The sequence below is a fragment of the Thalassotalea ganghwensis genome, from assembly GCF_053485795.1.
The window spans coordinates 1-100,864 of record NZ_JBQRUM010000017.1; the positions used below are offsets into that span (position 1 = coordinate 1).

85 protein-coding genes, 1 other RNA gene and 1 pseudogene are annotated in these 100,864 nt (G+C 39.5%); 67 read left to right on the forward strand and 20 right to left on the reverse strand.

Annotated elements, in window-relative coordinates; genetic code table 11:
* Positions 1–696 precede the first annotated feature (696 nt).
* From ACSLUH_RS15420 to ACSLUH_RS15430, 3 genes are read left to right on the forward strand one after another with little or no spacing between them, the layout of a single operon-like run.
* Complete coding sequence (locus ACSLUH_RS15420) at positions 697–966, forward strand: OadG family transporter subunit (RefSeq protein WP_448568592.1); 270 nt, start codon at positions 697–699, stop codon at positions 964–966.
* Positions 967–976: 10 nt separating this feature from the next.
* Positions 977–2,749 (forward strand): sodium-extruding oxaloacetate decarboxylase subunit alpha, encoded by a 1,773-nt coding sequence (gene oadA, locus ACSLUH_RS15425; protein ID WP_448568594.1) that lies wholly within the window; start codon positions 977–979, stop codon positions 2,747–2,749.
* Between the two features lie 9 nt (positions 2,750–2,758).
* Positions 2,759–3,892 (forward strand): sodium ion-translocating decarboxylase subunit beta, encoded by a 1,134-nt coding sequence (locus ACSLUH_RS15430; protein ID WP_448568596.1) that lies wholly within the window; start codon positions 2,759–2,761, stop codon positions 3,890–3,892.
* A gap of 66 nt (positions 3,893–3,958) precedes the next feature.
* Here the strand turns inward: ACSLUH_RS15430 and ACSLUH_RS15435 are convergent, their stop codons facing one another.
* The 3 genes from ACSLUH_RS15435 to ACSLUH_RS15445 form a co-directional block, all read right to left on the reverse strand.
* The gene (locus ACSLUH_RS15435; protein ID WP_448568598.1) at positions 3,959–4,684 is read right to left on the reverse strand and encodes a transporter substrate-binding domain-containing protein; all 726 of its coding nucleotides are present in this window, start codon (positions 4,682–4,684) and stop codon (positions 3,959–3,961) included.
* A 134-nt stretch (positions 4,685–4,818) separates the two neighbouring features.
* Positions 4,819–5,472 carry a pyridoxamine 5'-phosphate oxidase gene (gene pdxH / locus ACSLUH_RS15440; RefSeq protein ID WP_448568600.1) on the reverse strand — a complete coding sequence of 218 codons (654 nt, stop codon included), beginning with the start codon at positions 5,470–5,472 and terminating at the stop codon, positions 4,819–4,821.
* A 99-nt stretch (positions 5,473–5,571) separates the two neighbouring features.
* The gene (locus ACSLUH_RS15445) at positions 5,572–5,748 is read right to left on the reverse strand and encodes a PA3496 family putative envelope integrity protein (RefSeq protein WP_448568602.1); all 177 of its coding nucleotides are present in this window, start codon (positions 5,746–5,748) and stop codon (positions 5,572–5,574) included.
* 234 nt (positions 5,749–5,982) lie between these two features.
* Between ACSLUH_RS15445 and ACSLUH_RS15450 the strand changes: the two genes are divergently transcribed.
* The gene (locus ACSLUH_RS15450) at positions 5,983–8,097 is read left to right on the forward strand and encodes a tRNA(Met) cytidine acetyltransferase TmcA domain-containing protein (RefSeq protein ID WP_448568604.1); all 2,115 of its coding nucleotides are present in this window, start codon (positions 5,983–5,985) and stop codon (positions 8,095–8,097) included.
* On the opposite strand, the gene ACSLUH_RS15455 is transcribed toward ACSLUH_RS15450, so the two are convergent.
* A complete protein-coding gene (locus ACSLUH_RS15455) occupies positions 8,094–8,276 on the reverse strand; it encodes a hypothetical protein (RefSeq protein ID WP_448568606.1) in 183 nt (60 codons plus the stop codon). The genes ACSLUH_RS15450 and ACSLUH_RS15455 overlap by 4 nt on opposite strands.
* Positions 8,277–8,365: 89 nt before the next feature.
* Here ACSLUH_RS15455 and ACSLUH_RS15460 point away from each other — a divergent pair, with 89 nt between their 5' ends.
* Genes ACSLUH_RS15460 through ACSLUH_RS15470 form a run of 3 tightly spaced genes read left to right on the forward strand, consistent with a single transcriptional unit; the run spans position 8,366 to position 10,654 of the window.
* Positions 8,366–9,259, forward strand: coding sequence for an ABC transporter ATP-binding protein (locus tag ACSLUH_RS15460; RefSeq protein WP_448568608.1), 894 nt, complete (start codon positions 8,366–8,368; stop codon positions 9,257–9,259).
* A gap of 1 nt (position 9,260) precedes the next feature.
* Positions 9,261–10,265, forward strand: a complete 1,005-nt coding sequence (locus ACSLUH_RS15465; RefSeq protein ID WP_448568609.1) for an ABC transporter permease — start codon at positions 9,261–9,263, stop codon at positions 10,263–10,265.
* A 20-nt stretch (positions 10,266–10,285) separates the two neighbouring features.
* Positions 10,286–10,654, forward strand: coding sequence for a YbaN family protein (locus ACSLUH_RS15470; protein ID WP_448568611.1), 369 nt, complete (start codon positions 10,286–10,288; stop codon positions 10,652–10,654).
* A 119-nt stretch (positions 10,655–10,773) separates the two neighbouring features.
* On the opposite strand, the gene ACSLUH_RS15475 is transcribed toward ACSLUH_RS15470, so the two are convergent.
* Positions 10,774–11,355 (reverse strand): DUF4202 domain-containing protein, encoded by a 582-nt coding sequence (locus tag ACSLUH_RS15475; RefSeq protein WP_448568613.1) that lies wholly within the window; start codon positions 11,353–11,355, stop codon positions 10,774–10,776.
* Between the two features lie 281 nt (positions 11,356–11,636).
* Between ACSLUH_RS15475 and pyrG the strand changes: the two genes are divergently transcribed.
* Positions 11,637–13,280 carry a CTP synthase gene (pyrG, locus tag ACSLUH_RS15480; RefSeq protein ID WP_448568615.1) on the forward strand — a complete coding sequence of 548 codons (1,644 nt, stop codon included), beginning with the start codon at positions 11,637–11,639 and terminating at the stop codon, positions 13,278–13,280.
* A gap of 135 nt (positions 13,281–13,415) precedes the next feature.
* Entirely contained in the window at positions 13,416–14,717 is a 1,302-nt protein-coding gene (gene eno, locus ACSLUH_RS15485; protein ID WP_448568617.1) for a phosphopyruvate hydratase, read from the forward strand.
* Between the two features lie 117 nt (positions 14,718–14,834).
* On the opposite strand, the gene ACSLUH_RS15490 is transcribed toward eno, so the two are convergent.
* Together ACSLUH_RS15490 and ACSLUH_RS15495 are read right to left on the reverse strand one after the other, a co-directional pair.
* Positions 14,835–15,299 carry a GNAT family N-acetyltransferase gene (locus tag ACSLUH_RS15490; RefSeq protein ID WP_448568619.1) on the reverse strand — a complete coding sequence of 155 codons (465 nt, stop codon included), beginning with the start codon at positions 15,297–15,299 and terminating at the stop codon, positions 14,835–14,837.
* Positions 15,300–15,314: 15 nt separating this feature from the next.
* Positions 15,315–15,794: a hypothetical protein gene (locus tag ACSLUH_RS15495; RefSeq protein WP_448568621.1), complete on the reverse strand. Its 480-nt coding sequence runs from the start codon at positions 15,792–15,794 to the stop codon at positions 15,315–15,317.
* A gap of 150 nt (positions 15,795–15,944) precedes the next feature.
* Here ACSLUH_RS15495 and ACSLUH_RS15500 point away from each other — a divergent pair, with 150 nt between their 5' ends.
* Positions 15,945–16,160 carry a 2TM domain-containing protein gene (locus ACSLUH_RS15500; protein WP_448568623.1) on the forward strand — a complete coding sequence of 72 codons (216 nt, stop codon included), beginning with the start codon at positions 15,945–15,947 and terminating at the stop codon, positions 16,158–16,160.
* 79 nt (positions 16,161–16,239) lie between these two features.
* On the opposite strand, the gene ACSLUH_RS15505 is transcribed toward ACSLUH_RS15500, so the two are convergent.
* On the reverse strand, positions 16,240–17,166 hold the full coding sequence (locus ACSLUH_RS15505) for a mechanosensitive ion channel family protein (protein ID WP_448568625.1): 927 nt from the start codon (positions 17,164–17,166) through the stop codon (positions 16,240–16,242).
* A gap of 175 nt (positions 17,167–17,341) precedes the next feature.
* Here ACSLUH_RS15505 and ACSLUH_RS15510 point away from each other — a divergent pair, with 175 nt between their 5' ends.
* The 10 genes from ACSLUH_RS15510 (at position 17,342) to rpoS (ending at position 24,470) form a co-directional block, all read left to right on the forward strand.
* Positions 17,342–17,965 carry a hypothetical protein gene (locus ACSLUH_RS15510; RefSeq protein ID WP_448568627.1) on the forward strand — a complete coding sequence of 208 codons (624 nt, stop codon included), beginning with the start codon at positions 17,342–17,344 and terminating at the stop codon, positions 17,963–17,965.
* 84 nt (positions 17,966–18,049) lie between these two features.
* Positions 18,050–18,334 (forward strand): cell division protein FtsB, encoded by a 285-nt coding sequence (gene ftsB / locus ACSLUH_RS15515; protein ID WP_448568629.1) that lies wholly within the window; start codon positions 18,050–18,052, stop codon positions 18,332–18,334.
* A gap of 23 nt (positions 18,335–18,357) precedes the next feature.
* Positions 18,358–19,050 carry a 2-C-methyl-D-erythritol 4-phosphate cytidylyltransferase gene (gene ispD, locus ACSLUH_RS15520; RefSeq protein WP_448568756.1) on the forward strand — a complete coding sequence of 231 codons (693 nt, stop codon included), beginning with the start codon at positions 18,358–18,360 and terminating at the stop codon, positions 19,048–19,050.
* Positions 19,050–19,526 (forward strand): 2-C-methyl-D-erythritol 2,4-cyclodiphosphate synthase, encoded by a 477-nt coding sequence (ispF, locus tag ACSLUH_RS15525; protein WP_448568631.1) that lies wholly within the window; start codon positions 19,050–19,052, stop codon positions 19,524–19,526. Before ispD ends, ispF begins: the two co-directional genes overlap by 1 nt.
* Before the next feature lie 3 nt (positions 19,527–19,529).
* On the forward strand, positions 19,530–20,585 hold the full coding sequence (truD, locus tag ACSLUH_RS15530) for a tRNA pseudouridine(13) synthase TruD (protein WP_448568633.1): 1,056 nt from the start codon (positions 19,530–19,532) through the stop codon (positions 20,583–20,585).
* Between the two features lie 2 nt (positions 20,586–20,587).
* The gene (gene surE / locus ACSLUH_RS15535) at positions 20,588–21,340 is read left to right on the forward strand and encodes a 5'/3'-nucleotidase SurE (protein WP_448568635.1); all 753 of its coding nucleotides are present in this window, start codon (positions 20,588–20,590) and stop codon (positions 21,338–21,340) included.
* Between the two features lie 9 nt (positions 21,341–21,349).
* Entirely contained in the window at positions 21,350–22,012 is a 663-nt protein-coding gene (locus ACSLUH_RS15540) for a protein-L-isoaspartate(D-aspartate) O-methyltransferase (protein WP_448568637.1), read from the forward strand.
* Positions 22,009–22,590, forward strand: coding sequence for a YqaA family protein (locus ACSLUH_RS15545; protein ID WP_448568639.1), 582 nt, complete (start codon positions 22,009–22,011; stop codon positions 22,588–22,590). The genes ACSLUH_RS15540 and ACSLUH_RS15545 overlap by 4 nt, the downstream gene beginning before the upstream one ends.
* Before the next feature lie 184 nt (positions 22,591–22,774).
* A complete protein-coding gene (locus ACSLUH_RS15550; protein WP_448568641.1) occupies positions 22,775–23,449 on the forward strand; it encodes a peptidoglycan DD-metalloendopeptidase family protein in 675 nt (224 codons plus the stop codon).
* Between the two features lie 85 nt (positions 23,450–23,534).
* The gene (rpoS, locus tag ACSLUH_RS15555; RefSeq protein WP_448568643.1) at positions 23,535–24,470 is read left to right on the forward strand and encodes an RNA polymerase sigma factor RpoS; all 936 of its coding nucleotides are present in this window, start codon (positions 23,535–23,537) and stop codon (positions 24,468–24,470) included.
* Positions 24,471–24,535: 65 nt separating this feature from the next.
* On the opposite strand, the gene mutS is transcribed toward rpoS, so the two are convergent.
* Positions 24,536–27,091, reverse strand: coding sequence for a DNA mismatch repair protein MutS (gene mutS / locus ACSLUH_RS15560; protein ID WP_448568645.1), 2,556 nt, complete (start codon positions 27,089–27,091; stop codon positions 24,536–24,538).
* A 590-nt stretch (positions 27,092–27,681) separates the two neighbouring features.
* Between mutS and ACSLUH_RS15565 the strand changes: the two genes are divergently transcribed.
* Entirely contained in the window at positions 27,682–28,614 is a 933-nt protein-coding gene (locus ACSLUH_RS15565; protein ID WP_448568647.1) for a DUF6768 family protein, read from the forward strand.
* An 87-nt stretch (positions 28,615–28,701) separates the two neighbouring features.
* On the opposite strand, the gene ACSLUH_RS15570 is transcribed toward ACSLUH_RS15565, so the two are convergent.
* Positions 28,702–29,115: a hypothetical protein gene (locus ACSLUH_RS15570; protein ID WP_448568649.1), complete on the reverse strand. Its 414-nt coding sequence runs from the start codon at positions 29,113–29,115 to the stop codon at positions 28,702–28,704.
* A gap of 303 nt (positions 29,116–29,418) precedes the next feature.
* Between ACSLUH_RS15570 and ACSLUH_RS15575 the strand changes: the two genes are divergently transcribed.
* The 8 genes from ACSLUH_RS15575 to ACSLUH_RS15610 all read left to right on the forward strand — a co-directional run bounded on the left by ACSLUH_RS15575 (position 29,419) and on the right by ACSLUH_RS15610 (position 40,260).
* Positions 29,419–30,771 (forward strand): sigma-54-dependent transcriptional regulator, encoded by a 1,353-nt coding sequence (locus tag ACSLUH_RS15575; RefSeq protein ID WP_448568758.1) that lies wholly within the window; start codon positions 29,419–29,421, stop codon positions 30,769–30,771.
* Positions 30,752–32,101 (forward strand): sensor histidine kinase, encoded by a 1,350-nt coding sequence (locus ACSLUH_RS15580; protein ID WP_448568651.1) that lies wholly within the window; start codon positions 30,752–30,754, stop codon positions 32,099–32,101. The genes ACSLUH_RS15575 and ACSLUH_RS15580 overlap by 20 nt, the downstream gene beginning before the upstream one ends.
* A gap of 389 nt (positions 32,102–32,490) precedes the next feature.
* Positions 32,491–33,744 (forward strand): HlyD family secretion protein, encoded by a 1,254-nt coding sequence (locus tag ACSLUH_RS15585; protein WP_448568653.1) that lies wholly within the window; start codon positions 32,491–32,493, stop codon positions 33,742–33,744.
* 62 nt (positions 33,745–33,806) lie between these two features.
* A complete protein-coding gene (locus ACSLUH_RS15590; protein WP_448568655.1) occupies positions 33,807–34,511 on the forward strand; it encodes an ABC transporter ATP-binding protein in 705 nt (234 codons plus the stop codon).
* A complete protein-coding gene (locus tag ACSLUH_RS15595) occupies positions 34,508–36,949 on the forward strand; it encodes an ABC transporter permease (protein WP_448568656.1) in 2,442 nt (813 codons plus the stop codon). The genes ACSLUH_RS15590 and ACSLUH_RS15595 overlap by 4 nt, the downstream gene beginning before the upstream one ends.
* A 304-nt stretch (positions 36,950–37,253) precedes the next feature.
* A complete protein-coding gene (locus tag ACSLUH_RS15600; RefSeq protein WP_448568658.1) occupies positions 37,254–37,952 on the forward strand; it encodes an ABC transporter ATP-binding protein in 699 nt (232 codons plus the stop codon).
* Positions 37,953–38,287: 335 nt separating this feature from the next.
* Positions 38,288–39,310, forward strand: a complete 1,023-nt coding sequence (recA, locus tag ACSLUH_RS15605) for a recombinase RecA (RefSeq protein WP_448568660.1) — start codon at positions 38,288–38,290, stop codon at positions 39,308–39,310.
* Positions 39,311–39,447: 137 nt separating this feature from the next.
* The gene (locus ACSLUH_RS15610; protein ID WP_448568662.1) at positions 39,448–40,260 is read left to right on the forward strand and encodes a hypothetical protein; all 813 of its coding nucleotides are present in this window, start codon (positions 39,448–39,450) and stop codon (positions 40,258–40,260) included.
* Positions 40,261–40,670: 410 nt separating this feature from the next.
* On the opposite strand, the gene ACSLUH_RS15615 is transcribed toward ACSLUH_RS15610, so the two are convergent.
* The 3 genes and pseudogenes from ACSLUH_RS15615 to ACSLUH_RS15625 all read right to left on the reverse strand — a co-directional run bounded on the left by ACSLUH_RS15615 (position 40,671) and on the right by ACSLUH_RS15625 (position 43,630).
* The gene (locus tag ACSLUH_RS15615; protein ID WP_448568664.1) at positions 40,671–40,928 is read right to left on the reverse strand and encodes a hypothetical protein; all 258 of its coding nucleotides are present in this window, start codon (positions 40,926–40,928) and stop codon (positions 40,671–40,673) included.
* A gap of 245 nt (positions 40,929–41,173) precedes the next feature.
* Positions 41,174–41,404: pseudogene (locus ACSLUH_RS15620) on the reverse strand (transposase); the annotation flags it as partial.
* A 108-nt stretch (positions 41,405–41,512) separates the two neighbouring features.
* Entirely contained in the window at positions 41,513–43,630 is a 2,118-nt protein-coding gene (locus ACSLUH_RS15625; RefSeq protein WP_448568666.1) for a TonB-dependent receptor, read from the reverse strand.
* Positions 43,631–43,780: 150 nt separating this feature from the next.
* Between ACSLUH_RS15625 and ACSLUH_RS15630 the strand changes: the two genes are divergently transcribed.
* From ACSLUH_RS15630 to metH, 8 genes are all read left to right on the forward strand, one after another.
* A complete protein-coding gene (locus tag ACSLUH_RS15630) occupies positions 43,781–44,569 on the forward strand; it encodes an HpcH/HpaI aldolase family protein (protein WP_448568668.1) in 789 nt (262 codons plus the stop codon).
* 40 nt (positions 44,570–44,609) lie between these two features.
* Positions 44,610–45,830, forward strand: a complete 1,221-nt coding sequence (locus ACSLUH_RS15635; RefSeq protein WP_448568670.1) for an ATP-grasp domain-containing protein — start codon at positions 44,610–44,612, stop codon at positions 45,828–45,830.
* On the forward strand, positions 45,830–47,698 hold the full coding sequence (locus tag ACSLUH_RS15640) for an IucA/IucC family protein (protein ID WP_448568672.1): 1,869 nt from the start codon (positions 45,830–45,832) through the stop codon (positions 47,696–47,698). The genes ACSLUH_RS15635 and ACSLUH_RS15640 overlap by 1 nt, the downstream gene beginning before the upstream one ends.
* Positions 47,691–48,869 (forward strand): MFS transporter, encoded by a 1,179-nt coding sequence (locus ACSLUH_RS15645; RefSeq protein WP_448568674.1) that lies wholly within the window; start codon positions 47,691–47,693, stop codon positions 48,867–48,869. The genes ACSLUH_RS15640 and ACSLUH_RS15645 overlap by 8 nt, the downstream gene beginning before the upstream one ends.
* On the forward strand, positions 48,859–50,709 hold the full coding sequence (locus ACSLUH_RS15650; protein WP_448568676.1) for an IucA/IucC family protein: 1,851 nt from the start codon (positions 48,859–48,861) through the stop codon (positions 50,707–50,709). Before ACSLUH_RS15645 ends, ACSLUH_RS15650 begins: the two co-directional genes overlap by 11 nt.
* Positions 50,703–51,938, forward strand: a complete 1,236-nt coding sequence (locus tag ACSLUH_RS15655; protein WP_448568678.1) for a type III PLP-dependent enzyme — start codon at positions 50,703–50,705, stop codon at positions 51,936–51,938. The genes ACSLUH_RS15650 and ACSLUH_RS15655 overlap by 7 nt, the downstream gene beginning before the upstream one ends.
* Positions 51,939–52,752: 814 nt before the next feature.
* Positions 52,753–53,709 (forward strand): homoserine O-succinyltransferase MetA, encoded by a 957-nt coding sequence (gene metA / locus ACSLUH_RS15660; RefSeq protein WP_448568680.1) that lies wholly within the window; start codon positions 52,753–52,755, stop codon positions 53,707–53,709.
* An 8-nt stretch (positions 53,710–53,717) separates the two neighbouring features.
* Positions 53,718–57,410, forward strand: coding sequence for a methionine synthase (gene metH / locus ACSLUH_RS15665; protein ID WP_448568682.1), 3,693 nt, complete (start codon positions 53,718–53,720; stop codon positions 57,408–57,410).
* 75 nt (positions 57,411–57,485) lie between these two features.
* Here metH and ACSLUH_RS15670 read toward each other — a convergent pair whose 3' ends face one another.
* Together ACSLUH_RS15670 and radA are read right to left on the reverse strand one after the other, a co-directional pair.
* Complete coding sequence (locus ACSLUH_RS15670; RefSeq protein WP_448568684.1) at positions 57,486–59,573, reverse strand: M13 family metallopeptidase; 2,088 nt, start codon at positions 59,571–59,573, stop codon at positions 57,486–57,488.
* A 228-nt stretch (positions 59,574–59,801) separates the two neighbouring features.
* Positions 59,802–61,163 carry a DNA repair protein RadA gene (gene radA, locus ACSLUH_RS15675; RefSeq protein WP_448568686.1) on the reverse strand — a complete coding sequence of 454 codons (1,362 nt, stop codon included), beginning with the start codon at positions 61,161–61,163 and terminating at the stop codon, positions 59,802–59,804.
* Between the two features lie 155 nt (positions 61,164–61,318).
* On the opposite strand from radA, the gene ACSLUH_RS15680 reads away from it, so the two are divergent.
* Complete coding sequence (locus ACSLUH_RS15680; RefSeq protein ID WP_448568688.1) at positions 61,319–63,808, forward strand: PilZ domain-containing protein; 2,490 nt, start codon at positions 61,319–61,321, stop codon at positions 63,806–63,808.
* A gap of 45 nt (positions 63,809–63,853) precedes the next feature.
* On the opposite strand, the gene ACSLUH_RS15685 is transcribed toward ACSLUH_RS15680, so the two are convergent.
* Both ACSLUH_RS15685 and rpsT read right to left on the reverse strand, forming a co-directional pair.
* A complete protein-coding gene (locus tag ACSLUH_RS15685; protein ID WP_448568690.1) occupies positions 63,854–65,509 on the reverse strand; it encodes a DUF8614 domain-containing protein in 1,656 nt (551 codons plus the stop codon).
* Between the two features lie 132 nt (positions 65,510–65,641).
* Positions 65,642–65,902, reverse strand: coding sequence for a 30S ribosomal protein S20 (rpsT, locus tag ACSLUH_RS15690; protein ID WP_448568692.1), 261 nt, complete (start codon positions 65,900–65,902; stop codon positions 65,642–65,644).
* Between the two features lie 273 nt (positions 65,903–66,175).
* Between rpsT and murJ the strand changes: the two genes are divergently transcribed.
* From murJ to ACSLUH_RS15800, 22 genes are all read left to right on the forward strand, one after another.
* Positions 66,176–67,750: a murein biosynthesis integral membrane protein MurJ gene (gene murJ / locus ACSLUH_RS15695; protein WP_448568694.1), complete on the forward strand. Its 1,575-nt coding sequence runs from the start codon at positions 66,176–66,178 to the stop codon at positions 67,748–67,750.
* Between the two features lie 130 nt (positions 67,751–67,880).
* Positions 67,881–68,825 carry a bifunctional riboflavin kinase/FAD synthetase gene (ribF, locus tag ACSLUH_RS15700; RefSeq protein WP_448568696.1) on the forward strand — a complete coding sequence of 315 codons (945 nt, stop codon included), beginning with the start codon at positions 67,881–67,883 and terminating at the stop codon, positions 68,823–68,825.
* A gap of 36 nt (positions 68,826–68,861) precedes the next feature.
* Positions 68,862–71,699 carry an isoleucine--tRNA ligase gene (gene ileS, locus ACSLUH_RS15705; protein WP_448568698.1) on the forward strand — a complete coding sequence of 946 codons (2,838 nt, stop codon included), beginning with the start codon at positions 68,862–68,864 and terminating at the stop codon, positions 71,697–71,699.
* A gap of 87 nt (positions 71,700–71,786) precedes the next feature.
* Positions 71,787–72,293 carry a signal peptidase II gene (gene lspA, locus ACSLUH_RS15710; protein ID WP_448568700.1) on the forward strand — a complete coding sequence of 169 codons (507 nt, stop codon included), beginning with the start codon at positions 71,787–71,789 and terminating at the stop codon, positions 72,291–72,293.
* Between the two features lie 3 nt (positions 72,294–72,296).
* Positions 72,297–72,731, forward strand: a complete 435-nt coding sequence (gene fkpB, locus ACSLUH_RS15715) for an FKBP-type peptidyl-prolyl cis-trans isomerase (protein WP_448568702.1) — start codon at positions 72,297–72,299, stop codon at positions 72,729–72,731.
* A gap of 9 nt (positions 72,732–72,740) precedes the next feature.
* Positions 72,741–73,670 (forward strand): 4-hydroxy-3-methylbut-2-enyl diphosphate reductase, encoded by a 930-nt coding sequence (ispH, locus tag ACSLUH_RS15720; protein ID WP_448568704.1) that lies wholly within the window; start codon positions 72,741–72,743, stop codon positions 73,668–73,670.
* A 329-nt stretch (positions 73,671–73,999) separates the two neighbouring features.
* Entirely contained in the window at positions 74,000–74,539 is a 540-nt protein-coding gene (gene pilV / locus ACSLUH_RS15725; RefSeq protein ID WP_448568706.1) for a type IV pilus modification protein PilV, read from the forward strand.
* Between the two features lies 1 nt (position 74,540).
* Positions 74,541–75,497, forward strand: a complete 957-nt coding sequence (locus ACSLUH_RS15730; protein ID WP_448568708.1) for a PilW family protein — start codon at positions 74,541–74,543, stop codon at positions 75,495–75,497.
* Between the two features lie 62 nt (positions 75,498–75,559).
* A complete protein-coding gene (locus tag ACSLUH_RS15735; protein WP_448568710.1) occupies positions 75,560–76,057 on the forward strand; it encodes a pilus assembly PilX family protein in 498 nt (165 codons plus the stop codon).
* A 33-nt stretch (positions 76,058–76,090) separates the two neighbouring features.
* Complete coding sequence (locus ACSLUH_RS15740; protein ID WP_448568712.1) at positions 76,091–79,792, forward strand: pilus assembly protein; 3,702 nt, start codon at positions 76,091–76,093, stop codon at positions 79,790–79,792.
* Positions 79,792–80,193 carry a type IV pilin protein gene (locus ACSLUH_RS15745; RefSeq protein ID WP_448568714.1) on the forward strand — a complete coding sequence of 134 codons (402 nt, stop codon included), beginning with the start codon at positions 79,792–79,794 and terminating at the stop codon, positions 80,191–80,193. Before ACSLUH_RS15740 ends, ACSLUH_RS15745 begins: the two co-directional genes overlap by 1 nt.
* Position 80,194: 1 nt before the next feature.
* Positions 80,195–80,506: a TapY2 family type IVa secretion system protein gene (locus ACSLUH_RS15750; protein ID WP_448568716.1), complete on the forward strand. Its 312-nt coding sequence runs from the start codon at positions 80,195–80,197 to the stop codon at positions 80,504–80,506.
* 178 nt (positions 80,507–80,684) lie between these two features.
* Positions 80,685–82,115 carry a YcjX family GTP-binding protein gene (locus ACSLUH_RS15755; protein ID WP_448568718.1) on the forward strand — a complete coding sequence of 477 codons (1,431 nt, stop codon included), beginning with the start codon at positions 80,685–80,687 and terminating at the stop codon, positions 82,113–82,115.
* A complete protein-coding gene (locus ACSLUH_RS15760) occupies positions 82,112–83,143 on the forward strand; it encodes a YcjF family protein (RefSeq protein WP_448568720.1) in 1,032 nt (343 codons plus the stop codon). Before ACSLUH_RS15755 ends, ACSLUH_RS15760 begins: the two co-directional genes overlap by 4 nt.
* A 581-nt stretch (positions 83,144–83,724) precedes the next feature.
* Positions 83,725–84,537, forward strand: a complete 813-nt coding sequence (phhA, locus tag ACSLUH_RS15765) for a phenylalanine 4-monooxygenase (protein ID WP_448568722.1) — start codon at positions 83,725–83,727, stop codon at positions 84,535–84,537.
* Between the two features lie 10 nt (positions 84,538–84,547).
* A complete protein-coding gene (locus ACSLUH_RS15770; RefSeq protein WP_448568724.1) occupies positions 84,548–84,883 on the forward strand; it encodes a 4a-hydroxytetrahydrobiopterin dehydratase in 336 nt (111 codons plus the stop codon).
* Positions 84,884–85,001: 118 nt separating this feature from the next.
* Positions 85,002–86,552, forward strand: a complete 1,551-nt coding sequence (gene tyrR / locus ACSLUH_RS15775; RefSeq protein WP_448568726.1) for a transcriptional regulator TyrR — start codon at positions 85,002–85,004, stop codon at positions 86,550–86,552.
* Positions 86,553–86,733: 181 nt separating this feature from the next.
* The gene (gene maiA, locus ACSLUH_RS15780) at positions 86,734–87,372 is read left to right on the forward strand and encodes a maleylacetoacetate isomerase (protein ID WP_448568728.1); all 639 of its coding nucleotides are present in this window, start codon (positions 86,734–86,736) and stop codon (positions 87,370–87,372) included.
* A gap of 131 nt (positions 87,373–87,503) precedes the next feature.
* A complete protein-coding gene (locus ACSLUH_RS15785; RefSeq protein ID WP_448568730.1) occupies positions 87,504–88,385 on the forward strand; it encodes a DUF3014 domain-containing protein in 882 nt (293 codons plus the stop codon).
* A 4-nt stretch (positions 88,386–88,389) separates the two neighbouring features.
* The gene (locus ACSLUH_RS15790; RefSeq protein ID WP_448568732.1) at positions 88,390–88,971 is read left to right on the forward strand and encodes a 1-acyl-sn-glycerol-3-phosphate acyltransferase; all 582 of its coding nucleotides are present in this window, start codon (positions 88,390–88,392) and stop codon (positions 88,969–88,971) included.
* A gap of 82 nt (positions 88,972–89,053) precedes the next feature.
* Positions 89,054–89,150, forward strand: an RNA gene (gene ffs / locus ACSLUH_RS15795) — signal recognition particle sRNA small type.
* 128 nt (positions 89,151–89,278) lie between these two features.
* Complete coding sequence (locus ACSLUH_RS15800) at positions 89,279–89,962, forward strand: PilZ domain-containing protein (protein WP_448568734.1); 684 nt, start codon at positions 89,279–89,281, stop codon at positions 89,960–89,962.
* A gap of 3 nt (positions 89,963–89,965) precedes the next feature.
* Here the strand turns inward: ACSLUH_RS15800 and ACSLUH_RS15805 are convergent, their stop codons facing one another.
* The 3 genes from ACSLUH_RS15805 to ACSLUH_RS15815 form a co-directional block, all read right to left on the reverse strand.
* A complete protein-coding gene (locus ACSLUH_RS15805) occupies positions 89,966–90,232 on the reverse strand; it encodes a late competence development ComFB family protein (protein WP_448568736.1) in 267 nt (88 codons plus the stop codon).
* A gap of 87 nt (positions 90,233–90,319) precedes the next feature.
* Positions 90,320–90,928: a primosomal replication protein PriC gene (priC, locus tag ACSLUH_RS15810; protein WP_448568738.1), complete on the reverse strand. Its 609-nt coding sequence runs from the start codon at positions 90,926–90,928 to the stop codon at positions 90,320–90,322.
* Between the two features lie 12 nt (positions 90,929–90,940).
* Positions 90,941–91,699 carry a TSUP family transporter gene (locus ACSLUH_RS15815; RefSeq protein ID WP_448568740.1) on the reverse strand — a complete coding sequence of 253 codons (759 nt, stop codon included), beginning with the start codon at positions 91,697–91,699 and terminating at the stop codon, positions 90,941–90,943.
* 587 nt (positions 91,700–92,286) lie between these two features.
* Here ACSLUH_RS15815 and ACSLUH_RS15820 point away from each other — a divergent pair.
* From ACSLUH_RS15820 to ACSLUH_RS15850, 7 genes are all read left to right on the forward strand, one after another.
* A complete protein-coding gene (locus ACSLUH_RS15820) occupies positions 92,287–95,271 on the forward strand; it encodes a TonB-dependent receptor (RefSeq protein ID WP_448568742.1) in 2,985 nt (994 codons plus the stop codon).
* A gap of 483 nt (positions 95,272–95,754) precedes the next feature.
* Positions 95,755–96,534, forward strand: a complete 780-nt coding sequence (locus ACSLUH_RS15825) for a DUF3450 domain-containing protein (protein WP_448568744.1) — start codon at positions 95,755–95,757, stop codon at positions 96,532–96,534.
* Positions 96,534–97,883, forward strand: coding sequence for a MotA/TolQ/ExbB proton channel family protein (locus ACSLUH_RS15830; RefSeq protein ID WP_448568746.1), 1,350 nt, complete (start codon positions 96,534–96,536; stop codon positions 97,881–97,883). Before ACSLUH_RS15825 ends, ACSLUH_RS15830 begins: the two co-directional genes overlap by 1 nt.
* Entirely contained in the window at positions 97,883–98,407 is a 525-nt protein-coding gene (locus ACSLUH_RS15835; RefSeq protein WP_448568748.1) for a MotA/TolQ/ExbB proton channel family protein, read from the forward strand. Before ACSLUH_RS15830 ends, ACSLUH_RS15835 begins: the two co-directional genes overlap by 1 nt.
* A 12-nt stretch (positions 98,408–98,419) precedes the next feature.
* Complete coding sequence (locus ACSLUH_RS15840; RefSeq protein WP_448568750.1) at positions 98,420–98,821, forward strand: ExbD/TolR family protein; 402 nt, start codon at positions 98,420–98,422, stop codon at positions 98,819–98,821.
* 5 nt (positions 98,822–98,826) lie between these two features.
* Complete coding sequence (locus ACSLUH_RS15845) at positions 98,827–99,438, forward strand: energy transducer TonB (protein WP_448568752.1); 612 nt, start codon at positions 98,827–98,829, stop codon at positions 99,436–99,438.
* A 10-nt stretch (positions 99,439–99,448) separates the two neighbouring features.
* On the forward strand, positions 99,449–100,699 hold the full coding sequence (locus ACSLUH_RS15850; protein WP_448568754.1) for a tetratricopeptide repeat protein: 1,251 nt from the start codon (positions 99,449–99,451) through the stop codon (positions 100,697–100,699).
* Positions 100,700–100,864: the final 165 nt, after the last annotated feature.

Here is a 100,864-nt window from a genome sequence, read left to right on the forward strand (position 1 = left end):
GGCAAGAGAAAGTGCTGTTGTTAATTGCAAAAGAAAAGGCTCCTGAATAAATTCAGAAGCCTTTATAAACTAACCAGTTGATCGGTCAATGGATCATTAAATATTTCTTAACTGATCGGCATTAAGCCATAGGCTGGTTTTTTTTCGTCTGTATTTTATTGGTATTACTCCTAATCGTTCTGCTGTTCGCTCTTCCAGAAACAATCCCTTAAAGTTTCGCTATTATAAAATAAACACCTTAGTGGTGGTTAAGCGCGAATTTTCGTGTTTACTCTTATCCAGCTAATATTGCGTGACGAAGAGCCAAAAGTTAACTTATAACTCACTCGGGCATTGATTTAACATATTTAAGCAAAACTTGTTAACAGCCAAAAGTTGTATATGGTTAAGAAGAGCGCGAAGCCGTATAGCTATCTATTTTTTGATGTGGGTTTTAAGTATTTATACAAAATGGTGTTAAGCCCAATTAATAAAAATCATCCTTAAGCTTTTTATTTATAGCACTCTTTGTTGTATATAATATTCAATCAGGAGTTAGAAATAGAATAAAATATGGAAAAAAAAGAATATTTAGTCGTTTTTGTTGTGCTTTAAGGTTGACCAAAAAATATTTTTATGAAACGTATAAATATCAGTTGCTTTTAGGTTATTGGAGTGATTATTCTAATTTAATAAAATTTTCAGGTAGGGGACATCATGGGTGAGCTAATGCAGCAGTTTGTCGATGCTGGTATTTTAATGTTAGCTGGAATGGCATTTGTTTTTGTTTTTCTAGGTTTACTGGTTGTATTTATTAATCAGGTCTTAGTTCGGTTATCTGTGGCATACCCAGATCCTATCGTTGTACCCGCTAAAGCACGCAAAGTAACGTCAGCGAATAAATCTGATAAAGGGGTTTCGCCTAAGGTTGTTGCTGCGATATCCGCTGCCGTGAGTCAACATCGTCAAAAGCATAATAAATCATAGGAGCATCATAATGGCTAAGCCACTAGGAATTACCGAAGTTGTATTGAGAGATGGACATCAATCTTTATTGGCAACTCGGCTTCGATTAGAAGACATGTTACCGATTGCCCCTTTGTTGGATGAAGTAGGTTTTTGGTCTATTGAATCTTGGGGAGGTGCAACCTTTGATAGTTGTATACGTTATTTAGGTGAGGATCCGTGGGAGCGTATTCGAGCATTGAAAAAAGCGATGCCTAAGACAAAACAACAAATGCTTTTTCGTGGCCAGAATATTTTGGGCTATCGTCACTATGCCGATGATGTTGTCGAAAAGTTTGTCGAGCGAGCTCATATTAATGGGGTAGACGTCTTTAGAATATTCGATGCCATGAATGATGTTAGAAACTTGCAAACGGCTATCAAGGCAACCGTCAAAGTTGGTGCGCACGCGCAAGGAACATTAAGTTATACAGAAAGCCCGGTTCATACCTTAGAGGGTTGGCTAACCATGGCTAAGCAGTTAGAAGATATGGGGGCGCATTCGCTTTGTATTAAAGATATGTCTGGTTTATTGAAACCGTATGATGCTCAAGAACTCATTTCGCGCTTAAAAGAGACGGTATCTTTACCGCTGGCCTTACATTGTCATGCAACGACTGGTTTAAGTGTTGCAACCCACATGAAAGCCATTGACGCAGATATTGATGTCATTGACACCTCTATTTCGTCAATGAGCCAGACTTATGGACATTCACCCACAGAAACGATAGTTTCGATAGCCCAAGGCACTGAGCGAGATACGGGTTTAGACATGGAAAAGCTTGCCGAAGTTGCGGCTTATTTCAGAGATGTTCGTGAAAAATATGCCCAATTTGAAGGCAGCTTGAAAGGGGTTGATGCCCGAATTTTATTAGCCCAAGTGCCAGGTGGCATGTTAACCAATATGGAAAACCAATTAAAAGAGCAAGGCGCTTCTGACAAGTTTGATGAGGTGCTTCAAGAGATCCCTCGCGTTCGTGAAGACTTAGGTAATATTCCGCTGGTAACACCAACATCACAAATAGTCGGTACTCAATCGGTACTGAATGTATTAACTGGCGAACGTTATAAGTCGATTACCAAAGAAACGGCGGGAGTGCTTAAAGGAGAATATGGTGCTACGGCTTCTCCTGTTAATAAATCGCTTCAAGAGCGCGTGTTGGAAGGAAAAGAACCAATTACTTGTCGTCCAGCAGATTTACTGTCGCCTGAATTAGATAAACTCACTGCAGAGCTTGAAAATTTAGCGAAAGAGAAAGCGATAAACTTAGCAGAAGATAAAATAGACGATGTGCTTACTTATGCGTTATTTCCACAGATTGGACTTAAGTTTCTAGAAAATCGTAACAACCCTGAAGCTTTCGAGCCCAAACCGACAAAAGGCGCGATTAAGCAATCAGCGCAAGCCAGTTCAGCTAGTGTGTCAACGGAGAGCTATTCTGTTAGTGTCGATGGTCAGGTTTTCGAAGTGGTTGTCGGTCCTGGTGGCAGTATTTCTTCAGTGACTTCAGCAGCGGATGCAGAAGTGAAACAAAGCGCTGCAATCAGTGCAGAAGAAACGTTAAATGCGCCTCTAGCGGGCAATATTTTTAAAGTGCTCGTTGCTGAAGGCGATCACGTTGAAGCCGGTGATGTCGTTATCATTATGGAAGCAATGAAAATGGAAACGGAAGTGCGAGCGGTCTCAGGGGGTCAAATTGTTTCGCTTCATGTTAGAGAAGGCGACTCTGTTTCTGTTGGTAATGTTTTGTTGAGTTTAGCGTAGGATAATCATATGGAGCAGTTAAATACCTTGTGGTTATCTACAGGGCTTGCCAATTTCGAACTTGGCCAAGTTATCATGATGTTAGTTGGTGCTGGTTTGCTGTTTTTAGCTATTGCTAAAAACTTTGAGCCATTACTACTATTACCGATGGGGTTTGGCGCGATATTGACCAATATTCCCGTTGCTGGGTTTTCTGAAGTTGGCGGCTTATTGCATTATATTTATTACGCAGGTATCGATACGGGAATATTCCCACTATTGATATTTATGGGCGTCGGTGCAATGACTGATTTTGGCGCTTTAATTGCTAACCCTAAAACACTCTTTCTTGGAGCTGCTGCTCAGTTTGGTATTTTCGCAACATTGTTTGGTGCAATTGCGTTAAATGCGATACCAGGTTTTGAGTTTTCATTGCAGGATGCATCAGCGATAGCCATTATTGGCGGAGCCGATGGACCTACTGCAATATTTTTGGCGTCTAAGCTTGCCCCTGAATTGTTAGGCGCTATCGCGGTGGCTGCCTACTCTTATATGGCGTTGGTACCCATCATTCAACCACCTATCATGAGAGCTTTAACCACTGAACAAGAGCGTAAAATTGAAATGGCACAGTTACGTCACGTAACCAAAATAGAAAAGGTTGTTTTTCCTTTAGGTGTGCTGTTAATGACAATTTTCTTCTTGCCAGCAGCCACACCGCTCGTTGGCATGTTTTGCTTAGGTAACTTAATGCGCGAATGTGGCGTTGTAGATCGTTTAAGTTCAACGGCACAAAATGAATTGATCAATATCGTTACGATTTTTTTAGGTTTAGGCGTCGGCTCCAAGTTGAGTGCAGAAGCGTTTTTAAACGTTGAAACCTTGGGGATCCTCGCTTTAGGGGCTGTCGCGTTTTCAATTGGAACTGCTTCTGGGGTGTTGATGGCAAAACTAATGAATAAACTGAGTAATGAACCGGTCAACCCGCTCATTGGAGCGGCAGGCGTATCAGCAGTGCCTATGGCAGCGCGTGTTGCTAACAAGGTCGGTTTAGAAGCTAATCCTCATAACTTTCTTTTAATGCATGCAATGGGGCCAAATGTCGCAGGCGTGCTCGGCTCTGCGGTGGCAGCGGGTATCTTGCTTGCTTTAGTGGGCCCTTAAAGCTTTCCTGTAATTGCAAGAACGCTATCTTTTTAGGTAGCGTTTTTTTGTTGTATTAAAACGGAGTTAGGGTTGCATAACCCCCTTTTCTGGCAATTTATTATAACGATGCTGCAGATAATCAAAGGCCACTTTGTTTGTGGTTAATATGCTATCAAGCTGCTCTTTTAACGCGAGACCCCGTTGATTGTTGGCGACAGCTAGTGTCGCTGGAATACCTATCAAGCGACGATAATGTATTGGCGCTTGAATCACTTCTGATAGCTTACTCATCATCGCAACTCGTTCAAAGACGGCGGCCTTAACTCTGCGCTTAGCTAACATTTTAGCCAGTTGAGGTAACGATGCGACTTCAATAAATTTACGTTCGGGGATATTAAGGATGTTAGCGAAAAATGTTGCATTGCCTAGTAAAGTACCAATACTGTTATCGGGAACCTTATCAAGATTCAAGTAAAGCGGATTGTAGCTGTAGATATCAAGATTGGTATCAAAGGCCCAATCAAGTTCTGCCGCGTATCGGTAAAAACTCTCAGTCTCTAGCCCTTTTGGCACCAAACCAATAATATCGACACGATGATTCTCGAGTTCTTTTTTAGCCCGAGCGTAGGTCATATTTTGATAGGTTAATTGTAGGCTTGATTGTTGAGCAGCTGATGAAAGTAATTGATAGCCAAGCCCTTGGCCATTTTCGTCAAACATGGGTGGAAATGGTTCTATTCCCACCAAGATTTGCTTAGCAAATGAAAACTGACAATAGAGTATAGCGATGAATAAAGTAATTGATTTCAAAGTAAAATTCAATTCGATAACCAGATAACTACCTTATCATGAAGCTAAGGCCAAGCAAACGAAATTAACTATATTATTACATTTTCTCTGTGGTCGACTTTAATGTATCAACTTAGCTGTTAGCGATAATACGATTAAGGGTTAAGTTTGAATTTATGCCATGATTGGTCAGGTTGTTGCTGGAAACACACACGGTCATGCAAGCGACTAGCGCGTCCTTGCCAGAACTCTATGTATGCTGGCTTTATTTTCCATCCTCCCCAAAACTCTGGCAAAGGAACTGGTTTACCAGAAAATTTTTGTTCAAAATGTTTAACGCGTTGCTTTAATTCGTCACCTGATAATTCTTCGCTTTGGTGTGAAGCCCATGCGCCAATTTGGCTTCCTCTATCTCTACTGTCAAAGTAACGTTGAGATTGCGCTAAAGGTACTTTTTCTACCACACCTTCTATACGAACCTGACGTTGCAAAACGTTCCAATGAAAAAGCAACGCAATATTGGGGTTTTGCTCAAGATCTTTGCTCTTTCGGCTACCATAATTGGTATAAAAAACAAAACCTTGCTCATCAAACTCCTTCAACAGCACCATTCGGCAGCTAGGTTTTCCCTCATGACTTACACTAGACACGGACATTGCTTCAGGCAATAAAATACCGGCTTGCTGAGCATCATTAAACCATTGCTGAAAAAGTGAAAAGGGCTCTGAGTGTTCATCTAAATTTGGTAAGGGCAACGCTACGCCCTGACCAAATGTTAGTAAGCAACGTATTTTTTCAAGGAAAGTCATTATTGTATGTCTTTAAGAAAAGATTGCGCGTATTCTATCAATAAATAGAAACAATGAAATATAAAAATATCGAATTAAATCGCGGATAAGATTTATCGGTTAAATATCCCAATCATCAGTATCGTCTAAGAGCTCTTTAAGTCTTTTTCGTTCTAATAAGTCGTCAATGCGTTTTCTTACCTTTGCTGAATCTACACTTGATGTGCTTTCTTCAAAATCAGCATCTTGATCGCCAGTCATGTCGTTATCTAAATCGTCTATTGAGTCATACGTCATTCTCTTAACCCACCACAAAACAGTCTTTACTTAATCTGAAACATAGGCTTGTTTGCATTTTTTTTCAAATTAAATTTATCAAAATAGTATCAACTGAATATTTGTTGAGTAATTTGGATAATTTTGCGACAAGAGAATAGGGGCATCTTTCCGCTAATCGAGCCAATTTAACCTTTTTCCTTAAACAGTTAGCCTGTTAGAATAACTCATATTTTTATTTTAAGCCGATCTCTCATGCCTGATAAACAGATATTTTCTGATTGTTTGCAACGAATGATCTCTGAGCAGAAAAAAGCTCGACATCGTAGGTTAGTTGTCTTAGAGGAAGCCGTTGAGTGGAGTATAGCGCAGCTTAGTTATTTTTTGTCGCAGGAAGCGCTTAGAAGTGCAATCTATGGTATTGCGATTAATGTTAATAATGTCAAACGCATTGAAAACTTCAAACATGCTTTAGGGCAAGAGTACGATATTGTTATTTTTGCCGATGAACATTTTCATCCTGATGCTTTTGCAGCATTGTCTGGCACACTGGCGGCAGGCGGATTAATGATTTGGCTTTGTCCTGATATGTCTTATTTCAGCGCGAAGAACGCATTTTATCAGCGATTTTGTCAACAAATAATTGCAGATAAAGATACTATCGTTATTAATCGTCAAACGCTCGCGCAAGTGAAAATTGAGCCAAAAAAATCACATATTGAGACTCCATACAACGATAGTTTGGGATGTGCTCACCAGCAACAAGCAGAGGCGGTTAATCAGGTAATAAAAGTTGTTTCAGGACATCGCCGACGCCCTTTGGTATTAACGGCAGATAGAGGACGCGGAAAATCAAGTGCCTTGGCTATTGCTGCAGTGCAGGTGATGTTATTAACTAACAAACGTTTGATAGTAACTGCCCCACATCGCAATGCTCTGGCGATCTTTTTTGAACAACTTATCAGTAGCTATCCTCAAGGCTATTATCAACAAGATAGTTTTTACATTGCTAACAGTTCTATTCAATTCGTTCCAGTTGATAAACTGGTCGCTGAGCAACCTGAAAATCATTTAGTACTTGTTGATGAAGCTGCTGCTATTCCAATCTATTTGTTAGAGCGATTGGCGCAACAAAATAGCCGAATCGTATTTTCTTCAACGGTTCATGGTTATGAAGGTTCAGGTCGAGGGTTTAGCTTAAAGTTTATTAAGAAGCTTTCGGCAATAGCGCCTGATTATAATCGATACCATATTAAGCAAGCGATACGTTGGGCTGAAGATGATCCATTAGAACGATTTATTTTTAACACTTTTTTGCTTAATGCCGCCTTACCTGAAATCCCCGCATCAGATATCGAAACATTCTCAATAGCGCATACAGATATTCGGTTGGTTGATGCCAAAGAACTGATTTTAGATGAAAAGCTATTAAATCAAATCGTTGCAATTTTAGTAACAGCGCATTATCAAACGTCGCCGAGCGATGTAAAGTTAATGCTAGCTCAAGAGCAGGTAAAATTGTTTGTGACCTTTGATAGGCAATTAGATATTGCGATAGCCGTGTCACTATGTTTAACAGAAGGAGAGGCAAGTGAACGCGATATCGCGTTAATGACCGCGTCCCAAAAACAATTAAAATCTCAGTTTTTGCCGCAGTCATTGATGAAGTATTGCGCGGATCAAAGCGCATTTAATTTTCGTTACCTTCGTATCGTTCGGATTGCGGTTGTTGAGTCTTTACAGCAAAAAGGATTAGGAAGACAACTATTGCAGTATATAAAAGCTTTTTGTCAACATAATCAGTACGATATTTTGGGAACAAGTTTTGGCGCTAATCATGAGCTGGTTTCATTTTGGGGTGAGCAACAAATGATGCCTGTTCGTATTGGCTTTAATAGAGATAGTGCCAGTGGTGAACATTCCTGTTTGATGCTGCACGGGATCAGTGATCTCGGTCGCGATCACGTGACTCATTTAAGTACAATATTTTACCAACAGTTACCGTATTGCTTAGCCGAACAATATGCAGAGCTTTCCACCGATTTGGTCAGTTGTTTACTATCTCAAGGACATCACTTGGCAGAGCATTTGGCAATTACCAGATTAAACAAAAGAGATGAATTTATTGTTAAACAATTTGCCTTGGGGCATTACCAGTATGATCCGAGTGCCTTTTCGTTGAGTAACTGGTTATTGTCGGTGTTAATAACTCATCCGTATTTGGCCGATCAAACCGACTTATTAGTTGCGAAAGTATTGCAACGAAAAACCACAGCGCGCATTGCAAATGACTTTGGTTATACAGGAAAAAAAGCGCTTCAATTGGCCCTTAAAGAAAGCGTAAACTCGATATTAGCTCAGATGAGTTAATCGAGTAGACTGTTGTTAAGTAGTGAGTGCCATAGTATTTGTTTGCTTTGCGTATTAAGGCATTTAAGTTGTGCTGCATTGATGACACCACTAGCAAGTATTTTATCAAGTAGCGATGCAGAGAGCTCTAACTGTACTTTTTGATTATCGATAGTAATTGATTGAAAATCTGGCATCATAGCTCCTTTATTGTTTTCGGTTTACGTTATCTTAGGTAAAAACGATATTTTTGTAAATAAGAATTATTATCATTTAGGTGGGTTTGGTTTTGAATGAACATCCAACTTCAGTAGTCGAAGTTAATCAGTTAGTTAAGCGTTTTGAAAACTTTAATGCGGTAGATAATGTTAGCTTTTCTATTAAACAAGGACGATGTTTTGGTTTGCTTGGACCCAATGGCGCGGGTAAAACAACCACGATTGAAATAATTGAAGGTATCCTAAAACCGAGCTCAGGTGAGGTATTTTATCAAGGTCAGCCGATTAATGACGATTTCTCGCAACATATCGGCATTCAATTCCAGCACACCGCATTACAAGATTTTTTAACAGTTAAAGAAACGCTAAACCTGTTTTCGTCTTTTTATCAACAAAGCTTGCCGCATGAAACGTTAATAGCACTTTGTGATCTCGAGGGATTTGTTGACCGGGATAATCGCTTATTGTCTGGCGGGCAACGTCAACGGCTATTATTAGCTTTAGCCTTGATAAATGACCCCGATATAATCTTCCTCGATGAACCGACAACGGGACTCGATCCTCAAGCTCGTCGAAATTTTTGGCAATTAATTGAAAATATAAAAGCGCGGAATAAAACCATCGTCTTAACCACCCACTACATGGATGAGGCTGAGCGTTTGTGTGATGACATTGTCATTATGGATAAAGGTAAAGTGATAGAGTCTGGAACACCGAGAGAACTTTTGAAGCGCCACTTTAGCGATGTCTTTATTTTATTACCTAAAAAACGCATCAGTGATGAATTGTTAGCGAATTTTGACTGGCAAGAAAACGGAGAAATGGTGGAAATTACGACATCGTCCATTGAGAAGTGCTTAGCAACATTAATTGAAAGTGGCGTATCTTTAGATAACTTGCAGGTTAAATCAGCCAATTTGGACGATCTTTTCTTAAAACTTACCGGACATTCATTAAGGGAGTAATATGAACATTTCTCGTTTTTGGGCAGTAGTAAAAGCTAGAAATATAGAGTTTTTCCGTGATAAATCATCATTAAGCTGGAGTTTACTCTTTCCGATATTGCTGCTTGTGGCAATGTCCTTAGTTTTCTCAGGGGATGGCAAAGCACAATATAAAATTGGTGTGATAAATTTATCGTCGGTTGATAGTCAATTTATTGAAACACGATATATCGATTTTGTTGATTATCAGACTATCGACAAAGCACAAGCGAAATTGTCGCAACATGCTGTTGATTTAGTGATTGATTTTACTCAAAAGCATTATTGGATGAATCCAGAATCACCACAAAGTTACTTAGCCGAACAAATACTTAAAGCTTCCCATCCAACGTTTGATATGGAACAAGTGTCAGGGAAGAAGATCCGTTATGTCGATTGGGTGCTTCCTGGGGTGTTAGGGATGAATATGATGTTCAGTTGCCTGTTCGGTGTTGGCTATGTGATTGTGCGCTATAGAAAAAACGCTGTGCTGAAACGTCTAAAGGCAACCCCTTTGACGGCACTTGAGTTTGTCAGTGCTCAATTGTTTTCGCGGGCATTGATAGTGATGACGACAACGAGCTTGGTCTACGTAGGTTGTAACTTCTTTTTTGATTTTTATATGCTTGGCAGTTATGTAGACCTATTTCTTATCGGTTTACTTGGCGCGTTTAGTTTAATTTCGCTAGGTTTATTAATTGCGAGCCGCAGTAAAAGTGAAGAACTTATTGGTGGCTTATTGAATTTTTCTACCTGGCCGATGATGATCCTCTCTGGTGTCTGGTTCAGTCTGGAAGGTGCACCAGATATATTAAAACTTGTCGCGGAGTTTTTGCCGCTAACTCACTTAGTTGCGGCAGCCAGAGCTGTAATCACCGAAGGCGCAACGCTTGCTGAGCTTGGCTACCACATCTTTATTTTGTTAGGGATGTCTGTCATGTTTTTAGGTGCTGGCGCCTGGTTATTCAATTGGAATGAAGAACGTTAGAAGGGGATGTGTTTAAAACAATGTTATTAAAAATAACCGGCGTTTTTTTTGTATTATTAGCGGCGTTAGGGGCGGTGTTACCGCTATTGCCTACAACGCCATTTTTATTGGTTGCTGCCGCTTGTTTTGCTAAGTCATCACCACGTTTACATAAAATGCTCCTGCAAAATCGAGTTTTCGGCCCTATTATCTATCATTGGCAGCAATCTAGAAGTATTCCTAAACGTGCGAAAGTGTTATCGCTGGTTACTATGGTGCTTGCTGCGAGTTTTTCTTGCTACATGTTGGATAGTTGGTGGTTAAGAGCAACGGTTGTTTTACTGATGGCTTGGCCGTTTGTTTTTGTTGCGCGTTTGCCACTGTCAAACGGCAACGTTAGCGCTCCTTGAGTTGGTATTAAATCACTTTATTTGCGTAACATTTAAGCTTTATAACATCTGGGTTAAATAACATCTAGGCAAGGGGGGTTGGCAATTATCTGCTTTGAATCATCAATGAACCTGGTAAATTAGCTCAATGCTTTTGTTACGAGTTTATTCAAATGTTCAGGTAGCGATAAGGATAACGCAATTTTATGTCCTTGCGCGGACATCTTGCGCCAGGTCAGTTGAAGAATGCGTATAATTTTATCTTCATTATGTTTTGCTGCAAAAGCTGCAAAATAATGTTCAAGAAAAACAAGACAAGCGACATCTTCTAAGGTTTGAGTCTGTGGGTTTTTCTTAAGTTGTTCTTTTCGAATGATAGCCGCAGTGATATTAGCTTGCTCTTGGCTATAACCATGCGCTAGCATGATTTTAGTTGCTTGTTGAGCATGAAATTGACCAAGTGCTTTTCGCCAATCTAAGTATCCCTTTTTACCCTGAGGAAACTCATCTCGTTTTATATGCCAGCGCATAATATGTTGAGCTCGAACTGCTATTTGTAATAGTTCGTCAGCGTTTGGCCAATACTGATTTAAACAGGCCGACATTCTTTGGCCATAGATAAGCTCTTTTGGCTGTTTCTTACCTTCAACGTCAACCAAGTTACTATCTTTTGCATTAAGGTCATCAATCGCGGTTAAAACAGCTGTTAATTTATCAGTCATGAAACTTCCCAACTTTTTAGAGATAAGCTAGTATTACCAATCTGCATAAATATTTAATCCTCGCTAAGAGGCTTAATATATATGAATATTGGTATAAACTAAGGTCCCAGACCTATTATTGCAAGCCTTCTAAATAATATTTTAACGAGAAGGCAAGATCGTTATTGTCGAAAACACGGCTTTTGAGTATAATACTTTCCCGTCCTGCTAGTATTGAACGTTTATCAATAAGCTTCGAATGCTAGTGCAAAATTTCTGTTTTTCCTGACTCTGGGTATCACATGACAACTAGATATATTTTTGTAACGGGTGGCGTTGTTTCATCCCTTGGTAAAGGTATTGCTGCAGCTTCATTAGCGGCAATTCTTGAAGCACGTGGTTTAAAGGTAACCATGTTGAAGCTAGACCCATATATTAATGTAGACCCAGGGACAATGAGCCCAATTCAACACGGCGAAGTTTTCGTTACCGAAGATGGCGCTGAGACTGATCTAGATTTGGGGCATTATGAGCGCTTTATTCGCACCAAAATGACCAAACGCAATAATTTTACCACGGGTAGAATTTATCAAGACATTCTTGCTCGCGAGCGTAAAGGTGAGTTTTTAGGTGCAACCATTCAGGTCATTCCTCATATCACTAATGACATTAAACGTCGTGTTATAGAAGGCGCTGAAGGTTACGATATCGCCATGGTTGAAATTGGCGGTACGGTTGGCGATATTGAATCACAACCATTCCTAGAAGCTATTCGCCAGTTAGGCACTGAATTAGGACGAGAGCGTGCAATGTTTATGCACCTTACATTAGTACCTTATTTAGCGGCCTCAGGTGAAATTAAAACTAAGCCGACACAACATTCTGTTAAAGAACTTCGTTCTATCGGTATTTTCCCTGACATTCTGGTATGTCGCAGTGAAGGGGTTATTCCAGCAAACGAAAAGTCTAAGATCGCTTTATTTACTAACGTTGAAGAACGTGCGGTAGTAGCGATGCGTGATGTTGATAGTATTTATAAAATTCCAGCGATTTTGAAATCTCAAGGAACTGACGAGATTGTTTGTAAACGTTTTGGCTATACCGATTTACCAGAAGCCGACTTAAGTGAGTGGGAAAAGGTGCTTTACCAAGAGGCAAATTCTGTCGGTGAAGTCGTAGTTGGCATGGTCGGCAAATACACCGAATTGCCAGATGCTTATAAGTCGGTAAATGAAGCGTTAAAGCATGCCGGTTTAAAGAATCAGGTAAACGTTAAAATAAAATATATTGATTCACAAGATGTTGAATCGAAAGGCACAGAAATCTTTAAAGATATTGACGCTATTCTTGTTCCTGGTGGTTTTGGTGAGCGTGGAGTAGAAGGTAAGATTATTGCAGCTCGGTACGCTCGTGAAAATAAAATCCCTTACTTAGGCATTTGTTTAGGAATGCAAGTAGCGCTAATTGAGTATGCTCGCAACGTAGCGGGATTAGCGGGAGCTCATAGTACTGAATTTAATAGTCAAACGCCTTATCCTGTTGTTGGTTTAATCAATGAATGGTTAGACGAGAAAGGTAAAATAGAATACCGCTGTGAGAATTCTGATTTAGGTGGCACTATGCGTTTGGGTTCTCAATTGTGCCATTTAGTGAAAGGTACCAAGGTGTGTGACGTATATGGTAGTGAAACCATTTATGAAAGACACCGCCACCGTTATGAGGTAAATAATAACTACCGAGACCAATTAACTGAAGCTGGCCTCGTGTTTTCTGGTTTATCTACCGACAAATCTTTGGTTGAGGTTATCGAAATTCCTGATCATCCATGGTTTATTGCAGGGCAGTTCCATCCTGAGTTTAATTCAACTCCGCGAGATGGCCACCCATTGTTTGAAGGCTTTATTGCTGCAACGTTTAATTTGCAAAAGCAAAAATCAAACGGATAGATAATCAACAGATAAAACCGTGGCCCTTGGTCGCGGTTTTATATTTTATCGTCGTAAAATACGATGTTAACAAATCAAATTTTAAACTTGTTGCTAGTTCATTTATAAAGTGAACATTAATTTAGAGGAATTGTAATGGCGAACATTAGCAAAATCATCGGACGTGAAATTATGGATTCACGTGGTAATCCTACAGTTGAAGTCGATGTCTTTTTAGCGTCGGGTGCTTGGGGGCGTGCAGCGGCTCCTTCTGGTGCATCAACTGGTTCTCGAGAAGCATTAGAACTTCGTGACGGTGATAAATCGCGTTACTTAGGGAAAGGCGTTTTAAAAGCTGTCGCCGCGGTAAATAATGATATTGCTAATGCCTTAATTGGTAAGAATGCCCTAGAACAAGCAACGATTGATCAAATAATGATTGATTTGGATGGGACGGAAAATAAAGAAAAGTTTGGTGCTAACGCTATTTTAGCGGTTTCTTTAGCAAACGCTAAAGCGGCAGCGATGGAAAAGAAAGTACAATTGTTTGAACACATTGCTGACTTAAATGGTACATCGGGTCAGTACTCTTTACCATTACCAATGATGAATATTCTCAACGGTGGCGAGCATGCTGATAACAATGTTGATATTCAAGAGTTTATGATCCAACCGGTAAGTGCGAAAAGCTTCAGTGAATCACTTCGCATGGGGGCTGAAATTTTCCATTCATTGAAAAAAGTATTATCAGCGAAAGGGCTGAACACCGCCGTTGGCGATGAAGGTGGTTTTGCTCCAGATTTAGCGTCTAATGCTGATGCACTAGCGGTAATTAAAGAAGCGACTGAAGCTGCAGGTTATGTTTTGGGTAAAGACGTGACGTTAGCGATGGATTGTGCTGCATCTGAATTTTACGATGCAGATAAAGGTATTTATGACTTAAAAGGTGAAGGCAAGCAGTTCAGCTCTAACGAGTTTTCAGATTTCCTCGCTACGCTATGTCAGGAATATCCAATTGTTTCAATTGAAGATGGTTTAGACGAATCTGATTGGGGTGGTTTTAAATATCAAACTGACTTGATTGGTGACAAAGTACAAATCGTTGGTGATGACTTATTTGTAACTAACACTAAGATTTTAGCGCGTGGTATTGAACAAGGTATTGCGAATTCAATTTTAATTAAGTTTAACCAAATTGGTTCATTAACTGAAACCTTAGCGGCGATCAGAATGGCGAAGGAAGCTGGCTATACAGCGGTAATTTCACATCGTAGTGGTGAAACGGAAGATGCAACTATTGCTGATTTAGCGGTAGGTACAGCGGCAGGGCAAATTAAAACAGGATCGTTATGTCGTTCAGATCGTGTTTCTAAGTACAACCAGTTATTGCGTATTGAAGAGTACTTAGGAGAAAAAGCGGTATTTAATGGTTTGTCTGAAGTTAAAGGCCAAGGTTAATTATTAACGTTTGGATGATGAAGTCGTCTGTCTCGACGCTTTAATATCATGCTTTAATGCTCAATTCTAAAAAAGCCTTATCGAATGATAAGGCTTTTTTTTCAATAATTTAAGCGTTTACAAGCTTAAATGAAAAAACTTACTGTGTGGATCAAGTTGATAATCGCCAAAAGGATCGCATTCAATAAAACCATGGCGTAAGTAAAGCTGAATCGCGGGATTAAATGCTTGATGCGTGCCAGTTTCTAAATAGAGATTTTGATAGTGACGACTTTTTGCTTCAATAATAATGGCTTGAAGAATTTTCGCAGCAACCCCTCTGCGTAGGTAGTTAGGATGGGTTTTCATAGACTTAATTTCACCGCTGCTTTTTGATAATGCTTTTAGCGCACCGCAGCCTGCTATGTCACCATTATTTTTCGCTGACCAAAAGGTAATGTCTGGCTGCTTTAGTTGCTCAACGTCTAAGGCATGAACACTATCACTTGGTGAGTATTTATACATTTCTTGACGATGAGCATTAAGCAGATCAGCGATTGCATTATCGTTAAGATAATCAATTGTTACATTCATGGTTGTCATTTTATTTACTTCTTTTTAAATAACGTTTTTTGGTACATTCTCAATAAATCTATATCGGTATCCGATGATCAGTAAAACGCCGCAACAAAACCAAACAAAAATGGCTGCCTGGCTAAAAAATGTTACTTTTTCAGGGTGCTTAAGCGAAAACCAAAGTGTTAACGTCACTCGCAGTATGCATATAAAAGCAATAGCTTTAATAGCAGTTTGAGTAAAAGGTAATAATTTCACAAATTTTGCAGCGGAAAAACAATATAAGGCTGTCATGAAAAATATAAAAGAAATCGCTATGGTGCCAACAGGTGCTAACCAAGTTTGTTCGATTGCTGACTCGATGATAACTGCCGGCGCCAATTGCGCTCTGTAGCAATTCTCTCCTAAAGGGATACACGATAAATGAGCAATTACTGTCAATAGCGCGATAATGCCAACAACAATAAAACTAATGCTTGCTATGTTGTTGAGCCCCATTAGTTTCAAGCCATTGCTATTCATAACTTTGATCCATAAAGCGTTTTTTAATCCATGCTCCATTGTATTACTTATTGATATGACAAATAAAGTCTTAATGGCGGATGGTTGTCATGTGCTTGTCGCGTTGTTGTCGTGTTTAATTGAAGCTTTTTTTGTCACTATTTTCTCAGGGTGAATAAATCGAAGAGGATACTGAGGTGTTTAAACAAAGAAGAAATATTAATACGGGGTATTATACTTTTGACCCCACAGTATTACTGGGTTCTTTGGTGCATTGGTGGTTGGGGGATAGGTGTACTTCTCCACTATGTCTATATTGTCAAATCCCCTGATATATTCGGCAAAGACTGGCAAGATAAGCAGTTAGCTAAACGTAAAAACAAGTAAAACCCAATATTAAAGTTAATTGGTATAATACCTGCTTTGCTCCCATTCACTATTCTAATGGGAGCTATAGTCTTTTTTGTTACTTTACCTGGCCAGAATGACTGATAAGGTGGACATCGCGCTGCGGGAATGGGATTTGGATATTTGCTTCATCTAAAGCAAGATAAATAGCCTTATATGCTTTAAATTTTGATGCATATAAGTTTAACGTGGGTGTCCAAATTCTGAGCCCTATATTTATTGCGCTGTCGGCAAATTGGTCGATACCTATTTGCGGGGCTTTGTCTTTACTGACAATATCGAGTTTTTCAATAACACTTTCCAATAAGCTGATCACTTCTATAGGGTTTTCGTGATAAGCGATACCGACACTTAACTCTAATAACGAGTCCTCTTTCGAATTATGAAGTACTTCACCAACAATATGTTTATTTGGAATGGTGATCTCAACACCGTCTTCATCAACAATAATGGTATATGCGAGTAATACTTCTTTCACTAGCCCTGTAACACCTTGCACTGTGATGGTATCGCCAACGACAAAGGGACGAATAATGATAATATTAAAGCCTGCCGCATAGTTGGCTAAAAGCCCTTGCAAGGCAAGGCCTGCACCTAATGATACTGCACCAATAGCGGCGATAAAGGGGGTGACACTAATACCTAATTTGTTAAGCGCTACGATGGTTATCATCACTACGACTAACATTTTACTGGTGTTAGCGATAAAGTGGCTTAGGGTAATATCCAGTTTATGTTTTAGACAAAGGTTAAGAACTGATTTTGCAATTCTCCCTGCTAACATGTAGCCGAGAGTGAAAATGATAAACGCCCCAATTAATTGAAAACTGTAATTGGCAAAAAAGTCGATAATAATGTTGTAGATACGAGTCAATTGATCTATTTCTTCTTTTAAAAGGTTGGTCGGGGCTAGAGCATCTATTGTGCTGTCTGCTGGCAGTTCTGTTGTTTTTTCAGGAGACGTTTGTGGGCTTTGTTCAATCATACGGGCAAGATCCTTGATGGTATTTTGAAAGACGTTGTTGACAACATTTTTTTAAGTAAATCGCATTCGTTATAATAATAACTCAGAAAATTGCTTTATTTATCTTTTATCTACAATAAAGTATGCTTAATACTTGAGCAGTGATCTAGCAGTGAGCGCAAGCAAGTTTTCTTTCATGAATGAACAACAATCACTTTGGCATGAACAGCAGCAAACTTCACCTGAGTTTGCTGAGCTTTGTTGTGCCTTATATGAAAGAGAGCTTAAGTTACTCGCTGATTTAAAAATTGATAGTGCTAAATCCCTTCAAGGACGAATGAAAAGCCTCTCGTATTATGTCAAACGCACCGCGAACTTTATGTGTCAGGCACAAACGCCATTAACCTTGGATGTGCAAAATGCGACGTGGTCTGCTAAACAAGCATCGCAACTTCCTCTTGTGGGGCAAGAAAGAGAGGCAGTAAACCAGTGGTACCGACAAATAGACCTTATGCCAGGCTTAGTGGTGCCGATCGCAACAAGTTCACATATTGTCTTAGATTGCGTTGACCGGGTAGATCATGAAAAACAACGCTTTCGTACCAATAGTCATGGATGGTATGAATTAAGCGAACGAGCGGAAGATGACATTGCATATCGTTTATTAAAGCCCAATAAACGGGTGATGACCGCCGCCTGCGCTGGTCATGCTTGGCTAAACAATCATAAAATTAATCCAGTGATCCCATCATTAAGAGAATTACTGCTTTCTTGTACGATTAATTGGCGTAATTTTAAGCGTCCTTTACCTTTCAATTGATTTTGTTTTGTTTGAGTGTTTACAGTCTCGCTAACACACTTATAATAAGTGCTTACTTATATCCACATTTCTATGGCGACAATAATGCGCTTGATGTCAGGCATTTTGCTGATTATTTTTCTGTTGTTACAGTATCGACTTTGGCTCGGTAAAAACAGTGTGTCTGACTATATTGCGTTGAAAAACGAAGTTACACGACAACAACTGGATAATGAAAAGCTAAAACGGCGAAATAAACTGCTTTATGCCGATACCAATGATTTAAAGTCCGGTTTAGAAGCTATCGAAGAGCGCGCTAGAAATGAATTAGGGATGATAAAAGAAAACGAAACCTTTTTTCGTTTAATCCCTCAAAAACGAGAAAATTAGTGTTAGAAGAAAACAAACGGCTGATGTGTGCGGTGATTATTCCCGCCGCAGGTGTTGGCAAACGTATGCAGGCTAATCGGCCTAAACAATACTTAACTATTGAAGACAAAACCTTATTAGAACATACGGTTTTGCGATTACTATCTCATTCACAAATTGCATTAGCAATTGTTGCTATTAGCCCAGATGATGAATATTTTGCCAAAACGTCGCTAGCAAACCATCCAAACGTAAGGGTTGTCGCTGGTGGCAAAGAAAGGGCTGACTCTGTTCTTTCTGGCCTCAACAGTTTAGATCGTGATGCTTACCCATGGGTATTGGTTCACGACGCTGCAAGACCTTGCGTATCGTTAACTGATGTTAGTAGCTTGATAGAAACGTGTCTCAGTAAGGGGGTCGGAGGTATTTTGGCATCTCCAGTTCGCGATACGATGAAGCGCACTAACCAAGACAATCTTGTGACTGAAACGGTTGAACGAGAGCTATTGTGGCATGCTTTAACGCCTCAAATGTATCCAAGTCAGCAATTATGTGATTGTTTAACTAGGGCATTAACTGACGGGGTTACGGTAACCGATGAATCTTCAACTATTGAGCGCGCAGGTTTAAACAGTCTGATTGTTAAAGGTAGTAGCGATAATATCAAAGTGACACAGCCAGAAGATTTAGCGCTGGCAGAATTTATTTTAACCAAACAAAAACTAAGTGGTGAGTAATGAGAATAGGGCATGGTTTTGATGTGCATAAATTTGGTGAGCAGGGTCCTATTGTCCTCGCAGGAGTCGAAATTCCTTATTCACAGGGGTTTATAGCCCATTCTGATGGCGATGTTGCCATTCATGCATTGTGTGATGCAATGCTAGGTGCGTTAGCGCTAGGAGATATCGGTAATCATTTTCCCGATACTGATGATAACTATAAAGGCATATCGAGTCGTATCTTACTCAGACATGTCGTTGACTTGATGAAAGAACGCCAGTTTTGCGTAGGCAACGTTGATTTAACGATTGTTGCTCAAGCACCGAAAATTGCACCTTTTTTATTATCAATGCGAGAAATCTTAGCTCAAGACCTAGGCTGTACTATTGAGCAAGTGAATGTTAAAGCGACCACGACTGAAAAACTAGGATATGTTGGCAGACGGGAAGGTATTGCTGTTCATAGTGTCGTTTTGTTGATACCAAATGGATAAGTTATGACACTGTCACTTTCATATTTGAATGGTAAACCGTCCAGTCGAGGGCTATTGAGAAGTCAAATGCAAGACTTTGTCGTGCTAGAGCAATTGCCTTTCGAACCCAGTGGTGAGGGTGAGCACCTTTTAGTGAACGTTCGAAAATCAGGTCAAAACACCGTTTTTGTTGCCCAGCAATTAGCAAAATTCTTTAAGGTTAAACCTGCGCAAGTGACATACGCGGGCTTGAAAGACCGGTTTGCCGTGACAGAACAATGGTTTGGTGTTCACCTCCCCGGTAAAGGGCATGATAGTTTAGATGACTTTTCGGTTGAAGGTGTCGAAGTCATTGCTTTCTCTCGTCATCATAAAAAATTACGCACAGGGGCATTATCAGGTAATCGCTTTATTATTACCTTGCGTGATGTTGACGGATTGGCCGAACTACAACAGCGGTGGCAGGCCGTCACCAAACAAGGCGTTCCAAATTATTACGGTGAGCAGCGCTTTGGCATTAATCAAGGAAACATTGAAAGCGCTAAGGCAATGTTTTCGGGTAAAAAAATAAAAGATCGAAAAAAGCGCAGTATTTACTTATCAGCAGCGCGTTCTTATTTATTTAATACGTTATTGAGTCAACGAGTAGAGGCTGGGAAATTCTCTCAAATCCAACCAGGTGATATCATGATGTTGGCAGGTTCTCAGTCAATATTTCCTGTAACTGACGTTGATGAGACGTTAACCAAGCGACTAGAAGAAGGTGATATTGATATAACTTCATGTCTTTGGGGGCAAGGTGAGTTAAGAACGGGTCAGCATGTAGCTGAGCTGGAAAGTGAACTCAAGCAGTCGTTCCCAGAGCTATGTCAAGGACTTGAGCAGTTTGGTTTGAAGCAAGAGCGGCGCAGAATTCGTTTAATGATTTCTGACGCAAAAATAGAGTTTAACAACGATGCCAAGCTTGCTAAACTTGATTTTTTTCTGCCGTCTGGCAGCTTCGCAACGACCGTATTAAGAGAGTTGTTGGTGTATAAAGATATGACTGAACGTCATAATGCACAAGGTATAAAAGAATAACGATGAAAATACTGTTAAGTAATGATGATGGCGTTAATGCGTTAGGTATTAAGGTCTTGTATCAGGCGTTGAAACAGATTGCTGATGTTACGGTTGTGGCTCCAGATAGGAATTGCAGCGGTGCCAGTAACTCATTAACCTTGTTAAACCCGCTAAGAGCGCAAACGTTAGACAACGGTTTTATATCCGTTAATGGCACACCAACTGATTCAGTGCATCTTGGCATTAGTCAATTAGTTAAACCTTTACCGGACTTAGTGGTCGCGGGTATTAATAACGGTGCTAATTTAGGTGATGATACGTTATATTCTGGTACCGTAGCTGCAGCGACTGAAGGGCGACATATGGGAATGCCTGCTATTGCAGTTTCGCTGGTTGGTAAACATGAACAACACTATGAAACCGCAGCGGCAGTAACGGTTAGCTTTATTAAACGTCTGGTCTTGCATCCTTTGGCGGCAGATCAAATTATTAATATTAATGTTCCCGATATTCCTTTAGCGGAGCTTAAAGGCGTTAAAGTGACGCGCCTTGGCCATCGTCACAAAGCAGAAACCATGAAAAAAATGGCTGATCCGTGGAATAGAGATATTTTTTGGTACGGCTCCTTAGGGGAGGAGCTCGACGCTGGCGAAGGAACGGATTTTCATGCCGTGAGCCAAGGGTATGCCTCGATAACGCCACTTACCGTTGATATGACGGCTTATAACAGCCTAGAATCAATGGCGAAATGGGTTGATGATTTAACATTATGAGAAAAGTAAATGAATGCCAAATTAATCAGTAGTATTGGTGGAAAGTCAACCCGAAGTGGAGAGTTACTAGCAAAGAAGTTACAAGCTGAAGGCATTGTTAACCCGCTAGTACTGCAAGCAATTGCGCGCAGTCCTCGCCATATTTTTGTACCAGAGATATTGGCGCACAAAGCGTATGATAATACCGCGCTACCGATTGGACAGGGCCAAACGATATCACAGCCCTATATCGTTGCTAAAATGTCAGAACTGCTTATTCAAGACGGCATTCCTGATAGTATTTTAGAAATAGGCACCGGCTCAGGCTATCAAACGTCAATCCTTGCACAGTTAACCCCTAAAGTGTTTTCAGTAGAGCGCATTAAAAGCTTGCAATGGCAAGCGAAACGAAAGTTACGTTCAATTGATTTGCATAATGTTGCTATGAAGCACGGCGATGGTTGGCAAGGCTGGCAAAGTAAAGGTCCATTTCAAGCAATCATCGTCACTGCCGCACCAACAACAGTGCCGCAAGCATTGCTGTCTCAGCTGACTGATGGTGGCCGTTTAGTCATCCCTGTTGGTGAACAAACGCAAGTGCTGAAGGTGATTACTCGCCATGGCGACGATTTTACTGAACAACAAGTGGAGGCGGTAAAATTTGTACCATTAGTGCCTGGAGAGTTGCTGTGAAAATATTTACACCACTTTACGAATGGACACTTAAGTGGGCAAAGCATAAATTCGCGCCAGTTGTTTTAGCCGTTCTAACCTTTGCTGAATCGGTATTTTTTCCAATACCACCCGATGTTTTGTTAGCGCCTATGGTGTTAGCTGAACGTCGCAAAGCATGGTTTTTAGCGACGCTGACAACGGTAGCGTCAGTTATCGGCGGAATCGTCGGTTATTATTTAGGTTATCTAATGTTTGAACCTTGGATACAACCACTCATCACTGAGTTTGGTTATCAAGCGCGGTTTGATAAAGCTTTGGCGTGGTTCGAACAATGGGGAGTATGGGTTGTGTTTGTCGCAGGCTTTTCTCCCATCCCTTATAAAATATTTACGGTCAGTGCTGGCCTGCTAGCAATGGCATTTATCCCTTTTTTGCTTGCATCTGCAATAGGCCGTGGGTTACGTTTTTTCTTGGTTGCTGGTGTGATTTATTTTGGTGGCGAAACCATGGAACAAAAAATCAAGCAATGGGTAGATGTGATTGGTTGGGCAATTGTTGCTTTACTGGTCATCGCTTATTTTATGGTGAAACTGTAATCGATAGGAGTTGATTATCATTAACTTTAAGTGGACAGCACTGTTACATTTAAATCTGTTGTGTTTACTTATTGTGTTAGTTGGTTGTTCAACTAGGCAGACCCCCGCGCCTGTGGTTGATGCACAGGCACATGTTCCTCTTCATAAACGTGTTAAACATAGTATCGATTCGACAGAGTATGTCGTGAAAAAAGGTGAAACTCTTTACTCTATTGCTTGGCGAGCAGATCTCGATGTTAGAGAGTTGGCTCAATTAAACGATATTGCGCCACCGTATCGAATCTTCCCTAATCAAAAATTATTTTTAACTAAAAAATCTCGCAAGGCGAGTAAAAATAAACCCTCCACGAATAGTACGAAAAGTGTTCAACAAAAGGTGGTAAAAAAACCTGTTGCGTCTTCCAAAAAGCAGGAGTATGGTGATAATACGAGACGGAAAAAAACAAGTAATAATTTGCCGTCGAGTGGTGGGGTATTTTCACAAAAAATTGATAAGTGGATATGGCCCAGTAGAGGTAAGATAATTTCCAGATTTTCCTCTAGAAAACAAGGGAATAAAGGAATTGACATCGCGGGTAGAAAAGGCGATCCAGTCAAGGCAGCAGCTGACGGCAAGGTAGTATACGCAGGTGATGTTTTAAGGGGCTATGGTAAGCTAATTATCATTAAACATAATGACGATTATCTTAGTGCTTACGCTCATAATAGCAGCATCTTGGTCAAGGAACAGCAAACTGTAAAAGCTGGTCAATTAATCGCCAAAATGGGAGATACAGAAGCGAAAAGAGTCATGCTTCATTTTGAAGTTCGCTTTCGTGGAAAATCAGTAAATCCTGAAAAATACCTGCCGAGAAGATAACAATTAATGACAAGTAGTTTTGGAGCTAATGTGAATATTTAAACAAAATTTAATTAGGCTTTGCTAAATTTATGGGAGATATAGCATGGGCATAGAAAAAGAATTAAAAGACGTAGCTGTTGAAGAAACCGATGTATCAGACGATGATACTATTACTACCGTGAGAAATATGGAAGAGAGCCCATCTAACTTGGATGCGACTCAGTTATATTTAAGCGAAATTGGTTTTTCCCCCCTACTAACTGCCGAAGAAGAAGTTCATTTCTCGCGTCTCGCCTTAAAGGGCGATGAACCCTCACGAAAACGTATGATCGAAAGTAATTTACGTTTAGTGGTGAAAATTGCACGACGGTATAACAACCGTGGTTTACCTTTACTTGACCTGATTGAAGAGGGCAACTTAGGTTTGATCCGTGCAGTGGAAAAATTTGACCCTGAGCGCGGCTTTAGATTCTCAACCTATGCAACATGGTGGATTCGTCAAACGATTGAACGCGCCATCATGAACCAAACCCGTACGATCCGTTTACCTATTCATGTGGTTAAAGAATTAAATATTTATTTGCGAACTGCTCGTGAACTCATTCAAAAGCTGGATCATGAGCCAACCGCTGAAGATATTGCTCAAGAGCTTGATGTACCGGTTGCAGATGTATCTAAAATGCTGCGTTTAAATGAGCGTATATCGTCTGTAGATACGCCGTTCGGCGCAGAATCAGACAAAGTGTTGCTTGATGTGATCCCTGATGAGAAAGGTAGCGGCCCAGAAAGCGATTTACAAGATGATGATATCAAAAATAACATTGTCCATTGGTTAAATGAGCTTAACTCAAAACAGCGTGAGGTCTTGGCACGACGTTTCGGTCTATTAGGCTATGAAGCGGCAACGTTAGAAGATGTTGGAGTTGAAATTGGTTTGACGCGAGAACGTGTACGTCAAATTCAAGTGGAAGCACTTAAGCGTTTACGAGATATATTAAGTCAACAAAACTTATCAATAGAGGCGCTTTTCCAAGCCTAATAGCAAGGCTTTGACGTTGATTAAAAAACCAGCATTCGCTGGTTTTTTAATGCTTAGGTTTTCACTTACAGCTGGCTTTTTAATGCATAAAGTAAATCTAACGCTTGTTTAGCAGTAAGCTCATCAACATCAGTTGACTTTAATTGTTCAATTACCGGGTGATTGGTATCGACTAGCGACAACTGTTCAAAGACTTGGTCGCTGTTACTTATCGTTGAAGCACTTTGCTGATTTTCTAGCTCTGACAATCGTTGTTTTGCTCGTTGTATAACAGGTTTTGGCACCCCAGCAAGTTGTGCCACTTGTAAGCCAAAGCTTTTACTTGCAGCACCTTCTTGCACGGTATGCATAAAGATTATGTTATCGTCATGTTCCATTGCATCAAGGTGGACATTAGCCAGTGTCGAGATCTGCTCAGCGAGTAAAGTCAGCTCAAAATAATGACTGGCAAAGAGCGTAAACGCTTTGGTTTTAAGCGCAAGCATTTCGGCACATGCCCATGCTAGCGAGAGTCCGTCATAAGTGCTCGTTCCACGACCAATTTCATCAAGCAAAACTAAACTCTTATCAGTGGCATTATGTAAAATATTTGCGGTTTCTGTCATCTCGACCATAAAGGTTGAGCGACCACTGGCTAAATCGTCAGACGCACCAATGCGTGTGAAAATTCGATCAACCATACCGATTTTTGCCTCACTAGCGGGAACAAAGCAACCAATATGGGCAAGTAAAACAATCAAAGCAGTTTGACGCATGTATGTTGATTTACCCCCCATATTAGGGCCGGTAATGATCAACATTTTACGATGCTCATTTAACACGACCGGGTTTGCAATAAATGGCTGCTCCGTCATTTGCTCAACCACAGGGTGCCTGCCGCCATCAATGGTAATACCAGGATCTTTTAAAAGCGTCGGTTTAACATAATTAAGAGTTTCTGAACGTTCAGCAAATGTTGATAACACGTCTAACTCTGACAACGATTGGGCAAGATCCTGCAAAGGCTCTATATCGGGTAAAATCAAGTTAAATAGCTGCTCGTATAATTGTTTCTCTAAGGCGAGAAACTTCGATTGCGCCGATAAAACTTTTTCTTCGTGTTGCTTCAATTCATTGGTAATGAAACGCTCATTATTTTTCAGTGTTTGACGACGGATATAATCATCTGGCAGAGGTTGCGTCAAATTACGACTAGTTTCAATGTAAAATCCATGAACTTTGTTATAGCCAACCTTTAGTGTTTGTATACCAGTGCGTTCTTTTTCTCGCGCTTCTAATTGACTTAAAAACTCGGTAGCGCCATCACTTAAGTCACGTAACTCATCTAACTCCTGATGATAGCCAGGAGCGATAACTCCTCCATCACGGATCAAAACCGGTGGGTTTTCGACAATGGCTTTTTCTAGCAAGTCTTTTAAATTATCTAATGTCGGTATATGTTCATTAAAAACCGATAATTGTTGCTGTTGGCTACTAACAAGTGTTTCTTTTAACTCAGGTAGTTGCGCTAAAGCATTGCGCAATCGTGCAAAATCACGAGGTCTTGCTGAGCGAAGCGCTATTCGAGCAATGATGCGCTCAATATCCCCAATTTGCTTTAAGCTGGCATGAACGGCATAAAAACTATCACTGTTGATTAAAGCAGAGATCATTTCTTGTCGCTCAATAAGCGCTTGATGATCTCGTAAAGGAAAGTGTAACCAACGTTTTAATAAACGCGAACCCATAGGGGTTGCAGCAGTATCTAACACCTGTGCAAGGGTATTTTCAAAGCCTCCTTGAAGGTTTTGTGTTAATTCTAAATTGCGTCGTGTTGCAGCATCTAAAATAACCGCCTTAGCGGCTGATTCAGCAATAATGGAGCGAATATGAGGAAGTGCAGAGCGTTGACTGTCTTTAACATATTGCAGTAAACAGCCAGCGGCCATAATACCTAACGGATATTCTTCTACACCAAATCCTTTAAGTTCTCGAGTGCCAAACTGGCCATTGAGAACGGTTTGCGCGGTTTCTAAGTCAAACTCCCACTCAGGACGACGACGTAACCCTTTATATTTTTCAATTAAATGAAAGTTAGTAAAATTCTCTGGATAAAGCAGCTCGGCCGGCGATAAGCGTTGTAATTCCGCTTGCAATTGCTCATTTGTTTTTGGTTCAGTTAATACGAATCGACCACTGCTAATATCTAAATAAGCTAAGCCGTAACCAGACTTGCTAGCAAAAACAGCAACAATAAGATTATCTTTTCTATCCGCGAGCAGCGCTTCGTCACTTACCGTTCCGGGAGTGACTATCTTGACAACTTTACGTTCAACAGGGCCTTTGCTCGTTGCTGGATCACCTACTTGTTCGCAAATAGCGACAGATTCTCCTAGTTGGACGAGTCGAGCTAAATAATTTTCTACCGCATGATAGGGGACGCCTGCCATGGGAATAGCATTCCCACCGGACTTACCACGAGCGGTGAGTGAAATATCCAGTAAATCCGAAGCTTTCTTTGCGTCATCAAAAAACAACTCATAAAAATCACCCATGCGATAAAACAGTAGAATATTCTCAAATTCGGCCTTAATGGTTAAATACTGGCGCATCATCGGGGTGTGTTGTGATAAATCTTTCATAGGAATTAAATTATGACTGTTAGCTGTGTGTTTGTGATACTTAATCGTTCATTGGTTGTTTGCGATAAAAATTTAAAAGCATATAGCATGTTATTATTTTATATTTGAACGCCATTTGTGTTGTTTTAATAGCATGGCTAACCCATTAAGTACGTTAAGTATTTGATATGTGACTAATGATACTGTGTATCAACAAGTAGAGCTAGTTAAGAACAAAAATAGTCGATAAATTTAGGGGCTGTTGACCTTTGTTTATTTTTTCTGCAACAGGCTATTATTAATAGTAGCAAAGCAGCGTGAGTGAAGTTTGGTTATTCCAAATGAACGAATGCTAATGCCGTTAGTATTAAAAATAGTCATTGCCCCTTTGGTTAAGGTCTCAGGGCTGAGGCTAAAATGACGCTACTCTGCGTTAAAAACTCATCGTTTAGCTCACTAAACTTCATCGCTTTTGCCTTGACTACCTTCATTTTATCGCTCAGCATAAATTTTAAACAAAGATCAACAGACCCTAGTTTTTTTGTTTTTGCGAACCTTTTTATTTTTTTGTTCGTCTACTTAGCAACAAGAAAATAACAATGAGATGATAAATGCAACAGGCAAAACAAGACCTATTGGTAATAGCTGCTCAAAATGGTAATGAACAAGCGTTTGCTTACTTATGCAAATTTTACCATCAGTCACTGCTCCGTTTTGCTTACAAATTATCTAATGATCCTCAAATTTCACAAGATGCAGTGCAAGAAGCTTGGATCAAATTGGCCAAAAAGCTCATTACATTAAATGATCCTAGAGCGTTCAAAAGTTGGATATTTAAAGCAGTGCGCTGGAATGTATATGACTTGATAAGAAAAAGAGCAAGAGAGTTAGAAGTTGTTGAGTTTAATAATGAAAGTGATGTACCAGCCCCTGAGAGTACCGACAACCCTAAGAATGATGAGTTAGTGAAATTAATTGACAAGTTACCGGAGCTAGAGCGACAAGCCATTTATTTATTTTACTTGGAAGAAATGAAGATTGTGGAAATCTCAGAAGTATTGGAGGTTTCTCAAGGAACGATAAAGTCAAGATTAAACCGTGCTCGCAACCAACTGAGAGAGCATAGTACCAAGAACATGAAAGAGGACAAAAACATGAGTATAGATGCAAAAATAAAAAAAGAATTAGCAAGTCAAGCGAGTGAAATTGATCGCATTCTTGCCAGTGAAGATGATGGGTTGAAGACACTTGTTGAATCCGGTTTTAAGGGGAGTATGCGTCGCTGGTTTATAGTGTTAAATCTGGTCACCTTATTTATCACCGGCGCATTAGTGTGGTGTGGTTATCAATTTTTTACCGTCGAGCAAGAGCAGCAATTGTACTGGGGAATATGTTTAATTGCCTGTATCCAGTTTCAAGTGGCCGCTAAACAATGGCTATATAATGAAATGGGGCGCAGTAGTGTTATTCGAGAGATAAAGCGTGTTGAACTGGCCGTAGCTGAGCTTGAAGAGCGTATTCAACATCAAGCGTCAAAAAAATAACATGATACCAGTGAGCTTTTGTTTAGCTGCCAGATGTCATACGGTAACATCTGGCAGTCATCAACAAACATTAAGTTGTTGATTACGTCAAAACCATGCTAGCAATCGAAATATTTTGTGGACAATAAAGACGACAATGGCAATTAAAAAGAGCAACAGCAATAGTATTACACCAAAAACAAACCAATCATTGCCTAGGTAAATTTGATATTGTTGATAGTATTGCGATACATAATAGACCCCTTCGATTAAAAGCTCTTGTATGCCCCAAAAAAAGAAAAAAATAGTAATAACTATCGTTATTAGGCTTTTACTATTAGCGAGAGCGTGATCAACAACGTTTTTAAGCTTTTCATTGTTATTCTCTGAGTTTATAAAGCTTGTCGCCGTAGCTCTCTGCTGATAGGGAAACTTATTATAGGCTCTTTCACAATTAGGGCATTGCCAATGAGGATTTTGTGCCGCTTTACTTCGCTTAAAACCACAAAATGGACATTTCATATGGGTAACTTACTTCCTTGAGTTATGATCACTAAACGTTTAAAAAAACGAATAATGATTCTATTATACAAGCAAAGTTTGTACTGAAAAGCTCAACAGCCCCTAGCGCATGCGTTATTTACTTATCGGTATACACCGCTATCTTACTGAAACTTTGTATAATTGTTCAGGGGAAGAACAGTTGAGCTAAAAACAACCAATGTCAGTATAATTACAATTAGTTTAAAAAAACTAGCCTTGTTCAATGTTAACGGGCAATCTATTATCTTTATCCTAATTACCCATAAGCTACTCTGAGTTGTGATGTATAAACCACAAATACTGGTTGTCGATGACAGCCCTGAAATTCGTTTAAGTGCCGCCTTCATTTTGGAAGATCAAGGGTTCACGGTGCTCGAAGCTGAAAACCACCACTTTGCTCAAACAGTCTTGGCAGAAAACCATGTCGACCTAGTGTTATTGGATATGAACTTTTCACTGGATACTACATCAGGTGAAGAAGGTTTGCGTTTTTTAACTTGGCTAGGTAAATCTGATTTTTCAATTCCAGTAATTGCCATGACAGGTTGGTCTAATGTTGATCTAGCCGTTAATGCAATGCGTTTAGGCGCTTGTGATTTTGTTGAAAAACCATGGAATAATCAAAGGTTGCTGCAAATTATTCGCCAACAGTTAAAGATGGCGGGTCTACAAATACAAAACCAAAAACTTAAACAACAGTTAGAGCCAGTAACAGAACAAGATTTTAACTGGCAATCGGAGGCCATGGTTGGCTTACTCCGCCAAATTGATTCTGTTGCCGCAACAGATGCTAGTATCTTATTAACAGGTGACAATGGCACAGGTAAAAGCCATTTAGCCCACCGTATCCATCAACAATCTAGTCGAGCCGATGATGCGTTTATCTCTGTTAATATGGGCGCGATATCAGAGTCGTTATTTGAAAGTGAAATGTTTGGCCACAAAAAGGGGGCATTTACTGACGCAAAAGATAATCGTATAGGTCGATTTGAGCTGGCGAAACAAGGCACGCTTTTTATGGATGAAATTGCGAATATTCCTTTGTCCCAGCAAGCCAAGTTGTTGCGTGTATTAGAGTCAGGTGAGTATGAAGTCTTAGGCTCTAGTAAAACTCAGCAGGCTAATAGTAGAATTATCAGTGCAACCAATGGCGATATAGCTCAGTTGATAGCCGATGGTCACTTTCGAGAAGATCTTTATTTTCGGCTTAATACCATTGAACTTAGAGTCCCGTCATTAAAAGAAAGGTTTAAAGATATTATTCCTTTAGCAAAGCACTTTATTGTTCAGCACGGTAAAAAATATAAACGCGAAGGGTTAACTTTAACCGCTGGGGCAATTCAAGCGTTAGAGGCATATCATTGGCCGGGGAATGTGCGTGAAATGAGTCACTTAATGGAAAGAGCAGTGTTACTCGCTAAGGGCAGTAGCCTGCAACAGGAAGATTTACACCTATCTAACCTAAAACAAAACAATGCGTTGCCAATGATGACGTTAGAGGAAGCAGAGCAAATATTAATTCAACAAGCGTTGGAGCTAAATCATAATAACGTACCTAGGGCCGGTGCCATGTTGGGGCTAACAAAATCAACGATGTACCGTCGTTTAGAAAAATATGGCATCAAGACACAATGATGATGGTTCGATACAAAAACAGGTATTAAAAATAATGAAGTTATTTGCCTTTAAGTCCCTAGAGCAACTGTTAAAAACCTGTTTGATTTCAGCCAGTTTATTGGTGGTTACTTTGTGGATTGCTATTGGGATTAGCCTACACTGGTCTATGGTTAACATTGCCTTGACTAGTGCAGGCGTAGCGGTAATTTTGTGGATATGTTTTTCATATACGTATAGTAGAGCCATTATTGCGTTTAAACGCGCCAGTATGCACCTTGACGCAGTAAGCGAAAATGACTACCGTCAGTATGCTAAGCCTGCGTTTAGCGAGGGTAAAGTAAACGAGTTTCACCAAAATCTCACAAACTTAAGCGCACATTTACAATTACTCAAGTCGCAGTACGATCAGCATATATTTTTGGTTTATCGTTTGATTGAACAATTGGACAGTCCTATTTTGGTATTTGATCAACATCATCAGCTCTCTTATGCCAATAGTGCCTTCAATGAATTATTTCCTCAGCCGTGGCAAATTTTTAGAAACTCATCTCCTAGCTTACTGGGGCTAGAGTTTGTTGGTAGTCATTGGCGTTTTAAAGACAAAAAACGTGACAGCAAGTGGCAAATTCGACACAGTGAATTCATTGACAATGGTAAAACACACCAATTAATGGTGTTTGTTAATATTGAATCAGCATTGAGGAAAAGCCAGTTGAATGCATGGCAACAACTTATTCGCGTCCTAGGGCATGAAATTCATAACTCCTTAACTCCCGTGTCCACATTAGCTCAAGGGCTCAGTATAAAAGCGCAAAGCGATAGAGAAAAAAAAGCGTTAACCGTCATTACTGAGCGCTGTAAGCATTTACAAGATTTTGTCAGCCGTTATGCGTCTATTACCAAACCGCTGAACTTAAATTGCCAAATAGTATCAGTTAAAAACCTAAGCGAACGTATTCAAGGCTTACTCAACGATATTCATTTGGTGGTTGAATATAAAACTGAGCGGTTGTGGGCTGATCCTGCTTTTATTGAGCAAGTACTAATCAATATAATAAAAAATGCGGTGGAGGCATCTCAGTTAGGAGAACCAATAAAACTAATTTTTAGTGAAAACTCAAAAAATTCATTAATTGAAGTCGTTGACCGTGGTCATGGTTTTGCTAATTTGGATAATTTATTCGTACCTTTGTATTCAACCAAACAAAACGGTCAAGGTATCGGCTTAAGTTTTTGTCGCAATATCATTGAACATCACAACGGTACGTTGAACCTGACCAATAATAACAATGGGCCCGGCGTTACTGTATCAATCTCTCTACCGTTGATCAGCACAGACAAGTCTTAGTGCTTTTGGAGCGTTTAGCTAAACCTACTAGGGGGTGTTGAGCTTTTGCAGTTAAACGAATCCAAAGGACAGCATTTCTGATGTTTTTCGGCTGCATTATCGTTAATTGATGTGGAATAACCACATTACATCCACAATGTCTTGAATAAAAACACCATTAATTGCTGAAAAAATAACCTCTATTGATCAACACGCCCTAGTTAATAACCTCACTGTACATTTAGAGTTTCATTCTGGGGCGCACAAGTTCGCCCGCGAACTCTTGCGCTGTATTTATTTTGTTGTAAACACTTAACCTATTGAATATTAAAAACAATAAACCTTGGCACGAAACTGGCTTTTTCTACTGCAACTGTGTTCAACAATCTTCCAATCAAGGTACCTCTTCAATGGATGTAAAAAAAAATAAAGCAAAGCAAAGCAAATTCAACACAACGCCAGTAATCACTGGTTTGATCATTTGTTTGCTGGTCGCACTAACTTGGTATGTTAGTGGCCAAGCTGGTGCCACGTCTGTTAAACGTAATGATGTGTTGTTTGGTAAAGTTAAGCAAGGCGACTTACAGGTTGAAATAGAGGGCTATGGTGCTTTGCGTTCAGATAAGCAAGTGCTCATTACTTCGTTGACTAATGCAACAGTGCAGGAAATTGTCTTAAAACCAGGAGCATTGGTCACCAAAGGCAGCGTTATCGTTAAGCTTTCAAACCCTGAACTAGAGCAGCAAGTTAACAGTGCAAAGCGCGAACTGTCTCAACGCAAAGCTAACTTACGTCAATTAAAGTTAAATCAAGAGCGCGAACTACTTAATGAAAGTGCCAGTTTCGCTGAAATGGAAGCACGTTACGAAACCGCGAAAGTTAAGCTTGAAGCCCAGTCAGGATTGGTTAAATCAGGCATTGTTTCTGCACTCGACTTTAAAGAAAGCCAAGTGCAAGAAGCACAGCTTAAAAAACGTTTGGAAATTCATCAACAACGCACGGCAGCGCTAAAATTAGTGAATCAAGAAGCCATTAACATTTTACTTGAGCAAATACAGCAGCAACAGGGCGAACTAGAGATTGCACAAAATCGTTTAGATCGTTTAACAGTTACTGCAAGTTTTGATGGGGTATTACAGCGCTTATCGGTTGAACTAGGACAAAGTTTAGCCGCAGGTCAAGAAGTTGCACTTATTGGTAGTGTAGAAGATCTAATTGCTTTAGTTCGGGTGCCACAAAGTAAAGCACAACAAATATTTATTGGTCAAGAGGCGATAGTTGATACCCGTAGAGATAAAATTATTGGTCGCGTTGCTCGTATCGATCCCGTTGTTGTCGAAAATACGGTTGAAGTAGAAATTGCGCTACCTGCGCAACTACCTGCAAGTGCTCGACCACAGCTCAGTGTAGACGCTGTGATCATTACTGATACGTTAGAAGGTATCACGTATATGGAACGACCCGTTAATGGCCAAGCCAATGCTAGTGCAAGCTTATTTAGACTTGATGATTCAAATAATACTGCGATAAGAACCACAGTGACATTTGGTAAAGAAGCAGGTCGCTATATTGAAATAATTGAGGGTGGAAAAGTTAACGATACTTTTATCGTCTCTGACCTATCTTCGTTAAAAAACTCAGAACTAACAATTGAAAACTTTTAAATGTTATCAAAATGATAACGTGAATAAACAAACATCAGAATAATGAAATAAGGGAAATAGAGATGACAGATATAAAAATAGAAATGAAAAATATTGGTAAGGTCTTTGAAACAGATGATGTTGAAACACATGCTTTAAGAGGCGTAGACATAGTCATTCGTGCGGGCGAATATGTTTCTATAGCAGGCCCGTCAGGCTGCGGAAAATCAACTTTATTGTCGTTGTTGGGCTTACTCGATATGCCAACGTCAGGCTCTTATTTTATTGAAGGCGTTGATGTTACCGACCTGTCACTTGATGAAGCTGCAGCGATTCGTAATGAAAAAATTGGCTTTATATTTCAGTCGTTTAATCTTATTGATGAGCTCTCAGTATTTGATAATGTTGCATTGCCACTGCAATATAAAAAGAACATGCCATCAGATGATTTTATTAAAGAACGCGTCGAAACTTGTTTAAAAATGGTAGAAATGAGCCACCGGGCTGATCACAAACCAAACCAACTATCAGGTGGGCAACAACAGCGTATTGCTATTGCTCGAGCATTAGTAGCCGACCCTGCAATATTGCTCGTTGATGAGCCTACCGGTAACCTAGACTCCCAAAGTGGTGACACAGTGATGGCTGTATTGGCTGAGCTAAATAAAAATGGTACCACAATATGTATGGTAACCCATGACTCGCGTTATGCAGACATGGCAAAGATTCAACTGAGATTACTTGATGGTCAAATTGTTCAAAACGATGTATTGAGGGAGGCAGTATGAGAAAACTAATGCTTCGACAAAAGCAAGCCTGGGCGAGTTTAAAGAAAAAGCCGGGGTTTGTTTTAACGGTACTTCTGACAATGGGGATAACCTTAGGTGCTTTACTATGTGCACTGACATTAAACTATTTATTGTTGGTTGAACCATTACCTTATCCAGAGCAAGAGCGTATTTTTGTTGCAGAACATGAACTACTAGGTGCCGAAAAAGAAACTAAAGCTATCGCTTTTACCTACCCAGGTTTAGTGCACTTATACAAGAGCAAAGAAGCATTTGAGCAAGCGGCAATGATGAGCTATGGGCAAGATGTGATCATTTCTCACAATAGTCAACCATTGGTTGATGTCGCTTACGTAACCCCGGAATTGCATCAAATTCTCGCTTCACCGCTTGCTTTAGGTCGTTTGTTTGACGAGGGTGAAATGCTTGATAGCAATAATCCTGTAGCGATGTTGAGCTATAACACTTGGCAACAAGAGTTTAATGGTAATGCCGATATATTAGAGCAAAAGATTAATTTGAGTGGTGTGAGTTATCGTATTGTTGGTGTATTGGCTCAAAACTTTGTTGAACCTGAACTTGCCCAAATTGGCAGAGAGACTCAGGTTTGGCTTCCCTGGGACTATAACCAGACTGGAGAGAGGCAGAGACAATCCTTTGGTAATATAAGTGGCAGTCTTAAATTTATTGGTAAGATAAAGAACGATGTTAGCCAAAGTCAAGCTCAGCAACTATTAACCCCTCTCGTCAGTGACCGCTGGCAAGAAGGTGTTACTGAAATTGACTTTTTTAAAGGTTGGTCGGTTAAAGTCAATGTGCGCTCAGTTAAGGAAGTTATGCTAGGCGAGAGTAAATCTATAGCGGTTATGTTGTTGGCGGGCGTAGTTGGTTTGGTATTAATCGCATGTGCCAATATATCAAATGTATTTATGTCACGAACCGCAGAAAAACAGCGTCATATGGCGATTCAGTCAGCTCTTGGCGCAACAAGAAAACACTTGTTTAAAGCGATGTTCGCTGAAACGGGGTTATTGATGTTTACGTCAATTATTCTGGCGCTAGTACTTGCCAAAATTGGTTTTTATATCATGCAGCAATACTTAGGTGCAGTATTACCTAGGGTGAACGAATTATCGCTTAACCTCTTTACCTTTGGCTGCGCTATTTTAGTTGCCTTTATTTTTGCACTATTTTTCGCAAAAATAAGTACCCGCATGATTAATTATCGTGAGTTAAATACTACTTTGCAAAGTAGTGGTAAGGGCAGTGGTTTACAAGTATCGAAAAAAACTCGTCAAGTGTTAATTGCAAGTCAGGTAGCGTTAGCGACGGTGTTAGTGTTTGCTAATTTTAGTTTACTTAAAGACGCAATGAAAACTATTAATGCGCCAATTGGCTTTGAAACAAGTAATATATCAACCTTGATATTGAACTTCTCGTCAACCAATTTTCCGACGCAAGAAGAAGCAATGCCTATAATGGCTGAAATCATGGAAAAGCTAGAAGCGCTTCCTCAAGTTGAGTCACTTAGTCAAACAGGGTCACCGTTAGATGGCTTTAGCATTAGAGCGTTAACCAGTTTAGAAACTAATGAAAGATATACACCGTTTTCAAAACACATTGATCATACCTATTTCAATGCGATCAATCAGCCAATTGTGCAAGGCGATAACTTTACCCTAGCAGATCGCCGAGATCGCAATAATGTTATAATTGTTAATCAAACGTTTGCTGAACAGTTAAAACCAGGTGGCGATGTCCTAGGGATGCAACTATTAAGGGGGGAGAATGATCCATTACAAATCATTGGTATCGTAAAAGATATTAACCTTCCAGGAGATAGTAACTCTGCAGGAACAGGTGCTCCGAGAGTTTACGCCCCCAATGGACTTGGTGGCCAAACCTTTATGCTAAAACTAAAGCCTAATCAATCTATCAGTCGTCAAACACTAGGAGAATTGTTAGCAGATGTTGACTCAAGGTACTCTGTATTTAGCTTTCATTCAGCTGATGACCTACTGACTCAGCGATTATTTGCTGAGATCACCACAGCGGTCACTACATCGGTACTGGCAAGCTTAGTGTTCTTATTAGCGGGTATTGGCTTATATGGTATTTTAAGTTATGGCACTCAGCTTAGACGCTTTGAACTTGGTGCTCGTATGGCTATTGGTGCAACTCGTAAACATCTAATCTCGATGATTATTAGTGATAACGCGAAAGCTGTAGTTGTTGGGTTTATCGGTAGTGTTGTACTATTTGCACTTGCTTATATTGGTTTAAGTGAATACATACAGCCATACCTTAACTGGCAAGTAATCCCTATGGGGGTAGCTACCTTAGTCTTAATTACATTCATTACCCTATTTGCTTGCTATTGGCCATTAAGACAATATATTAATCAACCGGCGATATATAGCTTGCGCGGTAGTGATTAGTTGCTATTACTTGATTTATGTTATAGCAAAATAGATAAAGTAGACGCTTAACATTTGCGTAAAAGGTGGGGGAACCCACCTTTTCTTTAGGCTTACTGTTGCATCAAAAAGGGCTAAATCTGCGCCAATATTAGCTCATTAAGCATAACCTGTAATACTTGTGGTCGTTGTTGTAATAGTCGATATAAAGTAGAATATTGACCTTAATAAATGCCTCAACTAATCCTAAACAATGTCTAAATTTTGCCGCATAATGTTCTAGCTTACCTCCTTTGACACTAAACCAAGGTTGCAACAAGTACCTATGACAACACCACTAATTAATGTAAAAAATTTGGGCAAGGTTTTTCAGACTGAAGATATGATCACTCATGCTTTACAAGGAGTTGAGCTGGAAATTCAACCTGGTGAGTATATTTCAATCTCAGGTCCCTCAGGTTGTGGAAAGTCTACGTTATTATCGATTATGGGGTTATTAGACTTCCCGACAACAGGTAACGTATTTTTTGACGGTGTCGATATTAGTGACCTGACCTTTGAGCAAGCAGCAGCGATTAGACGTGAAAAAATTGGCTTTGTATTTCAGCAGTTTAATCTGATAGATGACTTAAATGTTTTTGAAAACGTCGCGTTACCATTACGGTATTCTACGCAACGAATTAGTGATAAAAATATTAAAGAAAAAGTTAACTATTGTTTAGATGTCGTCGGCTTAACCTCAATGGCTGGACGCAGGACGACACAACTCTCTGGTGGGCAACAACAACGTGTTGCTATTGCGCGTGCTTTAGTGGCTGATCCTGCTATTTTGTTAGTGGATGAACCAACCGGAAACTTGGACTCAAAAAATGCTGATCAGATAATGGAAACCCTTGAGGCGTTAAATCGACAAGGGACGACACTTTGTGTGATCACTCACGACATACGTTACGCTGAAATGGCAAAACGAAAAATTTACTTACTTGATGGCCAAGTGTTAGGGCAAACTCGTTCAGAAACTTAAAGCTACCTTTGGAGTGATTGCTATTGGCCCTTAAGGTTAGGCGTATATAGAGATAGACATAAAATATTTGTTCATAGATGACTAAACGGTGACGTCTGAGTATAAAAATTCATACGCTATGTATCTGTTATTGACTGATATCGTTCACTTTTTATACGGCTTGACTCAGTTAACTCAAACAGAAATTGAAAATTATTCACTAATAATTACAAAGTGATAGCTCTCGATTAGTCGAAAATTATAGTGATTAACAAATAAAATACTTGATACTGTACGACCATACAGTATACTTCACACATTAGTTTAGATTCAGTTCACGAATAACGAGGCAAGAAATGGACGAAAATAAAGAAAAAGCACTCTCTGCTGCGCTAAGCCAGATTGAACGTCAATTTGGTAAAGGCTCAATTATGAAGCTAGGTGAAAACCGTAGCATGGATGTGGAAACCATTTCAACAGGCTCTTTAGGCTTAGATATCGCTCTAGGTGCTGGCGGCTTACCAATGGGACGTATTGTCGAGATATATGGACCAGAATCAAGTGGTAAAACAACATTAACACTTGAAGTCATTGCTGAAGCGCAACGTAACGGTAAGGTATGTGCCTTCGTTGATGCAGAGCATGCTCTTGACCCTATTTATGCTGAAAAATTAGGCGTAAATATTAACGAATTATTGGTTTCTCAACCAGACACCGGTGAGCAAGCCTTAGAGATTTGTGACATGTTAACTCGCTCAGGCGCTGTTGATGTGATTGTTGTAGACTCGGTCGCAGCATTAACACCAAAAGCCGAAATTGAAGGGGACATGGGTGATTCTCATATGGGCTTGCAAGCGCGTATGTTATCGCAAGCAATGCGTAAATTAACTGGTAACCTCAAACAATCAAACACTATGATGATTTTTATCAACCAAATTCGAATGAAGATTGGTGTAATGTTTGGTAACCCAGAAACAACAACCGGTGGTAATGCCCTAAAGTTTTATGCGTCGGTTCGTTTAGATATTCGTCGTATTGGTGCTGTTAAGCAAGGTGAAGAGATTGTTGGTAACGAAACGCGAGTAAAAGTGGTTAAAAACAAAGTCGCGCCACCGTTTAAACAAGTTGAATTCCAAATATTATACGGCGAAGGTATTAATAGCTTAGGTGAATTAATTGACTTGGGTGTTCAAAACAAAATGGTAGAAAAAGCCGGTGCTTGGTATAGCTACAATGGCGACAAGATCGGTCAAGGTAAAGCCAATGCGGTTAATTTCTTAAAAGAGCATCCAGAAATTGCGAAAGAAATTGACACTCGCTTACGTGAACAATTTTTATCGAAAACCAAAGTTGATGCAGAAGAAGCTGTAGCTGAATAAATTTAGTTTCTGTTCTAATCTTTAGAAAGCCGCGATTTATTTCGCGGCTTTTTTATTGCAAATAGCATTTGAATTGTGATTTCATAATTAAAATCGCTCATAGGAAGTATAAGTTTCCTGATAGGAAAACGATGTAAATGGATGTATTTAGGAACGGATGGTTTTATGTAGTTTTGATAGTTGGTTTAATCCTATCCTTTAACTATAACAATCTAAACCAGCGACAATCAGTAACAGCATGTAACCGATTACCGGTTGTTGATGGTAGGGTAGAAGTAATAGAACCTAAAACAGGTATGTCTTTGCATATCCCTTCTTTTGCTCATGTTACACGTTATGCCAATCGTGGTTGTGAAAATGCTCAGTCTTTTGGGCTTTCCTATTTGTGGTATGAAGGAATGCTTATTCCTGAATATACCTATGATGAACGGGTAAAAAAAGGTATACATAAAAAAGGGCATTACTTGCCTGTAAAAATCTATTTTAGAGGAGCATCGGAAGGGAAGGTAACTCAGAGTCGTTTTAGTAAAGCGCAATGGCATTATCAACCAGCGATCCCCCACAAAAATTATCCTTTAGAGTATTACCCTCGTTACTATTGGGATGACCCAGAAAACCCTTCCGAAAAGTCGCTAAAAAGAGCTTCTTTAGACCATATATGGGGAGTTCGAGACACAAAATACCAGCCTGTTAATACAAGTACATCATATACTGTTTCGTGCAACATTGCTGCATTAGACCCACTACAACCAAACTCTAGAGTGCAAGGAGAGTTTATTCCTTATGGTGATGCTAAATGCCGAGGAGTAGTGAGCTCTGGAAAGAATGGAAAGCAGCTTTATTTTATGGTTGATGTTTGGGCAAATACAAATCCAAAGTTCCAGGCTATCAAAGAGATTAATTTAGTTTATGATGCTCTTGTTGAAGAAATAAAAACGTTTATAAAATGAAAAATACTTAACAATATAATTGAAATACGTAATTTGAGATTAGGTGAAACGAAGAGGTTATCGCAGACTACTAAAACATTTTTGAGCGTTGATAGTTAATTGGTCCCAAGGATGAACTAGCGTTAGATGAAGTAATACTCATTATTAAAATGGGTGTTTAGTATATGATTGCTTACCTTAATTTCATTGTATGATTATATATGTAAAAGGACGTTAATTAACCTCAGGTTTGTATAAGAAAAAATAAATTAAATCAAGAGCTTAAATTTGCTATGACTTTCTAGCACGCTACTTTTTACTTAATTCAAGGCGTATTGTTGGAGGAATAGCCAGCTATTCACGACAATATAACGCAGAAGTTAGTATAAATAGACGTTAAAAATGCATTCCTTATACAGAGCTGAGGTTAATTATGAGATTGATAACTTACTTGTATAAAGAGCTACGTCAAAATATGAGAGAATGAGATTATTCAATTTCGCCAATAATTCTGAGATTCGCCCATATGCATATTGAGCTAACTGCTTACGCTGAGATGGCTTTACAGCTTTTTTTTCGATAACGCCTTTGAGCGCAATATTTTGTAAGCTGACATCAGCAAACATCTTTTTGAGCTTTTTGTTTTCTTCTTCAAACTTACGAAGCCGAGTCAGTTCAGATTGTTTCATGCCCCCGTACGTCGATTCTCACTGATGATAAGTGCTTTGTCCAACGCCATGTTTACGGCATAATTCAACCACGGTTAATGTGGGTTTCATTTTCTTTTAACATGGCAAATATTTGGCTTTCAGAGAATCTTTGCTTTTTCATGTTGTTTTCTTCGTTAAGGTTACTGTAATGGGAAAACTCTATTAATGCGATTATGATTGTATGGGAGCGTTACAGGGAGGATCCTTCCCCTGAACTAATACCACTTTTTTGAAATCACGTCCTTTATGGCTCCAACTTCGAGCATTTTGTCGGCTAGTAACCGCTTAAGTTTGTTATGCTCAGGTTCAAGTTCTTTCAAGCGTTTGGCCTCATTGACTTCTAGGCCAGCATACTTGCTACGCCAGCAATAGAAAGTGCCTGAAGATATGCCTATTTATCAGCAAATATCATCAACTTTAGCGCCCACTTCGGGCTGTTTAGTCACTCGAATGATTTGCTCTTCGGTGTAACGCTTTTTTCATTTTGAGATTTCCATTGTCTCCAGTTTATTGGAAATCTCATCAAAGTCATGGTATTAATTTCAAGGGAAAGGCCAATCAAACTAAATAGAAAACTTAATACCAAGGTTCACGGTGGTACCAATACCTTTTACATTGAAAGCGCTATAGGTTAATGCCTGCGAGCGAGCAGGAAAATAATCTTTATTGAAAAGGTTTTCAATGCCAGCAAAAATTGACCATTTTTCAAATTCATAACTGCCACTAAAATTAACAATGTTATAGCCTTTAACCGCACCTTCATCACCTGAATAGTTGCCTTCATCGTTCCGCTCGAAACGATTTCGATCACCGACATGGAGATAACTCAATAATAAATTTAAATTTTCCGTAGGTCGCCAGTTTGCAACAATAGTGCCTTTGGGCGCACTAACTTGTCTGCCACCAATGTATTCATCGCTTAGTGTATGTTTACCTTCAACATAACCATAAGTTGCTCGTATATCTATGTTATCTGATATCGGGTAATTCACAACACCTTCATAGCCCCATATTTTCTGCGGTGCTCGTTTAGTAATGTAAATACCGGTGTTCTTATCTAACGTACTTTTTGAACCTAAATCAGACTTGCTTCTATACGCTAGAAGTTCAAAGCGTAACTTATCGAATTGAGTAACAAAGCCTGCTTCAATACTTTTAATGATAGCGGCTTCAGTGTGAATAAGCGCTATATCATTAACAGTAGCAGAGCGTAATAGCGAGCCTAAATCGGGAATGTCAGCACCTTCAGAATAACTGAGGTAAGGGGTGAATTTTTGAAAAGCATTGTATCTTAAGCCTAGATTATAGGTCGTTGCATTAAAATCAATAGTGTCACCTGTTACGGCTAACGGCACTGAACATACGGTTGGGCTAGTACACAATTTTAATGTATTGTAGTCATTAACCTTTATCTCAATATCTTCTTTACGTAATCCAGCTTTTACCACAATATCGTCATTAAAAATCCATTTACTTTGTAAAAAACCGGCAAGGTTATCCATATCCATTTCAGGTACCCAGATGCGACCATCAACTAGAGGTTGAGACGTCACGTCATTAAGAGCATCTATACCATAAATGAACGTAGCATCGATATTATTACTAAATTCAATACCAGTATTAAAGGTGGCTCTTAATCCTTCTTTTTTTGATTTGATTAAGGACTGGCCGCCTTCGACACCTAAATCAACATTACCTAAGCGTGTCGAGTAAAAAAATACGTTTTCAATTGTTTGCTTATAAGCATCAAAGTCTAGTAGGGTGTTTGCAAATATTTCAGTATCGGTATATTTTAGCTGGAAGTTATGGTTACCTCGAGGCCCTTGAGGAGCTGCATTAGGGGGACGGTTTTCTGGATCATTGATGGCATAGGTTTTTTCGCCTTTATTGATATCACCGATAACGTCAATCCAGTTTGTATCTTGTTGTGATTCATAATAATTATAGGTAAAACCAACACTTTTATCACTATCAAATTGGTAGTTTAACTTCGTAAAATAATTATCGGTTTTACCTTCTGACAGCCCATATTGCGTACCTAAAGCATCACCTTCTGCATCACGTAAAACTCCATTTTCTTCAACGCTAACGCTGATCACATAACTTAAATTATCAACTGCACCACTAGCCGTAGAGGTGATTTTTTCTCCAAAAGAGTCTTCTAATTTAACGGTACTGAAACGTGTTGAGATATTGGTGTCTAAGTTAAAGGTGTCAGATGAATTAGTTTTTTTCGTTATATAGTTAATAATTCCACCTGCGGCACCATTGCCGTAGATTGAGGTTGCACCTTGTATAACTTCAATACGTTCAATTACGCTTGGGTCTAGCGTTTTTACGTCTAACGCTCCATTCCTTAGAGGGGTTGATTGCGGTACGCCATCGATCATTACAAGTGCAGCACGCCCTCTTAGTGTTTGACCAAAATTACTTGATGTACCTGTAGATGTGCTAATGCCAGGCACATGCATTGATAATAGACTTTGTATATCTGAAGATATTTTAAGTTGCTGCTGAATGGCTTTCTTATCAATAACTGTAATTGAAGCAGGTACTTCATCAATACTCTCGACAATTCGGCTCCCCGTAACAACAATACTTTCTATATCATCAGCTTGTACTTGAATATGAGAGCCAATTCCAATCGCTAAAGTACTTAGCACTAACAACGTCTTTTTCATTTTATCACCACTCCTTTATTTAAAAACATCATATTAACATATTTCATGTAAATGAGAATGATTTTTATTTGCATTAGAGTGGTTTATGTCATAAGTTATAAAAACAAAGCTATTGGTAACTTTTATTTTATCTAAAGAAAAGGAATATTCATGTTAAGAAAAAATGTCATTAAATCAGCATTAAAAGCGGGGGAAGAAGTATTTGGTTTAGTTAACTCTGTACCACTTCCCACTCTAATTGAGATGATAGCTTATGCTGATTATGACTTTGTTATTTTAGATTTGGAGCATTTATTACGTGATCCAAGTGAATTAGAGCACGCTATACGTGCAGCAGAATGCAGTGGTATTACACCACTAGTACGCGTACCAATTGATAGTCCTCACCTTATAAAACACGCATTGGATTCAGGGGCGCAAGGTATTGTTGTGCCACAAGTTAGCAGTAAAGCACAAATAGAATTGGCTGCTAATGCTTGCTATTACCCGCCACAAGGAACAAGAGGAATTACCGGAGGGAAAAATACTGGGTTTGGCCGTTTATCAATAACTGATTACGTTAAACAAGCTAATGAAGAAGTTATGTTGGTCGTGATGATCGAAACGAAAGAAGGGCTTGCAAATTTAGATGAAATTCTAAATGTTCCTGGAATAGATATGGTGCTAGAAGGAGCCTTAGATTTATCTGTTTCTTTAGGCCATGGTCATAATACTCAACATGCTGATGTGCAAAACGCTATTGACGAGATTGCCTTGCGTTGTTCGAAATTTAACCTGCCTTTTTGTGCGATTCCTCGAGTTGATGGGCAAATAGAAAAGTGGCGAGCAAAAGGTATTACAGCTTTTGTCGCGGGGCAAGACCGTGGGATTTTATTTAGGGCTTTACAAAAAAACTTAGCTCAATTTAAACCACCTTCAAAACCAACCATGCCATTTTAATTGTTCAAAAAGACAAGTTTAAACCTTAAGGATATAGATCATGAAAAGGCAAAAGCCAATTATCATTTTAGCACACGTCGTTAATAAAACAGTAGTTGATGGTTTTTTGCCCGCTGCTGTTGAGATGGGACACCCAGTGTTCATTTTTACCGATCAAGCGATCGCACATCAAACATACTTTAGTGAGGAGCAGTTATCTAGTTACCCTACTGAAATCATCGCTTGCGATGTCTTTAATGCACAAGCAATCATTGAAACTATATTGCAACAAGGTATTGATGCCGCCGCCATTTTTTCAAATAGTGATTATTTGCAAACTGCTTGTGCTCAAACCGCTTCATTTTTTAATTTACCAGCAAAAAATTGGCAAACTTGTTACAGAGCAAAAAACAAGTATGCGATGCGCGAGCATTTACGGCAGAAAAACATCGCCAGCACTTGGTTTAGCGCTTTAAATAGCATGGAAGAATTAATAAGTCTATCACCGCCTTTTCCTTGTGTTGTGAAACCTCAACAGGGCGTCGCTAGCATGAATGTCAAGCTATGTGAAACATCGCAACAACTAGAACAGTTCTGTCGACATTTTTGGCAAAGTATGCCTGAACAATCACTCATTATTGAAGAGTATATTCAAGGCAATGTTTTCACATTAGAAACATTAGGAGATGGAAAAAATATTATAGCTTTAGGCGGTTTCGATGTTGAAATATCTCCTTCACCTTATTTTGTTGAAAGGAAAGCTTATTGGGTGGATAACGTGACGAGTGAGCATAGAGTTGAAGCTTTTGAGCAAGTTAAAGCATTCGGTGTGAATTTTGGCAGTTGTCACAGTGAGTTTATTCTAACAGACCAGGGGCCTCGCTTAATTGAAATAAATTATCGGACGATTGGCGGTAATAAAGAGTTTTTACTTGATAAATTAGCTAGTTTTAACTGGTTTAAGCAAGTATTGAAACTACATTTAGGGGAAGAACTACCCGAAACACTCTCAATAAAAGGTGAAGCTATTGCACATTATTACACTGCTGAGCAAAGCGGCAGTCTAATGAAGCAGCCCGAAGCTTTTGAGCTTCATCAGCCACATTACATTAAATTAGAGCACCTGAAAAACGCAGGTGAAAAAATCGAGCTTAGTCATTCTGATCGTGACCGACTAAGCATTTTAATTGCTCATTCGAAACAATATGGTCAGATCAAAGAATCCACGCTGCATGAAACACTAAAAACAATAACGAACAACTTGGTTTGGGAGATCAGCTGATGAACCAGCCCATAGTTAACCCAAAACGGTCTATGCAAAAAGTGACTAAAAACGATGTTGGTAACACAATAATCAGTGAAGCACAGCAATACATTACACGCAGGGTTTTAGATGCATGTCTTAGAGAGAATGTTAGAGATATCTTTAAATATGGTGAGATTATCAGTGGAAATGCTATAAGCAGACTCTTAATAGCATGGCCTTATGCAAAACCAGAACAATGGTTATCCATTACACATTTAGGTGACTTTACGCTTTATTTACCGCTTGAAAAAAGTCTGTTTATTCAGCCTTGGAAAGTATCAGTTCCTGCATGGTTAGTATTTGAGAATGAACATTTATATATTGCTCAGGGCTATCAAGATTGGTTGATGTTACTGAGTCGCGACTTAACTGAAGAACAGCAAGGTTATTACGACATTTATATAAAAGAGTGTGATTGTGCGGTTGATCATCGCGCGATCGCGAAACAAATTTTCGAAACTCAGCAAGATAAACTCAATCAAGAAATATTCAATAATACTGATAGTTGGCAGCAGCTTTCTTTTACTGAACAATTGGCAGCGCATCTAGACCATCCACTTTATCCAACCGCTAGGGCAAAATTTGGTTTGGATGAAAAGGGGGTAGAGGCCTATTGTCCAGAAGCCATGGCAGAATTTTCTTTAAATTGGCTTGCTGTTCCAAAAACCTTACATATTAGTAGCGTACCAACGCCACCGGCGCAATGGCCAAACTTTGAGCAAGTAGGGCTTCATGCATCGTTAGCTGAAAGCCACCAACTAGTACCTGTTCACCCTTTAATGTTTAACCAATATATCATTAAAAAGCTAAATGATTGGTCACATAAAGCGGACATTCACTTTGCTCCATTAAGTTATCTGAAGGTTAGGCCCACTCTATCTGTAAGAACAGTGTTGTTGCTGGAAGAGCCTAACATACATATAAAACTGCCTTTACCGATGCACACTCTTGGTAGCAAGAATATTCGTACAATAAAACCCAGTACCATCACAGATGGTTTTGTCTTCCAACAAATCTTACAACACCTTGCTATGCATGATGAACACTTAAAGGATCATTATTTACACAGTCACGAACAACAAGGTGGGCATGTCGACCAACGTGCAGATCTTGCTTGGTTGATCAGAGAGTATCCAGGTGAAGTATCGTCAACGGCTCCTGTTTGTGTTGCTGCTTTTATGGCCGAAAATCCCGACGGTACGCTAGTGATCGAACAACTGGCTAAGCATTTTTATCAATCAGATTTAGCGAAATTATTAGACGATTATTTTGGTTTATTACTTAACGTACACCTACGATTATGGTTAGTTTACGGTATTACGCTTGAAGCTAATCAGCAAAATTGTCTAGTGCTCTTTCATGAAAATAAACCGCTAAAATTACTTTTTAGAGATAATGATTCGGGTCGGATATACCCTAGGCGGTTATTGCAAGAATGTCCGAGTTTACAAAACAAGTTGGCGCAATTTATTGATGCCCGCATGTTTGTTGATGATGACGTGCCTTTGTTACAGATGTTTACTACCATCATTCTTCAACTCAATATGACGTGCCTTATTCATGAACTATTGATTCGAAATTTGGTGAATGAAACTGAAACTTATCAACTATTGCAGAAAAAATTTCAGCAAGCGCTTAGCCAACTAAATACGCAAGATGTTGAAACCGCATATGTAGAAAAACACTTGATTAAAGCGCCTCTTCATTATGTTAAATGTTTGCTCTCTGCAGGAAGTTTATTGAGCAAAAAAGATAGCGGGGCAGCGAGTATTAATAAGTTTTATGGCTTAGGTGCTATAAATCCTTTAATGCCACAAGCAGCGAGTGAAGTAAATAATGACTAAATTTAACCCCATAGTACTTACAGTACTTTTTTGTCATTTTTTATCGTCATTTACCATATTAGGTATGCCTTTATTTTTTCCTAAAATCATGGAAAACTTCCTGACGAGTGAACAACAAATGTATATCGGCTGGTTTTATGTTTTGCCGACCATTTGTACCGCAATCTCCAGCCCTTTATGGGGGCGCTTTGCTGATAAATACGGTAAGCGGCTTTCATTAATGCGAGCACAGCTGGGCTTAATGATTGGTTTTATTATTGCGGGTATAGCACCTAACTTATGGGTCTTCTCATTAGGTTTGATCATTCAAGGTACTTGTGGAGGGACATTCGCTGCTTCAAATGCTTACTTGGCTAGCCAAGTACGCCCTAATGAGCTTGCTAAAACGCTTAATGTAACTCAATTTTCTGCTCGGCTTTCTATGATGGTCGCTCCGATATTATTAGGCGTTTTTATTAGTATCGATAAACCGGTCACTCTATATTGTTATTTAGCTGTTTTACCTTGTTGTGCGGCGATAGCGATAAGTCGACTACCCGTGAAAGAAAAACAATATGATAAGGCATTAAAAAAGACTAATAGAGCGCATAAAGGACAAGGCTTTCTACTGAGTTTTAATCGTATTTTATTGATTAAATTTTTATTTAGTTTTTCTGTTGTTGTGTCATTTCCATATTTTTATCCTTATATGCAAGGCTTAGGAGCAACCAATAATACCCTTATTGGCTGGTATTTTAGTTTGCCTCATTTAGTGTATTTAGTTGTTATTGCCGTGAATAGCAATTGGCAAAAACAATGTTCGGCAACTCATATGTGTACGTTAGGCTTAGGTGCATTATTGGCTTCTGTCCTTTGTCAGTATCAAGCGGTAAATGATAATTATATTTTCATGTGGCGTTTGTTGATGGGCGTAGGTATTTGTTTAACGTTTATTGGTTTACATCAAGGGATTGCCGTTTTAAAAACAGAAAAAACAGGCTTAATGTTTGGACGGTTTGATAGTGTCAGTAAATGGGCAGGAGTGATTGCTGGCTTATGCTCAGGCCTAGCGATTCAAAATTTTAATGTACACAGTCCATTTCTTATTAGTGCTTTAACCAGCACCGCCGCATTAATGCTGTTAATTCTACCCCAAGTAAAACAACCAGAGACTAAACAATATGTCAGCTAAACAATTATACTCATTAAAATTTAACCGTTCCTTACACGATAAGAAAGCTGAGTTGCGCAGTATCACTGACCTTTTGAATTGTTATTGTCGAGAATATGCTGCGCCGAAACAACAAGTTTTTATTAATCCAACATTTGGTCGTCAGGACTGGCCTGATGCGCTTAAAGTTTCTTTTAATAAAGGTAATGACCAGTTTTTGTTAGTGTTACTGCCTGAAAGTCAAAGTCGCCTTATTGTTCGGGTAAAAGACTTAAAAAGTTTGGGACAATGCCGATATACCAGCGCCCCATACCTTAAAAAGCTTGGCAGTGGTTGGCATAAGTTAGACCATAAAAGCTTAACATTGCAATTATTAAAACATTTAGCTGTTGTTTTAAATCAACCATTAAATAATGAACTGTACCGGCAAATTCAAAATAGCTTATTTAATAGTCAGCAATTTTTATCATATAAGATGCAAATAGACTCTGTTAATGAAGCACAGAAAAAATTAAGTAAAGACGGTTTTATTCACTCAGAGCAAGCGTTAATTTGGGGACATGCTTGGCATCCAACACCAAAAAGCCGAGAAGGTATTTCTCAGGCGGCGCTAATGAAAATTTCGCCTGAAGTAGGTGCTTGTTTTCAGCTAAACTTTTTAGCCGTTAAAGAATCACTACTAAAAGCGAATAATAGTGAAGAAATAAATGGTATTAGCGAGTTACAGCAGCTGCTTAACATTGAACTACCTAAAGATTACCGCCTATTACCTTGTCATCCTTATCAATTTGAAAAGTTTAAAAATAGTGCGTTATTTATACAAGCGATAGAGCAAAAGTTGATTGTCGACCTAGGTAAACATGGTAGTGAATGGTACCCAACATCTTCAGTGCGTACTTTATATAATAGTGAGTTTAATTTTTTCTTAAAATTTTCTCTCCATGTTCGCTTAACTAATTGTATCCGTAAAAATGCTTGGTATGAATTGGAAAGTGCAATATTTCTCACTAACGTAATTGAACAGGTACATCAAAAACAGGGAATTCCATTCACCCACTTTATTATAATGAGAGAACCGAGCTCCGTTACGCTTGATTTACGTTCCTTAGTCAATAAAAAATCGTTTGAACATACTGAAGATGATGTTCAACAATTAAGTGAAGCATTTGGTTTATTGTTTCGTACTAGTTTTGATCAAGCGGAGTTAGATAATTACCAACCAAGGGTAGCGGGCGCTTTATTTTCAGATGATGAAGACTTCGCAAGTGCAGTGATCCCATATGTTAAATCATTAGCTTTAGCACACCATTTAACATTTAATAATGCAGCCTTATTATGGTTTGAAAACTATTTAACGAGTTTATTAACACCGGTTTTATATTACTTCTTTAAGTTAGGTATTATCTTTGAACCTCATTTGCAAAATACTGTTATCGGATTTACTGATCATTTGCCAACCCGTATTTACTTGAGAGATTTAGAGGGCACAAAACTAATCGAAGATTTATGGCCGCAACAAGCTATTGATAGTTTAAGCGAGCGGGCTAAGCAATCCATTCATTACGATCGAGCTCAGGGGTGGCGACGAATAGCCTATTGCACCTTGATCAATAATATTAGTGAAGCTATTTACCACTTGAGTGGCGATAGCAAGATACAAGAGCAAAAAATGTGGCGACAAGTGCGTCATGCCATTATTAAGTATCAGCAAGCATTCGGTCGTGAAATAGAGTTGGACGCTCTGCTAGCAGGTGAAAATATTCCTTGTAAATGTAATTTTATGACTCGCTTGTTAAAACGTGCAGATAAAGAGGCTGATTATGTATACCTAACGAATCCTATGGGAGAGTCATTATGTTAGCGACTTCGATAGCCAATAAACAAGTGACCCGACAGTGGTCATTAACATCACCATCCATTGAACATGCATTAAAGCAATTAAGTCGGCAAACCAATGAGCCACTATGTGCTTATATTTATGATCTTAACGCATTAGCACAACACGCGCAGGCTATGGTTGACGCTTTACCTGAGAATTGCCAATTATTTTATGCGGCTAAAGCTAATGCAGAGGCACCGATACTAGCAACACTGAAATCTATAGTGCATGGTTTTGAGGCAGCATCAGGTGGTGAGTTATCATGGCTATGTGAGCAGTTACCTGATGAAACTTTGATTTTTGGGGGGCCGGGTAAGCTCGACAGTGAATTACGACAAGCTATTAATGATGGCGTAGAATTTATACATGTAGAAAGTTTATATGAACTTCAACGTTTACAAAATATTGCTGAAGAACTGAATGTCCGCGTTTGTATTTTGTTGCGTATGAATATTGCGTTAGGTGGTATTGAAACAACTAAGTTAACCATGGGAGGAAAAGCGACACCTTTTGGTCTTGATGAAAGCCAATTGGATAAAGCATTAACAATAATACAACAATGCCCAAATGTAAAATTAGAAGGATTTCATTTTCATTTAATGTCTCATCAGCTATGCCTTAATAATCATCTAAAATTAATGGCATTATATTTTGATACCTTCCAACGTTGGCAAAAAAAATACCATTTAGCATTAAATCACCTAAACGTTGGAGGGGGGATTGGGGTCAACTATACCGATGTTAATGATGTTTTCGATTGGCCAAGGTTTTGTCACGAGTTGAAAAAACTGATCAATGAAAAAGGAGTGAATAGTTTAAAAGTTAGGTTTGAGTGTGGTCGTTATATTAGTGCTGCGTGCGGATATTATTGTATGGAAGTATTAGACATAAAAAAAAATCATGGTGAGAACTTTGTTATTGCCAAAGGAGGGACACATCACTTTAGAACACCCGCAGCTCAAGGTCATAGCCATCCTTTTACACTATTTAAAACGAATAAAAGGCTAGCTAATTCACCATCGTTAAAAGATTGTGAAGTAACTATAGTTGGTCAGCTATGTACGCCAAAAGATGTTTTAGCGAAAGGGCAATGGATTGATAGCATTAGTGTCGGCGATTATGTTGTCTTTAACCACGCTGGTGCGTATGCATGGAATATTTCACATCAAAATTTTTTAATGCACCAAAAACCTGATTTTTTATATGTATAAACTTTACATATATTATCGAATATTCATCTGGGCAGTTTAATGTGATTTTTCGCATCCCCCTTCGAATAAAATAAAGTCTGAATAGTTATATTTGGACTTTTTTACTTTTGTGTTGTTGATAGTAGGCATACATTTAAGCCATAAGTACAGGCCAGCAAACTAATAAATAACAAGAGTACTTTTATTGGTAAACCGATAAAATCATCAGTGTGGAATTTATACTTGAAGTTCCTGATTTTGTAGCTATCGAGGTTTCGCTGAGTTCAAAACGACTCAAAATTTTTCCTGTATAATGATTTCCCCAACTCCTCTTATAAGTGTGGTTTTCATTTGACATTTGAATACCCAAGGCTAATGGAGATTCAATATTATCAGGCAGAAATATTCGATTGATTTACCTCCAGCTAAGGCTGACATTACTATTGTGTACACCTGTATCGCTGAGGTTTCAATATGTTTGTTTGAACCTTTCTTCTGAATTAGTACCACTTCTTCATTGAAGCGATTAGCAATCAGTAAATTATCAGATAAAATTCGAAAAATATTACTTGCTAGTTTTTGCGTTTTACAAAATCATTAATCAAAAACGGGCTTGTAGCCCTTGCACTGTATCATTCTCGCGCTTGACGGTATTCTCATTTTAAATGACGTTTTACATAAACCCAAATTGGACTAACTCATAACCAAATCATTTGGACGTCTATACGTTTAGATGTTGACATATCTAGCAATCCAAGGCACATTAACCTTCCTAATTTTTAATAGCGATAAATCACGTTTCGTTATACTAAAGTAAAACTACAGGAGGTTGAGAATGCCCATTAAAATTCCTGATCAATTGCCAGCGTTGCAAGTGCTTGATAATGAAAATATATTCGTCATGTCAGAGCACCGTGCGATTAATCAAGATATCCGTCCAATGGAAGTGGCGATCCTCAACCTAATGCCGAACAAAATAGAAACTGAAGTGCAAATTCTTCGGATGTTGGCAAACACTCCGTTGCAAATTAATATCGATTTTGTTCGTATTACTACGAATGAATCAAAAAATACGCCTAAAGAGCATTTAGATACGTTTTATCATTTATTTGATGATATTAAGCACAAGCCCTATGACGGCCTAATTATCACTGGTGCGCCACTAGCATTACTTGATTATCAGCAAGTCACCTTTTGGGATAAAATCTGTGAAATCTTTGATTGGGCCGAGAAAAATGTTACTTCGACGATGTTTTCTTGTTGGGCTGCTCATGCAGCGCTTTATCATCACTATGGTTTAAAAAGAACGCTGAGAGAGCAAAAGTTATCAGGCGTCTACAGCCATCGCACGTTAAATCCTAAAGAAGAGTTAACTCGAGGCTTTGATGAGCGCTTTAATGTACCACATTCTCGTTATGGCTATATCAGTAAAGAAGACTACCAATCGGTTGATGAATTAGAGGTCTTGGCTGAGTCAGATGAGGCTGGTGTTTACCTCGTGGCCAGTAAGAATAAGCAGCAAGTTTATTTAACTGGCCATCCCGAGTACGACACATTCACGTTAAAAGAAGAGTATGAACGTGATGTTAAGGCGGGTTTAAACCCTAAAGCACCTGAAAATTATTTTAATAATAATGATGTTAGTAGTGTGCCGTTAAGTTCATGGCGTAGCCATGGTAGCTTATTGTTTACCAATTGGTTAAATTACTATGTTTATCAAATTACCCCGTATTTGTTGGATGCTGATAATATTCAAGCTATCCACCCTGTCGTTAAGCGATCGTTAAAATGAGTAGTAACATGAAAAAATCACCATCCTACGCTTTGTTAGAGCAAAGATTAAAAGACAATATATTATTGCTTGATGGCGCGATGGGTACCATGATCCAGGCCTATAAGTTTGAAGAGCAAGACTATCGAGGTGACAGGTTTGCTGATTGGCATTGTGAGGTTAAAGGTAACAATGACCTATTAGTACTCACGCAACCAGAAGTGATCAAAGCGATTCACCGCGAGTACCTGCAAGCGGGTGCCGATATTATTGAAACCAATACTTTTAACGCGACTACCATTGCCATGGAAGATTATGACATGGCGGCGATTAGTGCAGAGATCAATCGCGAGGCTGCTGCACTAGCGCGCATTGTTGTTGATGAATTTAATCAACAAACGCCAGATAAGCCGCGTTTTGTTGCGGGTGTCTTGGGACCAACAAACCGCACCTGCTCAATTTCTCCCGATGTTAACGACCCATCGAAGCGAAACGTTACTTTTGAACAGTTAAAAGCGGCATATATTGAATCAACTAAAGCGCTCATTGAAGGTGGTGCTGATATTATTTTAGTGGAAACGATATTTGATACCTTAAATGCTAAAGCGGCTTTATTTGCAGCAGAAACCGTGTTTGAAGAGCTTGGCTATTGTTTGCCGATTATGATTTCTGGCACCATCACCGACGCGTCAGGCAGAACCTTATCTGGGCAAACTACGGAAGCGTTTTATAATTCTTTACGTCATGCTAAACCAATTTCTTTTGGTTTAAATTGTGCGCTTGGGCCGAAAGAGTTAAGACAATATGTTGAAGAGCTAAGCCAAAATTGTGAGTTTGCGGTTTCTGCGCACCCTAATGCGGGTTTACCGAATGCGTTTGGTGAATATGATTTAGATGCACAAAATATGAAGGTGCATGTCCAAGAATGGGCGCAATCGGGCTTTTTAAATATTATTGGTGGCTGTTGTGGCACAACACCCGAACATATTGCGGCAATGGCAGAAGCGGTTGCAACCTTACCACCAAGAGTCATTAGTGAGAAAGAAGTTGCCTGTCGCTTATCAGGTCTTGAAGCATTAACCATTGATAAAAACAGTTTATTTGTCAATGTTGGTGAGCGCACTAACGTGACAGGATCAGCAATATTCAAACGCTTAATCACTGAAGAAAATTATGATCAGGCTATCGCTGTTGCGCTACAACAAGTTGAAAATGGGGCGCAAATCATCGATATCAACATGGATGAGGGCATGCTTGATTCTAAAGCGGCAATGATTAAATTTTTGAATCTGATTGCTGGTGAGCCTGATATCGCCAAAGTGCCTATTATGCTCGATTCGTCAAAGTGGGATATTCTTGAAGCGGGCTTACAGTGCATTCAAGGTAAAGGTATTGTTAATTCTATCAGCCTCAAAGAAGGGGAAGAGAGTTTCCGTCACCAAGCAAAATTAGTGCGTCGCTACGGTGCTGCCGTGATTGTTATGGCCTTTGATGAAGAAGGGCAGGCTGATACTCGCGAGCGCAAGTTTGAAATTTGTCAACGCGCTTACCGTATTTTGGTTGATGAATTAGATTTTCCACCAGAAGACATCATTTTTGATCCGAATATTTTTGCTGTCGCAACAGGTATCGAAGAGCATAATCGCTATGCGGTTGATTTTATTGAAGCAGTCGGTGACATCAAGCAACATTTACCCCATGCAATGATTTCTGGTGGTGTCTCAAATGTTTCGTTTTCATTTCGAGGAAATAATCCGGTTCGAGAAGCCATTCATGCAGTATTTCTTTATCATGCCATAAAAAATGGCATGGATATGGGTATCGTCAATGCCGGTCAATTAGCGATTTATTCAGATATTCCCGAAGATCTGCGTCTTGCTGTAGAAGACGTGATCCAAAATTCAGATGATGGGGCAACAGAGCGTTTACTCGATGTCGCAGAGCGTTATCGGGGACAGGCCGGTGTTAGAGACAATAAAGCGGATCTTGCATGGCGAGAACTACCGGTCAATAAACGGTTAGAGCATGCGCTGGTTAAAGGGATTAATGAATTTATTGTTGAGGATACCGAAGAAGCGCGATTACAAGCAACACGGCCGCTTGATGTCATTGAAGGACCACTTATGGATGGCATGAATGTGGTTGGTGATTTATTTGGTGCTGGTGAGATGTTTTTACCCCAAGTCGTAAAATCTGCTCGGGTAATGAAACAAGCGGTTGCTCATTTGAATCCTTATATCGAAGCGGAAAAAACGGAAGCCAAATCGAATGGTAAAGTGTTATTGGCTACGGTAAAAGGCGATGTGCACGATATCGGTAAAAACATTGTTGGTGTTGTTTTACAGTGTAATAACTATGACATTATTGATCTTGGTGTCATGGTGTCCTGTGAAGAAATTCTCAGAGTTGCAAAACAAGAGAAGGTCGATATTATAGGCTTGTCAGGTTTGATCACTCCATCTTTAGATGAAATGGTGCATGTCGCGAAAGAAATGCAGCGTCAAGGTTTTACCTTGCCATTACTCATTGGCGGTGCCACCACATCGAAAGCCCATACCGCGGTAAAAGTATCTCCACAGTATGAGCATCCTGTCGTTTACGTACCTAATGCATCACGCTCTGTTTCAGTGGTCAGTAATTTACTGTCAGATGAGCTCAGACCCGCGTTTATGGAAAGACAAGAATTAGAGTATCAGCGAGTGCGCGAAAGGCATTATAAAAAGGGGCCTCGTTCAAGTTTGATTTCACTTGATGAGGCTAGAGCTAATGCCACCCCCATTAGTTTTGACAATTATCAGCCAGTTAAACCTAATAAACTCGGTGTTACCGTGCTTGAAAAGCTCGATTTAAATGTCGTGCGAAATTATATTGATTGGACGCCATTTTTTATGACATGGCAGCTATCAGGTAAATATCCGTTGATTTTAAAGCATGAGGTTGTCGGTGAAGAAGCAACGCGTTTGTTTAATGATGCCAATGCAATGCTTGATGACATTATTGCCAATAATAACTTAACCGCTAAAGCTGTATTTGGTTTATTTCCAGCTACGCGCGTTCAAGACGACATTATTATTTTTGAAGATGAGCAACGAGAACAGCAATTAATGCGAGTTCACCATTTGCGCCAACAAAGTAAGAAGCCACAAGGGCAATATAACCGTTGTTTAGCTGACTTTGTTGCTGAGCAAAGCTCTGGTATCAACGATTATGTCGGTGCCTTTGCTGTGTCTGCAGGTTTTGGTGCCGAAGACTTAGTCAAGCAATACGATGCCGAGCATGATGACTATAACAGTATTCTGGTTAAAGCAGTTGCTGATAGATTAGCTGAAGCAAGCGCAGAGTATCTTCATGAGCAAATTCGAAAAGAATATTGGGGCTATGCACCAGATGAACAACTGGATAACGATGGATTAATTCGTGAGCAATATCAAGGTATTCGCCCGGCACCAGGCTATCCAGCGTGCCCTGAACATACGGAAAAAGGACTGTTATGGAAATTACTCAACGTTGAAGAAAACATCGGTATGGAATTGACTTCAAGTTATGCGATGTGGCCTGGAGCGGCGGTTAGCGGCTGGTATTTTGCTCACCCAGAAAGTAAATATTTTGCGGTAGCTAAATTGGGTAAAGATCAGGTGTTAGATTACGCGGCAAGAAAAGGTTTTACCATTGAACAAGCTGAACGTTGGTTGTCTGCCAATTTGGATTATGAACCAGAATAGCGCTAATGTTTAGCAAAACCCCACAGGAAAAAAACCGGTGCAAGCACCGGTTTTTTATTAGGTCATTATCTGAAATTACCAGATACGAATACGTTCTTCTGGTGCTAAGTAAAGCGCATCGCCTTCTTTAACATCAAACGCTTTATACCATGCATCGTGGTTACGAGGCGCTAATGCTCTGAAACGACCCGGAGCGTGTGTACCTGCGCGTAATTGGTTTAGCATACTTTGCTCGGTACGCTTTTCTTTCCATACTTGCGCCCATGCTAAGAAGAAACGTTGATCGCCAGTTAAACCATCAATGATCGGTGCTTCTTTGCCGTTTAAGCTTAATTTGTATGCATGATATGCCATGGCAATACCACCAACGTCACCAATGTTTTCACCTAAGCTGTTTCGACCATTAACGAAATTGTCAGGGATTGGTTCGTACTTGCTGTATTGCTCAGCAAGTTTGTCGGCTTTAGCTTCAAATGCGGCGCGATCTTCGTCAGTCCACCAGTTCCGTTGAATACCATTGGCATCAGATTTTGAGCCTTGATCATCAAAACCGTGACCCATTTCGTGACCGATAACGGCGCCAATGCCACCATAATTTACTGCTGGATCTGCATTTGGATCAAAGAATGGTGGTTGCAATATTGCAGCTGGGAAAACAATTTCATTGAATGAGCTATTATAGTAAGCATTAACACGCTGTGGTGTCATGCCCCAACGGTTACGGTCGGTTTTTTCAAGCTCTTTTGATGCTTCTTCTGCTCTGAAGAATTGACGAATATTTTGAATATTACCCATCAAGTCATTAGCTGAAATACTCAAACCGTCAAATGATTGCCATACATCAGGGTAACCGATTTTTGGATTAAATGATGCTAGCTTAGCACGTGCATTGACTTTAGTATCGGCGCTCATCCAATCTAGATTATCAATACGCTCCCCTAGGGCTTTACGTAAGTTTTCAACGAGTTCAGCCATCTGCTTTTTAGAAGATTCTGGGAAGTACTTGTCTACGTAGATTTTACCAATAGCAAAACCTAATGACTCGGTACCTGACATTTGGCTAATCGCACGCTTCCAACGTGGACGAGGCTCTTTTTGACCGCTTAATTCGGTATTATGGAATTTGAAGTTGGCGTTAAAAATGTCTTCGGACAATAACGAAGCGTTGTTAGAAATAGCGTGATAAGTTAAGTAATCTTTCCAAATGCTTAAATCTTCGTTATTGATCAACTCAATCATTGCTTTTACTGGCTCTGGTTGAGAAACGTTTAATTGCGGCACTTGATATTGTGTTTGTTCAAAGAATAACGACCAGTTAAATCCAGGGTATTCTTGCGCAAGTTGATCACGTTTGATTTGGTTTAACGTTAGATCACGATCACGACGTTTTTCTCGTGGCCAGTGCCCTTCAGCAATTTTGGTTTCTAATGCTAAAATTGCCTCTGCTTTTGCTTGTGTGTCTTCAACACCTGCAAATGCAAGCATTTCGGCGATATGTGCTACATAAGCTGCACGAGTTTTTGAGAAACGCTCGCTTTCTTCTAAATAGTAAGAACGATCCGGTAAGCCTAAGCCGCTAGCACCAAGAGAAAATTCATATTTATCAGGGTCTAGGCGATTAAACCACATACCACCCGTTAACGGGCTGGCAACGCCGTTTAGCCATGACTGACCAAAAAGCACAGTTAAATCATCTACTGACTTTACTTGTGCAATTTTTTCCAGCGTTGGTTTAATCGGTGTGATACCCAGTTTATTGATAGTTTCTACATCCATATAGCTGTTGTAGAAGTCTGCAACCATCTGCTCTTCAGCATTTAAGTCTTTGCGAGAGGTTACATCATCAATAATTTCTTTTACTTGCTTTTCACTACGCTCTGCTAGTGCAGTAAAAGCGCCGTAACGTGTTTTGTCTGATGGCATTTCAAAGTTATCATACCAAGTACCGCTGGCATGCATAAAAAAGTCATCACCTGGTTTAACATCAAGGTTACGGGCACTTAAGTCTACACCAAATGAGCCTAATTCAGCTTTACCCGTTGAGGCAGTTGCGGGAGAAGTTACTTCTGATTTTTCGGCAACTTGAGCTGTTGTGTTTGATTGTCCGCCACATGCGCTGAGTAATACAGCGCTAATGGACAATGCGATTAATGATTTTTTCATGTTGGTTCTCTTGTCATTATTATAAGAATTTTTAACATCGCCTATATTGGAGAAACCAATCGTGATGTCAAGCCTGACGGGATAAGTAATGTGAATATTGCGATTAGTTGTACATTTTTGGCCTAGTAACACGCCAAATAGTGATTATTTGGTAGAAAGTATGCACTTTTTATAGATAAAGTGCATATCGAATGATGTTCGTATAGCGTTTGAAACTTGGTCAACGCATTAAATAACTTCTAAGGCGTCACTAAGCTTTTTAACCCCTATAACCTCCATGCCATCGATGGCTTGTTTAGGCATATTGTTAAATGGAACAATAGCGCGCTTAAAACCATGTTTAGCGGCTTCATAAATTCGCTCTTGTCCACTTGGTACCGGACGAATTTCGCCAGAGAGGCCGACTTCACCAAATACGACAAGATCTCTTGGCAGGGGAGCATCGCGAAAGCTTGAAACTAAAGCAAGGATCAAGGCTAAATCAATGCTGGTCTCAGCAACTTTAACGCCACCAACAACGTTTACAAATACATCTTGGTCGTTCATTTGTAGCCCACCATGACGATGTAAAATCGCCAACAACATCGCTAAACGATTCTGTTCTGCACCGACGGCAACACGACGGGGATTGCCTAAAGCAGAATGATCAACCAATGCTTGAATTTCAACGAGTAAGGGTCGAGTTCCTTCCCATAACACCATCACAACGCTTCCAGCGGTTTGCTCTTCTGAGCGAGATAAGAAGATAGCTGAAGGATTTTTAACTTCTTTAAGGCCGGTGCTGGTCATGGCAAAAACACCCAATTCGTTTACAGCACCAAATCTATTTTTGTTACCTCGAAGTGTTCGGTATCGTGAATCCGTACTTCCCTCTAACATAATCGAGCAATCAATACAGTGCTCTAATACTTTAGGCCCAGCAAGACTGCCATCTTTAGTTACGTGGCCAACAAGTATCATTGCGACATGGTGTTGTTTGGCAAACCTTGTTAAGTATGCGGCAGCCTCTCTTACTTGCGAGACACTGCCCGGCGCCGATTGAATGTCGGCCATATGCATTACTTGTATCGAATCAATAACGATGATTTTGGGCTTTTCTTTTTCGGCTATATGGCAAATGTTTTCAACACTGGTTTCAGATAACAACTTAAGGTTTTCGGCTTTAATCCCTAGGCGGTTAGCGCGCATGGCTACTTGCTGTAATGACTCTTCACCCGTAATGTACAGAGCAGACATTGTCTCTGATAAGCTGCACATAGTTTGCAGTAAAAGCGTACTTTTACCTGCTCCGGGCTCTCCACCAATGAGAATGGCACTGCCGGGAACTATGCCGCCACCTAAGACACGATCAAACTCTAAAAAGCCTGAAGAAAAGCGTGGTAGTTCCGCTAAGTCGATGGTGTCAAGAGTTTGAACTTTTGCCTCGGTAAAACCAGCAAAACCAGAAAAACTGCCGGATCTTGACGGTGATTTGGGTTGTCTAAATTCGGAGATAGTATTCCATGCTTTGCATTCATTACATTGGCCAAGCCAGCGAGAATACTCAGCTCCGCAATCAGTACAAACATATGCTGTTTTTGTTTTTGCCATGATTTTTACCCAAAGGTACGGTTATTGCTTAAAAAAGATAAAATAATGAAACGGTTAGTGAATATTATACGTAAGATCGCTTGTTAGACGTTAAAATATCAACGTATAATTATTTATTCACGCAATGAGACTATTGTAATAATAATTGGCCATAAATGACTAAAGATTTCTCAAAATATCAGCATATTATTGATAACTTCAAAGGTAAAGTTTCGGCGAAAGACTTTGAAGCTAAGTTTGCTGACGCTACTCAGTCACTGAATAAAACTGAGCGCTTTTTATTAAAAATGGAAATCAAGCGTTTGGCCAGTCCATGTACACGTTTAGTCGATTTGCGTGGTCATGTTGATGGTGAGTGTCGAGCCTATGAGCATGAAGGTCGAGTACATTTCTTAGATGATGTTGCCATTAAAGTTTTTGAGCAAAACGTTAATGTGTACGGAGAGTATACCTTTGGTGTTTATGAAGCACTCATGAATACTGAAAATAATTTCAGAGTGATGTATCAACGGGAGAAAGCAAACCCGCAAAATTCTGCTGAACTTCAACAAAATCAAACACAAAAAAATAAAGAGAAAACTCAGTACCCGGCAACTTTATACCGTTTTGGACCTTATTTTGACCGCAAAGAGGAACGAATGAACTTTGCTATCGCGATTAAGGTGGTAGTTAATGATAAAGATGTGCTTGACGCGACGAGTTCCGATATCAGTATTAATGGCTGCAAATTTCGTTTTTCAAAATCGCAATCACTCCAAGTTCGACAAATAATTTCTATCCGCTTTATTGGGCTTGAACAAGAGTTTCAGTTTAAAAATGAAGATAAGTATGAGTATGAAGTTAGGAATATTCATACGGTAGAAGATGTACAATGGGTAGGGTGTCGACGAATCTATCGAACCGATGAAAGTCGTGATGGTTTCAATAAGTTTCTCAATGGTTATATTCAAGGTAACAAACGTCGATATAAAGTTAACTTAGACAATACCATAGCGGCGCTGAAGTCGAGAATTTTTGAACAATTTACGTTGCCTAAGTCAAATGAATTGCCAATTTTTCTTCATGAAGTTGATGGTGTGCCAACCCCTAAATACGCCTTAACTTGTCACAATAATCAATCGATATATCAATACTGGCAAGACGAACGTCATACATCGACGCTGCACTATTTGGTGACACCTGAGCGTCTAGCGCGCTTAAAACGCGTTCAAAAACAAGGTAAAGCTTTATACGTTTATAGTTTTATTCATCGTAGTCAGGGTAAAAGCTACTTTTATACAGCCGATAATGTTCAGTTAAGTGATGATAAAGCTTTTATGACAGAGTACTTAGGCTTTGCTGCTAATAAAGGTGATTTTATGATCACCCAGTTAACGCTTCTAGAGGTTAACCCTGACTATGCTGAGTCACGACTAACCTTGTCGAATACGATTGCCAAAAAAGATCAATATTTAAATTTACCGATGCCTGATGACGTTAAAGAGACCATTGAACAATTGACTTATATCGTGGTCGCTAACGAATTAGCTGAGCCAAATTTATTTAAAATTTATCACCAGTTAAATTATGAAAATATCAGTACCGCAAAGTTAAAAACCTTTGGCCATAAACGTCAAAAGCAAGGGCTTATCGTCGAAGATGTTGGTGTTAACTACAACAATCAACGCTCAGAGCCACGCTTTTACTATAAAACGCCGGTGATACTAGAAGTGGGCGGTGTCACGTGGAAAGGCGTATCAGAGGATTTTTCAGCCTCGGGCTTAAAAGTAGAATTGGAGAAAAGTGCCGCACTGAGTGCATCAGAAGTTGTTAATGTAACTTTTCCTCAGTTACAGAAGATTACCGCATCATTTGATTTGAAAGGCTTGCCTTATGAAGTGATGCACATTAATAAGAAGAAAAATGTTCTTAATTTGCGTGTGCATGTGCAAAAGCATCGCCATATCGGTAGGGCGTTTTTTAAAGCGCTTATCGAAAAGAATAAAGACAAGCTAACGCGTGATGAATACGCGATGATGAGACCTGAACTTGCCAAAGCATTGCGTAATATCTACAGTCGAAGTGTCGCTATCCCTTCTTTAGTTATTCAAACGAGTGGCAGTCGTTACAAAATAGAGGTAATCACCTGTAATTCAGACAATGTTAAAATCATAGACCTTTGTCAACAGCTTAGCGATAGACAAAGGTTTTATAATTTGTATCCTTTGCTCAACAATTTACAGGCGACCACATTAATGCATTCTACCTTAAAAAGAATGCAGTCTCGTGATTTACCGATTGTCGACATTATTTATATCGCCATTGATGATAGTAAAGAGATTATTGAACAAGCGGTATCAACGAAACTTGAATCTGAATTTGAGTCAGAGCAAGATAAAAAGCAATTCATTCGAGATGCATTAAAGTTAGGAAGCTTTACCTGTATTCAAGTGAAACTATCACGCGTTGACAAACCTGATATTGAACATTTAAGTCCTGAGCTTAATTATATTAGTTCTTATGCTATTCACCGAGGTAAACAGCTAGAGCAAGAAATATGGAGTGTTGCCGGTGTTGCTCAACTATTAGATATTACTGAAGAGGCAATGACACGGTTCCATTTGATACCCGAAAAAGAAAACCTAAGTCATGAAGTGATGACTTAGGTTTTTATTGGCAAATGCCGAGTAAATGCTAACGGCCTTTATCGTTTATAGGCCTAGCTCGTTTTTACCTTGTTCAAAAACAATATCTACAGGAATATTGGCTTTTGATAATAAGTCTAAATCGTTTTGTAATCTTTCCGTTATTACACCACTTTTGCTGACTAATTCATCGACTCCTTGATAATCTCCATTACCCTGTAATTCAAGGATCAGTGCGGATAATGAATCAATAGCCTTAGTCATTTTCTCCATGTTAACGCTGTATAAGCCTTGTTCATTGCGGTCAAATGCACCTTGCTCGGCAAAATAATTAAAGCGAACCATATTTGCTTTACCATGGGCTGAACTCGCGCCAAAGCGAACTGAGCGGAAGATGCCAGCAAGGAAAGTGGTGTAGTAGTCTTGAAGGATACCTTCAGTGATCGCGCCTTTTTCTAAAAGCTGTCTTACCATATACAAACCTAGGATATCCGCTTTACCTTCTTCTAGTGCTGATGCATGCTCTTTTAATGCTTGGCGAACGGTACCTTTATCGTTAATGGTATTTTTAATACCTAACCCATGCGCCACTTCATGGAACATAGTGTTGGCGAAAAATGCATTAAAGGTAACATGCTTACGTTGCTCTGGGACAATGAGTTGTTCTGCAATTGGTACCAATATAGCGTCATATTTTGCTCGCATGGCGTTTTTAAGTTGTAAACGACGAGTGCCTTTCTCCAACTGAACTTGTTCGTCATTTGGTAAGTTGATGGCAATTGTCTTACTTCCTGCATTTGAATGGCCAGCGTAGTATATGACATCGTAAGCATTCAAATCTGCGTCTGAACCTGGTGTTTCAGCCTTATATTTTTTAGCGACAGGTAGGCCTTTTTGAAGCTCAGGTAAATACTGTGCATATTTGGCAAGTTTTTCACTCCAGCTCATATCCTTTATCAAAACGTATGACTCAAAAGCTGCACGATAACCAAATAACTGATCTTCATAGGTTTCAATAGGTCCGATAACCACATCGATTGGGTTGTTTTTCATATCCATCCAAGCAAAGTCGGATTCTTGGTACTCGTCGGTTCTTAAGGCTTTAGCGCGTAAGGTTAAGTAGTTTGCAAACTCTTTATCTTTAGCAAAAGTAGCGGCTTTCTCTAATATAGCTGCTGCTCGGTTTAGTTCATCACTGTATGCTTCAGAATATGCGATAGTGGTTAGCTGACCTTGTTCGTTTCTTTTTACTAAAGAATAAAGACCTTTTTTATCAGGAAATTGAGCCTTTTCGAACTCATCCTTTGTCATATCTTCAGGATAAAACTGAGCGCCTAATGGCTTCTCTTTCATTTCTGACAAGAAAACGGTATCGCCATTCAGTCTATCCCAAGGGCCATAATTGATATCAGCAAACTCGCGGACTTTCTCATCCTTGATACTGGCCAAAAATGCCTGTTTGTTATCACCAAATGCTTGTTTCCAGAATAGGTCATCCATAATATCTGACGCTTCAATCAACAGCGCAATCATTTGTTTTTGTTCTGTGGTTAAATGACTTAAATCTGCAGTTAGTTTAACAGATTGATAGATATCAAGGCGGTTGTTGTATTCAGGTATCAAGGTTGGGCTAACATTGTTAGGTGCGGTGGCGTTTTCGTTGCAGCCCGTTAACGCTGCTGTTGCAATAAGCAATGCAGATGCGAGAGTGGTTAGTTTCATTTTTTTAGCCTTATCGTTTTTGACCGTAGAGACTAGAAAAATTTGAGCAAGATGACAAGGGTGAATTGCCAATAATGTGATTAAAGGCAATAAAAAACCGGCTAGTAGCCGGTTTTTTCATAAAGCTTACAATTAAAGTGCTTTAATCGCTGCGTTTAAACGACTCTTGCTGCGCGCTGCTTTATTCTTGTGAATAAGGCCTTTGCTTGCATAACGATCTAAAATTGGTGTAGCTGCTGCAAATTCTTTTGTTGCAGTTTCTTTGTCACCGGCTTCAATAGCAGCGATAACTTTTTTTACTAAAGTACGCATCATTGAACGACGGCTTGCATTGTGTTGACGGCGCTTTTCTGATTGTAACGCGCGCTTCTTAGCTTGCTTTGAGTTAGCCAAGGTGAACTCCTAAATGAATTAAATATAGCTTAAATTTAAGGCGACGAAATATGCCTGTTTTTGACGCCAATGTCAAATGATTTAGCCAGTTAATTTGATAATTTGATTGTTATTGATAACAGTTTCCAAATCTGTATCTTTTTATTGAATTTAAATTGCGATGTCGTTTTTTTTGGTTATCGGGTAAATTCTCAGGTTTTCCTTGTTAAATCATCGGGCTTATAGACATAATAACGACCATTTTAATGTTGATGCAGTTGGTGAGTGTATTAGGTGAGTAAAGCGTTAGTAAAATCTGGTATTATTGTTAGCCTCATGACCATGATTTCTCGTGTGCTTGGCTTAATTCGAGATGTCGTCATTGCTAATTTTATTGGCGCTAGTGCTGCAGCTGATGTTTTCTTTTTTGCTAACAAAATACCTAATTTCTTGCGCCGGCTATTTGCTGAGGGCGCATTTGCTCAGGCATTTGTGCCTGTCCTTGCTGAATACAATGAAAAAGATCAATTGGATGAAAAGCAAAAGCATACCCGAGAATTGATAGCACAGGTGTCAGGTACGCTCGGGGTTATTGTCACGATAGTTACATTACTTGGCGTAATTGGCTCTTCAGTGATCGTCATGATATTTGGATTTGGCTGGTTTTTAGATTGGTTAAATGATGGTCAATCAGCACAAAAGTTTGAGCTTGCCTCTACACTGTTAAAAATTACCTTTCCTTATCTTTGGTTTGTTAGCTTTGTCGCGTTATCTGGTGCTGTTCTCAATACCTTAGGTAAGTTTGCCGTGTCAGCGTTCACACCTGTCTTACTCAATGTCGCTATCATATCTCTTGTGCTGGTGTTTAAAGATGCGTTTGTTGAACCTCAGTTTATTTTAGCGTGGGGGGTATTTACTGGCGGTTTAGTTCAATTTCTATTTCAAATACCATTTTTGTATAAGGCTGGGGTATTAGTTAAACCACGCTGGGCGTGGCATGCACCAGGTGTCACAAAGATTCGAAAGCTAATTATACCGGCTTTGTTTGGTGTTTCCGTGACCCAAATTAATTTATTATTAGATACGCTTATTGCGAGCTTTTTAGTAACAGGTTCAATTAGTTGGCTTTATTACGCCGATCGTTTGTTAGAGTTTCCATTAGGTTTGTTTGGTATAGGTATCGCAACTGTCATCTTACCAAGTTTGTCGCGTTTGCATGCTAAACAAGATAATCAAGAGTTCTCAACAACCTTAGATTGGGGTATCAAAGTCATCAGTTTATTTGGTTGGCCTGCACTCGTCGGCTTAATGGTCTTAGCACAGCCCATTATTATGGTGCTTTTTATGCGTGGTGAGTTTACCAGTTCTGAAGTTATTCAAGTGTCATACGCGTTATTTGCTTACCTATCAGGGCTATTGAGCTTTATGTTTATTAAAGTATTGGCGCCGGGATACTACGCTCGTCAAGATACTAAAACACCCGTTAAGATCGCAATTAAGGCAATGGTTGCCAATATGGTGTTTAATCTTATGCTTGCGCCATTTTTTGGTTATATCGGTTTAGCTATTGCAACAACACTTTCAGCAACGTTAAATGCGGTGCTGCTCTATCGTGGTTTGAAATCTCACCATGTTTATCAGTTAACAAGAGTCACAAAAATTTACATTGCTAAGGTAATGCTAAGTGCGATGATCATGGCAGGTGTTGTTTATACTCTTTCACCACCTTTTGATATCTGGTTAAGTAAAACATTTTTAGCGCAAGTTACGACCTTATCTTTGTGTATTTTTGCTGGAATAGCCAGTTACTTTTGTTCAGTTTTACTGTTGGGTATACGTCCAAAAGATTTTCTCGTTAAACGTCGGTAAAAAAAGTTCTGAACAAATTGCGTTCAATAGCTGATTCTTCTAGTCGACTAAGCTATAATTCGTCGATTTTTAATGACGACACCTAAATTCCTAGTTGAGAAGGGTGAATTAAAGAGAGTATGTCTATCAAATGCAATTAATTCGTGGCATTCAAAATATTGAGCAGATAGCGGAGTTTTCTGCACATGGCTGCGCGTTAACGATAGGCAATTTTGATGGTGTTCATCTTGGGCATGAGCGCGTCATTAAAGCGCTAGTAAAGAAAGCCTCACTGGCCAATATTAAGTCAGCGGTTATGGTGTTTGAGCCGCAGCCACGAGAGCTCTTTTCACCAGATACAGCGCCAGCTAGGTTAACGAGGCTGCGCGATAAGTATATTTTACTTAAGCGTTTAGGTGTTGATTACCTGATATGTGTTAATTTTAATCGCCAATTTGCTCAACTATCGGCGGATGATTTTATTGAAAAATTGTTGGTCGAAAAGCTCCATATTAAAGAATTAATCATCGGCGATGACTTTCAGTTTGGTAAAAATCGCGTTGGTGACTTTTCACTATTGAAGTTAGCCGGTGAAAAGTATAACTTTAGCGTCACAGATACTGCCAGCTATAAACTGGAGAATTGCCGAATCAGTAGCACCGCGATCAGAGAAGCGTTAGAGCAAGGTAATTTGTCTAGTGCAGCAACAATGCTTGGTCGGCGTTACGCTATTATCGGTAAAGTATTTCATGGTGACAAAAGGGGAAGAGAGTTAGGCTTTCCTACCGCTAATATTTTATTAAAACGCAGAGTCTCACCAGTAGCTGGAGTCTATGCGGTTAAAGTGACCACGCAAGATGGTGGCTTTTATGGCGTTGCTAATATTGGTAACCGACCCACTGTCGCCGGATTAAGGCAACAGTTAGAAGTTCATATTTTTGACTTTAATCAGGTGTTGTATGGTCAAACCATTGAAGTGGCGCTTTTGAAAAAATTAAGAGATGAAAAAAAGTTTACCTCGTTAGATGCATTACGCGAACAAATCGCGTTAGATAAAGAAAATGCTCAACAGGTAATCGTGAAACAACAATATTAAACCAAGTAATTATTAATTAGACGGATATCAAATTAAATGAGTGATTATAAACATACCCTGAATTTGCCTGATACCGCCTTTCCAATGAAAGGGAACATGGCAAATCGTGAACCGCAAATGCTAAAAGATTGGGCGAGCCAAGATCTTTATGGCAAAATTCGCGCTGCAAAGAAGGGTAAAAAGTCATTTATTTTGCACGATGGCCCTCCTTACGCCAATGGCAATATCCATTTAGGTCATGCGGTTAATAAAATATTGAAAGATGTTATCGTTAAATCAAAAACGCTTTCAGATTTCAACTCTCCATATGTACCAGGTTGGGATTGTCACGGCCTACCGATTGAATTAATGGTTGAGAAAAAAGTTGGCAAACCTGGCCATAAAGTATCTGCAGCAGAGTTTCGTCAAAAGTGTCGAGATTACGCTATCAAACAAGTTGATGGCCAACGAGAAGATTTTAAGCGCTTAGGTGTTTTTGCCGATTGGGAAAACCCATACTTGACCATGGATTTTAAAACGGAAGCGAATATTATTCGTGCTCTAGGTAAAATCGCTGAGAACGGGCACTTGCAGCAAGGATTTAAACCGGTTCATTGGTGCACCGACTGTGGTTCAGCGCTTGCTGAAGCCGAAGTTGAGTATAAAGACAAACAATCTCCAGCTATCGATGTTGCATTTAACGTTACTGATAATTCGATAGCCGATAAATTTTCGCATCCTGAAGACCATCAGGGGCACGGTGATATCGCTTTTGTTATTTGGACTACGACGCCGTGGACATTGCCAGCTAACCGCGCTGTAGCGGTTCACCCTGAAATCGAATATACCCTAGTGCAATGTGAAAAAGATGGTCAACAATTTAGGGTGGTACTCGCATCAGATCTCGTTAATCTGTGTATGGATAGATTTAACATTTCCAAGTATCACGCACTGGGATTCTGTAAAGGGCAAGATCTAGAGTTGATCTCATTACATCATCCATTTAATGACATCACTGTTCCAGTCGTATGTGGTGACCATGTTACTACAGATTCAGGCACAGGGTGTGTCCATACGGCAGGTGGTCATGGTGTCGATGACTTTAACGTATGTAAGCAATACGATTTAGAGATATATAATCCAGTTGGTGCCAATGGCGTATTTTTAGAAGGTACCGCCTTTGTTGAAGGGATGCATGTATTTAAAGCTAATGCGACCATTGTTGAATTATTAAAAGATAAAGGCGCCTTGCTTCACCATCATGCTTATGAGCATTCTTACCCGCATTGTTGGCGCCATAAAACGCCAATCATTTTTAGAGCGACGCCACAATGGTTCATCAGCATGGATAAAAATGGACTACGTCAGGCATCTCTTGACGAAATAAAGAAAACCAAATGGATCCCTGACTGGGGACAAAGTCGTATAGAGGGCATGGTTGAAGGTCGTCCAGATTGGTGTATTTCCCGTCAAAGAACATGGGGAGTACCTATTGCATTATTCATTCACAAAGATACCGGTGCATTGCATCCGCGCAGCATCGAGCTTATCGAAGAAGTTGCACAACGTGTTGAAAAATCAGGTATTCAGGCATGGTTTGATTTAGAAGCCAAAGAACTTATTGGTAAAGACGACGCTGATTACATTAAAGTGCCAGATACACTCGATGTTTGGTTTGACTCTGGTGTGACGCATTCGACTGTCATTGGTGCCCGTGAAGAATTTGACCAGCGTGCTGATCTTTATTTAGAAGGCTCTGATCAACATCGTGGATGGTTTATGTCTTCAATGATGTCTTCTGTTGCGATGAACGGAGAAGCGCCTTATAGCGAAGTATTAACACATGGTTTTACTGTTGATGTTAATGGCCATAAGATGTCTAAATCTTTAGGTAATGTGGTTACACCAGATCAAATTACCAATAAACTCGGTGCAGATATTTTGCGTTTATGGGTGGCGTCAGTGAACTACACCCAAGAAATAACCGTTTCTGATGAAATATTTAATCGTCAAGCAGATGCTTATCGTCGAATTCGAAATACGTCACGATTTTTATTGGCCAATATCAACGGTTTTGACCCTAAAGCCCATACAGTAGCTTTCTCTGAGATGGTCGCTTTAGATCGCTGGGTGGTTGGTCGTGCGGCGCAATTACAAGAGGAAATTGTTCAAGCTTATAACAGTTATGAGTTCCATAACGTTGTGCATAAGTTAATGAATTTCTGTACGACAGAGTTGGGTGGTTTTTACCTGGATATCATTAAAGACCGCCAATATACAGCACAGAGCGAAAGTAATGCTCGTCGTTCATGTCAAACGGCAATGTATTTAGTTGCTGAGGCAATGACCCGCTGGATGGCTCCTATTTTGTCATTTACTGCGCAAGAAATTTGGCAAGCTTTGCCTGCTCCAGCAGGTGAAGCGCGTGAACCTTTTGTCTTTACCGGGGTTTGGTTTGATGGCTTAGAAAAGCTGCCAAGCGATTATCAGTACAACAATGACTATTGGTCAACCATCTTAAAAGTACGCTCAGAGGTGAATCGTGCCCTTGAACTTGCTAGGAAAGACAAAGTTGTGGGTAAGGCGCTAGAAGCTGAAGTGATCTTATACGCAACTAAAGAATTGGCTGAGGTGCTTTTAGCATTAAACGAAGAGTTACGTTTTGTGTTAATTACCTCTAAGGCCAAGGTTGAGCTTGTCGAGCAAGCACCGAACGATGCAACAGCAACAGAGATCTCAGGCTTGTGGTTGTCGGTAAGTAAATCAAACGGCACCAAATGTGAGCGTTGTTGGCACTATACCGATGATGTTGGGCAAGATGAAGCGCATAACGACTTATGTGGTCGCTGCGTCACCAATGTTGAAGGTGATGGTGAAGTACGTTACTTTGCCTAACCCAACTGTTTATATTTGATTGAAAGTGCTCAAATTATTTCTGTTTGAGCACTTTTGTTTTAATCAGTAGATAAAATGAAGAAAGCTATGAAGCAAAGTTCAAGTTTAAAATGGTTGTGGATAACCGTAATATTTTTAATCGTAGATCAAGTGACTAAGCAATGGGTCGCTAATACATTTGATCTCTATGAATCGGTCAATATACTGCCGTTTTTTAATCTGACTTACATACATAACCCAGGTGCGGCATTTAGTTTTCTCGCTGATCAAGGTGGCTGGCAACGATGGTTTTTTACCGCAATTGCGGCGATTGCTTGTGTTATTTTTAGTGTTTGGTTAAAGCGTACGCCAGCAGATAAAACTTATTTAGCCATTGCTTTAGCCTGTATGTTAAGTGGTGCCATGGGCAATTTAATTGACCGAGTACTCTTTGGCTATGTTATCGACTTTTTAGACTTTTACATCGGAAATAGCCACTGGCCGGCCTTTAATATTGCCGATTCAATGATATTTATTGGCGCTGGATTTATGATCATCGATGCTATCCAAGAAGAGAAAGCAAAAAAGGCATCTAAGCAACCTCAAGAGAATTAAGACATGAGTAAAGTCATCAAGCATGATTCAAAAATTATTGTTCACATTACCATGAAGTTAGCCGATGGTTCGGCAGCTGATAGTACTAAAGTGAATAATAAACCGGCTAAGATTATTATGGGTGATGAAAGTATTTCACCTGCCTTTGAGCAGCAGTTGCTTGGACTCACCGTTGGCGATAGCAAGGAATTCACGTTGCAAGCAGCTGACGCTTTTGGCGAGATTAATCCTGACAATATCCATTTTGTCGATGCCAGTAAATTTTCTGCTGAAACGCCAGCCAAAGTAGGTAGTATTATCACCTTCACTCAGCCAGGCGGGATTGAACTGCCGGGAATGATCACAGAAGTTTCAGGTCAATCAGTCACCGTTGATTTTAATCATCCATTGGCAGGTCAAGCGGTGACTTTTGTTATTGACGTTGTAGATATTTTATAAGGGGGCAATATGGAAATCATTTTAGCAAATCCAAGAGGGTTTTGTGCGGGCGTTGATCGTGCGATTAGTATTGTAGATCGAGCCCTTGATCTGTTTGATGCTCCTATTTATGTTCGCCATGAAGTTGTTCATAATAAATTCGTGGTCAACGGCCTTAAAAAGCGTGGCGCCGTTTTCGTAGATGAACTTGATGAGGTACCCGATGATAGTACCGTGATATTTTCTGCACATGGTGTCTCAAAAGCCGTACGAAATGAAGCGAAAAATCGCGGATTAAAAGTATTTGACGCAACGTGTCCATTAGTCACCAAAGTCCATATGGAAGTTTCTCGGGCCAGTCGAAAAAATGTTGAGTGTATCTTAATTGGTCACGCCGGACACCCTGAAGTAGAGGGAACGATGGGACAATATGAAAGTGCAGAAGGAGGCATCTATTTAGTTGAATCAACTAAGGATGTTGAAAGTTTAACGGTAAAAAATCCAGAGCACCTCTATTTTTGCAGTCAAACCACGCTATCTGTCGACGATACCAGTGAAGTGATCGATGCGCTCATTAAAAAGTTTCCGGCGATAGAAGGGCCAAGGAAAGATGATATTTGCTACGCCACACAAAACAGACAAGATGCGGTCAGAGCGATTGCCAGTGAAGTGGATTTATTGCTGGTTGTTGGTGCAAAAAATAGTTCTAATTCGAATCGCCTAAGGGAGTTATCTGAAAAAATCGGGACACCTTCTTATTTGATCGATACGGCTAACAATATTGATCAGTCTTGGTTACAAGGTGTTAATAAAGTCGGCGTAACTGCAGGGGCATCAGCACCAGAAATTCTAGTTAAACAGGTAATCGAGTCACTAAAAAGTTTTGGTGGACAAGAGGTTATCGAATATCCAGGGCGAGAAGAGAACACGGTGTTTGCAGTTCCAGTTGAATTACGCTAGTCTTAAATCGAGTAAAGTTGCGCAAAAATTCTTCACAGTGAGAATATATTGCCAGAACTTTTTTAGTAAGATACATTTATAACGAATAATAACTGTGCATCAATTTTAAGGGATGATTATTCGTTTTATGGACTATAGGTATGGGTTAATGCGGTTCACTTTTGTGATTTTTAACACATATATTCACCTCTTTCAGACATTTGTCTTTCGTCAAGTGCCTCGGTGTTTCTTTGTCGAAAACACCATTGAATTTTTTGATATAAATTTAATGGCAAACAACTCTCAGAATGTAAAACATCATACTTTTTCGCTGAAAATCGAGGATTACTATGGTTAAGAATACGATATCACGTCAAAAAGGTATGACGTTTATTGAAGTGCTAGTTGCATTATTTCTTATTGTTACAGGTATTTTAGGCGCTGTTGCTATGCAAGCAACCGCCAAAAAGAGTAGTTTTGATGCAATGCAGCGTTCTCTTGCATCTGCTTTAGCTCAAGATATTATTGAGAAGATGCGAAGTAATGATGCTAGAGCGCTCGCAAATTATGCAGGAAATGACTTTGGCGAAAGCCTTAACCCATTACCTGATCGTTGTAATGATGTGCTAGATGATTGCAGCGCAGCACAAATCGCAACTAATGACCTTTATGAGTGGGAACTTGCTTTAATGGGGGCTGACGTTTTGAACGGTGTTAATAATGTCGGAGGTTTGGTTGGCGGCAGAGCATGTATTGTGGTAACCAATGTGAATCAAGTTAACGTAACAGTGAGTTGGCAGGGAAGAGAAGTAATAGCTGATGGTGGCGGAAATTGCGGAATTGCCGGCGGCCAACGAAGAACAGTAATTTTACAGGCATATGTGTTTTAGTATGAAAAAGCAATGTGGTTATACCGTTATTGAAGTTTTTGTAGCTCTAGCGGTTGGTATTTTTTTACTCATTGGAGTGTTGACTATTTTTGTCGATTTAAAAACTACCTCTGAACAAACTACTGATAGTGGTGAGCTTCAAGAAAATGGTCGTTTTGCACTTGCGTTAATTGCTGACGATTTACGAAAGCAAAATTTTTTTGGTGACTTTGTCGGTACCTTAACTTGGTCCAATGTCAATCCTGTTCCAAATGATCCGAATGCAGAATGTTCAGGAGAGGGCTTTAATAATGGTACTTTCCCCCAACAAGTGGGGCACTTTAGGACGTTATGGGGGACTACTGTAACAACAGCATCGCCGATGAGTTGTATTCTTAATGCCGCTGTTTATGGTAATCAAATTGCAACTGATCTCATCCAAATTAAGCGCGTGATTGGTAACCCGCTGCTTGCAACAGGTATTGATAACTATTACTTTGTAAGTAACCCCAGTAGTGGCCGCTTCTTTACAGGTGGCAATATACCTGTAATAGATAATAGCCAAGTGTGGGAATATCAACATCGGATATATTATGTATCATTGCAAGGGGTTAATAACATCCCAGTATTGATGCAAGCTAGACTAACGAACCAAATGACTATTGCGCCCGTTGTTGACGGCATAGAAGTTATTCGTTTTATGTATGGTGTGGATTTAAATGAAGATGGTATCGTTAACCAATACTTATCAGCAAATAATATGACAGAAGATCTTTGGGATTTGCGTAATAATGCTCGAGTGATTTCTGTAAAAATATTTGTACTTGCCAGAAATCTCTTGCCAAGCAATAACTATGAAAATACCAACACTTATTTAGTAGGCGATATGGCGATGCAATTTAATGACAATTTTCGGCGAATGCTCTTTACGACAACAGTACAATTGGCAAATGCTTCAGAGCGTGTTTGGGCGCAGTAATTTTGGTAAGTACAAATGGAACTTGTTTACGTAGATAAGATGATTCATCGGGAGAGTTATAGATGAAAAAACAACGAGGCGTCGTGCTAATAGTCTCCTTAATTTTTTTAGTGGCTTTAACTATTACAGCTGTAGCTATAATGAACAATACGACGAGTGAAAACCGCATGGCTGGAGCGCATGAGGATAGATTCATCGCGAGTCAACAAGCCATCAGTGCTGTAGACCAAATTATAGCAACTCAAGTAAGAGCGCCAACCGGGCAAAATTCTTTTGCTGGTAATATTAATGTTTACCCGGTTAATGGGGTGGAAGGGGATTTAACTCCAGCATTGGCAGCCAATACCACAGCACAAATCACTGTCGCAAATCAAGGAGCAAGCATCGGTGCAACTTGCCCGCACTCACCGGTTCCTTCCTCGATTGGTGCTATAAGTTGTAATATGTTGACTATTAATGTCCGAAGAAATTATGGGCGAGTGAATGCACAAGGCAATCGAACGAGTAACGTTGTTGTCGTGACAGGTATCGTACAAGAGGTACGTGGCAATAATAATTGATTTTCAAGGAAGTGTTTGGATGAGGAATTGGATATGAAAAAATATCTTTATGGTGGTTTACTTGCCATAGTATCGACTATTACGAGCAGTGAAGATATCGAGCTTTATATTAGTGATGCCGTTACCCAAATTGGGCCCAAACCAAAAGTTTTAATCATATTTGATAATTCCGGAAGTATGGGTAGGCCAACTAGTGTACCTATTTATACTCCTGGCATTGATTATCCTGCGGTGGGTGGTGATAATGCGCTACAAGAAGATTTTACTTACTTTGTAAAGGGGACTGGAGTAGATGATACCCAACTGCCAGTACCAGATGGTAATAATGAGCAAAATCGATTCATAACCGCGGCTAACAATTGTGAAACTGCTCGTAATATTCTGGCACAGGAAGGCTATTTTACCGGTTATATTCGTGAATATCATAAACAAAGCCGTAGCTGGCGCGAAATACCGAATAATAATGGTGCCAACTTAGTGGTTCTTGATTGCTACTCTGATATTGTAAATGAAAACCCGCTCAATAGGGGGCTTGATCCGAGTACTCAACAACAAATGCCAGACGGTTACCCTGTAAGCGGTAAAGGTACTCAACAAAATCCGATATATTATGGTGATTTAAGCCAAGCTCAACAAGACGATTGGCGAGGCACAAAAGTAACATTGTATACGGCAAATTATCTTCGTTGGCACCATGGTGTAAAAAATGGGACGATTAACGTTGATATCAATGATCCCCAAGCGCCATCTCGGATGAAAGTAGCAAAAGCGACAATTAAAAGCGTTATAAACTCAACACCCTTGGTGGACTTTGGCCTCCAAATATTTAATTACAATTTTAAAAATTCAAATGTGGCTAGTGAGAATGAAAATTATGCGGATGGCGGCCGCATTGTATTTGGAATCAAGGAGATGAATGATGGAAATAGAACTGATTTAATTACTCTAATTAATAGCCTGACCCCCAGTACAGGCACTCCTTTATGTGAATCTTTATATGAGACCTATAATTACTTTACTGGACGAGATGTGGTGTTTGGTGATGATGATAAAAACCCGCCAGGGGGGAGCTACTCAGATAATCAACCAGAGGCTGATCCGTCAATTACCGATAATGCAGGGAAAGTTTATAAGTCGCCTTTTAGAATCTGTGAAGATAAAATCTACGTCATTTACATTACTGATGGTGAGCCTTCTTACGATAAAGCTGCAGATTCTTTGCTATCAGGACTGACCGCAACTCAATATAATGACGATGGCTCTACACAAGCCGTTACGTTTAATCATACGCCGTTTCAATATGATGTAACTACGGTTACTACCATAGGTGAAACACAGTATGAAACAACAGAAACCAAAGAAAGTTATTTACCTGCACTTGCTGAATTTATGCATAAGTATGATATTCATCCAGGATTGGAAGGGAAGCAATCAGTAGAAATATTTCCGGTGGGTTTTAGTGAGGGAGCTGATGATGCAGAGCCTCTACTTAAGGAAACAGGGCGCATTGGTAACACGGATGGGGTTTATTATCGTGCAAATGATGCTGGCGAGCTTTCAAAGGCGCTAGTTGGAATATTAGCAAAAATAACTGGTCGTAACTCAAGTTTAACATCTGCCTCTGTAGCAGCAAATAACTTTGATAGAACGCAAACTTTAAATTCACTTTATTATGCGATGTTTGAACCGAGAAACTCGCCTCGTTGGAGTGGTAATTTAAAAAAATATAAAATTATCGGTGGCGTTCAAAAAGGGATTAATGGCGAACCTGCGGTAGATACTAGCACCGGGAACTTTTCCACAACGGTAAGGAGCTATTGGACACCAGAAAGCGTGGGTAATGACGGCGATCAGGTCAGTGAAGGCGGTGTTGCCGAAATGCTTCGAAATAAAACTAATCGTACTATCTACAGTGATGTCTCAAGCTCAGGAGCGTTAGTGGATATGACGACGTTATTAACTGATTTATCGAGCACTTCTTTTAGCACACAGACAGACTTGGCCAATGCATTAGGCACCAATGATGATGCGCAAGAGGTTACTGACCTATTAAAATGGGCGATTGGCAAGGATGTTGATGATGAAGACGATGACGACAATATTACTGAAAATCGATATAGTATTTTTGGCGATCCATTGCACTCAAAACCCAAAGTAATTAATTTTGGTAATGGCGATATACGTATTATTGTTGGCACTAATGCTGGCGCATTACACATGTTTAGGGATGATGTGAGTAATGAGGAGACAACAGGAGGCGTGCTGGATGAGTTGTGGGCATTTATGCCCAAAGAGTTTTTTGGAAACTATAATGCGCTTAGGACTAATATAGCCGGTCACTCTAAAGTATATGGTATTGATGGTCGAATAACTTCTTATATTGAAGATCAAAATGGTAATGGTATTGTTGAAAGTGGCGACAAGGCTTGGATATTTTTTGGATTGCGCCGTGGCGGAACATCTTACTATGCGCTAGATATTAGCAGTACCATACCTACGTTAATGTGGAAAATTGATGCTAATACGCCAGGGTTTGAAAACTTAGGGCAATCTTGGTCTCAACCAAATGTAATATATTCTAAGCTCAATGTTTCACAGGGTACAGCTAATCCGGTATTAGTTTTTGGCGGAGGCTATGATATTAACAAAGATAGTTCGGGTGTTGGTACTGATGACAGTGTTGGCAACGCTATTTATATGGTAGACGCGAAAACGGGGGGATTGCTTTGGAGTGCAGGGCCAGAAAACGAGCATACGCAAAACACCGAGATGAAAGATAGTATTCCATCAAGTATTGCGGCGTTAGATAGTACAGGAGATGGCTTAGCGAATCGACTTTACTTTGGAGATACTGGCGGTAATGTTTGGCGCGTTGATATGCCAGGAGATAGCTATAATGGCACGAACCCTTGGACTATCTTTAAATTTGCTTCGGTTGGCAGTGAGAACGACAATTTAAATGATAGGCGTTTCTTTTACGAACCAGATATTGTTAGAGCATATATCAGTGAAACTTATCGTACTGAAGTCACAGATGCCCAAGGAACGTCTCAAGTTGTGCATACTGCGCAAGTCCCTTATGATGCCTTGATTTTAGCTAGTGGTGACAGGTCTAATCCTTTGGGAAATGATACTCAAGATGCGTTATTTATGTTTAAAGATCCTTACATAGTTTCGCAATCTTTTAGCGATTCATCTACTCCACCAACCCCAGATACAATTATGCATAGTAACTCTAGCAGCGACCTGTTTGATTTAACAACGAGTGTATTTGATGATGCAAGTTTAACGGACCAACAACGTACAGCAAAAGAAGTAGAATTAAGTAGTAAAAAAGGTTGGTTTATTAATTTTAACCAAGCACTGGGAGAGAAAGGTACAGCTTCTTCTCTAACTGTTAAAGGTGCTGTCTTGTTCACGTCGTATACTCCACCAAATAATGTAGCTTTAGTATGCGGTGTACCTGCGGGCTTAGGAAAGCTTTATGTCGTTGACTTAGCGCAAGCTCGTAATATTTATGATTTGAATGATGATGGAGAGGTCAGTGACAGTGATACGGGGACAGAGGATCGTTCAATAGAGCTTGGAGACCCATTTGCAGATACACCTACTCTCGTGATTTTGCCAAACCAATCAGCAGATGAAGGGAGTATCATTGTTGACAAATTTGTTCGTCCGGAAAAATTTAATTTAGAAACTAAACGAACACATCGCTATATACAGGAGCAGCAATAATGAATAAAACAGTTGGCTTTACCTTGATTGAAGTTCTTATAACTGTAGCTATTATTGGTATTCTTAGTGCGATAGTTTATCCGTCTTATCAGAATTTTGTTATGGTCTCTAAGCGCACCGAAGCTCAAAGAGAGTTGGCGCGTATTAATAATTTGCAGGAGCAGTTTTTTGTTGACAACCGAGTTTATGCCAATAATTTAACTCAATTAGGCTTGAATGCTAATCCGTTTATAACCGAAGGTGGTTACTACAGTATATCGGTCAATGTTAATAATAATGGAGCTGGGTACACCCTAACCGCTACAGCTCGGGGGGCGCAAACTGCTGATACAGGGTGTACAACGTTATCGGTAAATCAGTCTGGGACAAGAATTGCTGGGGCAGCATGTTGGGCGCATTAATATGAAAAGTTTTATCATAGTATTTTTATTATTTTTTACGATGGTACCGAAAGTGGATGCCACTTCTATTTCCAATAAAAAAGTTGAAGTTAAATGCTTTGTCGACCTAATCGGAGGAGGGCAGGCTATTTACTACAGCAAATTAGCGGCAAAAAAAGTCAGTAGACTGCCTTACATGCTTGAAAAAAATCAAAATAGTGTTTTTTACGCGGGTAAAAAAAGGCAGATCTATCGCGTTAATGAATGCGTATCTAAATTCGCCAAATTTTCAAGTAAAATAGCTAATAGGATAGAAAAAACTACACCGCGATAATTTAAATTTGTCGACTTAGGTTTTGGAATAGTTTTTTTATAATGATTAGCTCTAACGCGATTGGAAAAATAACAGATTGAGTTTTTATTTAAATCACTCAGACTGTTATCTTTCAATAAAAATCGCTACTATATCCTAGTTTAAAGTAATTTAATGATTTTAATCAGGGATCTAAAAATTGGCGCTTGTCTCTCAGCAACATCTTAAACAGTTCAAACGAAAAGCCAGTGATTTGCTTAACCGAAGTTTTGATCATCATATTAATTTGGCGGTGACAGGCTTAAGTCGCAGTGGTAAAACAGCGTTTATCACCAGTTTAGTCAATCAACTTATCAATGAAGGCAGTCACTCACAATTAGATTTTTTTAATGTCGTTCACCGTGGTGACTATATTGCCGCCAAACGTATTGCGCAGAAAAATCTTCACATTGGTCGCTTTGAGTACGATAAAGCGATGCAAGCATTAACAGCCCAGCCGCCAGAATGGCCTGAGCCAACCAGTGGTATTAGCGAGCTTCGATTAGCGGTGCGTTATCAACCACGTGACAGCTTAATAAAATATGCGACAGATGCGGTAACCTTAACCATTGATATTACAGATTATCCTGGTGAATGGCTGCTTGATTTGCCACTACTTAATATGACCTATGAACAATGGTCTGAGTTTACAGTAGCGTTAATGGAGCAAGCGCCCAGAGCAGAATATTCCTCGTCTTTTTTAAATAAGGTACGCGAACTTGATCCTTTCGCTGAAGTTAATGAGCAACAACTTGCTGACTTAGCGCACGAATACACTAACTTGCTTAAAATATATCGTTATAAAAAAGGGTTGTCAGTGATCCAACCAGGAAGGTTTATTTTACCAGGAGACCTTGCTGATGCGCCCATTTTACAGTTTTTTCCGTATGCAGGTTTTAGCACTATCGATATCAATGAATATCAAAACGCAACCGATAGTAGCCTAATAGGTATGTTGCGAGCACGATTTCTTGAATATAAAGAGCGAGTTGTTAAAAAGTTCTATCAGCAACATTTTGTACGTTTTGATCGGCAAATCATTCTCGCCGATTGTTTAACACCATTGAATAATGGCGCAGAAAGTTTTGAGGACTTGGCACAAGCGATTAACTTGATCATGGAAAGCTTTAATTATGGGCAGTCGAGTTTATTTAGACGGTTGTTCTCTCCTAGAATAGATAAACTGATGTTTGCCGCTACTAAGTCTGATCACGTGACCCCTGAGCAGCATTCACATCTAACATCTTTACTTAATCAATTGGTTTATGATGCTAAAAAACAACTATCGTTTGAAGATATAGAAATGAAAACCGTTGCCATTGCTTCGGTAAAAGCTACGCAAGTTGGGAAAGCACAGCACCAAGGTAAAGATATTCCTGTTTTGCGGGGAAAACGGGTCGAGAATAATGAATTAATTACGGTATTCCCTGGTGTCGTTCCAGCTAAGTTGCCGGATCAGAAATTTTGGCAGAACAATACCTTTAAATTTATCAACTTTGCTCCTTTATCGGGGCTCGATAGTCGAGAAAGCTTGCCTCATATTAGAATGGATCAAGTATTACAGTTCTTATTGGGAGATAAAATTAAGTGATAGATGAAAAAGAGCAGGGGCAACAACAAATATTGTTTGAAGAACTTGAATCAAACGAAAAGGACCTGCCAATTACCACAGAACAGGTATTTGTAGACAATGAAGCGTGGGATGAAGCGCTAGAAGACGAGGCAATAGAACACTCTGAGCTTGATGCGTTAGCATCAAAACCTTCATGGTTTTGGCGCATTACTGCCGCGCTATTTACCGTTATTTTGGGGTATGAGCTTATTGATTTTCTAGTAGAGGGTTTTAGCGACAGTCCGATAATCACTGGCATATACGCGATGTTTTTTGCCTTTATCGCTGTAGCGGCCTCAGGCTACACATTAAAAGAATATCGTGCTTTACGGCTACTTAAAAAAAGAAATAAGTTAAAGCAGCAAGCTGAGCTTGTGTTCATGGAAGAAAAGTCACTTGATGCTCGTGCAATGTGTCGTGAAATCGTTGCTCAACTGCCTTGTGATCATGAATCGGGAGAATCTTATCGTTGGCAAGATGAAAGTTACAATGATCTTAGCGATAAAGAGGTGCTAACATTATTTTCTAAAAATGTATTAGATGTGGTCGATCAAAAAGCCTTAGATAAAGTCAGCAAGCATGCGTCTGAAACGGCACTTCTTGTTGCTTTAAGTCCTGTTGCGGTAATTGATATGTTGATCGTTTTATGGCGAAACATTAAGTTAATTAATGATATAGCGGTGCTTTACGGGATAAAGATCAGCTATTGGAGCCGGATAAAGCTTATTAAACAAACCGTAAAAAATATGCTGTTTGCCGGAGCATCAGAACTTATCACTGATGTTAGCACTGATTTAGTGGGTGCTGACATGTTAGGTAAACTGTCCGGGCGCCTTGCACAAGGTGTTACTGCAGGTATGTTAACTGCGCGTCTTGGTTTATTAGCCATTCAAACAGCACGCCCGTTACCCTTTCATGATGACAAACCACGTTTAAAACAAGTTCGTCAGCGGGTGATAACCAAGATAAAGCAAATTGTATTAAAACGTGGTGACAAAGCGAAGTAACCTAAGATAGGGTTCAAAATAGATTTCAGCCGTTTTATCGTGCAGTTTGTGCGAGCAATATACTCGTATAAGCGCTCTTGAAATGTTTAACAATACGGTTAATGCTAAATAACCCTTCGACTAAAAAATATGACGTTTTTTTAATCCCCTTCGTTTTAGAAGCTGAACTATCTTACGCTTAAACGTGAGGTTTAATTCGCAAATTTTGTCTACGTAACCGCTATGTTAGGTACTAATTTCACCTGAGTTTTTAATTTTTGACGATTTCACTTTTCATTAGATAACGTTCAATCGCTAATACTCGCCTAGTCGTTATTTTTTTAAACAAAGTCGTTAATACGCTTCACTTCCAGTATTAACTACTTGATCTTCAGCACTTAATTTTAGCTACATGAGGCTAGTGTAATTTAAACAATACAAATATTCGTATTGGATGTTTTTTATTCAAAAAATAATGGGTGCTTTTTGCTACGAGTTTGGTCTATTATAATAGTAACTAATGTGACAAAGCGCTCTGTAACCCAATAAAATTAAGAATAAATTATTGCAAAAGCGTTATGTGGTAAAAGAAGGAATAAATTATGGGTAAAGCGACAAACTATGTATCTAAGGTTGCTGACGAAAATGGTGTCATTCAATGGAGTGAAGAAGAAAATCAAATTTGGCATGAGTTAATCACGCGTCAGTTAAAGAATATTAAAGAAACCGCCTGTGATGAGTATATTGCCGGTCTTGAAAAACTTCAGCTGCCAACTGACCGTATTCCACAGCTTGAAGAAGTCAGTAAGGTATTAAGAGAAACCACTGGCTGGGAATGTGCGCCAGTACCGGCATTGATTGGATTTGGGGAGTTTTTTCGCTTGTTATCTGAGAAGAAGTTTCCAGTGGCAACTTTTATTCGTACCAGAGAAGAGTTTGATTACCTTCAAGAGCCTGATATTTTTCACGAAATCTTTGGACATTGCCCATTGTTAACCAATCCATCATTTGCTGACTATACTGAAGCATATGGTAAGATGGGGCTAACAGCGACAAAAGAGCAGCGTGTTTTTTTAGCGAGACTTTATTGGTTTACTGTTGAGTTTGGATTACTTGATACCCCTAAAGGCTTGAAAGTCTATGGTGGCGGTATTATATCATCACCAAGCGAAACCGAATATGCCTTGCACAGTGATAAGCCTGAACGTGAAGCATTTGACATTATGGATGTGCTTCGTACACCTTATCGTATTGATATTATGCAGCCTATTTATTACTTGCTAACCAAGGTGAGTGATTTAGACGATATAAGAAAGTATGAAGTTGAAGATATCATGGCGATGATAGAAAAAGCACAAGCGCTGGGATTGCATCCAGCAAAATTTCCACCTAAAGAAGAAAAAATAGCAAGTTAAGGAATAAAATATGTCAGAGTTAGCCGGACAAAAGTGTGAAGCTTGTCACGTTGATGCACCCAAAGTAAGTGAAGAGGAGTTGCATCAGTTGATGTCTCAGTTACCCGATTGGGTTCCTGAAGTAAGAGATGGTGTAATGATGTTAGAACGTGTTTATAAGTTTAAAAATTATAAACACGCGTGGGCATTTGCTAATAAAGTTTCTGAGCTTGCAGAAGAAGAGTTTCATCACCCTGCTATTTTGCTCGAGTGGGGTAAAGTAACGGTAACATGGTGGACCCATGCTATTAAAGGGTTACATAAAAACGATTTTATCTGCGCTGCCAAAACCGATCAACTTCTGTAATATTTGCTTACAGAGATTTTTTAAGCCTCCTGCAATAGGGGGCTTTTTTGTATGTAACATTTAGTTTACAATGTGTGGGTGATGTATTGTGACATACTGTTAAGGTTGAGGAATCTCCATGCGTTTGGAAATTGGTTGTCAAGATCGTGTTGGTATTGCCCAAGATGTTTTAAGGATTTTTGTTGAACGAGAAATCGATTTACGAGGGATTGAATTAAAGCGTCCAGGAAAAATTTATATTCATATTCCTGATTTGGAGTTCTCAGAGCTGCAAACATTTATGCCGCAATTACGACTCATTGAGGGTGTTATCGATGTAAAAACAACGCCTTATATGCCATTTGAACGTGAACGTCATGAACTAGAAACGTTAATTAAGACATTTCCCGATCCATTTATTTCAATTGATACCAAGTGTAACATTCGACTAGTCAATTCCGTGGCAGCATCAATGATGTCGAGCACAGAAAAAGAGCTTGTCGGTGATAACATCAGCAATTGGCTGAAAGGGTTTAACTTTAATCGTTGGCTCGATTCTGAAGAGGTCTTAGCGCAGACACGCCGTGTTAAATTTCAAGATGATGACTTTGTTGCTGATATTATGCCAATCTTTGTCTCAGAAACTGACGAAGAGCACGTCTTGGCAGGTGCCGTATTGATCTTAAAGTCTGAGGCACGTTTAGGCCAACAGATTAGTGCATTTAAACAAGCTAATGAAAATAACTTTGCTGGCATTCAAGCAAGCAGTGGCGCAATGCGTAAAGTGGTTCGAGAAGCCAAACGTATGGCTCAATTAGACTCTTCTATGCTCATTGTTGGCGAAACAGGAACCGGCAAAGAACTCATTGCTCGAGCATGTCATGCTGCCAGTGATAGAGCAGAGCACCCATTTATGACACTTAACTGTGCTTCTTTGCCTGATGAAGCGGCGGAAACCGAATTATTCGGTGTTGGTGTTCCAGGCGGAGAAAAAAGTAAACGTGGCCTGTTTGAGTTAGCGGACGGTGGAACGATATTCTTGGACGAAGTTGGCGAGATGTCACCTAAATTACAAACTAAGTTACTTCGTGTGATTCAAGACGGTATTTTTAGACGAGTTGATGATGAGAGCGAAATTAATGTTAATGTTCGTATTATTGGCTCAACTAATCGCGATTTGTTGAGCATGGTTTCTCAAGGCGAATTTAGAGAAGATCTCTACTATCGACTTAATGTACTGGGTTTGAATATTCCCTCGTTGAGAGAAAGGCGCTCAGATATTATTCCACTTGCGGAGTTCTTTATTGCTAAGTTTGGACAACGTATTGGTAAGTGTGCGGTTAGCTTATCGGATGATTGCCGTGATTTTATCGAACATTATCCATGGCCAGGCAATGTTAGACAGCTCGAAAATGTCTTAATTAGGGCGGTATCATTGATGGAAGGTAATGTCGTTATGACCAGCCATCTCCAACTGCCAGCCTATACACGAGAGCATGGCTATTTAGAACAAGAGTTTGAGGGAACACTTGATGCAGCGGTTAAAAACTTCGAAGCGGATTTATTGCGTAAGCTTTATCCTGCCTACCCAAGTACCAGACAACTTGCTAAAAAGTTAGGCTTAAGTCACACCGCCATTGCCAATAAATTACGTGAATACGATATTAATAAGAAAACGGTAAAAATTTAGCCGATATACAGAATCGATGCTGCTAAAACGACGATAGTGATGCCAAGGCATATTGCTATCGTCGTTTTTATTTGCTCTGTAAAGAATCGACAACAACGAGTGTTATTGAGAATTTGTATCATTGATTGCTTGGCTTTGTTAAGGCGTTAGAATTGAATAAAAATTTATTGATGAGGATACTATGAAACTATATGGCTATTGGCGATCGTCTGCAGCATACCGAGTAAGAATTGCTTTACATATGAAAGGTGTAGAGTTTGAATCTATTCCCGTTCATTTAGTTAAAGATGGCGGTGAACAACACCAAGCAGACTATGTGGCGTTAAATCCAACGCACTTAGTACCGACATTAGTTGATGGTGACATCACCTTAAATCAGTCTTTGGCGATATTAGATTATATCGAGGATAAATATCCTGAACAGAGTATTTATCCAACAGAAACTAATCAAAAGTTTTTGGCAAAAGCGCTCGCGTATGATGTTGCCTGTGAAATTCACCCAGTAAATAATTTAAGAGTTCAACAATATTTAGCTAATGAGCTCTCAGTCAGTGATGAACAAAAGTTGGCTTGGACTCATCATTGGATGGCGCTCGGTTTCTCAGCGATAGAACAAAAACTATCGGATACAGCGGGTAAATATTGTTTTGGCGATCAAGTCACAATTGCCGATATTTGCCTCATACCTCAAGTGTATAATGCGAAACGCTTTAATTTAGACATGTCAGCTTACCCTTTGATCACTGCGATTGTTGAAAACTGCAACCAATTACCTGCATTTATAAAAGCGTTACCTGAAAATCAAGGCGATGCTTTGTAGCGATTCCAAGAGTGGAATTATTGGTAAAATGTATCAAAACTTGAATTTTCTATTGCAACTCTTTTGAAAAAGCGTTGCAATAGTTACTCTATAATTGATTATTCATCATCGTCTGTGAAAAATAGGTAGGTATGGAAAATTCATCAGAGCACGCTCAGCAATCTTCATCATCGTGGTACATTGTCGCTATTATCTGCGTATTGGTTCTTGTTGGCCTAGGTTATTTCCTAATGGGCGATAATGATAGCAGCCAAACGCAAGTAACCCAACCGCCGCCCAAGCCCGAAATAATAGCAGAGCCTGAAGTAGAGCCAGAAAGCCTCGAGCAAGACAATATCCCCTTACCCGAAGAGGTTGTGCTGCAACCTGCTGAAACTCAACCTGAAGATCCAGAGCCTGTAACAATTCAGTTGCCATCTTTGGCTGAAAGTGATGATTGGATTCGAGACAAGCTTCCGCAAGTAACGTGGCGAAAAGAATTACTAAAACTTATTATTGATGACGATATGATCAGACGATTTGTTGTTTTTACCGATAATTTTGCTCGCGGCAATGTTGTTTATGAACATAGTTTATTAGTATCGCCTGCTGTTAAGTTTACAGCCAAGGAAGTCATCAGTGATGATGTAACGCAGTTAGTTTGGGATGACGATATTACTAATCGGTTCTCGTTATATGTTGATTTGCTTAGAACCTTAGATAGTGACTTGCTTGTCCAATGGTACTTTGAATTAAAACCTCTCTTAGACGAGGCCTATGCTGAGTTAGGGTATCCGGATGAAGAATTTACGCTGGTATTGCATGATGCTATTACACGAGTATTAGATATGGAAATTCCTAAAGAGCCTATAGAATTAGTTAGGCCGAGTGTTATGTATAAGTTTAAAGACTCATCATTAGAACGATTGCCTGATGCTGATAAGTTGTTATTGAGAATAGGGCGAGATAACTTGTTGGTCATTAAGTCAGTTTTACTCGAAATAAATGAGAAATTAGCTAAAAATCGAGAGTGAATGAATGACTGAGCCAGTACCCGATTTGGTGCCGAGGCGTCGTACTAGGCTTCTTGCTTTCTGTTCTCGCAAGTTACTAAAATGGTTCGGTTGGCAGGTGATAGGTGCGCTTCCCAATCGACAACAATTCATCATCGCAGTGGCACCACATACCTCTAATTGGGACTTTTTTCTTGGCTTAGCAGTAATGTTTAGATTACAACTCAATGTAAAGTTTTTGGGGAAGCATAGTATTTTTATTTGGCCAATCAAGTCATTACTTGTTCGTTTTGGTGGTATTCCGGTTGAAAGAAGTCATCACCATGGTGTTGTTGGACAAATGGTCGACCTATTTAATCAAAAAATACCATTGGTGTTGGCACTTGCACCTGAAGGAACTAGAAGCAAAGTGTATAAATGGAAAACAGGCTTTTTGCATATTGCGCATCAAGCCAATATTCCTGTGGTACCAATCGCCTTTGATTTTGCTAAAAAAACGGTAGAAATAATGCCTGCAAGATCAATTAGCAACAACATAGAACAAGAAAGGGTAGCGTTTCAGCAACTATTTACTCAGGTTTGTGCAAAAAATCCCCACTTAGCGTAAAAGCCGTTATTGTTACTTGCAAGTCAGCCTATGATTGGGGATAATTCGCGCGTCTAGTTAATCTAGTCTTCAATGGTGACCCTTTCGGTCCCTCCGCAATGATACTCTGTGAACTCGGCCAGGTCCGGAAGGAAGCAACCGCAGCAGACGACTCATGTGCCGGAGTGTGGCTGATTGGGTCGCCACCCAACTTCTCCTAATTCATCTTATTTTTTGTGTCTTTGTACAAGTAACGTCTATTTCGCATTGTTTAACTCCTTATATTTGGTTATATTGACGACATTAATTTTAAAGGAATACACATTGAATGACTGTCTTAAGGAAGCCAACCATCGAAATTACCGACGTTTTTGAATTGTTGCCGGGAACCATTCTTGATGTGCAGTTAAATCATCCTGTTCAAGTTAGGTTAAAGCTTCCTCTGATCGGTTACGTGATGGGTAACTATATTATTTTGAAATACCCTAATGTTGTAAAACCAACGCAGTATGAAGACGTGTTGGTAGAAGGCAACGTCGCTATCGTTCGATACTTGCTGGAAGGGGACCAAGGTCGTTGTTTTGCATTCCGATCGACGATTAGGTCTATAACCAAACATCCTGATAAGTTTCTGATCCTTAACTACCCAGAGCGAATTGAAAATCGACAACTGCGAATGCATCAACGTATTATGACACATTTACCCGCATCTATTAGTGTCACAGATACGAGTGAATCAGGGGGAAGTTGCATTCAAGGGTTAATTGTTGATATCTCCCCCAAGGGGTGTGGTTTCAAATTTCGTGCGGGTAGCGATACGGTTTCAGTCAACAAACGAGAAGTTATCGTTAATATCCAATACGCTAATGAGGCACAATTAAAGATCCCTGCCAAAGTGTGTAACAGCCGAAATGACCGAGGTAAGGTTAATGTAGGTATTCAGTTTCAAGAGGGAGACAAACAGGTTCAGCTTCTGCTCGAGAACCTGCTCATCGATACGAGTTTATTGTGATCGTCATTGAGTGTTCAGCGATTTCATAAACTCAAGTGCTTTGCTTACCGACACTTTAACATTGTTTTCCATTTCAAAACGTTCAGAAGCCGGTAAATAAAATGCCATATCGACTTCATGTCTGATATATCTTGTTGGTAATTGATTTAAGACAACACAGGTTAGATCCGCGATAAAGTCGCTATCATAAGTTTCTTCTAGTTTTAGCGTAGCAAAATGCTGCATAACTAGTTTTTCATAATAATTGTGTATATCGTCAGATATCCTCATAAAAACATCTCTCCTATCAATTTCTTTTAAGGTTAATGCCAGTCACTAAAAAAAGCGAATTTTTTATCAAGTATAACAATGGCGTTATTAACGTTTTTCTTGTTGTTCAATCTGGCGTTCAAGTTTTGATATTGCTTGTCGACATCGACCTAAACGTTGATGCATGATTAAAACAGCGTTTGCGGCTTGCTCTTTTTGGCTTGGTGGGGCCGTATTTAACAAGCTCTCCTTTTCTTTTAGCATTTCAATCAAGCGTCTTTCAAATTCAAGTATTTCCGATAATTTTTTGTATAGATCTTGGATTGGCTGAAACAATTGACGAGCGGCTTGTTGATACTTTTTGGCATTGACAGTGTTTCTTCTAATACTTTCTGTTTTATTTAAGTTGTTCTTGGCTTCGACTGTGTTAATTACGGCAGCTATTTGTCGCTCGATACGAGTAAGCTGGTGATGCGCTATATCACTTTTATTTAACTTCAGTAGGTGAGTAAGCTTTATAATACCTGCTTGGATTTCTTCGACATAATCGACAAGTTTTTCACTATGAGTTGAAAATAATCCTTCAGCAAATAAGTCATGCTCTTTTCTCCACTGATAAGCCTTGTCTTTAGCAAGGTAAGTATCTAGTTGCTGGGCTTGTTGGTGAAGCGCAAGGGTTATTTGACTAAGCTTTGTTAAAGCGGTGTTTGTAATCATCGACTAGTCACTCTACCACGCTTGATACATTAGATTGCCAGCCATCATCATCACGATAGTGATAAATGCCGGACGAATAAATTTTTGACCAAATTTTATTGCGCTATGAGCTCCAACCCAAGAGCCTAACATGATGAAAACCCCCATTGATAAACCAATAAAAACATCAACGTGACCGAGGTAAATAAAGGTTAACAGACTACAGAAGTTACTAACAAAATTTCCGGCTTTGGCTAAGCCGCAACTTAATAAGATATTAATCTTATATAATGCACTCGAGGAAGCGGTCCAAAACGCACCGGTTCCTGGGCCAGCGACGCCATCATAGAAACCAAGCGTTAGTGCTTGAACTATTTGTTTGATTTTTAGGGATATTCTTATTTCTGGTAGGCCTGCTTCATTAGTAACGACTGACTTGGCCAATAAAGTGTATAGCGCCGTGACAATAATGAGTACTGGTAACGATTTTTCCAGGAACTCTGTTGATAACTGGTTGACTATTAAGGTGCCTATAATTGCGCCAATGGCTGTAAAAATAATAGAGAGCCGCCAAAAATGGGGATCGAAAAGTTGCTTACGATAAAAAGTGATCGAAGAGGTTAGTGAGCCAAAAGAAGCGGCCAGTTTATTGGTTCCCAAAGCAACGTGAGGAGGAAGGCCTGTGGTAAGTAAAGTTGGCACGGTCAACATACCTCCACCGCCAGCGATTGCATCAATTAATCCAGCGACGAATCCAACACTGCACAGCGTTATCCAGAGTTCTAAATCCATTTTATTTGTTTTCTCTTAACATTTCGGGGAGTTTACCATAAGCAAAGGTAATTATTCGGATAAATTTAATAACCATCAAAATAGCAATACTTTTCAAGATATGTCACGTAGCGAGGTTGTAGCTGTTAAATATACTTTACAAGTGTCAATTTTAGCTACTTAACTTACTGTTTTAAATATTAAAACATACTTAATTTACATTTTGGTATCAAATGTAACATACGGTGTGATTGTGGAGGTTGGTATAATAGAAAATCTTAAGTGTTTGTTTTTTTAATTTGTTTTCTGGTTTTTAATGTTTCAGAAGTATGTCAAAGCTAACTTTTGAATTATAACAGTAAAATTAACATTTAAACCCTAAGTTATTGATATTGTTGCTGATAATTTTTTTATGGGTTAATGGTTGAATTTGTGGGCATTGACTTTAGAAAATTTATCCCTTGCCTAATTTTGTCAGAGCAATTAATCCCTGATTAGTATTGACCCCGTTAGAGCAGAAAAGTTTCATCGTTTCTCGCTTTAACCTACATAAAAAATTTATGAAACATGAAAACAGAGCCACCTTTGATGTGGTTCAGGGAGTCAATATGAAAAACATGTCTAAAACATTTAAGCGTTCAGTTGCCGCATTAGCTGTAACAACGGTACTCGGTATCGGTACAGCACAAGCCGAAGATATTATTGGTAATGTGGCCGTAACTAATGGATCTTCACAAGGGTATACCGTTAAGGCGGTAAACGTTGATACCGGTACAACTCGTTCATATAGTGTTGATAACGATGGTGGGTACCGTTTGGCAAAACTACCTACAGGTATATATGACGTAACTGTTCTAAAAGGCAATAAAGTGATTGCACAAGAGCAAGTTCGTTTAATGTTAGGTAAGAATGCAGTAACGAACTTTGAAGTTGAAGCGCCTTCTGATACCGAAGTTATTCAAGTGGTCGGTTCAAGTGTAGCGACTATCGATTTGTCATCTTCCGACTCTGGCTTAGTGGTTGGTGAAGTAGAAATTGATAGAATGCCCGTCGCTCGAAATATAACCTCTGTAGCTTTATTAGCTCCGGGTGTCGTTCAAGGGGATAGTGCTTTCGGTAATTTAGCATCATTTGGCGGAGCATCGGTTGCAGAAAATGTTTGCTACATTAATGGTATGGAAGTAACGAATACAAGAAACGGTTTAGGTTGTGGTCAATTGCCATTTGAGTTTTATAAAGAATTCCAAATAAAAACGGGTGGATATTCGGCCAAATATGGTCGAGCAACCGGCGGTGCGGTGATTGCGACAGCGAAAAAAGGTACTAATAAGTGGGAGTTTGGTGCAACGGCAACATATACGCCCGATTCATTACGTGGTGATGGACAGGTTTCTCGAGCCAATGGTGGCACAGGAAACGTTTATCGCGATTATTCACTAGATGAGCAATCAAATAAAGAGTTTACGCTTTCAGTTGGTGGGCCAATTATTGAAGATGAATTATTTTTCTATGCGATCGTCAACCCTAAAGACGATTCAAGAACCTATACCTTTAAAAACTCTTTCTGGAATCACTATTTAGCAAATGATCAGTATATAAAACGTGAATCATCTGGTGGTGATAACCTCTTTTGGGGCGCAACGATTGACTGGGATATCAGTGAGAACCATCGCTTAAGCTATTTTGGTTATTCTAATCGCCAAGATGCTATTGAGACAATTTACGAATACAACGCCAATTTAGGTAAAGACGGTATTGGCGAAGAAAATGGTAAACAAGTAAGAATGAGAGGTGGAGAAACCCATAGCTTAAGTTATACAGGCTACCTAACTGAAGATTTAATTTTAACTGCAATGGCGGGTAGAATTGAATCAGAATATGAAACGAGTGCGACTAACATTGAATGCTCTACTGTTAATGACGGTCGCAGCGGTATCGCGGCAGCAGACAGAATTAAAAGTTGTGGGCCGGGCGGCTCTTTCGGGGAAAACCATGATGCCAATACACAATATGGCATCGATGTAGAGTATACCTTTGGCGACCATACAATCACAGCAGGTTATGAAGTTCAGCAACGTGACACCACGCGCTTTACCATACCGACAGGTCCTGATGGTGGACATTCATATACCTACTATACCGTGCAGCCAGGAAAGTCTGTGCAAGGAGACGACGGTATTCTGTTTACTAACACCAGTGATCAACCTCAGCATTACGTTCGAGATCGAGTGTTTTCAAACGAAGAAAATGGTGGAGGGTTTACCAGTGACATTAAAGCGTACTTTATTGAAGATAAATGGGCAGTTACCGATGATTTAACCTTAAGTTTAGGATTGCGAGTTGATGACTTTAAAAATACAGGAGTAACAGGGCGTGTGATTAGCTCATTTACAACGGACGTTGCACCTCGTTTAGGTTTTAGCTGGGATCCTCAAGGAAATGGTGACAGTAAGCTTTATGGTACCTTTGGTCAGTACTATTTACCTATAGCTAACAATACCATTTATCGTGCTGCTTCAGGTGTCGATGATAGAACAACACACTATACTTTCACTGGTGCGGATGCTAATGGTGAGCCGATTGGTGCTGTTCCAGTTAATGGCACAGAAGCTAACTCGCAAACGGTCAGTTCTACACCGACATTCCCAACCAAAGAAACATTCGTTTCTCAAAATGCTGATCCTTTCTCGAAAGTTGAGTATATCTTAGGCTATGAGACGACTTTGTCGGATGAGTATACACTGCGTCTTAAAGGAACTTATCGTTATGTGGATTCAGCGCTGGATGACTATTGTGGAGCCTATGCGAATAGTTACTGTTTGATGGTTAACCCTGGTCAAGATGCTGTTTTTTATGTTGATGCGGATGATGACGGATTAGCAGATACTGATACCCCAAAGGTATTTAAAAACAGCGAAACGGTTCAGCTACCCAAAGGTGAGAATAAATACTATGCGTTGGAATCGACTTTACGTTATCAACTAGATGACTTTACTTGGACTGCAAGTTACACATGGTCGCACAGTTATGGTAATTTTGAAGGTGCAGTTAAATCTGATAATGGTCAGCAGGATGCAGGGATAACAACAGATTTTGATTTTCCAGCATTGATGGATGGTTCATATGGTAACTTACCGAATGACCGTCGCCATGTATTTAAATTCTTCGGTAGTTATAATGTAACTGAAAACTTTGTTGTTGGCTGGAATTCTACTTTAGCTAGTGGTCGTCCACGCTCGATAGTTGGTGGTACTTATTGGTCGAGCGACTCAGATCTTTATGGTAGCTACGGTGATACCTATTATATCACTCAACCTGATGATTCCATTACTTTCCACCCTCGTGGTAGTAACGGTACAACGCCTTGGACATTCAAACTGGATTTATCAGCCAGTTATTCTTTCAATGTAAATGGGGTTGATTTGAGAGCTTCATTGGATATCTTTAACGTTTTGGATAATTCGCAGCCGACAAGCTATGTCGATAACTATGAAGCATTCTGGACATCTAAAGAATATAACCCATATTATGATTCACCATTGGCTTATCAAACGCCAAGGTTTGCCACACTTAATTTAGAAGCGCGTTTCTAATTTAGCTAGGGTATCAGTCATAAAACCAACCTTTTTTAAGGTTGGTTTTTTTTTAAATACTAAAAATTAAGTGTTGATTATCAATTTATTTTCATTAAAGTTTCATAAAAAATATACAATTTGCCGTGAATAAAGTTTGACTTACTACGAAAGAATTAGTAAAACAATACGCGAGCATTTATTCTTTACCTCTTAACAAGATTGTTTAATTATTCAAAATTAAACTATGATTAGTAATCTTTCATCGATGTGAAGCGTGGGAGCACTAACGTCATAGCCATGTTAATGGATTTGAATAATTATTTAAGGAAGAGTAAATAAACAATCTTTTTAATGGGTCTTAGTTGACAGCATTGCTGTCGTCTGGGAATATTGCATGGTTTTATTCTAGAGAAATTAAAACTTTTAATAAATGGCAGATTATTAAATTTGCGTTAACAAATATTTTTGTTATCTAAATTCAATAACAATTGGTTGGGAACTATGTCCAAATTAAGCAAAAAGAGCCTTATCGCTTCGACGATAATTGGCGCATTAACATTGTCAGCTAGCAACTTTGCAGCTGCTGATGCACTTACTAATCTACAAAATGAAGAAGCTAAAATTTTTAAGGCTTCTGTTAAGTCTCAAAAGAAGATTAACAGCATCTATGAGCAAACGATTGATATGTTGGCAGAGTATCGCAATACTGTCGATGAAGCCGAAGTATTAAAAGGTTATAACGACCATGTTCAGAAAATGGTTGATGATCAAAAAGCAAACATCAAATCGTTAGAAGCTCAAATTGCTGGTATCGATAAAACCAAGCAAGGTGTTGTTCCACTAATGTATAAAATGATCGATACATTAGAGAAGTTTGTTGAATTAGACGTTCCGATGAACTTAGAAGCGCGTAAAGAGCGTATCGCTCAGCTTCGCGATGTTATGAACGATTCTAATGTCTCTGTTTCTGAGCAGTTTCGTCTAGTGTTAGAAGCTTATGAAATTGAAGCTAACTACGGCACGGTTTTTGACGCATATCAAGGTGAGCTTGATTTAGGTGATCAAGTATTAACTGCCGATTTCGTTCATATGGGCCGTATAGCGCTTGTAGCTCAATCTCTTGACTACAAAAATGCTTGGGTATGGAATAACAATACTCGCTCTTGGGAAAAGTTAGGTGATGAGTACTTAAAACCTGTAACTGACGCTATTCGTATGGCGCGCAAACAGTTATCACCAGACTTAGCTAAATTACCGGTATTTGCAGCAGGAGCGAAATAATGAAGAAGGCTATTAATTTTGTATTACTTGCGGCGTCTTTAACTGCAGGTATCTCTACAGCGGCCAATGCTAACGATTTAGATAAGTTGTTAGAACAAGTAAAGAATGACCGCATTTCTCAAGCTAAAATTGACAAAAAACGTGAAGCTGAATTTACTGCAGCACGCGCAGATAAGCAGGCGCTTTTAAACAAAGCCAAGGCCGAATTAAAAGCACAGCAAGATCGTAACAAGCGTTTAACCAAAGAATACGCTGACAATGAAATTACACTTGCTCAAAAAGAAGTAGAGTTGAAAAATGCTGAAGGTACATTGGGTGAAATGTTCGGTGTGAGCCGTGCGGCAGCTGCCAATGCATATGGTCAGATTTCAACATCTATCGTCAGTGCTGAATATCCAGGTCGCGGCGAAATTCTTAACGAAATCGCTAACTCTAAGGCTATCCCTGATCTTGAGCAGTTAGAAGAATTATGGATTGCACTACAAACAGAAATGACCCAATCAGGTCAAGTTTCACAGTTTACTACCGAAGTTACCAACTTAGATGGTTCTAAATCAACTGAAACAGTAACTCGTATTGGTACCTTTAACTTAGTGTCTGAAAATGGTTACTTAAACTATAACGATGAAGTTGCACAGGTTCAGCCACTGGGTAAACAACCAGCGGGTTATATCTCTGAAACCGCTTCTAACTTCTTTAATCAATCTAGTGGCTACCATGCAGTTTATGTCGATCCTTCTCGTGGAGGTATCTTAGCACTTGAATCTCGTAAGAAAACGCTAATGGAGTTTTACCATGAAGGTCGTGAAGTAGGTTACGGCATCACTGTATTACTAATCATTGGTTTGTTAATTGCGCTTGAGCGTATTATTGTTTTAGGTGCGGTTTCTTCGAAGATCAAAGCGCAAGAGAAAAACTTAAGTCAACCTAACGAAAACAATCCATTAGGTCGTTTGTTGAAGGTTTATCATGAAAACAAAGATGCAGACGCTGAAACGTTAGAACTTAAACTTGACGAAGCTATTTTACGTGAAACACCGACAGTTGACCGTGGTATTAACTTGATCAAGATGTTTGCAGCTATTGCGCCATTAATGGGTCTATTAGGTACGGTTATCGGTATGATTATGACTTTCCAAACAATTACCCTGTTTGGTACAGGTGACCCGAAAATTATGGCGGGTAACATCTCTTTAGCACTTGTAACCACTGCATTAGGTCTAATCGCAGCATTACCATTGATTCTAGTACACAGTATCGTAGCTGGTCGAAGCAAAGCAGTATTACACAAATTAGATGAGCAAAGCGCGGGTTTAATTGCTGCGATTGCAGAGAAGGAGTCTAACTAATGTTATTCCTGATAGAGCTTATCGAATCTGTCAGGAGTTTTATTGCAACTGGCGGTAACGTGCTTTACTTTGTCGCCTTTGCACTCTTATTGATGTGGATATTGATGATTGAGCGCTATTGGTTCTTAGCATCAAACTACCCGCAAATTCGTGATGATATCATTGCGCGTTGGGATGCAAGAAGTGACACGACTTCTTGGTATGCACATCGAATCAGAGATACATGGATCTCCGAAGCGACAGAACAACTCGAACGTAACATGATTACGATTAAAACCTTAGTGGCGATGTGTCCACTGATTGGATTGCTAGGTACGGTGACAGGTATGATTTCTGTTTTTGAAACGATGGCACAACAAGGTACGGGTAATCCACGTCTAATGGCGTCAGGCATTTCGATGGCAACGATTCCAACAATGGCAGGAATGGTAGCCGCTTTATCTGGCGTGTTTTTTAGCAGCAGATTAGACGCAAAAGTTAAACTAGCCAAGGCTAAACTGGTTGACAGTTTACCTCATCACTAGAGAGATATTGTAATGGCACGTAAACGTATTCGTGAAGAAGAAGAAGCAGCGATTGATATGACACCGATGCTTGATATTGTTTTTATCATGCTGATATTCTTTATCGTAACTACCTCTTTTGTTAAAGAAGCAGGTATTGAAGTAAATAAACCTAAAGCGGCAAACCAAACCAAACAAAAATCAGCCAACATCTTTATTGCAGTTAAAGATAACGGTGAAGTTTGGATGGATAAGCGTCGTGTTGATATTGAACGTGTTGCAGCTAACATAGAAAAACTTTTAGCCGAGCAGCCGACAGAGGTTGTAATTGTCCAAGCTGACAAAGATGCTAAACATGGTGTTGTTGTAAAAGTAATGGACGCTATCAAAGAAGCGGGCATAGACAGAATTTCTATCGCTGCAGCTAAGGGGTAGGTTATATGGTACGCTTTTTAGCATCAATACTATTAGGCGCAGCGATAACTTTTGGACTGTTTTCTTTTATGGCTTTCCTTATTTCTAGCGGTGATAGAAATAAGGAAGAAAAATTAGAAAATATTGTTGTAGAAGTTAACACTACGCCGCCGAAATCGTCAGCAGAGCAGCGTCGCCGTGTTCCGCCGCCGCCGCCGCCGCCGCCCAAAACACCACCTAAGCCTCAGACTCCAGAGCCTGAAGCTAATAATAACACTGGTGGGTTATCTTTTAACCTTCCTAGCGTTAATCTCGGTGGGGCTTCGACAAGCATTGCGGCACCTGGGGCATTTGGTCGTGATGGTGACGCGACACCTATTGTTCGAATCGAGCCTAAGTATCCAATGCAAGCAGCTCGAGATGGAACAGAAGGATGGGTTAAGCTTTCATTTACTATCAATGAAATTGGTGGTGTAGAAGATGTAGAAGTCATCGACGCTGAACCGAGAAGGGTTTTTGACCGAGAGGCTAAGCGGGCACTTCGTAAGTGGAAGTATAAACCAAAAGTTGTTGATGGTAAGCCACAAAAACAACCAGGTTTAACCGTTCAGCTAGACTTTAAAATGAATCAAGGGTAATGGAGGAAATATGAAAAAGATTTTTACATCATTATTGGTGTGTGCATCTCTTGTCACTCTTCAATTGCCATCTTCATTTGAAGTGCAGGCTGCAGGAGCACAAGAAAAGCCTAAGCGTAAAGTACATTTACCAGGACCTAATGTGGGTAAAAAAGTAGCGAAAGCTTTTGAATTATACTCAGCTGATGATGTTGATGGCGCTTTAGTCATTTTAAACGAAATCGAAGCTAAGAAAGATTATGACAAAGCATTCGTAAATTTCTTTACTGGCCAAATGTATGCGATGAAAGGCGACACTAAAAAGGCGATTAGCTTTTTAAAAGACGCTGTAGCTCCTGATATCCTCAATGAGGCTGATCATGGTAACTCATTGAAATTGCTTGGCGACTTGCAAATGCAAGAGGAAGCATATAATGATGCTATCAAAAGCTATTACGCATGGATGGACTTTACTGGTAAGCAAGATGGTGATGTCTGGACCAAAGTAGCTAACGCTCATTATACGCTTAAGCAATTAGATAAAGTTATCGATCCTGCTGATAAAGCGATTGCAGCCTACGGAGATAAGCATAACCAAAATCCCTATATATTAAAGATTACTTCATTTTATGAACGTAAAAAGTATAAGGAAGCGGTTAACGTTTTAGAAACTGTTGTACAACTCTTTCCTGAAAACAAAACGTTTTGGATTCAATTAGGTAAGTTTTATTCACTTATCGAAGATTACCCCAAATCTCTTGCTACGATGGATCTTGCTTATAAGCAAGGCTTTCTAGAAAAAGAGGCCGATTTAAAATTATTAGCGCAGTTATATCAGCAAAGTGATATTCCTCATACTGCGGCTGTAATTTTAGAGAAGCATATTAATAGTGGTGATATTAAACGTGACGATAAAAACTTAGGTGCTTTAGCAAACGCTTGGCATGCTGCTGTTCATATTGATAAAGCAGCTAAATACTATGGTGAGCTAGCGAAAATGACCAATGATGCTAAACACTACAGTAAGCAAGGTAATTTGTTGAAGCAAGATGAGCAATTCAAAGCCGCAGTTGTCGCTTTAAATAAAGCTATTGAACTGGGTGTTAAGGATAAAGGTCGCACCTACATGAGTATTGCGGAAGCGCATTTTTATTTGCAAGATTATAAATCTGCCTATCAAGCTTTTAAAGAAGCTGCTAAAGACCCTAAAACTAGAAAATATGCTAGAACGTGGTTGACGCATACTAAAGATACTGCAGCAAGAAAAGGAAAGTCGATTTAACTTTCTATCTTGCTAACATCTTTAAAAAGCCAGCTTTTAGCTTAATGCCGATCAGTTAAGAAATATTTAATGATCCATTGACCGATCAACTGGTTAGTTTATAAAGGCTTCTGAATTTATTCAGGAGCCTTTTCTTTTGCAATTAACAACAGCACTTTCTCTTGC

Excerpts from the sequence above, each read along its gene's own strand:
- ACSLUH_RS15420 (WP_448568592.1), top strand. The coding sequence starts at position 697 with ATGGGTGAGCTAATGCAGCAGTTTGTCGATGCTGGTATTTTAATGTTA.
- oadA (WP_448568594.1), top strand. The coding sequence starts at position 977 with ATGGCTAAGCCACTAGGAATTACCGAAGTTGTATTGAGAGATGGACAT.
- ACSLUH_RS15430 (WP_448568596.1), top strand. The coding sequence starts at position 2,759 with ATGGAGCAGTTAAATACCTTGTGGTTATCTACAGGGCTTGCCAATTTC.
- pdxH (WP_448568600.1), bottom strand. The coding sequence starts at position 5,472 with ATGACTTTCCTTGAAAAAATACGTTGCTTACTAACATTTGGTCAGGGC.
- ACSLUH_RS15445 (WP_448568602.1), bottom strand. The coding sequence starts at position 5,748 with ATGACGTATGACTCAATAGACGATTTAGATAACGACATGACTGGCGAT.
- ACSLUH_RS15450 (WP_448568604.1), top strand. The coding sequence starts at position 5,983 with ATGCCTGATAAACAGATATTTTCTGATTGTTTGCAACGAATGATCTCT.
- ACSLUH_RS15455 (WP_448568606.1), bottom strand. The coding sequence starts at position 8,276 with ATGATGCCAGATTTTCAATCAATTACTATCGATAATCAAAAAGTACAG.
- ACSLUH_RS15465 (WP_448568609.1), top strand. The coding sequence starts at position 9,261 with ATGAACATTTCTCGTTTTTGGGCAGTAGTAAAAGCTAGAAATATAGAG.
- ACSLUH_RS15470 (WP_448568611.1), top strand. The coding sequence starts at position 10,286 with ATGTTATTAAAAATAACCGGCGTTTTTTTTGTATTATTAGCGGCGTTA.
- ACSLUH_RS15475 (WP_448568613.1), bottom strand. The coding sequence starts at position 11,355 with ATGACTGATAAATTAACAGCTGTTTTAACCGCGATTGATGACCTTAAT.
- pyrG (WP_448568615.1), top strand. The coding sequence starts at position 11,637 with ATGACAACTAGATATATTTTTGTAACGGGTGGCGTTGTTTCATCCCTT.
- eno (WP_448568617.1), top strand. The coding sequence starts at position 13,416 with ATGGCGAACATTAGCAAAATCATCGGACGTGAAATTATGGATTCACGT.
- ACSLUH_RS15490 (WP_448568619.1), bottom strand. The coding sequence starts at position 15,299 with ATGACAACCATGAATGTAACAATTGATTATCTTAACGATAATGCAATC.
- ACSLUH_RS15495 (WP_448568621.1), bottom strand. The coding sequence starts at position 15,794 with ATGAATAGCAATGGCTTGAAACTAATGGGGCTCAACAACATAGCAAGC.
- ACSLUH_RS15505 (WP_448568625.1), bottom strand. The coding sequence starts at position 17,166 with ATGATTGAACAAAGCCCACAAACGTCTCCTGAAAAAACAACAGAACTG.
- ACSLUH_RS15510 (WP_448568627.1), top strand. The coding sequence starts at position 17,342 with ATGAATGAACAACAATCACTTTGGCATGAACAGCAGCAAACTTCACCT.
- ftsB (WP_448568629.1), top strand. The coding sequence starts at position 18,050 with ATGCGCTTGATGTCAGGCATTTTGCTGATTATTTTTCTGTTGTTACAG.
- ispD (WP_448568756.1), top strand. The coding sequence starts at position 18,358 with ATGTGTGCGGTGATTATTCCCGCCGCAGGTGTTGGCAAACGTATGCAG.
- ispF (WP_448568631.1), top strand. The coding sequence starts at position 19,050 with ATGAGAATAGGGCATGGTTTTGATGTGCATAAATTTGGTGAGCAGGGT.
- truD (WP_448568633.1), top strand. The coding sequence starts at position 19,530 with ATGACACTGTCACTTTCATATTTGAATGGTAAACCGTCCAGTCGAGGG.
- surE (WP_448568635.1), top strand. The coding sequence starts at position 20,588 with ATGAAAATACTGTTAAGTAATGATGATGGCGTTAATGCGTTAGGTATT.
- ACSLUH_RS15540 (WP_448568637.1), top strand. The coding sequence starts at position 21,350 with ATGAATGCCAAATTAATCAGTAGTATTGGTGGAAAGTCAACCCGAAGT.
- rpoS (WP_448568643.1), top strand. The coding sequence starts at position 23,535 with ATGGGCATAGAAAAAGAATTAAAAGACGTAGCTGTTGAAGAAACCGAT.
- mutS (WP_448568645.1), bottom strand. The coding sequence starts at position 27,091 with ATGAAAGATTTATCACAACACACCCCGATGATGCGCCAGTATTTAACC.
- ACSLUH_RS15565 (WP_448568647.1), top strand. The coding sequence starts at position 27,682 with ATGCAACAGGCAAAACAAGACCTATTGGTAATAGCTGCTCAAAATGGT.
- ACSLUH_RS15570 (WP_448568649.1), bottom strand. The coding sequence starts at position 29,115 with ATGAAATGTCCATTTTGTGGTTTTAAGCGAAGTAAAGCGGCACAAAAT.
- ACSLUH_RS15575 (WP_448568758.1), top strand. The coding sequence starts at position 29,419 with ATGTATAAACCACAAATACTGGTTGTCGATGACAGCCCTGAAATTCGT.
- ACSLUH_RS15580 (WP_448568651.1), top strand. The coding sequence starts at position 30,752 with ATGGCATCAAGACACAATGATGATGGTTCGATACAAAAACAGGTATTA.
- ACSLUH_RS15585 (WP_448568653.1), top strand. The coding sequence starts at position 32,491 with ATGGATGTAAAAAAAAATAAAGCAAAGCAAAGCAAATTCAACACAACG.
- ACSLUH_RS15590 (WP_448568655.1), top strand. The coding sequence starts at position 33,807 with ATGACAGATATAAAAATAGAAATGAAAAATATTGGTAAGGTCTTTGAA.
- ACSLUH_RS15595 (WP_448568656.1), top strand. The coding sequence starts at position 34,508 with ATGAGAAAACTAATGCTTCGACAAAAGCAAGCCTGGGCGAGTTTAAAG.
- ACSLUH_RS15600 (WP_448568658.1), top strand. The coding sequence starts at position 37,254 with ATGACAACACCACTAATTAATGTAAAAAATTTGGGCAAGGTTTTTCAG.
- recA (WP_448568660.1), top strand. The coding sequence starts at position 38,288 with ATGGACGAAAATAAAGAAAAAGCACTCTCTGCTGCGCTAAGCCAGATT.
- ACSLUH_RS15610 (WP_448568662.1), top strand. The coding sequence starts at position 39,448 with ATGGATGTATTTAGGAACGGATGGTTTTATGTAGTTTTGATAGTTGGT.
- ACSLUH_RS15615 (WP_448568664.1), bottom strand. The coding sequence starts at position 40,928 with ATGAAACAATCTGAACTGACTCGGCTTCGTAAGTTTGAAGAAGAAAAC.
- ACSLUH_RS15625 (WP_448568666.1), bottom strand. The coding sequence starts at position 43,630 with ATGAAAAAGACGTTGTTAGTGCTAAGTACTTTAGCGATTGGAATTGGC.
- ACSLUH_RS15630 (WP_448568668.1), top strand. The coding sequence starts at position 43,781 with ATGTTAAGAAAAAATGTCATTAAATCAGCATTAAAAGCGGGGGAAGAA.
- ACSLUH_RS15635 (WP_448568670.1), top strand. The coding sequence starts at position 44,610 with ATGAAAAGGCAAAAGCCAATTATCATTTTAGCACACGTCGTTAATAAA.
- ACSLUH_RS15640 (WP_448568672.1), top strand. The coding sequence starts at position 45,830 with ATGAACCAGCCCATAGTTAACCCAAAACGGTCTATGCAAAAAGTGACT.
- ACSLUH_RS15645 (WP_448568674.1), top strand. The coding sequence starts at position 47,691 with ATGACTAAATTTAACCCCATAGTACTTACAGTACTTTTTTGTCATTTT.
- ACSLUH_RS15650 (WP_448568676.1), top strand. The coding sequence starts at position 48,859 with ATGTCAGCTAAACAATTATACTCATTAAAATTTAACCGTTCCTTACAC.
- ACSLUH_RS15655 (WP_448568678.1), top strand. The coding sequence starts at position 50,703 with ATGTTAGCGACTTCGATAGCCAATAAACAAGTGACCCGACAGTGGTCA.
- metA (WP_448568680.1), top strand. The coding sequence starts at position 52,753 with ATGCCCATTAAAATTCCTGATCAATTGCCAGCGTTGCAAGTGCTTGAT.
- metH (WP_448568682.1), top strand. The coding sequence starts at position 53,718 with ATGAAAAAATCACCATCCTACGCTTTGTTAGAGCAAAGATTAAAAGAC.
- ACSLUH_RS15670 (WP_448568684.1), bottom strand. The coding sequence starts at position 59,573 with ATGAAAAAATCATTAATCGCATTGTCCATTAGCGCTGTATTACTCAGC.
- radA (WP_448568686.1), bottom strand. The coding sequence starts at position 61,163 with ATGGCAAAAACAAAAACAGCATATGTTTGTACTGATTGCGGAGCTGAG.
- ACSLUH_RS15680 (WP_448568688.1), top strand. The coding sequence starts at position 61,319 with ATGACTAAAGATTTCTCAAAATATCAGCATATTATTGATAACTTCAAA.
- ACSLUH_RS15685 (WP_448568690.1), bottom strand. The coding sequence starts at position 65,509 with ATGAAACTAACCACTCTCGCATCTGCATTGCTTATTGCAACAGCAGCG.
- ribF (WP_448568696.1), top strand. The coding sequence starts at position 67,881 with ATGCAATTAATTCGTGGCATTCAAAATATTGAGCAGATAGCGGAGTTT.
- ileS (WP_448568698.1), top strand. The coding sequence starts at position 68,862 with ATGAGTGATTATAAACATACCCTGAATTTGCCTGATACCGCCTTTCCA.
- lspA (WP_448568700.1), top strand. The coding sequence starts at position 71,787 with ATGAAGCAAAGTTCAAGTTTAAAATGGTTGTGGATAACCGTAATATTT.
- fkpB (WP_448568702.1), top strand. The coding sequence starts at position 72,297 with ATGAGTAAAGTCATCAAGCATGATTCAAAAATTATTGTTCACATTACC.
- ispH (WP_448568704.1), top strand. The coding sequence starts at position 72,741 with ATGGAAATCATTTTAGCAAATCCAAGAGGGTTTTGTGCGGGCGTTGAT.
- pilV (WP_448568706.1), top strand. The coding sequence starts at position 74,000 with ATGGTTAAGAATACGATATCACGTCAAAAAGGTATGACGTTTATTGAA.
- ACSLUH_RS15730 (WP_448568708.1), top strand. The coding sequence starts at position 74,541 with ATGAAAAAGCAATGTGGTTATACCGTTATTGAAGTTTTTGTAGCTCTA.
- ACSLUH_RS15735 (WP_448568710.1), top strand. The coding sequence starts at position 75,560 with ATGAAAAAACAACGAGGCGTCGTGCTAATAGTCTCCTTAATTTTTTTA.
- ACSLUH_RS15740 (WP_448568712.1), top strand. The coding sequence starts at position 76,091 with ATGAAAAAATATCTTTATGGTGGTTTACTTGCCATAGTATCGACTATT.
- ACSLUH_RS15745 (WP_448568714.1), top strand. The coding sequence starts at position 79,792 with ATGAATAAAACAGTTGGCTTTACCTTGATTGAAGTTCTTATAACTGTA.
- ACSLUH_RS15750 (WP_448568716.1), top strand. The coding sequence starts at position 80,195 with ATGAAAAGTTTTATCATAGTATTTTTATTATTTTTTACGATGGTACCG.
- phhA (WP_448568722.1), top strand. The coding sequence starts at position 83,725 with ATGGGTAAAGCGACAAACTATGTATCTAAGGTTGCTGACGAAAATGGT.
- ACSLUH_RS15770 (WP_448568724.1), top strand. The coding sequence starts at position 84,548 with ATGTCAGAGTTAGCCGGACAAAAGTGTGAAGCTTGTCACGTTGATGCA.
- tyrR (WP_448568726.1), top strand. The coding sequence starts at position 85,002 with ATGCGTTTGGAAATTGGTTGTCAAGATCGTGTTGGTATTGCCCAAGAT.
- maiA (WP_448568728.1), top strand. The coding sequence starts at position 86,734 with ATGAAACTATATGGCTATTGGCGATCGTCTGCAGCATACCGAGTAAGA.
- ACSLUH_RS15785 (WP_448568730.1), top strand. The coding sequence starts at position 87,504 with ATGGAAAATTCATCAGAGCACGCTCAGCAATCTTCATCATCGTGGTAC.
- ACSLUH_RS15790 (WP_448568732.1), top strand. The coding sequence starts at position 88,390 with ATGACTGAGCCAGTACCCGATTTGGTGCCGAGGCGTCGTACTAGGCTT.
- ACSLUH_RS15800 (WP_448568734.1), top strand. The coding sequence starts at position 89,279 with ATGACTGTCTTAAGGAAGCCAACCATCGAAATTACCGACGTTTTTGAA.
- ACSLUH_RS15805 (WP_448568736.1), bottom strand. The coding sequence starts at position 90,232 with ATGAGGATATCTGACGATATACACAATTATTATGAAAAACTAGTTATG.
- priC (WP_448568738.1), bottom strand. The coding sequence starts at position 90,928 with ATGATTACAAACACCGCTTTAACAAAGCTTAGTCAAATAACCCTTGCG.
- ACSLUH_RS15815 (WP_448568740.1), bottom strand. The coding sequence starts at position 91,699 with ATGGATTTAGAACTCTGGATAACGCTGTGCAGTGTTGGATTCGTCGCT.
- ACSLUH_RS15820 (WP_448568742.1), top strand. The coding sequence starts at position 92,287 with ATGAAAAACATGTCTAAAACATTTAAGCGTTCAGTTGCCGCATTAGCT.
- ACSLUH_RS15825 (WP_448568744.1), top strand. The coding sequence starts at position 95,755 with ATGTCCAAATTAAGCAAAAAGAGCCTTATCGCTTCGACGATAATTGGC.
- ACSLUH_RS15830 (WP_448568746.1), top strand. The coding sequence starts at position 96,534 with ATGAAGAAGGCTATTAATTTTGTATTACTTGCGGCGTCTTTAACTGCA.
- ACSLUH_RS15835 (WP_448568748.1), top strand. The coding sequence starts at position 97,883 with ATGTTATTCCTGATAGAGCTTATCGAATCTGTCAGGAGTTTTATTGCA.
- ACSLUH_RS15840 (WP_448568750.1), top strand. The coding sequence starts at position 98,420 with ATGGCACGTAAACGTATTCGTGAAGAAGAAGAAGCAGCGATTGATATG.
- ACSLUH_RS15845 (WP_448568752.1), top strand. The coding sequence starts at position 98,827 with ATGGTACGCTTTTTAGCATCAATACTATTAGGCGCAGCGATAACTTTT.
- ACSLUH_RS15850 (WP_448568754.1), top strand. The coding sequence starts at position 99,449 with ATGAAAAAGATTTTTACATCATTATTGGTGTGTGCATCTCTTGTCACT.